Here is a 113894-nt window from a genome sequence, read left to right on the forward strand (position 1 = left end):
GACCACAGAACCAAGATTCTTCCCGGTCACGAAGCGTGAGCTGCTCCCGCCATCCGACATGCCAGAGAGCTTCAAGATCATTTCGGTTAAGACCAGCTCGCCGCCCTCGGCCTGGTCCTCAACGCCGTGGTCCTGTGGAACACCCGCTACCTGGACGCCGCCGTCGCCCAGCTACGCGTCGAGGGCCACGACATCAAGGACGAGGACGTCGCCCGCCTCTCGCCGCTCAAGGACCGGCACATCAACTTCCTGGGCCGCTACCTGTTCAACATCAAGGCCGGCGGCCCCGGCCAGTTGCGCGCGCCGCGCGACCCGGACGCCTCCAACGAGGACGACGCCGAAGAGGAGTAGGCAGCCGGTGGGCATCCGGCAGCTGTCCCTTGCCCTTGCCGGCCAGGGTTACAGCGGGTCTCCGAGGGGTCCGTACTGCTCTTCCAGACTCTCGGCCCAGTGGGCGGCGAAGTCCGGTTGAGTGCCGTCGGCATCGGTGAAGCCGTACTCCTGGTACAGGCCCCAGGTGGCCAGGGCCCGTCCGGTCTTGGCCATGATGTCGGGGTCGGCGGCCAGTGCGGCGACGGCCCGGCCGAGGTAGGCCGGGGTCTCGGAGTGGGCGAAGTTCGGGTCCTGGGCCGCGCCGTCGCGCCAGTTGGCCTCGGTGACACCGAAGTGTTCCAGCATCGCCTCCGAGCGTAGGAAGCCAGGCGTGATGGCCACGGCCGCGACGCCATGGGGCTTGAGCTCGGCGGCCTGAGCGACGGCGAGGCGTATGACTGCGGACTTCGCCAGGTCGTAGAAGAACGTGCCGCGGTAGCGGGCGGTGTTGCCGTCAGTGACCTCCACGACCAGGCCGTTCTTGCGGGCGACCATGAGGGGGAGCGCGAACCGGCTGGTGATGATGTGGGTCTCCACCGCCTGCCGCAGCAACCGTAGACCGGTGCCCAGATCCTGCTCCCACAAAGGGTGTTCCCAGTCTGTCAGCGGGTCTCCGCCCCATACGGAGTTCACCAGGATGTCGAGCTGTCCATCCTGTTCGGCAGCGATCTTGTCGACGAGGGCCTGGACCTCGTTGGGACGGCTGTGGTCGGTTCGTGCGGGAATGCCCAGGCCGCCTGCCGCGGTGACTTTCTCGGCGGTCTGCTCGATGGTTTCCGGGCGGTCCAGATCGGAGCGCCCACCGGTGCTGCTGCGGCCGGTGACATACACCGTCGCGCCGGCGGCGCCGAGCTCGACGGCGATGCCCCGTCCGCCGCCCCGGGTACCGCCGGCGACCAGAGCCACCTTTCCGGCCAGCGGGCGTGCGTCAGTCGTCATGATTCCTCCAGGTCGTGGCTGTGTCGGGGCGGAAGGTGAGGGGACAGCACGACGTCGAGCTCTCGCCGGAGCCGCTGTTCAAGGGTGCCTTCGCGTTCGAGTGCCCAGGTCAGGCCCGCACCAGCGATGATCGCCTGTACGGTGCCGGCCAGCGCCGCGGCATCGGTTCCGGCGCGGAGCTCGCCCGCACCGGCCGCCTCCGTCAGCAGTTCCTCGATCGCCCGCTTCTGAGTGCGATGAATGGCCAGCGCACGCTCGTAGAGCTGCGAATCGCCAAGATCCATGCACAAGAACGCCAGATGATTGGCGAAGCTCTCCGGCGTGGCCATCGCAGCCGCCGACTCCACCGTCAGCGCCGCCAAGGCCCCGAGCGCCGAGTCGTGCGACTGACGCACTCGCCCAGCCATCTCGCTCGCGTCCTTCTCAGACCGGTCGGCGAGTGCCAGAAGCAGCCCATGCTTGGAACCGAATCGCTGCACTACGGTTCCCGGCACCAACCCGACCTCGCGGGCCACGGCGGCCAACGTGAGACCCGCGGGACCCACCCGCCCCATGACATGTACCGCCGCATCCAGGATCACCGCATCCTCGACCCCTCGGGGACGTGCCACCACCGCCACCCTTCATTAATAAATGTTCGTTCATTCATTAAATCAGACAGAGATCACCCATGGCGAGCCCCGGTCTGCGGGACCGCCCGTGCGGCTTTCGCTGTCCGCGCAAGCCGGCCACCGGGTGGTGTATGAGGTGGTGAAGGTCGACGCGGGCGCCTGGTCGCGGACGGGCTGACCGTGACCCTGTCCACGGACTCCCGCCACGAGGCCGTGCTCCGGAAGCGGATCGCCGCCGTACTGGCCTGAGGGGCTCTCAGGCGAGCCGGGCGCGGCGTCGTTCACCCAGGCGGCCCCGGCGAAGCACACGAACATGACACCCGGCCACCACAGAGCCGGGATCGCGCCGACGGTCCACCATTCTCTGAGCGCGTACAGGGCGCCGTCGAGGGAGTTCACCGGGCGGCGGCGCAGGAGGTCCAGCAGTCCCAGCAGCCAGATGACGGCCATGCCGATGATCGCGACACGCAGGAACCGGCGGGTGTCGGCCGGATCGATGAGCGCCGGGGCGGGGCGGTAGCGCGCGGCGACCTCTGCCGGCCGGCCGAAGCCGGCGAGCAGGCGCCTGGCCAGTTCCTCGTCGGGTTCGCGGCCGGCCACCTCGGCTCTGTCGGCGAGCTCGTCACGTAACAGAGTGCGCAGTTCGAGCGCGACGTCGGCGCGTTGCGCGCCTGGAAGCAACCTGGCGACGTCGGACACGTAGCTCTCGATGAGCTGGCCGGCGTTCATGACCGCCCCTCCCCGTCCAGAAGATCGTCCATGGTCTTGTTCAGGCCGCGCCAGGTCTCGGACAGCCTGCGGCGCAGGTGGAGGCCGTCGTCGCTGAGCATGTAGTAGCGGCGCGGCGGGCCGCCGTCGACGCGCCATTCACTGATCAGCACGCCCTGCGCCTCCAGCCGCCGCAGCAGGGGGTAGAGCGTGCCCTCCTCGATCGGCATGCCCTGGTCGGCGAGGAGCTGGCGTAGCTCGTAGCCGTAGCGGAACGTGTGCAACTGGGACAGGGCCGCCAGCACGATGACCCCTCTGCGCAGCTCCAGCTCAAGCTTGTCGAACACGCCGCCGCCACGCCCATTACCCATGTGCCGCACAGTACGATGTGCCACACAGTATAGTCAAGGCCCGAGCCGCCGCGGGAACTGCGAATGGCCGCCCCTGCGCCTGCCGTGCTCGGTCGCTTCGTCTATATGGGGAGGGTGGACCCGGGTGGCGGTCCGCCGTGCCGATCAGCCGGTCATCGTAGTCGGCCGGGCGTCGAGGGTTCTGAGTGAAATGGAACGGGATCGGGGCGGTTCAGCGGTGTCCTGCCTCGTTGAACTTGATGCACGGAAAGGCCCTGACCTGCGTCGCCTCAGGTTGTATGAGACGAACGGCATCGAAGTCGTCTCACTGATCATGAGGCGGTTCCTCGTGTCGCTCGCTGGGCCTGTCGGGCGGTCATCGGCCGACGCCGTTCGCGCCGGCTCCAGGACAGTGATCGTTAAGCGTTTTCCAACCGCGGCGCCTTATGTTGCGGGCATGCCTAACGTCGGATTGTTCGAGATCATCTTCATGTTCCTCATCCCCCTGGCGGCTCTCTGGGTTGTCATCTACACCGCCGTACGGGCGGCGATCCGCCACAGCAAGTGACGCCCCCGGCCGGAGCACGAAGGAAGCAGGGGTACCACGGGCATCTGACGTGAAGGGCGGCCCTGCCCGCCCGCACCTGGCCAGAGGCTGGGCCGTCTCACGGATCTGAGGCATCGGAACGAATACCTCATGATCAGTCAGACGTGCCTCGGGCTTCGGCGTTATCTGGCCGGGTGGGATATGAGTGCCGCTGCCCGCCTGGCTTGGGGCGTGTGGGCAGCGGGGCGGTCTTCAGCCGGTCCGCTTCGTCGACGATGAGAAGTTCGGCGCCCAGCAGCCGAAGTTCATCCGCCGAAGTTCATCCGCCGAAAAGATATTCGTCATACGCGCTTATCGCCCGGTTGGCGTACTCGAGTGTGCCTGAGGCCGGGGCGGGAGGGGCCCGGGATTCCTACGGGAACCCATTGGCCGTTGCGGCAGACGTTGTTCCGACCCGAACGCCTTCTAAGGCATGCACGCAATGCCAAGCCTTGTGCAGACATAGCAATTCCCGGTCCAGGCGTCTTCTTGGAAAGCTGGCATTGGAGAATCACCGAAAGGAAGAGGTTCACTCCAATGACGGGGAAGACGGGGAAATGGAACCTGCTCGGAGTGCTGGGGGCCGCGGCACTCATGCTCGGGACGTCGATGCCGCTCGCAGCGGCCGAGTCCGTCCCGGCCCGAACCCGGACGCCAGCAATCGCGGCCACCCAGTCGGTGGCGCCCTGTACCTGGGCCGCGAAGCCCTACGGCAGGAAGATCAACGGCCGCTGGCACGTCGTGGGACGCGGCGGCAGCACGTGTAAGATCGGCGGGTCGGACGGCTTCGTTCGGGTCACCCTCCAGCAGAAGCGCGCATGGGGCTGGGACAGCCGGCAGGTCCTGCACTACCGGGGGACCAAGAAGGGCGTGGTCTACCCCAGGGCCAAGTGTCGCGACTTCTCCACGACGCGGTGGCGGACGTGGACGGCGTACGTGAACCTTGGCTACCGCCACAACCGCTACTCCGGGGTGCTGACGACCAAGTGCTGAGTGCCGTGTCTGTCAGATAGGCGGCTGGCCGGCGCCGGGCTCGCCCGGCTGCGCGCCGAACACCCGGGCCTGTCCTAACCCTGGTCGCCTACCAGCCGAGAGCCGAGGCGGCGCCAGGCCGGATCACTGTGGCCGTGCGATTGAGAACGTCAACGACCTGCTTGCCGCGGGTGGAGCCGGCCTGGCGCTGCGGCTTCTCGGGGCCCCAGTAGTCAGGAAAATTCGGTCGGATTTCGCTGACCTGTGACGATGCGCCGCTCTATGACTACTGAGCTTGATCCTTGCGGGCTCGGCGGCTTGTCCGCCGCGTAGTCGCCGTCGAAGTGCTCGAAGGCTTCGGCGTCGGGGTTGGACGGTTGACCTCAACGCCGCTTGAGGTTCTAGCGTGGCCTGCATTCCCGATCCCGGCGCTCAGGAGAATCATGATGCGGATCAGCACGACATTGCCCTTGACGCAGACCGGCGTGCCCGACATCGCGATGGCGCGCCGTCTTGAGGATCTTGGCTACGATGCGGTCGGCATGGCCGATTTCATCGTCGGCGACGGGACACCGAGCTTTGATGCCACGCTCGTCCTGGCCGGGGCCGCAACGGTGACTGAAGAGATCGGACTCGAGTTCGGCGTGCTCAGCCTTCCGCTGCGCCCCACGGCATGGGTCGCCACGCAGATGCAGACGCTCCAGCATCTGTCGGGCAACCGCGTTGTCCTCGGCGTCGGGATCGGAGGTTTTCCAGGCTCGCCCTTCTGGCGTGCGGTCGGGGCGCCGCTCCACGGGCGAGGGCGTTGGACTGACGCGGCGCTACAAGCGTTGCCGGGCCTCATCCGTGGGGAACCCACCCGACTGGGGGACCAGGAGATCACCCTCGGCCCCGCTGCTACGGTCCCGCCGATTATCATCGGCGGGAACTCCGAGGCGGCGATGCGCCGTGCCGTCCTGTACGGTGACGGCTGGGTGCCCTCCCTGGTCAGCCCTGCGACTCTGGCCAAGAAGGTGATACGGCTGCGCGAGATCGCCCATGAGTTGGACCGTGCAGTCCCATCGATCTCCGTGGGAGGTCACGCCGTCCTTGTCGACAACCCGGCTGCCGTCGAATCCTTCACGCGGGTTCTCGTGGAGATCCATCGCATGTCGCCGGAGGAGGCAGCGGCCGTCCCGGTCACCGGTAGCCCGGCACAGGTGGCAGAACACCTCCATGCCTACTCCGAGGCCGGAGTCGACATGGTCGGGCTCAGTCTCGACGGCGGGGACTGGATGCGGCAAGCGGAGGCTCTCGCCGAGGCCAGAGCACAGCTGAGCCATGCCGGGAAGGCGGCAGCGCCTCCACACCTCGCATGACCGTTCCCCTTCCCGCGGCCATGACCACGACACCACATTCCACGGGGACGTGGTGGGGAACCGGCGGATAGCCGTTACCGATGAGAACGCTCTTGCTAGGGAGCGCCACCGGTCAGGACCGTACGAACCGTAGCGGAAGTGATCAACAATCCGAACATGCCCCACATCGGTGCAGGTCAGGCGGATCTGGTGGAAATTTCCCCGGGACTACATCCACCCCGAACCGTCATCCGGATCCGGGACGGGCCGGCCCGGATCCCCGCTCACCGGCAGCGTAGCCCCGCAGGTCCGGTCCCATCCGGCATACCTTCAACCTCATCGCCATCCCCGATGGCATGCCGCCATGACCAACACCAACACCCCGGCGCCCCAGAGGATCCGCCCTCGCCGGGACGCCGTTCGGCCGGCGTCCGCCGTTTCCGCCGCACCATCGGGATCGCCTTCGCCCGTGGCGCCGCCATGGCACCGTACCTGCGGACACACGCCGTGCGGGCGCTCTGCCCCGCGGCCGGCGGCAGCCTCCGGCTCACCGCCGGTCCCCGTCCTTCACTGCCGCGCGCGGCGCCGGATCCACAACGGACCGGCACACCCGCACCCCCACCGGCATCCCACCCCCCGGCTTTCACCCTGAGCGACCGTTAGGCTCCCAGCCTTTGGTTCCACACCTTTCCGACGGGTGAGCATCGTCAGGGGGATTCTGAGCGGGTGTCTCCGGCCTCCCGATTGGCGCTGCGCTCCTCCAGGGTGACACCGCCTGAGCTCCACAAGCCGGGTGGAACTTCGGTGATCAGTACCCGTACGGCTGAATCGGGCACCTCAAGACTGTCGCGCACGGCGATGTGCACCGCTTGCAAGCAGGCTCGGAGGACCTCCGGATCCCGGCCGGCGGCCAAGGAGATCTTCACGATGGGCATGTCACCCTCCCACTACGACACGGCCGAACGAGCCGAAGCCGGCGGCCACCGTGGTGTCTTCGCGGAGAGGGATCGCGTCGGTCATCCCGCCGGTGAGCACGAGCCATCCGCCGCGCAGCACGTGACCGCGGCGGCCCAGGTCGTTGGCGGCGAAGGCGAGAGCCTGTGCTGGGTGTCCCTGGACGGCTGCTCCGGTCGCGGTGTCGACGACCTCGCCGTCGACTTCCAGGGTGCACGGCTCCAAGGCGAGATCGATCCCCACAGCCGGCCGTGCGACCGACCCGGTGACGAAGGCGCCGGACGAGGCGTTGTCCGCCACGACATCCGGCAATGTGAACCGGAAGTCCGTGTACCGGCTGTCAATGATCTCAATCGCGCCCATGACCAGGTCCACTGCGTGCAGTGCGGTCGCGGCCGTGACGCCCGGACCGGTCAGGTCGCGGCCCAGGACGAAGGCGATCTCCGGCTCCACGCGAGGCTGGATGAGGCGCTCCAGCGGTGCCGGCTCCCCCGCGGGCAGCACCATGGCGTCCGTCAGCCATGCGGTGAGCGGGCTGGAGACGTTCATCCGCAGTTGTTTGGCGCGTGAGGTCAGCCCCAGCTTGACGCCGATCAGTGTCTCACCGCGAGCCAGCCGCAACCGCAGGGTCTCGTCCTGGATCCGGTACGCGGTCTCCAGGTCCAGCGTCGCCCATCTGCCGGTCAACGGTGGACCATCGGCCTGTCCGTCCTCGCGGGCGAGCAACCGCTGCGCGGCTTCTTCGATGGTCATGCCTTTGTCTCCTGGGAAAGTCGCACCGCGATGTCGATGATCATGTCTTCCTGGCCGCCCACGTACCCGGCCTCGCCGACGGCGCGCAGCAGGTCGTGTGCCGGCACGCCGTAGCGTTCGGCCGCACGTTCGGCGTGCAGCAGGAACGACGAGTAAACCCCGGCGTGTCCCTGGGTGATGGACGCGCGATCGGTCCACGGCAGCCGCGTGATGTACGGCCGAGCCACCTCCGAGGCCGCGGACAGCACGGCGTCGAGATCGACCTCGGTCGGCACACCCATGCGGGAGAACGCGGCGACGAGCACCTCGGTCGGTGAGTTGCCGGCACCCGCGCCCAATCCGCACAGCGAGCCGTCGATCCACGTCGCACCGGCGCGCCAGGCCAGTATCGAGTTGGCCACGCCCAGGCTCAGGTTCTGGTGGCCGTGGAAACCGAAACCCACCTCCGCGTCGTCGGCCAGCTCCGCCGCCAACGCCGCCACCCGGTCAGTGACGTCGTCGAGCACCAGCGCACCGGCGGAGTCCACGACGTACACGCACTGGCAGCCGGCGTCGGCCATGATGCGTGCCTGCTCGGCCAATGCGTCGGGATCAAGCCGATGGCTGAGCATCAGGAAGCCGACCGTGGACATTCCCAGGTCACGAGCCACGCCGAAGTGCTGGACCGAGACGTCCGCCTCGGTGCAATGCGTGGCGATCCGGGCGACGGTCGCACCCATGTCGTGTGCGGCACGAAGGTTGTCGACGGTGCCCAACCCGGGCAACAGCAGCACCGCGATCCGGGCGGCACGGGCTTCGTCGACGGCGGCGGCGATCAGCGTGAGCTCGTCGACGGCGGAGAACCCGTAGTTGAACGTCGAGCCGCCGAGGCCGTCTCCATGGGTGACCTCGATGACCTCGATCCCGATTCCGTCGAGCGCGCGAACGGTGTCGCGCACCTGCTGCTCGGTGAACTGGTGTGCCATGGCGTGACTGCCGTCACGCAAGGTCGTGTCGGTGAAGTTGACCGCTTCGCGCATGACCATGGGCGGATCCGCCGGGTTCAGGATGATGATCGCCCGGCCTTTGCCCGCGCCGCCGACCGACTCGATGGCCGACGCCGTCGTCTCGGTGAACTCGTCGATGTTCGCCCGCGTGCCCGGTCCCGCCGAACGGGACGCGATCGACGCGACGATCTCCGCGTACGGCACCGCCACCACGTCGCTGACCGCACGCACGATGGGGATGGTCGCCTGGCCGCCACACATGATCATGTTGATGTTCGCCGCATCGCGATGATCCCCGAGGTTCACCGGCGGGCACACGAACGGGCCGACCGCGGCGGGCGTGAGGTCGACGGCCCGGATGCCGGCTTCGGCGTAACGCGGCGCGTTCGCCAAGTGCGCGGCGGCGGACGTCGCCTCGAACACGAGGTCCGGCAGTTCGTCCAGGGACATCAGCCAGTCGACGCCCTCCGGGGAGGCTTCGACGCCGAGTCCGCGGGCCCGCGCGAGCCCGTCGGACGCCGGATCGACGCCGATCATGTAGCGCAGGTCGATGTGCTCGCTGCGGAGCAGCTTGATCATCAGGTCGGTGCCGATGTTGCCGGAGCCGACGATCGCAGCCGTGGTCATGTCAGTTCTTCTCCTCGACGTACAGGCTGATGTGCCCGAGCCGCGTGAACTCCGCGCTGATCTCGGTTCCCGGCCGCAGCTCCACGGCCGCGGTCAGCGAACCGGACAGCACAATGTGCCCTGCTTCCAGCCCGGCCCCGTACTCCGCGAGCACATTGGCCAGCCACGCAACCGCTCGAAGCGGATCTCCGAGCACCGCCGCGCCCGTCCCGGTCGCCACGACCTCGGCGCCGGCGCGCAGCACGCATCCGATGCTCGCCAGGTCCATGCCGCCGAGCGGGATCGCCCGGCGGCCAAGCAGATACGCGCCCGAAGAAGCGTTGTCCGCGATCGTGTCGGTCAACCCGATCCGCCAGTCGGCGATCCGGCTGTCGATGATCTCAATGGCCGGCAGGACATGGCTGACGGCGGCCGCGACGTCCCGGGAGGACAGTCCGGGTCCGGACAACGGCGCGCCGAGGACGAACGCGATCTCCGGTTCCGCCTTGGGAGCGAGGAATGCGTCCGCGCGGACCCGGTTCGTGGTCAGCTCCATGTCGTCGAGCAGATACCCGAAGTCGGGCTGGCCGACGCCGAGTTGACGCTGCATCGCCGCGGACGTCAGCCCGATCTTGTGGCCGGTGATCCGCGCGCCGTCACCCACCCTGGCGTGGACTTGCGCCAACTGGATCGCATAGGCGTCGGCCACCGTAAGCCCGGTGAACGGTTCGATCGGAATGCGTGTCCTGGCCGCTTCCAGCAGCCGGTGAGCAGGGCTGTTCATCGGCCGGCCTCGCGCGGCTCGGCGGTGAACGGGATCTGCGTCTGCGTGCCAGGGCGTTTCGTCGGCCCGCGCCACAGGTCGATCGCGTCCGGCTCGGCCGGGTCGAAGTACCTCGGCCGCCAGGTCTCGTCGGTGATCCGCCGGACACCGTAGGAGTATTCGTACGTCAGACCCTCAGGTCCCTTGAAATAGAGGAAGATCGCGCTGGACTGCGGGTGCCTGCCCGGGCCCATCTCGATCTCGACGCCGCGCTCGGTCAGGAAGTGCCAGCTGCGCATCACGTCGTCGATCGACTCGACCTGGAAGTTGATGTGGCACAGGCCGGGCCCGTCACCCTTGAACACGGCGAGCTTGTGGTGCACCGGATCGATGCGCATCAGGCAGGCCATGTCGCCGATCCAGTCCGAGGCCCGCGCGTTGAACAGGGACGACCAGAACCGGTAGGCCACACGGACGTCCGGCGCGTCCAGGCAGAGATGGCCGAACTCGGTGATCCCCGCCGTCCGGCCGAACCGGACCGGACCGGGCAGCCGGCTCTGGTCGACGACCAGCTCCACGACGTTGCCGAACGGGTCCTCGAAGGCGAGGTAGTCCCGGACATGCCGGGCCGTCGCACCGGCGCGGTCACCACGGATCACCTTGACGCCCGCCGCTTCCAGTTCGGACTCCGCCGCCGCCAGCGCGTCCTCGTCGATGAGGGTGAATCCGCTCGACAGGACACCGGATCTACCTTCGACGAAGGCGAGACAGTGATGGCGGGTGTCGGCCCTCAAGTACGCGTGTCCGTCGACATGGCCGACCAGTTCCAGACCGACCACGTTGACCGCGAAGTCGACCGCGGTGGGCAGGTCGGCGACGCCCGAGCGGACGTAGGCGATGTCTTGCAGCTCGATCACGGCAGCGCTCCGATTCTCCGGAACCAGGGAATTCGATGATGTCCAACGATACCTGTATCTGTATACCTGTTCAATATGTTGACATGTATATAGATACAGGTAATTGTGTATCTCATGTCTCTCGCGCAGCTCTCGAAAGAGTTGACCGCCGCTGGACACGCCCTCGCCAGAGCCGGCCTCGTCACAGCGTTCGGCCACGTCAGCACCCGCCTCGACGCCGACAGGCTGCTGATCACGCCACCTCGCCCCCTCGGCGAACTGACCCCTGATCGCCATCTCGAGCTCGATCTCAACGTCAGTGAACTGCCTGGCGGAGTTCCGCGCGAGGCGTGGATCCATATCGCGATCGCCAGGGCCCGGCCCGACGTCGGCGCCATTTGCCGCGCTCAGCCACCGTCGGCATCCCCGCTCGCGGCCACCTTGGGCTCGCCTGCCCCGCTGCACGGCCAGGGCGCGTTGCTCGGCCCGGTCGTACCGGTCTTCCCGAACGCGCGCCTGATCCGCGAACCGCAGCTCGGCAAGGAGCTGGCGGCCACCCTCGGCGACGGATTCGCCTGCATGCTCAAGGGAAACGGCGCCGTCACGGTCGGCGGGACCATCGGCGAAGCAGTCGCCCGGATGTGGATTCTCGAAGAGTCGTGCCGGCTCGCCCTCGCCGCCGCGGCGGCGGGCGTGACGCCCGCAACGCTCACCGAAGCGGAGCGGAACGCTTGGGCCGCGACGGGTCCCGAGCTCCTCGAGCGGATCTGGGATTTCCTCAAGTGAAAGAAGTTCCCACCGTGGAGGCTGGAGGAACACCCCACAGGACACTGTGGACCGTGGTCGCGGTGTGCGGCTTGTCCGTCGCGTTCGACGGATACGACCTTGTCGTGTTCGGCGCCACCGTGCCCTCCCTGCTCGCCGAATGGCGGATCGGTCCGGCCGAGGCAGGCACGCTGGGCAGCTACGCCCTGATCGGCATGCTGATCGGCGCCGCCCCTATTCTGATCGTCGTCCCGCTCGCGCTGCGCTATCTGCCGGAGTCGCTGGAGTCCCTCGTGCTGCGCGGCGAAACAGCCAAGGCCGAAGCGCTCGCGACACGTCTTGGAGTGAGCGTTCCTGAAATCACGCGGCCCGCGAAACGCTCGTGGTACACCAGCGTTAGCGAGCTGGCCGCCCCGGGATTCCGGACGGGAACGGTCCTGCTGTGGCTGGCCCGGACCGGCTCGAAGCCCGTTCTGGTGGTGTCGTTCCTGCTGGCGGCGGTGAGCATCGCCACGTTGGCCGTGCGCCCCTCCATCGCGGCGATCCTCGGCCCGATCCTCGCCGGCCTCGTGATCGCCTCGGGCGCCGGATTCGCCTGGAACTTCTATCTCTTCGCCACGGTGGCGGTCGCCGGCTTGCTCGCCGTAGCACTCGTCCCGCTCTCCCCGGCGCTGGCCGGCGAGCGCCTTCGCCAGGCCGTTCACCCCGAGTACAAGGAGCGCACCGCGTGAAGATCCGACACGTCATCGGCGGCGACGAGGTCGATTCGACCGACGGCGCGACCTACGACGACATCGACCCGTACACCCAGGAGAGTTACGCGAGCGTCGCACGCGGCGGCGAAGCCGACACCGACCTTGCGGTGACGGCCGCGCGCCGAGCGTTCGACGAAGGCCCGTGGCCGAAGATGGGGTTCGCCGAACGCGGACGTCTGCTGCATAGATTCGCCGACCTGATCGAACAGCACACCGACGAGCTCGCCGAGGCGGAAAGCCGTGACATGGGCAAGCCTCGGGCCGTGGTCGCGGGACACGATGTGCCGCGTTCCGCCGCCAACATCAGGTTCTTCGCCGATCATGCCCGGCTCAGCGTGGCCGAGACGTACCCGAGCGACACCGGGCACCACACGTACACCCGCTACGAATCCGCTGGTGTCGTGGCCGCGATCTCGCCGTGGAATTTCCCTCTGATGCTCGCGACCTGGAAGATCGCCCCGGCCTTGGCCTGGGGGAACACGGTGGTGCTCAAACCGGCAGAGGACACGCCGCGGTCTGCGGCCTTGCTGGGCAGGCTCGCGCTCGAAGCCGGCATTCCCGACGGCGTCCTCAACGTGGTGCTCGGGTTCGGTGACGCGGGCGCCACGCTGGTGAAGGACTCCCGGGTCGACCGGATCACGTTCACCGGCTCGTCGGCGACCGGCCGCGCGATCGCCGCTTCAGCCGCGGCGCATCTGACGCCGGTCAGCTTGGAGCTCGGCGGCAAGGGCGCCAACCTGGTGTTCGACGACGCCGATCTGGGCAACGCGATCGACTGGGCCATCCGGGCCGCGTTCGGCAACACCGGTCAGGTCTGCCTCGCCGGCTCCCGGCTGTACGTGCAGCGACGCGTGTACGACGAGTTCCTGACCCGGTTCACCGCGGCGGCCGAGGCGATGGTGCTCGGCGACCCGGCGGAGCAACAGACCGCACTCGGCCCGCTGGCCGGCGAGAAGCACTTCGCCAAGGTCAGCGGCTATCTCCAGGCGGACGCGCTGGGCGGCGGCACGGTCGTGACCGGCGGGCTCGGCCACGACTGGTTCGTGCGTCCGACCGTGCTCACGGACGTCCCGGCTGACGCGCCCGTACAGAAGGACGAGGTCTTCGGCCCGGTCGTCACGGTCACGCCGTTCGATTCCGAGCAGCAGGGCCTCGCACTGGCCGATGCGACGCCGTACGGGCTCTCGGCCATGGTGTTCACCGACAACCTGCACCGCGCGCATCGCGTCGCGGCAGCACTGCGTAGCGGCAACGTGTGGGTCAACTGCTTCTTCGTCCGTGACCTGCGCGCACCGTTCGGCGGCATGGGCGATTCAGGGATCGGCCGTGAAGGCGGCGGGTTCAGCCGTGAGTTCTTCACCGAACCCAAGTCCGTCACCATGAACATCATCGGGAACATCGCAGGCGGATAGAATTTCGGCATGTCGTTGCAGCATGCGCTGTTGGGTGTGCTGGAGGCACGCCCGATGAGCGGATACGACCTGGTCCAGTTCTTCGACAGCTCGGCCGGGTGGATCTGGGCCGCACCCCAGAGCCAGATCTACCCGACGCTGCGGCGGATGGAACGAGCCGGGCTGATCTCAGGCGACGACGAACGACGCGGGCCGAAGCTGACCAGGACCGTCTACAGCGTCACTGAGCAGGGACTCGAGGAGCTCAACCGGTGGCTGTCCGCACCGCACGCTCCCACACCGGCACGTGACCCGTTCCTGGTGCAGGCACTGAACTTCGACATGATCGAGGCGGATCAAGCGCATGCCGTGCTCGAACAGTTCATCGGGGAGCAGGAGAAAGCCGCGGCCGAGGCGGAGGCGCACCGCGATCGGTTGCTGGCCAAGGACACCATGCTGCTCAAGGAGCGACTGACCCGACGCGATCCGGCCGACCACGACCGGGTCGCCCGGATCAAGGCGCACGTGTTCGCCGGAATCGCCGCGGTGGCGCGGACCCGTGTCGAGTGGGCGCGGGAAGGCCAGCGGCTGCTCACAGGGGATTGAACGCCCACTCTGGGCATCTCAGGGCGGCGCGTGCAGTTAGCCCCATCACCCGCATTGCCAGGCAGCTGCACGCCGAGCCGCCCCGTCACCGTTGCCGGAACCGGGAACCTCACGCCATGACGACATGGTCAGTGCTCACGGCGAAGGCTGCGCCGCAACCACCGGCCGGCGGTGTAACCGAAGTTCATGGTCCCCAGACCGATCCGGCTGACCAGCAGACCAGAGCGGCCCAAGTGCCCGTACGTCATCTCATCGCTCATCCCGCCTCTCCGATCAGAAGCGCTTGTAGGTGACGCGGAACCCTTCTGCCGGATCCGCCGGCGTGAGGACGAGCTTGTCGCCCGACACCTTGAAGACGCGCGTCAGGCGCTGCCCGATGAGGTCGCGCACCAATGACGACTTGACGGTCACGACGAACGTCCTGGCGGCTTTGTCGACAGTGACAGTCCCGTAGAAGGCTTCGTACCCGTTGCTCGTGTACGGCGTGTCCGGAGCGTTGGCGTCGGGGTTCATGGCCTGTACGGACATGGTGCCGGACTTAGTGAAAATGATCTGGCCGGAGTACGGCACAGGCTGGAGGTTCCCTTCGGTGCCGACCTCGAGTGAGGTCATACGCCACGCGCCGATGAGGGGAGAGACGCCGCGATGAGCCATGCCGGACTGGGCGGATGAAGGCGCGGACCCCAGGAGCGCAAGGGCAAGGGCCAGGGCCACGGCAAGCGGGGCGATCTTAAGTTTCGTCGTCATGCTTCGCTGGTTCCTTCTCTTCTCACGGATTCTCACGGATGGTGTCCTGGGAGTGGTTGGCCTCGCTCTCGGCCGAAGGGTCAGCAGGTGGCCCTGCAGCCATGCCGGACGCGCACTCGCATTGCTCCGTCCTTCCGATACGCGGGATCAGACGCGCAGCAGGGCCTTGATGGCGCGGCGTTCGTCCATGGCCTTGTAGGCGTCGGTGGCCTGCTCCAGCGGGAGCGTGAGGTCGAAGACCTTGCCGGGGTCGATCTGCCGGGTCCAGATGAGTTCGATCAGCTGGGGCAGGTACTGGCGGACCGGGGCGGGACCGCCGTGCAGGTGGGCGTGGGAGAAGAACAGCTCCTGGCCGTCGAGGGTCACGTCGTGGGAGACGCCGACGTAGCCGACATGGCCGCCGGGGCGGGTGGAGCGGATCGCCTGCAGCATCGACTCCTGGGTGCCGACCGCCTCGATGACCGAGTGCGCGCCGTATCCGTCGGTCAGTTCCTTGATGCGGGCCACGCCCTCGTCGCCGCGCTCGGTGACGATGTCGGTGGCGCCGAAGTCCAGGGCGAGCTTCTGCCGGGAGGTGTGGCGACTGATCGCGATGATCCGCTCCGCGCCGAGCCGCTTGGCAGCCAGCACGCCGAGCAGGCCGACCGCGCCGTCGCCGACCACGGCGACCGTTTTGCCCGGCCCCGCCTGAGCGGCCACGGCTGCGAACCAGCCGGTGCCCAGCACATCAGAGGCGGTCAGCAGGCTCGGGACCAGGTCCTCGTCGGGCGTGCCCGGAGTGGCCACCAGCGTGCCGTCGGCCAGCGGGACGCGCAGCCGCTCCGCCTGGGCGCCCATCGCGTTCATCCACTCCCGCCGGACGCACGAGGTCTGGTAGCCGGCACGGCAGTTCTCACAGGTGTTGTCCGAGGTGGAGAAGCCACCGACCACGAACTGGCCCGGCTTGATCGTGGTGACCCCGCTGCCGACCTCCTCCACGACGCCCACGTACTCGTGGCCGATCGGGGAGCGTGCCTCGAAGGGCTCGGCCCCACGGTACGGCCACAGGTCGGAACCGCAGACGCAGGCCGCCGCCACTCGGATGATCGCGTCCGTGGGCTTGAGGATCTTCGGGTCTTCGCGCTCCTCCACCCGGAAGTCACCGGGGGCATGCATCAAGACACCGCGCATAAGAGGCTGCTCCTTACCTACGGGGAAACCGGCCACCGCCGAGGGCCGGGCGGCCGGGTGGCACGTCCTCCAGGAAACCGGCATGCCGCGCGGGTAGCGAGTTACTGGTGAGGGGTGTACTGGCAGTGCATCCCTACGGCCGCGCGAGCAGCGTACGGTCAGGGTGTGGACAACCGCGATGAAGTCCGCGAGTTCCTGATCTCGCGGCGAGCCAAGATCACCCCCGAGCAGGCCGGGCTGCCGTCCAGCACCCGGCGCCGCGTGCCCGGCCTGCGCAGGAGTGAGGTCGCGGCCCTGGCCGACGTCAGCGTCGAGTACTACGCCAAGCTGGAACGCGGCAACCTCGCCGGCGTCTCACCCGCCGTGCTCGAAGCCATCGCCCGCGCCCTCCGGCTCGACGACGCCGAACGCGCCCACCTGCTCCACCTCGCCCAGGCAGCCGGAGGCTCCGACGTACTCGCCCGGCCCCGAACGCGCTCCAGCAGGCAGTGGACGAAGCCGCCCGAAAGCCTGCAATGGACCCTGGACGCCGTCACCGCCGGACCCGCGTTCGTCGTCAACGGCCGCCTGGACATGCTCGCCGCCAACCAGCTCGCCCGCGCCTTCTTCAGCGACCTTTACGACGGCGGCATGCAGCCGCCGAACATGGCCCGCTTCCAGTTCCTCGACCGCGCAGCCAGCCGCTTCTACCCCGACTGGGACCTCATCGCCGACATGACCGTGGACGTCCTGCGCACGGAAGCCGGCCGCAACCCCCACGACAAGGACCTCCACGACCTGGTGGGAGAGCTGTCCACGCGCAGCGACGCCTTCCGCACCCGATGGGGTGCCCACAACGTGCGCCGTCACGGCACCGGCGTCAAGCGCTTCCATCACCCGGTCGTCGGCGACCTCACCCTCGCCTGGCATGGCTCGGCCGTGGACGACGAACCCGGCCTCACCCTCCTCATCTACACGGCCGAACCAGGTTCACCCTCCGAAGAAGGCTTGAAACTGCTCGCCTCCTGGGCCGTCTCCCACGAAGCCGACTCCCCCACCCACCCCCGCTGACGCCTCCACGTCGCGACCCCCGCCGTCCGCGCGCGGCACGTACTGCGGCTGCATCCGCGGCGCCGCCGGGCCGAGCGTGCCCGCTTGGGGTCCACTCCACCAGCCGCGTTCGGGTGCCGGCTACGCGCGGCCTGTACGGGTTCCTTGCGCGAGCTCGACCAGCGGGGATGCGACCTCATCGTCGTCTCCTTGCCGGTGGAGAAGGGGCTGGGACTCGCGATCGCCAACCGGCTCCGCCCTCCTCGTCAGTGATCACGGCTCCGCCCGTGGCACGCTCTCACCCCGTCACTGACGCCTTCGTGGCAGGGAATCCACTGACATCCCGCGGCAATGCTCACTGACACTCTCGTGGCACTTGGCACGATCGTCACCGGAGCGGCGATCGCGGCCTGGACCAGGTGCAACGCCAGGGCGGAGACTTCAACGTGTTCATGGTCGCCGCCGGCTGGGTCGCCAGCCTTGCCATGTTCTCTGCACGGAGGCCCGCCACCCCCGGATGGGGTGGCGGGCCTGCGCGACTCTCCTAACAGATCATGACGCCGCCACCTTCGCGGTCAGCGAGCCGGTCTTGTCGTTCTGCGGGTTGAAGACGATCGTGTACGTGCCCGTGTCGGGCAGCGTCGTCGCCGAGATGGTGCAGTTGCGCCCGCAGTAGGGCGAGCTGCCCAGCGCTGTCCCGTCCGGCTTCACCAGCGAGACGCGCACGTCGGTCGAGCCGGCGAAGGTCGTGCCGGTGAAGGTGACGGCCACCTTCTGGCCGGCGGTGCCGGTGAAGGTCCAGCTCCCGTTCTGGCCCGGGGTCGTGGTGGTCAGGGTGGAGGCGGCGCCGCCGATGGTGATGGCGGCCGGGGCCAGGTCGGTGACCCGGTAGGCCCGCAGGGTCAGCTTGCCGGTCTTCTCGTCCTGCGGGTCGAACTCCACCGTGTAGGTGCCGGCGACGGGCAGGGCCACCGGCTCCAGGAAGCAGTTCTTGCCGCAGTACGTCGGCGACACCAGCACCGTGCCGTCCGGCTTCTTCACCGACACCCGCGCGTAGGTGGAGCCGGTGAAGCTCGCGTCGGTGAGGTTGAACGACACGAGCTGCCCGGCCGTCCCGGTGAACGACCAGACGCCGTTCTGGCCGGGCATCGTCGTGGTCAGCGTCGAGGCAGCGCCGCCGACGGTGACGTTCGCGGCCAGGTGGGCGACCGCGTACGCCGCCAAAGTCAGCTTGCCCGTCTTGTCGTCCTTCGGGTCGAACTCCACCGTGTAGGTGCCGGCGACGGGCAGGGCCACCGGCTCCAGGAAGCAGTTCTTGCCGCAGTACGTCGGCGACACCAGCACCGTGCCGTCCGGCTTCTTCACCGACACCTGGGCGTCCACCGAGCCGGCGAAGTTCGCGTCGGTGAGGTTGAACGACACGAGCTGCCCGGCCGTCCCGGTGAACGACCAGACGCCGTTCTGGCCGGGCGTCGTCGTGGTCAGCGTCGAGGCGGCGCCGCCCAGGGTGACGTTCGCGGCCAGGTGGGCGACCTCGTGGAGCTGCAGGGTGATCGAGCCCGTCTTGGCGCTCTGCGGCCTGAACTCGACGGTGTAGACACCGCCGGCCGGCAGGACCACCGGCTCCAGCAGGCAGTTCTTCCCGCACGGGGTGTCGTTGACGAGCACGCTGCCATCCGGCTTGCGCACCGCCACGTACGCGTCGTACAGGCTGGTGAGCGTCGAGGCGGTGAAGTTGAACGACACCCGCCGACCGGCGGCGCCGGTGAACGACCAGACGGCCTTCTGCCCGGCCCCGACGGTGGTGAGCGTCGAGGCGGGCCCGCCGATCGAGGTCGTCGCGGTGACGTCGCCCTCGGTGAGCTGCGCGGTCAGCGAGCCGGTGAGCGCCTTGCGCGGGTCGAACAGGATCGTGTACGTGCCGGTCGCCGGCAGGGTGACCGGGTCGAGCATGCAGACCTTGCCGCAGGAGGTGTCCTGCCGCAGGACGGTCCCGTCCGGATCGAGCACCGAGACCGCCGCGTCGGACGCGAGGGAGAACGTGCCGTCCAGGAACGCGATGTTGACGTACTGGCCCTCGGCGCCCGAGAAGGTCCACCTGCCGTTCTGGCCGGGGACGGTCGTGGTCAGCCGGGAGGTCGCGCCGTCGATCGCGATCGTGGCGGCCGCGTCGTCCACCTGGTACGCCCGCAGCGTCAGCGCGCCGGTCTTCGACCCCTTGGGCCGCAGGTCCACCGTGTACGTGCCGGTCGCCGGCAGGGTGACCGGCTCCAGCAGGCAGCCGGTGCCGCAGTTGGTCTCGGCGACCAGGTCGGCGCCGTCCGGCTTCCTGACCTTGACGGTGGCGTCCGCGGCGTAGGTGAAGGTGGAGCCGGTGAAGTCGAACGACACCCGCTGCCCGGCCGAGCCGGTGAACGTCCACACGCCGCGCTGCCCCGGGATGGTGGTGGTCAGCGTCGCCGCCGCGCCGTTGACGCTGATCGGCGCGGTGACGTCCGGCGGCACGATGTTGAGCCCGGCCGAGATGGAGCCGGTCTGGATGCCGGCCGGGTCCACCACCACCTGGTACTCGCCGTTCACCGGCAGCACGGTCGTGTCGAAGTAGCAGGAGGCCGCGCAGAACACCGACGGCACCAAGACCGAGCCGTCGGGCTTGCGCATGAACGCGTTCGCGCTGCTGAACGTGCCGCCGGAGAAGGTGACCGAGACGCGCTGACCGGCCGTGCCCGCGTACGTCCAGATCGGGTACTGGCCGGGACCCTTCGTGGTCAGCTTGACGGCGGGGCCGTCCGCCGTGAGCGTCCCGGTGACGTCGCCGACGGTGACCTGCGCGGTCATGGAGCCCACCGCCGTGCCGGACGGATCCAGCACGACCGTGTAGACGCCGTTCACCGGCAGCGACACCGTGTCGAACGCGCACGACGTCTTGCAGAAGGTCGAGTCGAACAGCTCGGTGCCGTCCGGCTTGCGCACCAGCGCGTACGCGCTGCCGAACGTCCCCTCCGTCAGCCCGAACGCGACCCGCTGACCCGCCGTGCCGGCGAACGACCAGACGGCGACCTGCCCAGGCCCGGTCGTGGTCAGCTTCACCGGCTCGCCGCCGGCGGTCAGCGTGCCCTTGGCGTCGCCCTCGGTCACCTGCGCGGTGATGGAGCCCACCGCCGTCTGGGACGGGTCGACGACGAGCGTGTAGGTGCCGTCGACCGGCAGCGCGACCGTGTCGAACGCGCACGACGTCTTGCACCAGGTCGACCTGAACAGGTCCGTGCCGTCCGGCTTGCGCACCGACGCGTACGCGCCGCTGAACGTGCCGTCCGTCAGGGCGAAGGCGACGCGCTGCCCGGCCGTGCCGGCGAACGTCCAGTAGGCCCGCTGCCCCGGCCCGGTCGTGGTCAGCTTCACCGGCCCGCCACCGGCGGTCAGCGTCCCGGTGACGTCACCCTCGATCACGCTCGCCGTGATCGGCCCCGTGTGCAGGTCGGTGGGGTCGACGAGCAGCGTGTAGGTACCGGTCGCGGGCAGCGTGGTGGTGTCGAAGGCGCAGGCCGCCGGGCAGTAGGTGGAGCCGAACAGCCGGGTGCCGTCCGGTTTGCTGATCGACGCACTGGCGGCGCCGGTCAGGCCGCTGACCGCGAACGCCACCCGCTGGCCCTGCGTTCCGGCGAACGACCAGGACGCGGTCTGCCCGGGGACGGAGGTCGTCAGCGTGGACGGGGCCCCGATCGCGACCGTGCCGGTGACCGCGCCGGGCACCCCGTGCAGCCGCAGCGCGATCGAGCCGGTCTTGGCGTCCTTCGGGTCCCACACCACCGAGTACGTGCCGGTCACCGGCAGCGTCTCGGTGTCGACGAAGCACTCCTTCCCGCAGGACTCCTGCGCCAGGATCCTCCCGTCCGGCCCGCGCAGTTGCAGGGTGGCGTCACCGAGGGAGGACAGCGTGCCCTCGCCGAGGACGGCGGAGACCTTCTGCCCGGCCGTGCCGGTGAACGTCCAGGTGCCGCGCTGGCCCGGGTCGGTGACCTGGATCGGCACCTGGGGCCCGTCGATCGCCGCGGTCGTGACGACGTCGGCCCCCAGCGTGTTCACGCTGAGCTTGTACGGGCCGAACACGTCGTTCCACGGGGAGACGCGCAGCCGGTAGGCTCCGGCGGCCAGCCCGTCGACGCGCTTGGCTCCGCACAGGTTGGAGGTGGCGGCCTTGGCGCCCGCGGCGTCGAGCAGCTCCCACCTGAGTCCGAACCCGGGGCACTCCTGCGCGTTGACGAAGATCGAGGCCGACTGGGCGAGGGTGAACTGGTACTCGTCCACCGCGACCTCGCCCTCCAGGTTGCCCGCGCCCTCGCCGGGCACGCCGTCAGAGGCGGTGAACGGCAGCGCGACCGCGAACATCTGCGGCGGGACGACGTCGAGGTCGAGCGTGACGTTGTCGACGCCGTACGCCTGGTTGGAGATGCCGGCCGCGCCGATGGCCGAGACCTTGACCTCGATCTGGCTCTTCTTGTGGGTGATGGGCGCCGTGACGCGGTACTTCGTCCAGGGCAGGCCGTTGGCCAGCGTCCCGGACGCGATGGGCGTCAGCTCGCTGGGCGTGATCGTGTGCGGGTCGCCGCGGTCGATCTCGACCTTGACCGTCTCGGTGTCGGAGTCGGACGACCAGTCGCCGACCGCCAGCAGGTCGAAGCCGAGGGTTCCGCTCTTGTGCGGCGGCAGCGACTGCACGAAGAACCGGTAGGAGTCGTCGCCGCTGAACGGTCCGGCGAACGAGCCCGCGGAAGGATCGGCCGAGACCCGCGAGGGCAGCACGTTCTTGCCGAGCGTGCCGTCGAAGTCGACCGTCAGGTCGCCGTTCGCGTTCACGACCTGCGTCGCCGGGTCGATGCTCACCGTCTTCTGCTCGGCGGCGGCCTCGGCGAACGAGGTGTCCGCGGTCAGCGCGATGTCCAGGATGCAGTCGTTGAACGGCACGCCCGGCTGGACGCCGCTCTCCTCGCACTGCGCGCTCGCGAGCTGCATCTGCTCGGGCGTCAGGTCGTGGATGGTGACGATGCGGGAGGGGAACTGCAGGTTCGTGAAGGTCGCGGTGCTCTCGCCCGGGCCGTAGGTGAACATCGACTCGGTGTCGTCGAGCCGCCACGAGTTGGCGTAGTCGGTGTGGAGCTGGGCGGGCGTCGCGTTGGCGGGCAACTGGGTGCCGTCACGCAGCTTCAGGTCGTTCTTCGGGTCGCCGTCGGCGTTGCCGAGCAGGCCCACGAGGTCGCTGTCGGCGGACGGCGGCAGGTAGATGCCCGCGGCGCCGCGCCTCCAGGACAGGACGGGTCCTTCCAGGCCGTCGAACATGACGAGCCACTTGCCGTCCTTGCGCAGGATGAACGCGTCCTTGCCGAGGTAGAGGATCTTGTCGGTGGCGAGCGTGAACTTCTGGCCGTCGATGTACAGGTCGTCCTCGTGGAACTCGACCTTGTGGTCACCGGCCTCCATCGCGGCGTCGAACATCACCGACACGTCCCGCCCGCCGCTGGCGGGGCTGAGCCGGCCGTGGATCTCCAGGCCGTGCTTGTCGGAGTTGGCGAGGAGGAACTCGCCCACGGACTGCAGGTCGTAGCCCAGGCCGTCCAGGGTGGTGAAGTGCGGCTCGCCCTTGACCAGGCCGCCGTACTCGGAGAAGTACCACAACAGGATGAGCACGACCAGCGCGCTCACGCCGAGCGCCAGCGCCATCTCGACGGTGGCGAAGCCGGCCGCGCGCAGGAACAGCACGCCCTGCGGGGTTCTGAGGAACGCCACGGTGGAGGCGGTCAGCGCGGCCGCGGCCGCCGCGGCGCTGCCGTATCTGGCCACGTCGTTGTTGTTCTGGGAGCCGGAGTCGCCGCGGGGAGTGGTGAGGCGGTCGATAAGCTGGCGCAGGCCAGGCGAGATGGGCCAGTCGCGGTCGTCGTCGTTCTCGTCCAGCTCGGGGATGTCGGCGGGCGGGCTGCCCGGCGTGGGCTGCCGCTTGTTCTGCTCGCACTTGCGCTCCTTGCGCACCTCCTCGATGTGCAGCAGGCCGGGAACGGGCGAGAGGGCCCGGTACGTGGAGAGCTGGTAGCCGTCCTTGTCGCCCACCTTGCACGAGGCGTTCTTGCTGTAGACCTGGAACCAGTCATCGTAGGTGCCCCAGCGGTTGAGCACCGTGCCGGCGGTGACGTTCCTGACGCCGTCCTGGGTCAGCACATTGACGTACCGGACGACCTGCCCGCCCCAGCCGGAGTAGTCCGGGTTGTCCTTGACCTTGGCCTCGATCACCTGGCCCCAGTTGTTGCCGGCGCGATCGTAGTAGATGATGTCGGGCCGGTCGCTGCCGCCGCTGAGGGTCGGCTCCCACTGGATCTCGGGGTTGATGAGCCCGCCGCCCCCGCCGATCTGGTCGCTGAGGTACTTGATGGCCCGGGCCTGCCCGATGGCCTCGATGCCGCCGGACGGGCTGCACTCGTTGGGCTGCTGGTAGATGTGGGTCCCGAGCACGGGACGGTCACGCAGGCACGCCTCGTTGATGCGGCGGCGCGTGGAGTACATGTGGTTGAAGACGCAGCGTTTCTGGCCGCTGCGGCCGTTGGACCAGTCGTTGCTGTTGGGGGAGCACGCGGTGGCCGCCTCCGCCCACTTGGGTAATAACAGCTCGTGCACGGGAACGAGGAACCCGGCCACGAGCACGGCCACCATGATCACGCAGAGACGCCGCACGCTTACCCCGAATCAAGAGAACATAAGTCTGGCAGCGGGACGGTACACCAATAAGATCGTTTTGCGGTAGATGCCGGGATCTCCCCAAATCTGTGATCTTTGACTAGGCTGCCCTCCGGATCAGCAAGAGGAGATGTCGTGGTCGTCGACCGGTCATGGGAGATCACATTCGACGCGCTGGCCGCACGGCCGGTGCGCGCGGCCAGGATGGTCCTGGTGGCCCGAGGGCCCGACCGGGCCACCGTGATCGTGCTGGACGCCGATAGCGACGCGTTCGTGACCGTCCCCGGCCTGCCGGCGCACCTCGCGCCGGAGACGGTGTCGCTGTCGAGCGACGGCACCCGGCTCGTGTACACGGCGCGCCAGGACGACGGCGCCGGACCGCCCCGGGTGGTGCTGCACACGCTCGCCACCGGCGCCCTCCAGGAGTTCACCTCCGACGACTACCTGCGCGCTGCCCTCTCGCCGTACGGCGACCAGCTCGCCGTACTCGCCGACCTCTCGAACGGCCCCGGCATCCCCGGCGTCGGCGACGAGGTCGCCGGCATCGTGCTGATCGACACCGGCACCGGCGACCGGCGCACGCTCTGGGCGGCCGAGGGCTACTGGGAGGAGGCCTCCATAAGCTGGTCATCCGATGGGCTGCACCTCGCGGCGACGTACCTGACGCTGGACGACGTCCTCACCACCGTCGTCCTCGACCTGTCGGGCAAGGAGGCCGGCTCCTTCGCCGAACGAGTCGCCCTGCCAGGCCCGCACTCCGTCTGGGCCTCCGAGCGGGAGCTGATCGTCTACCCGGAGCCCGACGACGAGAGCCCGCTGATCGCGATCGACGTACCGACCGGCGGCGAGCGCCGCTTCACCCGGCGGAGCTTCGACGGTTACCTCGCCATCAGCGGCGGCCGCGTCGTCCGGCCGGGCTCCGCCCCCGGACGGCTCGTCACCGCCGACCTGAACGACGGCGACGAGCGGCCCTTCCTGACCATCGGCCCGGAGGTCTCGATCGAGGCCCTCGACATCGTCTCCTAGCCGGTGCGGACGGCGCGCCCGCGTCGTGGACGATGCTGGTGCTGCCCGTGCTGGCGCTGGCGATTCCGCAGGTCGGGTGGAACGCCCGGATCGTTCGCGGCGCTCTCGCCGACGAGGCCAAGGCTCCCCATGTCGCCGCTGTTCGCGCTGGAGAACTTCGGCGAACCGGCCGAACAAATCCGCGACCGCGTCGCCACCGGGATCGACGAACACGGGCTACGCGCCCTGACCGACCGGCGACTGCAGGACCTCTCCGGCGGCCAGCAGCAGCAGGTCGCCTGCGCCGCCGCGACCGCCCACCACCCGTCCCTGCTGCTGTTCGACGAGCCCACCTCAAACCTCTCCGCCGCCGCGGTCGAACGCTTCACCGCCACGCTCGCCCGGCTCCGGGCCGGTGGAGCGACCATCGTCATCGCCGAGCACCGGCTGCACTACCTGCACGGCATCGCCGATCGGGTCATCGTCATGCGCGACGGCCGTATCGACGCCGAATGGACCGGCGAGGAGTTCGCCGCCCTCGACGACGACACCCTGCGCGCGAAAGGACTTCGCAGCCTCAGCCCGCCCCCACGCCCGACAACCCTCCAGGTCCAGGCGCACGGGCCCAGCATCGACCGCGACGCCGTCCCCACGAGCACCACGACCGGTGTGAACCTGCGCGACATCCGCTGCGCCTTCCATGGCCGCCGCGTGCTCGACATCGACGAAGCCCATCTCCCTGCCGGAGCGATCACCGCCGTCACCGGCCCGAACGGCGCCGGCAAGAGCACGCTCGCCCGCATCCTCACCGGCCTGCAACGTCACGAAGGCGAGGTACTCCTCGACGGGCGCCGGCTCAGCCGGGCACAACGGCAGCGGGCCAGCGCGATCGTCATGCAGGACGTGCAACGACAGCTGTTCACGGACAGCGTCGACGCCGAGCTCCGGCTCGGCGCGTCCCCCGCCGATGAGCGTTCCGGCGCGCTCCTGAAAGGCCTCGACCTCGCCGCTTTGACGGACCGCCACCCGCTCTCGCTCTCCGGTGGCCAGCAGCAGCGCCTCGTCGTCGCCGCGGCCCGGCTCAGCGCCCGCCGGATCGTCGTGTTCGATGAGCCCAGCTCCGGCGTCGACCGCCGCCACCTGCACTCCATCACGCAGGTGATGCGCGACCTCACCGACGACGGCGCGGTCGTCCTCCTCATCAGCCACGACGACGAACTCCTCGCACTCGCCGCCGACCAAGAACTCAGACTGCGTCCCATCGACGCGTAAAGCACGGCCCCAGACCGGCCTGCCCGCCCTGGCTTCCGTTGTGGCAAGAAGGTGCGCGCCTGCTCGCCATGGCAGCCCATGGCTCAGCCGCACTGGGAAACGGCAGCGAATGTGCCCAGCGGCTGATCCGCGCGGAGGGCGCGCTTAGACATCGTTCCCAACACGTACCCCGGTGTGGACCGGCCCATACGACGAGGCCACGCTAGCGCTCGATACGGCGCGATCGATGCTGCTGCTGGGAGAGCTAGCCGAGGCGCAGCGCCAAGCGCGCCGATTTCTCAAGCTGCGCTCAACGGACCGAACCCGCAGCAGAGCTTTTGGCCAGCTGGTCCTGCGCGACCAGCTGGCGGCGCTCAGGTCCCCGGGCGCTGCTTGATCCCCGCCTCCAGCAGGCTGACCACCTCGGCGATCCGCTGTGCCCGCACCTCGGGCCGGCCCTTGGTGGCGTCGATCCAGCGCAGGAAGGCCCGCCGGTAGAACTGGGCGAGCGAGTCGAAGAAGGCGCCCGCCGCCGGGCTGGCCTCCAGTGCGGCGGCGACGTCCTCGGCAAGGTCGGCCCGCTGCGGCCCCTCTGGGGTGAGCACCACGCTCACCTGCGTGCCGGGCTCCAGGCCGCAGCGCAGCCAGGCCGGGCCGAGCAAGAAACCGCGTTGCCCACGGTGCTCGACGATCACGGCGCGGATGCCCATCCCGTTCAGCGTGCCCGTCACATGATGGACCGGCTTGGGCGCCCATACCTGGTCCGGGTCGAACGGCACGGGGACGAACAGGCGCCCCCGCCCGCCCGGCCGGCTGTCGGCGGTGTAGTGCTGTTCCTGCACGCCTTGATCCTGCCACGCCGAGCGCCACCAGCCGAGGACTCACGCGGTGGACAGGATGCGGCAGATTCCCCCAGGCCCGCACTCGGCCGGGTCGACGCCTTGGGCCCGCTGGTGCAGGCCCTGCAGCACGGTGCGGGCTGCGAGCAGGTCGGTGATGCGCTGCTCGACGTGCTCCAGGTGGGCCTCGATCAGGGTGGTGACGTGCCGGCAGGGCGGCCGGGGCCGACGACGGTACCCAGACGGTGGGCGACGGCGAGGCCTACGACACCGTCATGCGCGCCCGCCGCTTCGCCGCCAGCCGCGGCCAGAACCTGGCCCGCACCGAGCACCTGCTGTTCATCCTGGCCACCGACCCCGGCTGTTCGGCCCACCGCATCCTGGACGACCTCGGCATCGAAGCCGCCACATCAAAAAAGGAACTCGCCGACTGCATCCCGCCCCCGCCCCAGTCCGGCCGACGCGGACGCAAGCTCGGCAAGCGCGAGCCCGGCACCCGCGCCTGCTCGTTCTGCGGCTGCACCGACCCGCACCGCGCCATGGCGCTCGCCGAACGGCTAACGCAGGGGCAGCAGCCTGGGTACCACGCGAACGTAGAGGACCATGCCCACTACCTCCACCAGGGTCTGGGTGACCACGACCGCCGCGGCGATGGCCATGTGGTCGGGCAGCGCCAGCGCGAGCGGCAGCACGACCAGGGAGTTGCGGGTGGCGCCGGTGAACACGATCGCCCGGCCAGCCGGCACGTCGAGCCGGAACAGGCGGGCGACGGTGAGGCCGGCGGCGGCCATCGCGACCAGGAACAGCACGTAGAACGGCACCACCGCGGCCAGGTTGACGTCCAGCTTGGGCACCTGGGAGGCGACTACCGTGATCAGGGTGGCGGCCATCAGCGGCACCATTGCCGCACCCGCCCCGTGAGCGACCGCGCGCCCGGCCGGACGGCGGGCCGCCCACGCCTGGGTGAGCCAGGCCAGCGCCAGCGGGATGACGATCAGCACCACGAACGCCTCGACGAACGGCCCCGGCTCGACGATGTGGGTCAGCTCGGCGCCCATGAACGCCACCAGCAGCACCGGCAGCAGGACCATCTGGGCGAGCAGCAGCAGCGGGGTGGCCGCCAGCAGCCGCTGACTGTTGCCCCCGGCCAGCCCGGTGAAGACGATCACGTAGTCGACACACGGGGTCAACAGGACCAGCAGCACGCCCAGCCGCACCGCTTGATCCGTGGGCAGGAAGGCGAACATCGCCGCGACCACCAGCGGCACCACAACGAAGTTCACCATCAGCGCGGCCGCCAGGAACCGGCCTGCGCGCAGCGAGCGCACCAGCTCGGCCGCCGGCACCTGCAGGAAGGTCACATACAGCAAGGCCGCCAGCACCGGGTTGATCGCATGCTCCAGCGCCGGTCCCAACCTGGGAGCGGCCCAGCCCGCTGCCGCGCCGGCCGCGATCGCTCCCACGTAGACGACGACCTGATGATGCTCCATCCCCGCAACCAGGCCCGGCGTCTGTGCCTGCTGCGTCACCTGTATCTTCTCCTGCTCACGCCGCCTCATCAGTCGAGGCGACGGTATCGGCCGCGCCCTGCCGCTTCAGCGGCGGGCCACGATGTCGCTTGCGCCGAGGGCGGTCGGTGCAGGTCTGTGCCGGGCGGTTCAGCACCCGCAGCCGCTCCCACCGAGTGGTTCGCAGCTGCTGGATGATCGTGACGGTCGCCTCTCGTGCTGTGCGGCTGGCGCCGATGAGGGTGGCAGAGGCGGGGCCGGTCCAGTCGCCGTAGCCGAGCAGGTGCAGACGTGGCTCGCCTACGGCTCGGGTGCCTTCGGTCGCGATGAGCCCGTCAGGGCCGCGCAGCCGCAGCGGCGCCAGATGGCCCAGGCCAGGGCGAAAGCCGGTGCACCAGATGATGACGTCGGCATCCAGCGTGGTGCCGTCGCTCCAGGCGATCCCTGTGGGTGTGAGGCGGGCGAACATCGGTTCGGCCTTGAGCGCTCCCCGGTCGCGAGCCTCACGTACGGATGGGACGGCGACGATGTCACCCAGGTCACCGATGCCGGGTGCGGCTTCACCGGTCTGGACTGCTCTGTGGCGGCGGGTGGCCAGGTCGAACAAGGCGCGGCCGTCAACCTCGTCAGGAAGCAGGCGCGGCGGGCGCAGAGTGGTCCAGGTGGTGTCCGCGACGGTGGAAAGATCGGCGAGGATCTGGGCGGCGGAGTTTCCGCCCCCCACCACGACCACGCGCTGACCACGGAAGGTCTCCGGGCCTCGGTAGCCGGCGGTGTGAAACTGCTGGCCACGGAAGTCGCCGATGCCCGGATAGTACGGGATATAGGGCCGCCACCAGGTTCCCGTCGCGCTGATGACGATCTTGGCCTGCCAGAGGTTCCTGTCGGTCTCCACGACGAGATGCCCGTCGCCACGCCGTACGGCGCGCGCCGTCGTGGGCCGGATGATCGGGAGCTGATAGCGCTGCTCGTAGTCGGCGAGGTAGGAGACGGTGTCCTCGGCCCTCGGGTAGCCGCCGCCGGGAGGCGAGGGCATCATGCGGCCGGGCAGCGAGCTGTACTGGGCGGGCGAGAACAGCCGTAGCGAGGGCCAGGCGTGCCGCCACGCTCCGCCCGGTCGGTCTTGGGCGTCGAGGATGACGAAGTCGGCCTTGGCGCGGCGCAGGTAGTAGCCGGCGGCTAAGCCCGCCTGGCCACCGCCGATGACCAGGACATCGACCGCACGGAGTTCATCGGTCATACGGGGGTGAGCTCCAGCTCACCGGGCCTGCTGGGCGCGGGCTCGGTGAGCGGCGCGAACAGGGCGCCCAGCTTGTTCACCGCTTCGGGGATGATCCGGTAGTAGACCCAGGTGCCGCGCCGTTCGCCATCGATCAAGCCCGCCGTACGCAAGACCTTGAGGTGGTGCGAGATCGTGGGTGCCGTCAGGTCGAAGGCGTCGGTGAGGTCGCACACGCAGGCCTCGCCTCCGGCATGGGAGCCGATCATCGACAGCAGGCGCAGCCGCACCGGGTCGGCGACGGCCTTCAGCATGACCGCCAGCTCGGCGGCGTCGGTCTCCGACAGCGGCTCGCGCGCGATCGGCGCGCAGCACTGGATCGTGACGGCGGTCATCCGTAACCCCTTACTTCGAAAACTATCGAAATCATACGCGATGGTAGGCGACCAAGACCAACGCGGCGATCACGCAGGCGGCGGCGACCGCGCCCATCACCCAGACGTAGCCCACCGCTTGAGCGAGCGCGACCGCTCCCAGCGGAGCGAGGGCCTTGTCGGCGACGGAGAAGGCGGCGATACGGCCGGACAACGAGGCGTAGGCGGCAGTGCCGTACCGGCCGACCAGCAGGTGCGGCAGGGTGATGGAAGCGATGCCGAAGCCCAGCCCGAATCCCAGCACGCAGCCGATGGCGCCCGGCACCGTGTGCCCCACCAGAGGCAGCAGCAGGACGGAGACACCCTGCAGGGCGAAGATCGCAGCGGCGATGAGTGCGGCGGGCAGGCGGCGTTGCAGACCGGTGGTGAGCAGGCGCCCGGTCACCGACAGCACGCCGAGAAGTCCGGCCAGCGTGGCGGCCAGGACGGGTGAGTGGCCGAGGTGGTTGAGGTAGGTGATGAGCAGCACCGCCATCACCGCCGCCGCGCCGCCGTTGGCGGTGAAGGCGATCACCAGCAGCCAGAACGGCCGCCGGCGGGTGGCGGCCTTGACGATGCCGGCCCGCTGTTCTGCTGTGGCGGGCTCGTGCTTGGCGTGGGTACGGCGGCGCAGGACGAGCGCGTGCAGGGGGATCGCGGCCACGCCGTAGATCAGCGCCAGGACGACCAGGGCCTGGCGCCAGCCGTACCACTGCACCAGCAGCCCGGTGAGCGGCAGGAAGATCGAGGAGGCGAAGCCGGCCACAACAGTGAGCGCGAGCAGGGCGCCTGCCCGGCCGCGTTCCCGGACAGGGCCGTCGAACCAGCTGACGATGACGGCGAAGGCCGACTCGTAGAGCACCATGGCGCAGGCGATGCCCATGGCGGCGAACACCGCGTACAGCTGCCACAGGCTCTCCACCCGCGACCACGCCAGCACGGCTGTCGTGCCGAGAATCGATCCGGCGGTCATGAGCCCACGGCCGCCGCGGGCATCCAGCCGGCGGCCGACCAGCGGCGCGCACAGCGCGGCGATCAGGATCGACAGGGTGAGCGCGGCGGCGATCTGAGCGTTGGTGGCGTGCAGGTCGCGGGCCATCGGCGCGAGGAAGACGGAGAAGGCGTAGTAGAGCACGCCGTACCCGATGGTCTGGGTGACGGCCAGCGCGGCGACGATCCGCCGGCCGTGGCCGGAACGCGGCTGACCGCCGCCCCTGGTTCCGGGGGCGGCGGTCTCGGTGGTGAAGCTCACTCCCGCTCGCTCGAGCACGAGATCAGGCGGCGGCCGTCCGCGGTCGTCGTCCACTCGTCACCCGTTGCAGCGATGAAGCCCTGAGCCTCCAACCGCCAGGCCAGAGTGCCGGCCATGCGGGCGATGGCCGGCGCGAAATCCGGGTTGGTGCTGGATCGCCGGGCGCTGATCAACTGACGGCCCAGCTCTTGTGTGTGCAACCGGCCGTGGTCGCAGATGAGGCGCAAGGCCTCTTTCTGGGCGGCGGTGGGGTATCCGTCTGACATGTCGATCCCTGCTTTCAGCCGCAGCAGCCGCCGCCGTCGTTGGAGGCGCCGACGGTGGCCAGGGGCAGCGGGGTGGCCAGCAGGCCACCGCTGATCCCGGTGGCCAGGCCTACACGCTGCTCCTGGGCCTCGGCGAGGTTGGAGGAGCACACGCCGGTCTCCGGCAGGTCGAGCTGCACGTCGCGAGCCGCCTCCCAGTCGCCCGCGACCGCGGCGACTACCGAGCGAACCTGCTCGTAGCCGGTGGCCATCAGGAACGTCGGGGCGCGACCGTAGCTCTTGACGCCGACGGCGTAGTAGTCCGGTTCGGGATGGGACAGCTCGTCGACGCCGTGCGCGGGCACGGTGCCGCAAGAGTGCTGGTTGGGGTCGATCAGCGGGGCCAGCTGCCGGGTGGAGCCGAGGATCGGGTCCAGGTCCAGACGCAGCTCGGAGGCGATGGAGTGGTCCGGGCGGTAGCCGGTCGCGGCCACGATGCGGTCCGCCGTGACGGACTGCTCGGCGCCGGACGGGTCACGGCTGACCACGCTCACCTGGTCGCCGCTTCGGGTGACGGAGTGGGCGAAGAAGCCGGTCAGCAGCTGGATGCGGCCCGACTCGACGTGGGCGCGCAGGCGAGTGCCGAGCGCGCCGCGTGCGGGCAGTGCGTCGGCCGCGCCGCCGCCATAGGTACGGCCGGCGCTGCCCGCGCGGATCGCCCAGGTGATGCGAGTGTCGTCGAGCTGCGCGAGGGCGAGCAGAGTGGTGGCGGCAGAGTGGCCGGCGCCCACGACCAGCGTGTGCCTGCCCTCGTAGGCTTCACGGTCGGCGCCGAGCACGTCGGGCAGGGCGTGGTCGACCAGCTCGCCTGCCTCCGCCTCGCCGTGGGCGGGCAGGCCGCTGGCACCCAGGACGTTCGGCGTGAAGTAAGTGCCGGAGGCGTCGATGATCGCGCGGGCCTGCAACTCCTCGCCGCCCTCGAGACGGATCAGGAACGGGACGTCTTCGCGGCCGTTGGTCCGGACCCGGTCATGGCCGAGGCGGCTGATCGCCGTCACCTTGGTGCCGAGCCGTACCTTGTCGCCGAACAGCTTGGCCAGCGGAGCGAGATAGTCGGAGATCAGCTCGGCGCCGGTGGGCAGCCACTCGGGGTCCGGCTCGCTCCAGCCGTCGGCCTCCAGCAGGCGCTTGGCGGCGGCGTCGATGTTGAACTTCCACGGGCTGAACACCCGGACGTGGCCCCACTGGGCGACCGAGGCGGCCATCTGCTCGCCGGCCTCCAGGACCAGGAATTCCAGGCCGCGCTCGGCCAGGTGCGCGGCGGCGGCCAGGCCGATCGGGCCCGCGCCGATGACCACGACCGGCAACGCGCTGGGCGCGGCGTGTGCCACGATCTGCTCGATCTCGACGGCGGTGGTGCCGCAGCATCCGTCACTCATGATTGCCTCTCCTGAATTCGTCGGGTCTCAGCGGAAGAGCAGGGAATTGGTGCGGGCGCGGTCCACCAAGGCGCTCGCGCGGCAGCCGGCGTCACAGACCTCACCGCGGGCCTCGTCGAAGGTGACGTCCACTGTGGAGCGGAACCGGCGGAGCAGAGCGCGCATCGCGCACCTCCTGTTTAGAAGATTGTCGAAGTAGTTGATAGATTGCCTCATTGATTCGAGGTATGTCAAATTAGACGAGCACCTAACTTGCGAGGTGCATCCATACCGGCCCGGCCGCGTCTACCCGAATGAATCGTCCGAACCGACATGGAGGCACCCGATGACCAGCCCGTGCTGCACGCCCACCGCACAGGAAACCTGCTGCGCCCCCGAAGCCAAGGCCGCGTGCTGCGGCACCGCTGAAAGCGCGGCGCCCGCCGAAGCACCCAGCCGCTGCGGCTGCCAGTAACCACCCGACAGGAATCTCACCCATGACCCAGGCCGACCCCGCCGCCCTCTGGCAGCAAATGCGCGAGCGCCTCGTCGCCTTCGTGGCCCACCGCATCGACCAGCCCGCCGACGCCGAGGACATCGTTCAGGAGGTCTTCTTGAAGATGAGCCAAACCATCGACGGCGTCCGGCAGCAGGAACGGCTGGAGGCCTGGGTCTACCAGATCACCCGCAACGCCATCATCGACCACCACCGCCGCTCCTCGACGATCGCCCGAACCCGCGCCCAGGCCGCCGCCGACCGCAGCCTGCGGCCCGGCGAGATCGACGCCGAGGAGTCGGCGCTGCTGGCGCAGTGCCTGAAACCGCTGGTCACAAGATTGCCGGAGCCGTATCGCGAGGCGATCACCCTAACCGAGTACGAGGGCCTGACCCAGGCCGAGGCCGCTCGGCGGGCCCGCATCTCCGTCCCCGGCATGAAGTCGCGGGTGCAACGCGCGCGCAGGCAGCTAGGCGACCTCCTGACCGCGTGCTGCCAGGTCGAGCTCGACGCACGCAAGGCGGTCCGCTCCGTCGAGAACCATGGACCCTGCCCCTGCTGAACCTCAGCCGCAGCCGCCGCTCGGCCCGCAGTCATCCGGCGGGCAGCACGCCTGCAGGCCGGCCTGCAGATCACTCAGCGCCCTGCCGATCCTGGCGGGGTCGGCGCGGTAGTAGACCGTCTTCCACTCCCGCCGCGAGGTCAGCACGCCGCCGTCGCGCAGGGTCGCCAGGTGGGTGGAGGTGGCCGACTGGGCCAGTGACATGCGCTCGGCGACCTCGTTGACGGTCAGCTCGATCCCGCCGGAGAACAGCATGAGGATCTGCTGGCGGGTGTCGCTGGCCATGGCCTTGAGGAAGCCGCGCGCCGCGTCGGTCAACTCGATGTCGCTCGCCATCTCCATAGGATGACCCTACTCCATCATATTGTCATTTCTTTATGTGACGATATGATGCGCGGCATGGACACCATCGTCATCGGCGGCGGCCAGTCAGGCCTGGCCGCCGCCCGATCCCTGCGCAACGCCGGACTCACGCCCGTCATCCTCGAGGCAGGCGAGCGGCCCACCGGCTCCTGGGCCCACTACTACGACAGCCTCACCCTGTTCTCGCCCGCCCGCTACAGCTCGATGCCGGACCTGCCCTTCCCCGGAGACGGCGACCACTACCCGCACCGCGACGAGGTCGTCGACTACCTGCACCGCTACGCCGACAGCCTGGACGTGGAGATCCGCACCGCCACCCGCGTCAGCGCGGTGGAATCCGACGGCGCCGGCGCCTTCCTGATCCACACCGAAGCAGGCGACACCCTGCGCACGGCAGGTGTCGTGGCGGCCAGCGGCTCCTTCGGCAACCCGCATGTTCCCGACCTGCCCGGCCGCGGCAGCTTCACCGGCCAACTCCTGCACGTAGCCGACTACCGCAGCCCCAAGCACTACGCCGGACAGCGGGTCATCGTCGTCGGCGCCGGCAACTCCGCCGTCCAGGTCGCCTACGAACTGGCCGAGGGCGCCACCGTCACCCTGGCCACCCGGCAGCCGATCCAGTTCATGCCCCAGATGATCGGCGGCAAGGACGCCCACTACTGGCACACCACCACCGGCTTCGACTCCCTGCCCCCACAGTGGCTGGCCTGCATCGCCACCGGCACGCTCGTCATGGACACCGGCGACTACGCCGCCGCCCTCCAGGCGGGCAGGATGGACCGGCGCCCGATGTTCACCCGCTTCGACGGCGAGCACGTCATCTGGTCCGACGGCACGCCCGAGCAGGTCGACGCGGTCATCTTCGCCACCGGCTACCGGCCAGACCTGGACTACCTGCGCACGCTCGGCGCTCTGGACGCCAGCGGGTTGCCGCTGCAGGTCGGCGGCCTGTCGACCACCCACCTGGGGCTCAGCTACGTGGGCCTCGAATTCCAGCGATCGTTTGCCTCCAACACCCTGCGCGGGGTGCACCACGACGCCGCCCACATCGCCGCCCCGATGGCCACCTACGCCAGTGGCGCCCTGGCCGCCTACGGCCTGTGACATGTGGTCCCCGCCGGTCACCCCGTCGCGTTGCAATCTGGATCATGACCAACCCGGCCAACCTCAGTCCCGGCCGCACGGCCCGGCTGGAGGAGGTGCTGAGCTGTTGCCCGGAACTGAAGCAGGCGGCCGAGCACGTGCGTGCCTTCGCCGACCTGCTCACCCAGCGCCAGGGACACCGGCTGGCCGACTGGATCGACGAAGTCCGCGCCAGTGATCTGCAACACCTGCGCTCCTTCGCCGAAGGGCTGCTCATCGACCACGACGCCGTCACCGCCGGGCTCACCCTGCCCTACAGCAACGGCCGCACAGAGCGTCACCACGGGAATCTTGGCAGAGCCCTTCAGGTGACAAGCTCGCCGTTCCCGGTGGCCAAGGCGTAGAAGGTGCCGTTGGCGTGGATGAAGCTCGGGTCGGCGAAGTCGCGGTCGAGCTCGAGTGACACAGAGCTGGCCGCCGCTCCCGTTGCCGAGCCGTATATATCAAGAGGAGGGCGGTGGGCAGTACTCCTACCCGCCGTATGAGAGAAGTCGTCACCATGCGGATGCGGGGCAGCAAGGAAGCGACCGTGAACGGGAAGCCCGGGCAAACTTCTGCGGTAGGCCGGATCATCCTGAGGGCCGATACGGGGAAGTGATTCGCCGGTGAGACGCTTCGCGGGGCATGGCATCGCCTTATCCAGGTCCATTCCTCATGATGATGGCCAGCCACACTTTGAACTTCTGCCACCTTGAGGCGTTGGTGGGCAGGGTGGACCTCTCCGCGATCCGGGCGTACTCGTGGTCGAGTTGCCTTGGCTGACCGACGGTCCCTTCCGTCTCCTGTCGGCTCAGTTCCACCAATTCCTCACCCGTTCTCTTGTACGGCGGGCAGGTGCTGGCCTGTGACGTCCGTTTCGCGCTCGCAGCCCAGGGCATGCTGCTCAGCGAAGACCTGGGCCTGCCGGGCACACCCGACGCAGGAACTCGACGCCTACCGGCGCACCGTCGCCGGTGAGACACGGGTGGTCGTGGCGGCGATGACGGCGGCCGGTTACTCGATCGGCGATCCGCGTGACGAGGGCGTGCTGAACGTGGCGGGCCTGGACGCGTCGCTGCCGTTGATCGTGAACGGGTTCATCCGGTCGTAGCTCATGAGAGCTGCGCCGTACCACCGTGTGTTCAACGCGGGTCGATCCAGTCGAAGCCGTGCTCGAACGTCTGCCGGGCCAGCACCCGCTGCCCGGCGGCGCTGGGGTGGAAGTAGTCCCACTTGCTGACGTGGTCGAGGGTGAAGGGGTAGGAGAACACCGCGCCGCCGTCGGTGCGGCAGCCGGGGCCGTAGGTGGCGCACTCCTGGGCGGCGGCCCGGTTGTAGGCCATGACGCGCTCGCGGACCCGGTTGCGGCGCTGGGTGTCGGCCCGCCGGGTGGAGATCGGGTTGGCCAGCATCGCCGGGCAGATGCGGCCCAGCGTCCAGAACGTCCTGGCCAGCGGATTGTTCCTGCCCACCTGCCACAGCCGCCGCAGGTCCGGGATACTGGCGATGAGCACCCTGGCCCTGGGCATGCCGGCGCGCAGCTCGGCCAGCGCGGCCTGCAGCCGCCGCCGGTACGTCGGCACCGGCGTCATGGCCTGCTCGGTGCCGGCGCAGGCGTCCTGGGCGCCGATGAGGATCGTCACGTAGTCGGCCTTGGCCGCGACGGCCTTCTTCACCTGGCCGAGCAGGTCGGCGCTGGTGGAGCCGGGGACGGCGAAGTTGAGGTTGTGTTTGTGGAGCGTTCCAGACAGCTTCGACAGGCGCAGGTAGTGGCTGGTGACCTCCCGGTGGTCGCCGGCCGACCAGGAGCGGGAGGCGCAGGAGACGTACCAGCCGCAGGCGTTGAACCCGGTGGAGATGGAGTCGCCGAGCGCGGCCATGATCTCGGGCGCGGGCTGTGCGGCGGCCTGCGCCGTACCGGAACCGGAGACGACGATGACTGCGGCGAGGAGGGGGCACAGGCGAACGATCATGGGCCCAAGGTAGAGAGCCGATCACCGGGGCACCATGACCTCGGAGGAAGGTCTGTCATTTCAGGACCGACTTCATATGGCCGCTTGACAGGCCGAAGCCGATCAGGTTGGGCTGAATACCCGCTGACATCCGGTTTTTTCCGGGTTCGTTGGCCGTAACGTGGCATTCACGGGGGTCAGAGTCGAACATGTTCAGTTCCCGCATAGCATGTCTTGAGTGAGTGTCGCGCTCGGAACAACCCGCCCGCTACCGGTTCGCACCACACCGGTCGGCGACCCCGGTGACCTGCTGGCCTCTCTGCCCAGGACGGCGCCGTATGCCTGGATCAGGCACGGCGAGGGGCTCGTCGGCTGGGGCGAGGCCGCCAGAGTCTCCGTCCCTCCAGGCCAGGGCCGGTTCGCCTGGGCCCGCCAATGGCTGGCCGGCGTGTTCGGCGAGGCGCACGTCGACGACGCCGCCCGCACTCCCGGTTCCGGCCCGGTCGCCTTCGGCAGCTTCACCTTCGACGAGGACGCGCACGGCTCGGTCCTGGTCGTGCCGCAGGCCGTGCTGGCCCGCCGCGACGGCCGCGCCTGGCTGACCACGATCGGGAACGCGCCGCTGGAGACCTTCACGCCGGTCCGCGACCCGGGCCGCATCAGCTACGGCGACGGCGGCCTCACCGCCCCCGAGTGGGAGCACGTCGTGGCCCGCGCCGCCCGGCGGATCCGCGACGGCGAGCTGGAGAAGGTCGTGCTCGCCCGCGACCTCGTCGCCACCGCGGAACGGCCCATCGACGTGCGGCTGCTGCTGGCCCGGCTGGCCCGCCGCTACCCCGAGTGCTACACGTTCTCAGTCGCGGGGCTGGTCGGCGCGACGCCCGAGCTGCTCATCCGGCGCACGGGACAGGAGATCGAGTCGCTGGTCCTGGCCGGAACGACCGCGCGCGGCACCGGCCCGGCCGACGACCTCGCCCGCGGGGCCGCGCTGCTGGCCTCCGCGAAGGACCGCCACGAGCACGAGTGCGCGATCGCCTCGGTCCGCCAGACCCTCGCCCCGCTGTGCTCGTCGCTGGAGACGCCCGACGTGCCCGAGCTGCTGATGCTGCCCAACGTCCAGCACCTGGCCAGCCACGTCACCGGCCGGCTGGCCGACGGCGCGTCCGTGCTGGACGTGGTCGCCGCCATGCACCCGACCGCGGCCGTCGGCGGCACCCCGACCGACATCGCGATCAAGGTCATCCGCGAGCTGGAGGGCATGGACCGGGCCGGGTACGCCGGCCCCGTCGGCTGGATCGACGCCCACGGCGACGGCGAGTGGGGCATCGCGCTGCGCTCGGGGCTCGTCCACGGCCGCCGCGCCCGTCTGTTCGCCGGCGGCGGCATCATGGGCGACTCCGACCCGGCCGCCGAACTGGCCGAGGCGCAGGCCAAGTTCCGCGTCATGCAATACGCCCTGGAAGGCTGAGGCGTTTCAGCCGGGGACGTGGACGTCCTCGCCCACGGCCACGCGGGCCCGCCCGGCCGTCAGCGTGGCCACCCAGTCGGCGAACTTCGCCACCTCGTCCTCGCCCACCGCGACGGCGAAGGTGACGTCGCCCGCGTACGTCACGTCCTCGACCGCGTACCGCGAGGCCCGCAGGTCGTTCTCCACCCGCCCGGCCTGGTCGTGCGCCACCGCGACGCGGACCCGCCTGGCCGGCACCATCCGCACCGGATCGGCCCGGTCCAGGGTCTCGGTCACCGCCGACCCGTAGGCCCGCACCAGTCCGCCCGCCCCCAGCAGCACGCCGCCGAAATACCGGGTCACCACCGCCACCACGTCGTTGTATCCCCGCCCCACCAGCGCCTGCACCATCGGCGTGCCGGCGGTGCCGCCCGGCTCGCCGTCGTCGTCACCCTTCTGCACGCGCTGGCCGACGACGTAGGCGGTGCAGTTGTGGGTGGCGCCGGCGTGCTGCCGCCGCCGTCCGGCGATGAACGCCGCCGCCTCCTCCACGCTCCGCGCGGGCGCCACGGCGCAGATGAAGCGCGATCGCCGCACCTCGGTCTCGTGCTCGACGACGGTCTTGAGTGTGAGGTACGGAGCAGGCACATTCGACAGGGTATGCCCCCGCCACCGGAACCATCCGGGCTACCATCACGTTCATCCATCATGACCTCGGGGAGGGTCTCATGGACATTGCCAACGCCGTCATGCCCTTCGTCACCTCGGCGATCGGCGCCTACGGGGTGAGCGTTCTGGCCAAGACCAGCGAGCTGGCCGCCGACACCCCCGTCGCCCGCGGCAGCCGCATCCTGCAGCGGGTGTTCGGCCGCGGGGATACCCAGGCCAAACAGGTGATCGCGCGGGTGGCCGAGGCCAAGCCGGACGACGAGCCCAGCCAGGCGGCGTTGCGGCTGGCGATCGTGGAGGCCTTCCGGTCCGATCCCCACCTGTCGCGTGAGGTCGCCGCGATGCTGCCCCGGACGGTGGTGGCCGCCCCCGGGGAACGGCCGGTCGCGGTGGGCGGCAACCCCGACTGATCTTGCCCGCCACGCGGCCGCGGCACGGTCTGCACCTCGTTCAGCACCTGCTGCGTGCGCAGGTTGCAGAGGGCGGCGACAGACTGCATGTACGTCAGCACCGCCTCGGGCTCCCCGTCCGGCGGCCGTTCGCGACGAGATGTTCGCGATTGATCGGGCGCCGGAGGTTGTCGTATCGTCCGGCCCGCGATCGTCTTCCTGGGACCGGTGAAACCGACCGACCCAGGAATGGGACCGACCATGAACACGATCGACATCGTGGTGTCCGACATGGACGTCACGCCCCCGGCCACCTGAGCGGCACCCGAACCCCGGGCGGATCTCCGTCCGGGGCTTTGCGGCGGTCCTGACGCGTGGCGCGGGTTGTGCCGGATGTCATCGGCACTGGGTGAGCATCATCTTCTTGTCGGCCGCGGTGACGGGCACGTTGTACTTGAACGCGACCTGCGCGAAACGGGTGACGTACGCGCACCGGATGCGCCGCTGCGGCGGCAGCCAGTTCGCCGGGCCCGAGGCGTCCTTCTGCTCGTTGGCGGCACCGTCCACCGGCAGCAGGTTGAGCGGGTCGTTGGCGAACTCGAGCCGTTTGGACATGGGCCAGCGCGGCGCGCCCATGCGCCAGCCGTAGTTCAGCGGCACCACGTGGTCGACCTGCACCTCGCCGGCGTTGTCCTTGTGCCAGAAGATGGTGCGGCCGGTGTAGGGGTCGTCCAGCGTCATCGACACGACCTCGCAGCCCGACCCGGCACGATACTTCACGTCGCGGCCGTCGCGGGCCAGCAGGTCGTCGCGGGTGCGGCAGCCGTTGCGCGCGAACGGAACCCCCGTCGCCGTGTCCGCCCAGTTCTCCCCGTACCGGGTACGTTCGTACCCGGTGTTGGGGCCGAAGCCCTTGACCCGCAGCTTTTGGATGAGGTCGCGCGCCTTGGCCTTGTCGGCGTCGGAGCTGATGGGCGCCAGGCCGGGTAACGTGCCGGAGACGTTGCCCAGCGGGCTGGCCGCGGTGGCGGGCGGGGTCTTGGCGGTGCCGACGAAGGAAACGACGACGATGGCTCCCGCGAGAAGGGCGATGGCGTCCTTCGTGCTCAACCGGTCCTCCGTGCGCTCCCAGTTGTCTAGAGAAATTCCCGGCTTTGCCTGTTTTGACACGGCCAGGATTGTGTGACTGAAACGTGGCGCCGCCTCCTGCTGCCGGCTCAGTCCGGCATGTCGTACCACTGGGGTTCGGGGTGCGTGCGGGCTGGGAGTGGGGCCCGCGCCCTTGCCGGCGGCCACGTGAAGCCGTCCGGGACCATGGGGCCGATCAGCTTCCCCACGTTGTACGGCGCCACCGGGATCACCTTGACCGTGACGTTCAGCCCGACCGCCCGGAACGCCTCCTCGAAGCGGTGGCGGTCGGCCGTGGGGTCGGTGATGCTCACGCTGAAGTACTCATCGGTCTTCTTGATGGAGGCGGCCGCGTTGGCGTAACTGGTCGCCGGGCCACCGACCAGGCCGGTGCCGGCAGCGACCGCCGTGGCCGTCGCCAGGGCGGCGAAGCCTGCCACGAGCCGCCGTCGCACCTTCGTGCCGCGGCGTGGCCACCGGTTCCCGTTCCAGACGCTTGCGGGCGCGATAGAGCCTGATCCGCACCGCCTCAATGCCTGGGGTGTGAACTGTTGCCGGCGCCCGGCCCCCGTCCCACTGGCGTCCGCACCGACGGGACAGCCTCGGTTTCGCCTCGAAACCCTCCCGGACCCGGTGGGCAGTATGTGCCTGTATGCCGATGTAACCTGCTTGGTGTGACTGATCGTCCGATCGACCCGGACGTCGATCTGCACGTGCCCGCGCAGCGCACCGAGCTGCACTGGCCGGTGCTGGCGGCCATCGCGGCCGGCGGCGCGCTGGGGGCGCTGGCCAGGCACGCCGTCCAGGTGGCGCTGCCCGCCCCGCCCGGCGGGTTCCCGTGGGCGACGTTCTGGATCAACGTGTCGGGCTGCCTGCTCATCGGGGTGCTCATGGTGCTGATCACGGAGGTGCGGCAGGCGCACCGGCTGGCGCGGCCGTTCCTCGGAGTCGGCGTGCTGGGCGGGTACACGACCTTCTCGGCGTACGCGGTCGACTTCGTGCGGCTGGTCCAGGACCGGGCGCCGGTCACGGGGCTGGCGTACCTGGCCGGCACCATGGCTGCCGCGCTGGCGGCCGTCGCCGCCGGGATGTGGCTGACGAGGCGGATCGCCGGGGTGAAGGCGGACACACGGTGACGCTCCTGCTGATCGTGATCGGGGCCGCGGTCGGGGCGCCGCTGCGCTACCTGGCGGACCGGGCGGTGCAGGCCCGGCACGACACCGTCTTCCCGTGGGGAACGCTGACGGTGAACGTGGCGGGCTCGGCGCTGCTGGCGTTCCTGGCCGCGCTGCCGGCGGGCGACGGCATGATGGCGCTGGCGGGGACGGGGTTCTGCGGGGCGCTGACCACGTACTCGACGCTCGGGTACGAGACCGTGCGGCTGATGGAGGAGGGGGCGCGCTTCCACGCGGTGGCCAACGCCGTGGCCAGCGTGGTCGCCGGGCTCGGCGCGGCCTACTGCGGTTTCGCGCTGGCAGAGGCTCTCCTCTGAGCCGATCTCGGCCGGCCCGGCCTCGCCTGCGGCGCCTCCATCGGCGGCCTTCTCACCACCATTGAAGTGGCCGATCAGAAAAGGAATCCCGGATCTGCCGCCCGTCGGCCAGAATGATCGTCACGGGGCCACCTTGAGATCTCCGTGTCCCCGCGACCATCCTTCTGACAAAGGGGACGACATTGCGTCAGTTACCGATGCGCCTGCTCGCGGGCGGCGCCTTACTCACAGCGGCCGTCACGGGGGTGGCCGTCCTCATGCCGGTGCCACCGGCCGCCGCCTCCCGCGTGGAGGCGACCTGCGCCAACACCACCACCGACGCCGCCACGCTGCAGGCCGCGATCGACTCGTCCAAGGAGGGCGACGAGATCGTCATCAAGGGGCCGTGCCTCATCAACGCCACGATCAGCCTGCTCGAGCGGCGCACGTACCGGGGGGACGCCAAAGCGGGGACCGTGCTCAAGCAGGCCGACGGCGCGAACCTGCCGGCCGTGCTCGCCTCCGAGAGCTGGGTCAGCAACACCGACTTCAGCGGCGACACACTCCGCGTCGAGAAACTCACCATCGACGGCAACCGGGACAACAACACCGGCACCGTGGGCCTGATGCTGCGCTCGTGGAACGCCCGGGTGTACGACGTCGACATCTACGGCACCCCGTCCGACGGCATCCGCATCAGCAACCCGTCGCAGAACGGCACGCTGCTGCGCAACACGATGGTGAACAGCGTCATCAGCGACGTCTACATCGCCGGCGCCGCCGAGGCCGGTCTCCGCGTCGTCGACCCAGGCAACTCCGTCACCGACTGGACCTTCCAGCGCTCCTGGATCGGCTTCAGCGGCACGCATGCCATCCAGAGCGACAACGCCGCCGGCTGGACGTTCAGCGACCTGCACCTGTACGCCACGCCGAAGCACGCCATCGACGCCCACCGCTGCTTCGGCACCTCGATCCACAACAACTACATCGAGGACTTCGGCGCCGAGAGCACCGCCGGCCAGACGTACTACGGCATCCGCTGCGACCTGCAGGGCGAGGCCAACACGACGATCACGGCCAACCGCATCCACAAATTCCTGCCCCCGCCGAACGCGCTGGCCGAGCTCCGCAAGGCCCGCCAGCAGGGCGCGGCGCCGCCCGAGCGCAAGCACACCACCTCCGGGCCGCTCCCGCCGGACGTGAACTTCGTCTACCTGGCGCTGGACGCCGTCAACTACGGTAAAGGCCACGCCGCGATCAACGGCAACACCATCCTCGGCCACGGCACCAAGCGTGAGACCGGGATGCTCCTGACCAAGGGCGACGGCGACGGCGAGTCGATGTCCGTCGCCTCCAGCGGCAACCTGATCGACAACATCGGGGTGCCACGCAAGATCGGGCCCAAGGTACGGGTCACCGGAGGCTACTGACCCAGGGGCCGCGAGCGGCCGCGGTCAGTCCGCGGCCGCCCGCGCGGGCTCGTCGCCCACCAGGACGTCGCGCAGCAGGCGCCGCCCTTCCGGGCGGCGCTTCCACTCCCGGGGATAGCCGAGCGACACCTCCTCGAAACGCACCCCGTCATACCAGGTGACGCGGGGAATGTGCAGGTGCCCGTAGATCATCGCCGCCGTCGGGTGACGCCGATGCCAGTCCCGGGTGGCGGTCGTGCCGCACCATTGGGCGAACTCCGGATACCACAGCACGTCCGTCGGCTCGCGTACCAGCGGGTAGTGGTTGAGGAACACCAGCGGCACGTCGTCCAGCGCGTTCAGCCGCCGCTCGGTCAGCTCGACGCGGGCCCGGCACCACGCCTCGCGGGACGGGTACGGGTCCGGGTGCAGGAGGTACTCGTCCGTGCACACCACGCCGGTGCTGTCGGCGTAGGCGAGGGCGGCTTCCTTCGTGGAGATGCCGGGAGGAAGGAACGTGTAGTCGTAAAGCAGAAAAAGAGGGACGATCCGCGCCGGGCCGCCCGGCCCCTCCCACAGTGGGTACTCGTCTTCCGGAGTGACAATCCCCAGCTCACGGCACATGGCCACCAGGTGGTCGTAGCGGGCCACGCCCCTGAGGTCCGGCGGGTCACCCGGCGGGCTCCACAGCTCGTGGTTGCCCGGCGCCCAGACGACCCGCGCGAACCGGGCGGCCAGCAGGCGCAGGGCCCAGCCGATGTCCTCCAGCCGCTCGCCGACGTCCCCCGCCACCAGCAGCCAGTCACCCGGGGCGAGCGGCTTCAGCTCCTGGACGATGGCGCGGTTGTCGGGATAGGAGACGTGCAGGTCGCTGACCGCCAGCAGGCGGCCGTCCTGGAGAGCGGGCAACGGCGTACCTCCTTCCGGATGGTACGAGCATGCCATGCACCGCTGAGGCCCGGAGCGCGCGTCGCGTCCCCGGGCCTCATGCGTCGGTGCGGCGTAATAACGGTGCGCACAGCAAGACGCCGCAACCGGACGCCTTTACTTTGTAGATCATAGGATCCTCCCGTACATAAGCGTCTATGCCTCACGACAGGTCCAGGGGATCGCCCGAATTCCCCAAATTCCTCCCAAGCAGCTCACTCCCGTGCCGCTCTCGACGCCGCCCCGCTCCCGCACACCCGAGCGCGACCGCCCTGACTAGCAGAACGGAACCCTACGTTCCTATACTAGGAATATGACCAGCGCACCCATGAGCGGCCGCAAAGCGCAGGCCGCACGCAACGACGAGCTGATCCTCCAGGCGGCGCGGGCCGTCTTCACCGCCGATCCCGGCGCCCCCATCGCGGCCGTGGCCGAGAAGGCGGGCGTCGGGATCAGCGCGCTCTATCGCCGTTATCCCAGCAAGGAAGCCCTGTTGCAGAAGCTCTGCGGCGACGGGCTCAAGCTCTATATCGAGGTGACCGAGCGGGCGCTGGCCGGGGGCGGCGACCCGTGGGAGATGTTCGCCGGTTACCTGCGCGGCATCGTGGACGCCGACACCAACTCGCTGACGATCAAGCTGGCGGGGACGTTCCAGCCGACGGAGGAGCTCGGCCGCGACGCGGCCAGGGCCGGGATGCTCGCCACCGAGATCCACCACCGGGCGGTGGAGGCGGGCGTGCTGCGGCCGGACGTGACGACGGCCGACATCGCGCTGCTGTTCGAGCAGATCGCCTCGATCAAGCTGGGCGACGAGAAGCGCGTCACGGAGCTGCGTCACCGCTACCTGACCCTGATGACGGACTCGCTGCGGGTGCCCCCGGCCCACCGCGACCTGCCCGGCCCTCCGCCCACGGACGACGAGCTGTCGGCCCGCTGGTGGAGCGGCTCCTAGCCCTCGCCCGCCTGCCGGTCGTCGGCGAGGTGCTCGGCCAGGGCCAGCGTGCGGCGGGCACGGGCGATGATCGGGGCGTCCACGAATCGGCCGTCGGGCAGCGCGAGCGCGCCGATCCCCGCCTGCTCGGCCCGTTCGGCGGCCGTGACGATCTCCGCCGCCCTGGCCTCCTCCTCCTCGGTGGGCCGGAACGCCCGCCTGATCGCGGGGATCTGACGGGGGTGGACGGCGCTCCTGCCGAACAGGCCGAGCGCCCGCCCGGCCCGGCAGGAGGCGACGAGCCCGGCCTCGTCCTTGACGTCCGGGTAGACGGACATGGGCACCGGCGGCAGGCCCGCAGCGGCGGCGGCGAGGACGACCTGGAGCCTGAGGTGGTTCATGGCGTGCTCGTCGGTGATGGACAGCTCGGCGACCAGGTCCTGCTCGCCGAGCGCGACACCGGCGACGCGCGGGTGCGCGGCGATGGCCTGGGCGTTGACGATCCCGGCCGCCGACTCCAGCAGCGCGTACGCCGGGGCTCCGGTGAGCCCGTCGAGCACGGCGGCCGACTCGACCTTCGGCAGCCGTACTCCGTCGGCCAGCTCGCCGACGGCGGCCAGGTCGTCGCGTCCGCGAGGCGTGGCCAGGTCGTTGACCCGGACGTGCACCCGCACGGTGGCGCCGGACCGGTCCCTGGCGTCCCTCCGCTCGCGCAGGTACGCCACGGCGTTGGCGCGGGCCTCGTCCTTGCGCGCGGGCGCGACCGCGTCCTCCAGGTCGACGATCACCACGTCCGCGCCGGACGCGACCGCCTTGGCGAACCGCTCGGGCCGGTCGCCGGGCACGTACAGCCAGGTCACGGGCACGTTCAAGCGATCACCCCGGCCTCGCGCAGTCCGGCGATCCGCTCGCCGGAGTAGTCGAGCCCGGCGAGCACCTCGTCGGTGTCCCTGCCGAGCGGCCGGCCCGGCCAGCGGATCTCGCCGGGCGTGTCCGACAGGCGGAACAGGACGTTCTGCAGGGTGACCGAGCCGAGCTCTTCGTCGGGCACGTCGACGAACGTGCCGAGCGCCGCGTACTGCGGGTCCCCGGCGATGTCGGTCACGTCGTAGATGGGTGCGACCGCGGCCTGGACCTCCTCGAAGCGGGCGATGACCTCGTCGGCGTCGCGCTCGGCGATCCAGGAGGCGACGGCCTCGTCCAGCTCGTCCACGTGCTCGACGCGGCCGTGCCCGGTGGCGAACCACTGCTGCTCGACCAGGTCGGGCCGCCCGACGAGGGTGACGACGCGCTCGGCGATGGGCTGGGCGCTGGTGGAGATCGCCAGCCAGCGGCCGTCGCGGGTGCGGTAGGTGTTGCGCGGCGCGTTGCTGCTGGAGCGGTTCCCGGTGCGGCGCGGCACGACGCCGAGGGCCTTGTACGCGGTCATCTGCGGCCCCAGCAGGCCCAGGATGGGCTCGATGATCGCCATGTCGATCACCTGGCCGCGCCCGGTGTGCTCGCGGGCGCGCAGCGCCACCATGATGGCGTACGCCATGGCCAGGCCGGCGATGCCGTCGGCGAGCGCCAGCGGGGGCAGCGTGGGCGGCCCGTCGGGCTCTCCCGTCATGGCCGCGAACCCGCTCATGGCCTCGGCCAGCGTCCCGAACCCCGGCCGCGCGGCCATCGGCCCGGTCTGCCCGAACCCGGTCATCCGCGCCACGATCAGCCGCGGGTTGAGCGCCAGCAGGTCCTCGGGGGCCAGGTTCCAGCGTTCCAGGGTGCCGGGGCGGAAGTTCTCGATCAGCACGTCGGACCGCCCGGCCAGGCGGCGCAGGATCTCCTGGCCCTCGGCGCGGGACAGGTCGACGGCCGCGGTGCGCTTGTTGCGGGACAGCGTCTTCCACCACAGGCCCACGCCGTTCACGGAGGCGCCGTGGCCGCGGGACGGGTCGCCGCGGCGGGGATGCTCGATTTTGATCACGTCGGCGCCGAAGTCGCCCAGCATCGTCGCGGCCGAGGGACCCGCGAACAGGGTCGCCGCGTCGATGACCCGCAGGTCGGCGAGGCTCGTCATGGGTATGTAACTTATAAGAAATATGTCATAGGTCAACCGCTATGACCGATATACGAGACAATTGAGGACATGCCCGCCACCGAGTCGCGCCCGCCCATGAGCAAGGCCGAATACGTCTACAGCGTGCTGCTCGACGACATCCGCAGCGCGCGCATCCCCGGTGGCACCGCGCTCCGGGCCGGGGAGGTGGCCAAGCGGCTCGGCGTGTCGGTCACGCCGGTGCGCGAGGCGCTGCGCAGGCTGGAGAAGGACCGGCTGATCAGCTACGAGGCGCACCACGGGGCGACCGTGGTGGACCTGGGCGAGGAGGCACTGGCCGAGTACTACGGGCTGCGCGCGGTCGTCGAGGGGCTGGGCGCTCGCCTGGCCGCGGCCCGGATCACCCCCGGGGAGCTGGCCGGGTTGCGCGAGCTGCACGCCGCCATGGCCGACGACGCCGCGTGCGGCAGGAACGACCGGCTCGGCGAGCAGAGCATGCGGTTCCACCTGCGGATCGTGGACATCGGCGGGCCCGCCTTCCTGGGCGCGCACGCCAGATCGGTGCGCGACAGCTTCCCCGTACCCGCCGGGGCGTCGCTCTGGCTGGACGAGACCCAGGTCAAGGCCCAGCTCGAGGCGCACGAGGGCATCCTGGCGGCTTTGGAGGCGGGCGACGGCGAGACCGCCGAACGCCTCATGATCGCCCACGTGCGGCGCGCCGGCGACTACCGCGCCCACCGCTGACCCGCCCCCTCACCGTCACCACGCTCAGCCGCATGCGCACGTCGCGGGGACCGATGACGAATGTCAGCGTTCGCGCCGGGTCTGGCGCGAACGGAGTGAAGGGTGATGCGCGATGTGCAACTCTGGTGCTCTGACACGTAAGTCAGATGCCGATCCCGAAAGGGCAGAGCTGTGGCGGACGCGTGGATCCTGCAGCCCGACTACCGGACTCCGCCGGTCCCCGCAGGTGCAGGCATCCCGCCCGGCCCCTGGCGGCATTCCGACGGCGGCCAGATCATGAACGGCGCCTACGCGCGCCGCCTCCCCGATTGGCAGATCGAGGTCGTGACCGTCTGGTTCGGCTACGCGCTCAGCCACTGGCAGGGCCCGCGCATGCGGCGCTTCAGCAGCCCCATGGTGTCGGCCTGGAACCCGGTGCTGGCCCAGGGGCTGACCGTCGATCCGGCCGCGCCGGTGCCGTACCGCGACGAGCGGTGGTGCGACCGGTGGATCGCCGAGGCGCTGCTGTACGGGCGCAAGCCGTACGGCGCGTTCACGCTGCCCGTCGAGGAGGCGCTGCGCTGGTTCGCCAAGAGCGGCGGCGCCGGGCTGGTCTACCAGGCGCAGCCGGCCGGTGACCTGATCCGGGTGGTGGCGGGGACGGCCGAGCGCTACGCGGAGCTGTTCGACCTGGACGCGCTGATCGCCGACTACCTGGACGTGCTCCCGCCCGAGGTGGCCGAGCCGGAGGCGGCGGCGCTGGACGCGCATCGCGGCCACTCCCCCGCGCTGGACTACATCCTCACCGACCACGGCGAGATCCGCTTCGCGCAGGCCCCGCTGTCGGTACGCGGTCTCACCCTCGGCTACCCGCCTCCCGAGACCGCCGCCCGCATCGCCGCGGCGTTGTCGTGACCGGTTATCGTGGAGTGTGATGATCAAAGGCGTCCTGTTCGACCTGGACGGCACCCTGCTCGACCACCGGGGCGCCGCCGACACCGCGATCACCACCTGGCTGTCGGCGCACTGCCCGGACCATCCGCGCCTGACCGAGGCGCCCGGCCTCTGGGAGGACCTGGAGGGGCGCTACCTCCCGATGTGGCAGGCGGGCGAGTGCTCGCTGGAGGAGCAGCGGCGCCGCCGCCTGAGCGCGTTCTGCCGGGAGCTGCTGGTGGACGAGCCCGCCGACCTGGACGCGGCCTACGCCGGCTTCACCGAGTTCTACCGCAGGAGCTGGGCCGCCTACCCGGACGCGGCCGGCGCCGTGGCGGCGCTGTCCGGCCTCGCGCTCGGCGTGCTGACGAACGGCGCGCAGGTCATGCAGGAGGCCAAGGTCCGCGCGATCGGGCTGGACGGGCCGCTGCGGACGGTGCTGACCGGCGAGGTGCTGGGCGGCCACTTCAAGCCGTCGCCCGCCGCCTACACCGGGGCGGCGGCCGCGCTCGGGCTGACGCCGGAGGAGGTGCTGCTGGTGGGCGACGACGTGGACAAGGACGTGACGGGGCCGGCGGCGACCGGGATGCGCTCGGTCTGGCTCGACCGCCTCGGCGTCGAGCCGGCGCCGCCGGGCTTCCCCCGCATCACGACGCTGGCCGACCTGCCGCCGCTGGTCCGCCGGCCTTCCTGGGCGGGCGCCCGCTCCGGGAGCGCCTGACACTCCCGGCGCTCCCGCTTATCTGGAGTTGTTACCTCTTCCCGCAGGTCAAAGCGAGGTGATCTTTTCAGGCACGTCAGGCAAGCAGGCTGACCTTGATCGCGAGTTGTTCGCGCAGATCTGGGACGACATCGGCGGCGAGCAAGGCGACCCGCTGCATGTTTGCGTCCTTGCCCACTCGATGGCCGATGTGCAGGACGACGTGCACCAGGAGCTGATGTGGGATCTGCGAGCGCTTGCCGCCGTCGGCCTGATCACTGATGAGCGGGTGGCCAAAGCCGGGGTGCCGCTTTCGGTGGCCGGCTTGTATTCCGTCGTTGCACCTGAACCTGAGTGAGTGCTATCGCAAGCTGGGCGATCTCGGGCGCGCCCGTGAGCACCTCCAGCAGGCGGGCGTCCGGGTGCTGGCGGGCAGGCTGGCGCAAGGCGGGGACCCGTGGCTTACGATCACGGCTGAGGCACTTTGACGCGGAGGACGCCCGTGCCACGTGGACCCGGATGGTGGGGACGATCAGGCTCTGATCCCCTGGCTGGCGCGACAGCCACCGAACGAGCCCTGGCGCGGGCCTACGCGCGCGGCGAGTGGCTGGAGGTACCACCCGGCGCCGGCCTTATCCGCTCGAGCGTCCGCGCCGAGGTCGTCACCGCGTTGCTCGTCGGCGCGGCACAGCCCGAGCCGGGCAAGATCCCCGCGCTGAGGCTGCGAGGGGCGCGCATCACCGGCACGCTGGAGCTGTCCGGCGGCACGGTCACGGCGGAGATCGCGATCGACCGCTGTGTCTTCGAGCAGGCGCCGCGCGTGGTCGGCGCCACGGTGCGGACTCTCGCGATCACGGCCAGCACCCTGCCAGGGCTGGACTGCTCGTGGTCGTCGGTCGACGGGCACCTGGTCCTTTCCGGCTCCAGCATCCGGGGCACCACCTGGATGCTCGGCACCCGGCTCGCCGGGGAAATGATCACCAACAGTGCGCAGCTGGGCGCGGGCGGGCTGGCGCTCAACATGAGCGGGGCCACGCTGAACCACTCCTGGTTCGGCCGCGATGGCTTTCGCGTCTCGGGCGAGATCAAGGCACACGGCGCGCGCTTTCACGCCGGCATGTTTCTGGAGGGCGCCGAGCTGTCCCATCCGGGAGGCCAGACCTTCCGCGCCGAGCACGCCCTGATCGAAGGGCAGATGGAGTGGACCAACGGATTTCGCTCCCACGGCACGGTGTGGTTACGCGACTCCACGATCGCCTGCACGTTCTCTCTGCACGAGGCCACACTGCAGGCCGGCGACCTGGCGCTCAATCTTGCCCGCACGGAGATCCATGAGCTGGTCCTGACCCCCGGGCGGGCGATCGAGGGGGACGTCTCGTTCGCCAACGCGACGATCCGGGTCCTCACCGACGACCCCGCGACCTGGCCCCTGCAGGTGCGCACCGACGGTCTCACCTACCAGACCCTGCGCCCGGCCAACCTGCCGGTGGCCAGGCGGGTGGACTGGATCCGCCGGCATCCGGGTGGCTACCAGGCCCAGCCGTACGAGCAGCTGGCCGACTACTATCGCCGGCTCGGCCACGACGACTTGGCCAGAAGAGTGCTTCTGGCCAAGCAACGCGCCCGGCGCAGGACGCTGCGCGTGCCAGGCCGGGCCTGGAGCGTCCTGCTTGACTGGACCGTCGGGTACGGCTACCGGCCGTGGCTGTCGACGGCGTGGCTGCTGGCCCTGGTGACGGCGGGTACCGTGACATTCTCGCTGGTGCCCCCGCAGCTGCTCAACCCCACGGGCGTCAGGCCGTACTTCCACCCGCTGATCTACACGATCGACCTGATCAACCCGCTGGGGTCCTTCGGCATGCGCGCGGCCTACTCGCCGGCCGGCTGGACGCCGTGGCTGGCCTACGGCCTGATCGTGACCGGCTGGATCCTGGCGACCGCGGTCATCGCGGGCGCGGCGCGAGTGCTCAAGCGAACCTGAGACCCGAGGAAAAAGGAGGGCCAAGGTGGGCAAGTCTCCGAACTCGGTGCTGGCCAACGTCCTGACCCAGCCGCTTGACCTGATCGGCGCGAGCCTGCGGGAGGAGCGGGCGCAACTGGTCGTGCTGGAGGTGGGCGCGCAGCTGAACGCACCGCCGCACGTGGGCACCGGCCTGGTCCTGGCGTGTTGCTTCGCGCTGGCCGGCCGGATCCAGGCCGCGTACGGCGTGCCGGCGCGGGTACGGTTCACCGCGCTCGACAACGCCCCGCACGAGCTGCGCGCCGATCCGGCGCTCGGGCACCTGTACCAGCGAAGCGTGCACCACGCGTGCGGCCCGTCAGCCGCGGCCGGGCTGCTCGAACGTCACTACCGGCCACTGCTGGAGGCATTCGCGCGGGGCGGAGCGGTGCCGTACGAGGTGGAGACCTACACGCAGGCGCAGAGCGCACCGGAGTTCCGCCGGGAGTTCCTGTCCAGCCTCGCCGCCATGGACCTCATCGGGCCCGCGCTGTCGCCCGCGGGCGGGCAGCCGCACCTGCGGTTTCCGTGCCCGGCGTGCGGCTGGGCGGAGAAGCGGGCCGAGCGCACCCGGGTCAGCGCCGCCGGGCCGCGCCACGCCCGGGTGCGGGCGGTGTGCGTCGAGCACGGCCCCTACGAGATGACCCTGACCGAGGAGCCCGGACCCTACGTGGATCTGGCCACGCTGTACCGCAACTACGTCAAGGAGCGGATCGCACTCGGCCGGCGGGGGACACTGCCGGTCATGGTGAAGGGCGCCGACTGGGCGCTGGCCTCACCGCTGGTGGACCGCGCGCTCAGGCGCGCCGGCGTAGATCCCCCGCCGCGGATCTTCTGCCCGATGGTGCTGGACGGCACCGGCGCGAAACTGGCCAAGTCGCAACCTGGCGCGACAGCGGCTCCGGACGCTTCTACGCTGTTCGGGCTGGCCCAGCGGCTGCTGGCCGATCCTCGTGACTTCTTCCGCCACTACACCGTCCAGGAGATCGACCGCCTCATGAACGACGACACGCGCACGTGGGACCTGACGCTGTTTCGCGAATCGTTCGACCTGGTCAGGTCCGGCCGCAAGAGTGTCGAGGTCCGCGTCTCCTATCCGAAGTTCCGCGACCTCGCGCCCGGGCACCGGATCCGTTTCACCAGCGACGGGCTGCAGTGCCTAACGCGGGTGCGCAGACTGGCCCGCTATACCAGCTTCGAGGAACTGCTGGACACCGAGGGGGCAGAGCGGGTCAATCCGGACGTGGGACGCGATGAACAGCTGGGCCGCATCCGCACCATCTACCCGCCGGAGAAGGAGACGCTCGGCCCGCTCGCGATTGAGCTTGAACTGGTGTGAAAGGTTCAGGCGACGACGCCTCCTGCGCGGCCGCGACTGCTGGGCCAGGCCGGGGCGCGCCACGGGCATCTTCCCGGGGCGAGTGCAACGGCTGATCAGCATCTCCGATACCCTGGGCAGCCCTCTCGCCGCCAGGGCCTCGGCCTGCTGGAACGCAGCGGTGACGGCCTATCGCCACGGACGCTCCGCCGACGCGCTGGTCCTGGCAGAGCGCGCCCTGGCCTTGTTCGGCGAGACCGATCATGCGCGCGACCTGGCCATGCTGCGCGCCGGCTACGGCCTTGTGCTCCTGGACGGCGACCCCGCCGAACCCGAGCGGGCACACGAGATCCTGCTCGACGCCCGCCACCGGTTCACGCGGCTGGGCACCCCCCGCTGACCCCCGCCCGATCGCCCAGCACCAGTCGTCGACGGTAAGCAAGTCGATCACTCTCAGTGTTGAGCACCCGGCCCGCCGCGCGCATCAACGCCAGATATGCGCACGCCTCGACATGCAACTCGAGGTCCTCATCGACCACCACCCACGGCACCGACTCGTCGGCGGCCACCGCCCGCTCAGGCCGGTAGTACCGAGGCAACGCACCTGACATCGCTTACGTGCCTGAAGACCCCTGAATACTGTGAAGGGAAGTCCGCGCCCACGTTGCTTGCCTGACATGACTGACTACTAAGAGTCACCCAAGATGACCCGGGGACCGCCTAACCTTCCAGGCCCCGCGCCACCTCGGCCAGCGCGGAGCCGGCCAGGTCGAAGCCTCCGACGTGGGCCAGGTAGTCGCCCTTCACCAGGGGGTCGCCGATGTAGACGCCGCCCGCCTGCCGCACCAGCAGGGCTCCGGCGGCCACGTCCCACGGGTGGGACCCGGTGCCGTACGTGGCGTCCGACCACCCCGCGGCCACGTGTGCCAGGTTGAGTGCCGCGCTGCCGGGCCGCCGCACCGTGGAGAAGGACTCCAGGAACCGCCGGTAGCGCCGCAGCGCCTCCTCGCCTTCGCTGTCCAGGTCCTGCGGCGTGGGGTAGGCGCACAGGAGCATGGCCTCGCGGTCGGTGGCCGCGCCCCGGCTGCGGATGGGGGTGCCGTTGCACCAGGCTCCGGCGGTGGTGGCGGTGAACTCGTCGTCGCGCACCGGGTCGTACACCACCCCCGCGACCAGCTCGCCGCGGACGGCGGCGGCGATGGAGACGCAGAAGAACGGCAGGCCGGCGGCGAAGTTGGCGGTGCCGTCGATGGGGTCGACGTACCAGGTGAGGTCGCCTGAGCCGGTGGCGCCGCCCTCCTCGCCGACGATCGCGCTGCCCGGCACGCGAGCGTCGATGACCGAGCGGATGGTCTCTTCCGCGGCGCGGTCGTGCTCGGTGACGGGGTCGTGGAAGTCGCGTTTGGTGCCGACCTCGGGCCGGGATCTGAACGCCTTGCGGAGCCGGGGGCCGACGGACCTGGCCGCCTCGGTGGCGGTGTCGAGCAGCTGTGTCGCATCCATGTTCCCTCCAGCCTAGCGGCCCGGGCCGGGGCGGCCACGGGCGGGCCGGACGACGTTTGTCAGGACATTCTGACCTCGGTTAAGCTGATCAGCATGACCGCGAACCTCGCCATCGACCTGGATCGATCCAGCCCCGTGCCGCTCTACTTCCAGGTGGCCGAGCAGATCGCGGAGGCGATCCGGCGAGGTGATCTGGCGCCCGGCGCCCGTCTCGACAACGAGATCCTGCTGGCCGACAAGCTCGGGCTGTCCAGGCCGACGATCCGCCAGGCGATCCAGTATCTCGTGGACAAGGGGCTGCTGGTCCGCAAGCGCGGCGTCGGCACGCAGGTCGTGCACGGCCAGGTCAAGCGCTCGGTGGAGCTGTCGAGCCTGTACGACGACCTGCGCCGGGCCGGCCAGGAGCCGGCCACCCAGGTCCTCGCCCTGGAGCCGCGGCCGGCCGAGGAGGAGATCGCCCGCGTCCTGGGCGTGGAGACCGGCGCCCAGATCCTCTACCTGGAGCGCCTGCGCTTCGCGGCCGGGGAGCCCCTGGCCGTGCTGCACAACTGGCTGCCGATCGGGCTGGCCCAGCTGAGACCCGCCGACCTCGAGGGCCGCGGCCTGTACGAGCTGCTGCGCGGCGCCGGTGTGCGGATGCGGGTGGCCAACCAGCGCATCGGGGCGCGGGCCGCCACGCAGACGGAGGCCCGGCTGCTGGAGGAGCGCCGCGGCGCGCCCCTGCTCACCATGATCCGCACCACGTATGACGACCAGGGGCGCGCGGTCGAGCACGGCTCGCACGTCTACCGCGCCTCGCTCTACTCCCTCGAGGTCACCCTCATCGAGCGCTGACCCGCCCGCCCGGAACGCGCACGACACGCTCATCGCCCAGCACCTGGCTGACGCTCACGCGCAGGTTCCGTCTCCGCGGCGGCCGCCTGTCCGGCGGCGAGGAAGTCACGCAGGTCTTCGTCGCTGCCCAGCAGTGCGCCCTCGGCGGCCCTGGCGAGCTCGGGCCCGCCGGTCTTCATCAGCTCAACGGCCGTGCGCCGCCCGGCCGACCCGGAATCCACGGCGACGCGCGAACCCACCGCGGCACTGGACGCGGCGGCCGCTCCGGAATCCATTCCGGCGAACAAGGTGACCGCGGTGATGACGGCGGCTAAACCACGCCGGTTGACAGCACGCACGGTGCACCTTCCCTCAGGCCGCTGACAAACGGAGAAACAGCCGTGTAGCGGCGGGGTTGTGGCCCACCGACCCAATTGCGCGGGAGAGAAGCACCGAACTCGCAGCCGCGCCGGCCGTCCTCTTCCGGGGCGCCGGCCGCCCCCGGGCCGGGCGGCCGGAACGGTCACCGTTCGCTGTCGAGCATGGTCATCTGCGCGGCGGCGTACCGGTCGCCCGCGGCGGCTCCCGGGGGAACGGCCGCCTCGATCCCAGCCAGTTCCTCCGCCGTCAGCCGCACGTCCAGCGCGCCCAGCGCCTCGGCCAGCCGCTCGCGGCGCCGCGCCCCGACCAGCGGGACGATGTCGCCGCCCTGCGCGAGCACCCACGCGATGGCCAGTTGCGCGACCGTGACCCCCTTCGCCTCGGCGAGCGCCTTGAGCGCCTCGACGAGCGTCAGGTTGTGGGCGAGGTTGTCGCCGGAGAAGCGCGGGCTGAAGGAGCGGAAGTCGCCGGCGGCCAGCTCGCGGTCCTTGGACCAGTGCCCGCTGAGCAGTCCTCGCGACAGCACCCCGTAGGCGGTGATCCCGATGCCGAGCTCCCTGCAGGCGGGCAGGATCTCCCGCTCGATGCCCCGGGACAGCAGGGAGTACTCGATCTGGACGTCGCGGATCGGGTGCACGGCCTGGGCCCGCCGGATGCTCTCGGCCCCGGCCTCGGACAGCCCGATGTGCCGGACGTGCCCCTTCTCGACCTCCTCGGCGATGGCCCCGATGGTCTCCTCGATGGGGACGTTGGGGTCCACCCTGGCGATCCGGTAGACGTCGACGTGGTCGGTGTCGAGCCGGCGCAGCGTGTACGCCAGCGACGTCTTGACGGCCGCGGGCCGCCCGTCGTACCCCAGCCAGTTGCCGTCGTAGTCGCGCTGCGCGCCGAACTTCACGCTGATCAGCACGTCGTCGCGGGAGCGGCCCTTGAGCGCCTCGCGGATGAGCAACTCGTTGTGCCCCATCCCGTAGAAGTCGCCGGTGTCGAGCAGCGTGATGCCCGCGTCGAGCGCGGCGTGGATGGTGGCGATGGACTCGGACATGTCGGTCGGGCCGTACAAGTCGGACATCCCCATGCAGCCCAGGCCGAGATCGGACACGACAGGTCCGCCGTTTCCCAGAGTTCTCATGCGGCCAGTATGCCCATTGGAATGACAGATTTCAATTTCTGTCATTCCGCGGCGAGCCGGTCGAGGTCGCCACGGGACGTCACGCGGATGAAGGTGAGATGCGCGTTCGCCGGGTCGGCGGCCGCGCGCCGGTAGCGGTCGCGGTATTTCTCATGGGCCGTCCAGGCGTAGTGGATGATCGACTCGTCCCGCCGGAGGAGGAAGCGGAACGACTCCCGGTTGCCGTTCCACAGCTCCGCGCCGGTGGCCATCCGCCGCAGCGTCCTGCCCAGGAGCTGGCGCATCACGGCGGGCCGCGGCAGGTCGATCCACACCACGGTGTCGGCGCGCGACCACACCAGGTCCTGGACGAGGGAGTAATTGCCGTCGATCACCCATCCCCCGCCGGCCGTGAACCGCTCCACCTCCGCGCGGAACTCGTCCGGCGGACGCGGCGCCCAGCCGGGCATATGGAAGATCGAGTCGAGCTCGAGCCAGGGAACGCCCAGCCGCTGGGCCAGCCTGGCGGCCAGGGTCGACTTGCCGGAGCCCGAGTTGCCGACCACGGATACGCGTCGCACCGGGCCACTGTAGTCAACGGCGCAGCATCGCGACGGCCCGCGGCGCCGATGAGCCATCCGTCACATCCGGTACCGGCGAACAACCGGTGATCTCCTGATCGTCTCCCACGTCTGCGACGTCCAGCGCGAACGCGGCGATTGATCAATGGCAGCCAGGGGCCCAGCGTGCAACCGGGGATCAAGTGGTGTGCAAAGCGGTCTGCGTAGAAATACCTAGGAAGATGCGAGATGCCCCAGCGGGGGCGGTGGAGAACCGAGGAAGACCATGAGCACGGGAATCTGGATGTCACTGGCGATCACGGGCGGGACGATGCTGATCCTGGCCTGTGTCGGGCTGCCGTTCCTGATCATCGCACGGAACGGGCAGCGGCTGATGGCCACGGGGATTCCCGCGCAGGCCGTGGTGCAGTCCATGGCCGACACCGGCGTGACGGTCAACGGGCAGCCGCTGGTGAGCTTCGTGCTCGGTGTGCGGATGCCGGACGGGCAGGCCTACCAGGTCACGCACCGCCAGTCGCTCCCGCGCATCCCGATGGGCGTCGTGGCGCCCGGCGCGACGGTCCCGGTCAAGGTGGACCCGCAGCGTCGCGACCGCGTCCGCATCGACTGGGCGTCCTGGCGGCCGATGCCCTACGGAGTATGACCACGGCGATCTCGATCATCGGCCGTCCGGCGGGAGCCCGGCGGCCGTTTTCGCGGTTACGTTCTCTTGAATCAGCTTCCTGACCCTTGGCAAGGCACTGGCCTGACACCTAGTGTTCAGTGCAATGCCACACATTACTGGGAAGGTGCCCTCGTCCGGCGGGCCGGGTGCGCCGGCGGCGACCGGCGGGCATGCCGTCGGACAACGCCAAGACCTGGACGTTCACGCTCAGGGACAAGGTGTTGCCGGAGGACGGCACGCCGATCACCGGCGAGGCGGTGAAGTTCGGCGCCTCTCGTTCCTTCGACCCCGAGGCCGGGATCGGCTCGCCGTACGCCCGCCTGCTGCTGGACGCGCCGAAGGACTACATGGGCCCGTACCTGTCCGGCGATCTCGACACCATCGAGACGCCCGACGCCAAGACGGTCGTCTTCCATCTGAAGAAACCTTTCGCCGACTTCCCGAGCGCGCTGACGCCGGCCGACAGGTGTTCGACGATCCGCGTGACGACTACACCAGGACGCTGCCGGCCGCCATCCCGCGCATCGACCCGGAGTGGGACCGCCGCAGGAGGGGGAGCGCATGATCACCGCCGAGTACACCATTCCCGGGATGCGGGTGCGCGACCACGTCGTGGAGGTGCCGCTCGATTGGTCGGACCCGGGGCCGGCGATCGAGGTGTTCGCCCGCGAGCTGGTCGCTCCCGCCCGCGATCGGGAGGAGCTGCCGTGCCTGCTGTTCCTGCAGGGCGGGCCGGGTGGCAAGGGACCGCGGCCGGTGGGCACGTCGGGGTGGCTGGGGCGGGCGCTGGAGACGTACCGGGTGATCCTGCTCGACCAGCGCGGCACCGGCCGCAGCTCGCGGATCGACGGGCGGGTGATGAGCGCGCTCGGCGCCGGGGAGGGCGCGGAGTACCTGGCGCGTTTCCGCGCGGACTCGATCGTGGCCGACGCCGAGCATCTGCGCACCACCGTGTTCGGTGGCAGGCGGTGGTCGACGCTGGGGCAGAGTTACGGCGGTTTCCTCACGCTCACGTACCTGTCGGACGCGCCCGGAGGGCTGAGCGCCTGCTACGTGGCGGGCGGCCTGCCGGCGCTGGAGCCGGACGCCGAGGAGGTCTACCGGCGCACCTATCCGCGGGTCGCGGCGAAGAACGACGCGTTCTACCGCCGCTACCCGCACCATGCCGAGACCGCGGGGCGGCTCGCCGACCGGCTGGCCGAGGGCGACGTGCGGCTGCCGGACGGCGACGTGCTGACCGTGCGGCGGCTGCAGTCGCTCGGTCTCGACTTCGGTATGAAGCCGGGTTATGAGCGCATGCACTGGCTGCTCGACGAGGCCCTGCCGGACGGGACCGGAGGCCTGCCGGAGACGTTCCTGCACCAGGTGCTGGCCCGCACCTCCTTCGCCGACAACCCGCTGTTCGCCGCGCTGCAGGAGAGCACCTACGGCTGCGGCCCCGGCGCGACCGCGTGGGCGGCCGAACGGGAGCGGGCCCGGCATCCGGCCTTCGCCGAGGACGCCAGGCCGCTGCTGTTCACCGGGGAGATGATCTACCCGTGGATGTTCGCGGAGATCCGCGTGCTGCGGCCCTTCCGCGCCGCCGTCGAGCTGCTGGCCGAGCGGGCGGAGTGGCCGCGCCTGTACGACCTGGACCGGCTGGCCGCCAACGAGGTGCCGGTGGCGGCGGCGGTCTACTTCGACGACATGTACGTAGACTCCGGCCTGCAACTGGACACCGCCGCCCGGGTGGGCAACACCCAGGCGTGGGTGACCAACGAGTACGAGCACGACGGCATCGGTGAGGACCGCGTCTTCGCCCGGCTGACGGATCTGGTCCGCGACATGGGAGGAGGAATCACCGGTGAGTGACGGCAAGCTGCCCAAGCTGTCGGAGATCCCCGCGTTCACCGAGTACATCGCCCAGGGCTGGGACACCCCCGCCCGCACTCCCGACCTGGTGCCGGGCGCCGCCGGGGCCGCGGCCGCCCACCGGGCCCGGCTCGCCGCCACGCTGCCCGGGCGGACCGTCGTGGTGGCGGCCGGGCAGGCGCCGGTCCGCAGCAACGACACCGCCTACGACTTCCGTGTGGACAGCGACTTCTTCTGGCTGACCGGCTGCGCGGCGGAGGACGCGGTGGCCGTGATCGCCGGCGGCGAGGCCACCCTGTACCTGCCGCCGCCGGCCCGCCCCGGCGACCTCGGTTTCTTCTCCGACGCCGTCCACGGTGAGCTGTGGGTCGGCCCGTCGCCGTCGCTCACCGAGTGGGCGGCGGCCCTGGGCGTCGAGGTCCGCCCGCTGCCGGACTTCGCCGGGCCGCCCGCCGGCGCCCTGCTCGCCGGAGCCTTCCCGGAGCCTTCGGAAGAGCTCGGCCGGACCCTGGCCGAGCTCCGCATGGTCAAGGACGACTGGGAGATCGCCCAGCTCCGCGAGGCCGTGGACCGTACCGTCGAGGGCTTCGCCGCGGTCCTCGCCGAGATCCCGGCCGCGGTGGCGGGCGGCGGCGAGCGCTGGCTGCAGGGCACGTTCGACCGCTACGCCAGGACGCACGGCAACGGCCCCGGCTACGCCGGCATCGTGGGCGGCGGCCCGCACGCGCCCACCCTGCACTGGGTGCGCTGCGACGGCCCCGTACGCCCCGGCGAGCTGCTGCTGCTCGACCTGGGAGTCGAGGCACGCAGCCACTACACCGCCGACGTCACCCGCACCTTCCCCGTGTCCGGGTCCTTCTCCCCCGTCCAGCGGCAGGTGCACGACCTGGTGGAGCGGGCGCACCGGGCCGGGATGGCCCAGGTCGCGCCGGGCCGCGCTTTCACCGGCTTCCACCACGCCGCCATGGAGGTCATCGCGCGCGGCCTGCACGACTGGGGGCTGCTGCCGGTCTCGGTGGACGAGGCGCTGTCCGGGGACGGCCAGCACCACCGCCGTTACCTGGTCTGCGGCATCGGCCACCACCTGGGCCTGGACGTGCACGACTGCGCCCGATCCCGCCCGGAGGCCTACCACGGCGCCCGGATGGCGCCCGGCATGGTGCTGACCGTCGAGCCCGGACTGTACTTCCACGCCCACGACCGCACGGTGCCGCCCGAGCTGCGCGGGATCGGCGTGCGGATCGAGGACGACCTGCTGGTCACGGCGGGCGGCGCGGAGGTGCTGTCGGACGTCCTGCCGATCGACGCGGCCGGACTGGAGAAGTGGGCTCAGGCCGTGCCGGTGTAGCGGGCCTGGCGGGCGGCCGCGGTCAGGGCGGCCGCGCGGGCCGCCTCGGTCGGGGTGAACGGCAGCTCGGGCCGCCTGATCAGCAGGGCGCGGTCCGGGTTCACGGAGATCACCATGGTCGTGTTGAGCTCGGCGCCCTCGTCCACGGTGTCGCCGGGCCGCCGCCATTCGACCTGTGAGACCCGCAGCAGCTCGGCCATGGCCTCCGGCAGCCGGTCCGGGTCGGCGCCGACCCGCTGGGCCAGGATCAGGGCCTGCACGCCGGGGTCGGTGAGGTCCTTGACCTGGGCGGGAACGATGACGACGTCGTGCCCGCCGGCCTCGGTCAGCGCCTGGGCGAGCACGCCGAGCGCCAGATCGGGCGGCGCCTCGATGACGAACTCGTCGAGCGCGTCGCAGCCGGCGGGCGTGATGGCGCTGCTGCCCGTCGGCGCGATGTGCAGGGCCAGGATGTTGCAGCCCAGGCGGCCGAACGCGCCGGCCACCGTCGCCAGCCGGCCGGGACGCTCCACCACCCGCATGCGGATGCGCCACAACATCATGGCCGCTCCCGCTCCCCCGTCCACGGGGAGCGAGGCGGGGTTCCTGCGGGCCGGCCGGCGGCCCAGCCGCTTGTGGAGCGCGGCGCCGAGGATCAACGCCGCGCCCAGCCCGACCAGCACGACGGGCCCCGGATCCCGGTGCCCGAGCAACGTCGCGAGCAGGTGCGCCAGGCCCACCGCGAGGAACAGGGCGGCCAGCTCCACGATCTCTCGCCGCCACGACCGCGCCTGCCGGCCGCCATGTCCGGACCGTACGTGAATGACTTCGGGTGCATCGCTCATGGCACCCAGTCTCCGCACGGGTTGTTACATGATCACGGCAGGCGCGGTTGCGGCGGCATTAAAGCCCGTTCACCGCACGGCCCTGCTTTTACCTCCTCGTGTGCACGACGATCTCACCGCCGCCGACGTCGCCCTGGTTGTCGTAGACGACCTCGCCGCTCCCGTCCTTCCAGATCTTGATCTGGAAGCGGTCGGGGTCGCCGTCGAAGGCGGTGACCGCGAAGGCGTACCCGGACCTGCCGTTGACCTCGCCGGCGCCCCGGAAGCGGACCTCGCCGCCGCTCACCACGAGCCAGTCGTACCGGGTGGCCGTGAACAGCAGCTTCCCTGCCGGGAAGGTGAACACGCTCTCCCCGGACGGGCTCGTGGAGCCCGGCTTGTACGCCGACACGAACGCGAACACGGCCTTGCCCGCCGCCGACGGCCGGCCCGGCTGGGCGCCCGCCGGCGAGTCGATCCAGCCGACACCGGTGACGAACCCGGCCGCCGGGTCGTAGACGACGACCGGACCGGCCGTCACCACGACCTTGCCGCCGTCGTCGTCGGCGACCGTGATCACCGGCTGGTAAATGCCCGCCTTGGCGTAGGCGTGCCCGTCCGCGCACGCTCCCGTGGCGCCGTCCTTCCAGTCCACCTCGCAGGTGTGCGTGTCGGCGGCCCCCGGGTCGGTGTAGGTGACCGTCACCTCGACGGGCTTGCCCGCCGCGACGGGATCCTGCGAGGCCGACGCGCCGGTGACGACCGGGTCGGCGTTGGCCACGGTGACGGTCGCGGCGTCCTTGCTGCGCCCGGCGGTCAGCGTGACCCGGTACGTTCCGTCGTCCGTGCAGGTCACCGTGGTCTGCGGCGCCCCGGGGTCGGCGAAGGCGCACGTGCCCTTCGCCCCGTCGCCGGCCTCGTACCGCCAGGCCGGGGTGCCGGCTCCGGAGAACGTGCCGGTCAGGCGGATCGGGGCGCCTTCGGCGCCGGAGGCGTCGGGGCCGGCGGTCACGATCGCGACGGGATCGACGCTCTCCAGCGTCGGCGTCACGGTCTTGATCAGGCCGTCCTCGCCGAACTCCAGCCGGTCGATCGTGGTCTCCCGGTGCGTCCCGTCGCCGCCGGGGATGGCGAAGCGGTGGTAGGCGATGTACCAGTCGTCGGTTCCGGGCACCCGGAGCACCGAGTGGTGCCCGGTGCCCTTGATGCCGGACGAGAGGTCCTTGCGCAGGATGACGCCCCGCTTCGTCCACGGGCCGAGAGGCGTCTCGCCGGTGGCGTAGGCCACCTGGTAGTCCTCGCTGCGGGTGTCGTTCTCCGACCACATGAAGTAGTACGCGCCGTCGCGCTTGATCACGAAGGAGCCTTCGTTGTACCCGGCCGGTTTGTACGTCTTCACCTTCGCCGCGTCGAAGGACACCATGTCGGCGTTCAGCGGCACCTGGTAGGAGTTGCCGTTCCCCCAGTACAGGTAGCGCCGGCCGTCGTCGTCCTGGAACACGGCCGGGTCGATCATCTGCCCGGCGTACGTCCCGGCCGGGACGAGCGGCTTGCCGAGCGCGTCCCTGAACGGGCCGGTCGGGGAGTCCGACACGGCCACTCCGAGGTGCTTGGCGGTGTTGCCGGCGGCCAGGCCGCCGCTGAAGTAGAAGTAGTACTTCCCGTCCTTCTCGGCGATCGCCGGTGCCCAGGCGCTGTTGTCCGCCCACGACACGTCGGGCCCCAGGTCGAGGATGACGCCGTGGTCCTGCCAGTGCACCAGGTCGGTGGAGGAGAACGCCTTGAACCGGGTCCCGCTCCAGCCGGCGAAGCCGTCCGTGGTCGGATACAGGTAGAACCGGTCGCCGAACACCGCGATGTTGGGGTCGGCGTACAGGCCGGGCAGCACCGGGCTCTTCATGACGAGCGCGGTGACCTTCCACTCCCGCTTCGTGCCGTCCGCGCCGGTCACGGTGTAGGTGACGGGCTCGGTGAAGTCCCGCTCGGCGCCCGAGGCGGGGCTCACGGTCGCGCCGGGCGCGAGCGTGAGCTGCGGCGCCAGCTTGGTGACGTCGGTGCCCTCCTTCAGCGGCAGCCTGATCTGGCCCGTGCCGGCGTCCACGATGGCGTCGACCTTGAGTTCGGGCAGGGTCACCTTGGTGATCGCGGCGGGGTCGCCGCCGAGCGCGTAGACCTCGGCCGCCGGCAGCGCCCGCCCGTAGACGCGGAAGTCGTCCACCTCGCCGGCGAAGTACGGGTCCTCTGTGTACAGTGACCTGCCGATGTGGCCGCCGTAGGACTTGGCGGCGTCGTACAGGTCGGACGGCTTGACGGTGACGTTCGCCGCGCGGGCGATCTCGACGCCGTCGAGGTACATGACCGCCGTCTTCTGCGCCGAGTCGAGGGTCACCGCGACGTGCTTCCATTCGCCTCCGGGCAGGGCCGCCGAGTGCCGCATGGACGACTCCGCCTGCCAGCTGCCGGTGGTGATCGCCGAGAACAGCACGCCGGCGCCGTTGCGGGGCCCGGTGAAGAGGTACTTGTCGCGGTCCGGGCCGAAGCCGTAGATCCACTGGTTGGCCGTGGTGGAGGCGTTCCACTTGACGTGGAAGGCCACGGTCAGGTCGGAGACGTCCTTGAGCACGCCGTTCGGGACGGTGACGTACGGCGCGGTCGTGGACGTGCCGGCGCCGCCCGCCATCTTGAACGACGCCCCGTGGACGCCGTCGCCCCAGGCCGGGGTGCGCTCGTAGGAGCCGTCGTGGCCGCGGCCGGAGGCGTCGCGGGCGACGGTGCCGCCCTTCTCGTCGAAGGTGTAGTGGAGCAGCAGGTCGGCCGGGATCGCGGTGGTGGCCTCGACGGGGATGGTGACGGTCTTGGAGCCGTCGGCGGTGCGCACCGTGATCTCGGTCTTGCCCGCCTTGACGGTGGTCACCAGGCCGGCGGCGCTGACCGTCGCGACGGACGGGTCGGCGCTGGTCCAGGTGAGCTGCCTGGCGGTGGCGTTCGCGGGCTCGACGACGGCCTTGACCTGGCGGCTCACGCCGACGCCGAGACGCAGCTCGGCCGGCGAGACGGTGAGGCTCTGCACCGGCACGCCCTCGGCCGACACGGTGACCGTCGCCTTGGCCCGCACCGACGCGCCGTCGGGCAGCGTGCCCTGCACGGTGAACGTGCCCGCCTGGGCGTAGGCGGAGGCCGGGACCTCGTCCCAGGTGACGGCGACCGAGCCGGTGCCGCCGTCGGCGAACGTCGCGGTCACCTTCTCCGGCAGGACCGGTGCGTCACCGATGCCGGTGACGACCTTGACCTCCTCGGTGCTCTCCACGAGCTGGCCGGGCGCGTAGGCGCGCAGCAGCCGGTCGTACTCGGCCTGGGTGACGTTGGTGACGGTGCCGTGGCGGGGCCTGGCGGGCAGCGAGTAGTTCGCCGACGGCGTCCAGGTGCCCGAGGCCAGGTTCGTCGACTCGAACGGGATGTAGCCGCGCCCGCCGAACTCGTCGATGAACAGGTACCACTTCTCCTGGTCGTTGGACTTGAAGATGGTCGGGCCCTCGCCCTGGCTCATGGCGCCCTTGCCGATGCACTCCGACAGGAAGTCCCACTTGGTGTTGAGCAGCGAGGTGGACGTCTCGGACAGGATGAACTTGCTGCACGGGGTGGTCGAGGAGTTGTTCCGTTCGTCCTTGGTGTAGCGGTAGTACGTGCCGCCGTGCTTGATGAGCGTCGAGTCGATCACCGAGTAGCCCGGGTCCACCCACACCTTGGGCTCACTGAAGGTGCGGAAGTCGCGGGTCGTGGCGTACATCATCCGGTTGTATGTGTTGCCCGTGTGGTTCGGGTCGTCCTCGGCGTACAGCTTGGAGGCCCAGAAGACGACGTAGGCGCCGAGGGTCTCGTCGTAGTACGCCTCCGGCGCCCAGGTGTTGCCCGCGGTGTCGGGCGAGACCTTCACCAGCCTCCCCTCCCCCCAGTTGACCAGGTCGGTCGACTCCCACACCATGATCGACTTGCTGCCGGTGCGCTGGGCGGCGTCCCAGTTGCCGTTGCCGAAGATCCGCAGGTCGGTGGCGATCTGGTAGAACTTGTCGCCCTCGGGCGAGCGGATGATGAACGGGTCGCGCAGCCCCTTCTCCCCCAGCGTGGAGGTGAGCACCGGCTTGCCGCCGTTGAGCTCGCGCCAGCGCAGCGGGTCGTTGCCGCGGCTGAGGGCGAAGTAGACCTGCTCGCCGTCCGTGGTCCCCTCGCCGGTGAAGTAGCTGAACAGGTAGCCGGTGTAGTCCTGCCTGGCCGGCATCTCGGGCACCTCGGCGGTGAACTCGCGGGTGGCGGTGGCGGCGTTCTTGGTGACCGTGGCGATGAGCTTGACCGTGACGGCGCCGGCGCCGTGGGCCGGGCGGGTGACCTCGCCGGTGGGCGTGACGACGGACGGCTTGTCGGAGACCCAGGCGACCGTGGTGCCGTTCTCGCCGGTGACGGGGAGTGTGAGGTTGCCGCGTACGTCGTCGATGCCGTGCACCTTCAGCACGGCCGCCGCCGCTTCCGCGATCTTCCCGTCGTCGTCCTGCGCCAGGACCGTGATCTCGAACGTCTTGGTCTCGGTGAGCGTGCCCCGGGCCAGCGTGGCCGTGAGCGAGGCCCGCGCGGCAGGCTGCCCGGCCGGCGGGCGGGTGACCTTGCCGGACGCGGTGATCACCGACTCGTCGCTGGTCGCCCAGGTGACCTTGGACCCGCCGGGCGCCCTGGCCGGCAGCGTCAGGTCGGCGGTGACGGCGCCGGTGTCGCCGAGGGTGAGGGCCTGCTTGTCCGCCGCGAGCGCCGCGGTGACGGTGGGTTGCGCCACATCCTTCACCTCGCCGGCGGCCAGCGCCCGGTCGTAGATCCGGAAGTCCCGCAGCCTGCCCTGGAAGAGCCGGTCCGCGGAGTACAGCGACCGCCCGAGGTAGTTGGCCGTGGTCGTGCCGCCGCCGATCGTGCCCGGCGTGATCGTCACGTTCGGGTTGCGGGCGATCTCCACGCCGTCCTCGTACAGGATCCCGGTGGTGCCCGCCTGGGTGTAGACGAGGTGCTTCCAGCCGCCGCGGGCCAGGGTGTACGAGGTCGACACGCGGGTGTTCTGCTCGGTCGACCAGTTGCCGGTCGCGAGCGCCACGCGCAGGTGGTCACCGGTGGCGAACAGGTAACCGTTGCCGGCGGAGCCGCTGGTGTTGCCGAGCCCGTAGATGAAGTACGGGGTGCGCTGGCCGGCGTCGACGAGCACGTCCGTCGAGACGGTGATCGCGTCCATGCCCTTCATGACGTCGTCGGGCAGCTCCACGTCGGTGTCGACGCCGTTGAACCCGAGCCCGTCGCCCCAGCCGGGCGTGCCGCGCACCGTGCCGTGCCGGGCGCCGCCGGACGAGTCCGCCGCCACCGCTCCCGCCTGCTCGTCGAGCTTGTACCACAGCACCGGGCCGTCGGCGGCCGCGTGAGCGGGCGCGGCCACGAGCGACACCGTGGTGGCCAACGCCGCCAGACACGCCAAAGCGCGTCGTCGCATCTGCGACTCCTCAATTGTTAGCGCTAACATCACCGTGCGCGTGAAACGTGTTGCGAGAGTGTTAACCGCAGGGACGCCCAGCGTCAAGAGGGGCGCCGTCGCGGAGGGTGAACGATCTTCTCGGTGGAGTTCCCGGGATGGACGACGATCAGGTGCTCCCCGGTGCGGGCGCCGGAAGCGCGCCGGAACGCGGGAGCGCCACGGCGGCGAGGCAGTGCACAGCGATGACGGAGACCAGGCGTTCATGAACGGCGCATGAATTCTGCCGTACGGTCGGCTTTCCCCCCGCGCGAACCCCCCGATCGCCATTCCATAATCCAATCCATGGGGGATATTTCACGAAACGGGGTTCGATGAAGCGGTGGATCGGCGTCATTTTGGCGGTGGTTCTCGCCGGGGTGGCGGTGGTCGCGATACTCCTGGGCGGGCGGGAGGATCAGGGCCAGAAGGTGGCCGTGGTACGGGGGGTCATCGGGTCGGAGAAGAAACCGTTCTTCGACGACCCGCGGGTCAAGGCGGCCTTCGCCAGGCACGGCCTGCGCGTCGAGGTGGACACCGCGGGATCGCGCCAGATCGTCACCGACGTGGACCTGGGCGAATACGCCTTCGCCTTCCCTTCCAGCGTCCCGGCCGCGGAGCGGATCAAACGCGATCGCCAGGCGACGACGACGTTCTCGCCGTTCTACTCCCCGATGGCGGTGGCCACGTTCGAGCCGATCGCGGCTCTGCTGGCGAGGGCCGGCGTCATCAGCGATTCCGACAAAGGCTACCAAACTCTAGATATCAAGAAATATTTAGAATTAGTAGCCAAAGGCACTCGATGGGATGAACTACCTGATAATTCGGCGTACCGCGCCCGCAAACGCGTCCTGCTCACCACGACCGACATCCGCACGTCCAACTCCGCCGCCATGTACCTGTCGGTGATCGGTTATGTGGCCAACGGCGAGGACGTCATCAGCTCCGACGCGCAGATCGCCAAGATCGCGCCCATCGTCGCCCCGGCCGTGCTCGACCAGGGCTTCGCCGAGTCGACCAGCGAGGCGTCGTTCGACGACTACCTGGCGCTGGGCGCGGGCAAGACGCCGCTGCTGGTCGTGTACGAGGCGCAGTACCTGTCGCACGTCTTCGCCGGCGACGGCGCGATCAAGCCGGACATGCGGCTGGTCTACCCGTCGCCCACGGTGCTCAGCAAGCACACGCTGGTCCCGCTCGACGGGCAGGGCACCCGGGTCGGCGAGCTGCTCACGAAGGATCCCGAGCTGCTCGCCCTGGCCGCCGCGTACGGCTTCCGCACCACCGATCCCCAGGCGTTCACCGGCCTGGTGGCCAAGACCAAGGCGCCGGCCGCGGCCGACCTGGTCGACGTCGTCGAGCCGCCCACGTACGAGCGGCTGGACAAGCTGATCACGACCATCGACGCCACCCGGCCATGAACGAGGAGATTCCACACGTGTCCGATCTCGTGCTCACGCCGCCCGCGCCGGTCGCGCCGGTGCCGGCCGAGACGGCGGCGACCATGCTGCCGATCGCCGAAGAGCGCGCGGCCGAGCTCACCGCCAAGGCGCGCGACTTCGCCGGCGAGCTGAGCGGGCTCGACCCGCGCTCGCCGGACTTCTCCCGCAAGGTGCACGACATCTCCTCGATGGGCGACACCGAGATCAGGTCCGCCTCGCAGGTGGCCAACCGCATGCTCAAGCGGCCGCTCGCCGCGCTCGAGGCGGCCAAGGGCGAGGGCTCCGACGCGCAGGCCAGGGTCGCCGGGAAACTCGTCGCGCTCCGCCGTACCGTCGTGGACCTGGACCCCAAGCAGGCCGCGAGCGGGACCCGCAAGCTGCTGGGGCTGATCCCGTTCGGCGACAGGCTGCGCGACTACTTCGCCAGGTTCCACTCCGCGCAGAAGCACATCGACGACATCATCCGCGCGCTGAAGTCCGGCCAGGACGAGCTGCTGCGCGACAACGCCGCCATCGAGGGCGAGAAGGCGAACCTGTGGGAGGCGATGACCCGGCTGCAGGAGTACGCGCTCATGGCCAAGGCCATGGACGCCGCGCTGGAGGAGCGGATCGCGGCGGCCGACGAGCAGCGGGCCACGGCGCTGCGCTCGGACGCGCTGTTCGCGGTGCGGCAGAAGCACCAGGACCTGCTCACCCAGCTGGCCGTCTCGGCCCAGGGCTACCTGGCCCTGGACCTGGTGCGCAAGAACAATCTGGAGCTGAGCAAGGGCGTGGACCGGGCCACCACGACCACGGTGGCCGCGCTGCGCACGGCCGTCACGGTCGCGCAGGCGCTGGCCGGTCAGAAGCTGGTGCTCGACCAGATCAGCGCGCTGAACGCCACGACCAGCGACCTCATCCTGGCCACCAGCGAGATGTTGCGGACGCAGGCGGGCGCGATCCAGAACCAGGCGGCCGCGGCGACCGTGGATCTGGACACGCTGCGGCAGGCGTTCGACAACGTCTACGCCACCATGGACATGATCGACACGTTCCGGGCGAAGGCCGTGGAGAGCATGGCCACCACGGTGGACAGCCTGTCCGCCGAGCTGGACCACGCGAAGACGTACCTGGAACGGGCCAGGGAGGGTGCCCGGTGAGGCGCGCGTTCGCGGCGGTCCTGCTCCTGGCCGCGGCCGCCTGCGGCGCGTCCGGGGAGCCCGGGGACGGGCCCGATGTGCTGCGGGTGCTGGCCGGCAGCGAGATCAAGGACCTGGAGCCGCTGCTGCGGCGGGCCGAGCAGGAGGCCGGGGTCAAGGTCAGACTGACCTACAGCGGCACGCTCGACGGCGCCGAGCAGGTCGCCTCCGGCCGCGCCGCCGGCCGGGTGGACGCGACCTGGTTCTCCTCCAACCGCTACCTGTCGCTGATCGACGGCGCCCAGGCCAGGCTGTCCACCCAGACCAAGACCATGGTGTCCCCCGTCGTGCTGGGGCTGAGGCCGGCCAAGGCCGCCGAACTCGGCTGGACGGGCAAGCCGGTCTCGTGGGCGGACATCGCGGCCGCGGCCAAGGACGGCAGGTTCAGCTTCGGCATGACGAACCCGGCCTCCTCCAACTCCGGCTTCTCCGCCCTGGTCGGGGTGGCGGCGGCGCTGTCGGACGCCGACGGCGCGCTCAGCGCCGAGCAGGTGGGCACGGTCACGCCGAAGCTGAAGGAGTTCTTCTCCGCGCAGCGGCTGACGGCCGGCTCGTCGGGCTGGCTGGCCGACGCCTACGCCCGCGACCCGGGCGTGGACGGCATGGTCAACTACGAGTCGGTGCTGCTGGGCCTGCGCGAGCCGGTCACGATCGTCTACCCGAGCGACGGCGTGGTCAGCGCCGACTACCCGCTCACGCTGCTCGCCTCCGCGCCGGAGGAGAAGAAGGTCCTGTACGGCAAGCTCGCCGCCTGGCTGCGCACGCCCGCCGTGCAGAAGCAGATCGTGACCGGCACGCACCGCCGCCCGATCGTGCCCGGCGTGGCGCAGGATCCCAGGTTCGGTTCCGCTCAGCTCATCGAGCTTCCCTTCCCGAACCGGCGCAGCACGGCCGACGAGCTGATCGCCACCTACCTCAACCAGGTCCGCGTCCCGGCGGAGGCGACGTTCGTGCTGGACACGTCCGGCTCGATGGCCGGGGACAGGATCGAGGCCCTGCGGCAGGCGCTCGTCGCGCTGACCGGAGCCGACACGTCCGCGTCCGGGGCCTTCACCCGCTTCAGCAACCGCGAGACGGTGACGATGATCCCGTTCGACGGCAGCGCGGGCGGGCCGGTCCCGTTCACCGTCCCGGAACGCGACCCCGCTCCGGTGCTCGCGCGCATCAAGGAGTTCGCCGAAGGGCTGGACGCGGCGGGCGGCACCGCGATCTACGACGGGCTCAAGGCGGCCTACGACCGGCCGGTCACTCCCGGCCACTACTCCTCGATCGTGCTCATGACCGACGGCGAGAACACCGACGGCATCGACTACGCCGCCTTCGAGGCGTACTTCCGGGCGCTGCCGGAGGAGCGGCGCCGCACGCCGGCGTTCGTGGTGCTGTTCGGCGAGAGCGACGTGGCGGAGATGCGCCAGGTCGCACAGCTGACCGGGGGCGCCGTGTTCGACGCCCGCTCGACCTCGCTGAGCAGCGCGTTCAAGGAGATCCGTGGCTATCAGTGACCGGGTGCCGCGGCGCCTGCTGGATTACCTGGGGTCGACGAGGAACATCGCCGGCTCCTGCCTGGCGCTGCTCGGCCTGCTGGCCCACTTCCTGGGGCTGGCGGGCGCGTACTGGCCGGTGGTCGTGGCGGCGCTGTACGGGGTGGGCGCGCTGCTCGCCCCGCCCGACCGCGTCCGCCTGACGATCTCTCACGCCGAGGTCGAGACCCGGGCGCTGCGGGCCGACCTGGACACGCTGCTGCGGCGGATCGAGCGGCGCTTCCCCGCCGACGTGCAGGCGGCCGTGGCGGAGCTGGCCGAGGTCCTCAGGGGTGTGCTCGGCCGTGCCGAGCAGCTCACCGCGTCCCCCGATCAGCTCCACGTGGTGTCGCAGACGATCCGCAGCTATCTGCCGGCCGGCCTGGAGGCGTACGCGAACTTGCCGCGCGGCTACGCGCTGGCCCGGCGCGCCGATCGCGAGCGCAACGCGCACGAGGAGCTGCTGGCCCAGCTCGCGCTGCTCGACGCCGAGATGCGCAAGGTCGCCGAGGCGATCCACCGGGGCGACGAGCAGGCGCTGCGCGACCAGGGCCGGTTCCTGCGGGACCGGTTCGGCGGCTCCGGCCTGGACCTGGGCTAACCCACCCGGTCCACCTCGATGACCAGCACCGACGTGGGACGCATGGTGGGAGCGGGCAGGCCCAGCTCGCCCAGCGCCGACCCGGGCAGCCGCACCGGCGCCGCGGCCCACTCGGGCATCGCCGCGCGTTGCGGCACGGGCCCGGCGACGCGTACCTCGTAGAGCGCGGCGGGGTCGAGCCCGGGCAGCCGCAGCGGCGCGGGCACCCAGTCGAGGCGGGAGGTCAGCTGCACGAAGCCGAACACGCCCCGCTCGGGCAGCACCACGCCGTGCAGCAGCGCCGACGGGTCCGGGTGGTCGGCGTGGACCACGCGCCCGGCGTGCAGCACCGGCCGCAGCCGCTTGTGCAGCGCGATCCAGGTGGCCAGTTCCTCCAGCTCGGCTTCGCTCGCGGAGGTCAGGTCCCACTCCACGCCCATGTGGCCGAACAGCGCGGTGCCGGCCCGGAAGGCCAGCGGCAGCGACCGGCCGGTGACGTGGTCGTGCGGGGCGCCGACGTGGGCGCCCAGCCGCTCCGGCGGCACGAGCAGCCCGGTCCAGCGCTGGATGGCCTGCCGGTCCAGGGCGTCGTTGCTGTCGGAGGTCCACACCCGGTCGGTACGGGCGAGGATGCCGTAGTCGACGCGGGCGCCGCCGGACGAGCACGACTCGATCTCCAGCCGGGGGTGGCGGCGGCGCAGCTCGTCCAGCAGCCGGTAGGTCGCCAGCGTCTGGGCGTGCACGCCGGCCACGCCGTCGTGGACGGGCTCGGCGATGTCGCGGTTGTGGTCCCACTTGATGTAGTCGAGCGCGTACTCGCCGACGAGCGTGTCCAGCCGCTCCAGCAGGTAGGCGTACGCCTCCGGCCGGGCCAGGTCGAGCGTCTGCTGGTGGCGCTGCGGCGGCGGCAGCCGATCGGCCTGGCCGAGGACCCAGTCGGGGTGCTCGCGGGCCAGGTCGGAGTCCAGGTTGATCATCTCCGGCTCGAACCAGAGCCCGAACTGCATGCCGAGCTTGCGCACATGCTCGGCCAGCGGGTGCAGCCCGTCCGGCCAGACCTGCTCGTCGACGTACCAGTCGCCGAGCCCGGCGCGGTCGTGGCGGCGGTGGCGGAACCAGCCGTCGTCGAGCACGAAGCGCTCGATCCCGGCCGCCGCCGCCTTGCCGGCCAGCTCCCGCAGCCGGTCGAGGCCGTGGTCGAAGTACGTGGCCTCCCAGTTGTTGAGCGTGACGGGCCGGACCGGCAGCGGGCGGGCGGCCCGCAGGTGGTCGTGCAGCCGGGCGCTCGCGTCGTCGAGGCCGCGCCCCGACCAGGTGAAGTACACCAGCGGCGTGGCGTAGCTCTCACCCGGGGCGAGGGTGACCTCGCCGGGCTCCAGCAACTCGCCCGCGGCCAGCAGCGCCGGCCCGTCGTCCAGGCGCTCGGCGTAGTGGACGTGGCCGCCGCTCCAGCCGGCGTGCACCGCCCACACCTCGCCGCTACGGAAGCCGAACGCCTCGGTCCCGGCCACGAGCAGCCCGGTGGCGTCGTGCCCGGTGCGCCCGCGCCGGTTCTCCCTGGCCCACACGCCGTGCCCGAAAGCCCTGCGCTGCGGCACCTTCTCCAGCGCCCACCGCCCGGTGAAGTCCAGCAGCTCGCCGGCCCGCGCGGGCACGGGCAGCGCACAGGTCAACCCGGCCAGGCGGTACGGCGAGGCGGCGGTGTTGGTCACCGTGTGCCGCATCGTCACCAGGCCTCCGGCGTCCATGGCCAGCTCACTCACCACCGCCAGCCCGGCCCGGGCGTCGGCGGCGCCGATCGTCACGGCGCCACCGGAGCCGGGGGTGGCGTCCACGTCGAGCCGGTCCAGGGTCCACCGCACCGGCCAGTGCTCGCCGTCCCGGGCCCCGGCCAGGCCGGGCCTGCCGTACCAGCCGTCGCCCTGGGCGGGCAGCAGCGGCAGGGCGGGGGACGCCGGCGCGGGGAGCAGCCCGGGCCCCGCGACGGGACCGAGGTCGGCGCCGAAGTGGCGCACCCGCGGCAGGCCCTGGCCGGCGGTGTCGAGCAGCAGGGCGACGCCGGCGGCGGAGAGGATGACGGGTGACAAGTGGGGGCTCCTTACTCACGTCCGTGCGCCGGATCCGCGGGCCGGCGTCCGTTCAGCTCAGGGGTCGTGTGACCTGAGTGGAGACGCTACCGGAAACCGTTCTCCCGTCCAGGCACGGGGAGGCCCTCCGGGGCGGACGCCGGAGGTCGTGCCGGTGAGGGCCGCGACGCCCGCGACGACCGCTGCCACAACGCGAGTTGACGACTGTGCGGATGCCTTGCGACCTGCGCGTGCCCCGATCCGCAGCCGAGCCGCGACCATGCGGGACTGGCCACACCCGCCGCCGATCGTTTAGGTTAGGCTCACCTAATATCTATGGAGAGGCCGGGATGGTCGAGCCCTTTCACATGTTCCACGCCCAGGTCGTACGGCTGCGGCGGCTGAGCCCGTCGTTCCTGCGGGTGACGTTCACCGGAGACGATCTCCATCATTTCGCCGACAACGGTTTCGACCAGCGCATCAAGCTCATCCTGCCGATCCCCGAGCATGGCCTGGCCCGCCTGCCGACCGGCCCGGACTGGTTCATGAAGTGGCGGCAGCTGGACGACGGCAAGCGCAACCCGATGCGCACGTACACCGCCAGGCAGGTCCGCCAGGACGCCCGCGAGGTCGACGTCGACGTGGTCATGCACCCCGGCGGCGACGGGCCGGTCGCCCGCTGGGCGGAGCAGGCGCGGCCCGGGGACGTCGCCGTCCTGATGGGCCCCGACGCCCGCTACGACGGCTGGCACGGCGGCCTGGAGTTCCGCCCGCCCACCGGCAGCAGGACCGTGCTGATCGCCGGCGACGAGACCGCCGTGCCCGCCATCTGCTCCGTGCTCGAGCGCCTGCCCGCCGGCGTCGTGGGCGAGGCCCTGATGGAGGTCCCGTACGAGGACGACTTCCTGCCCGTCGAGACCGCCTGCTCGGTCAAGGTCAGCTGGCTGGCCAGGAACGACGCCGAGCGCGGCGGCCTGCTCGTCCCCGCCGTACGGGCCGCCGCCGAGCGGCTGCTGCCTCCGATGCCGCGGCCGGAGGCCTTCGACGACGTGGACGTCGACGCCGAGGAGCTGTGGGAGGTGCCGGAGGAGGAGGCGGCCGACTCCCTGTACGCGTGGCTGGCCGGCGAGGCGGCCGTGATCAAGACGCTGCGCCGGCACCTGGTGGCCGAGCGCGGCATGGACCGGCGCGCGGTGGCGTTCATGGGTTACTGGCGGCAGGGCCGCGCCGAGGTCAACGCCTGACGCCAGGCGGCCGGCGAGGCCGTCAGCGCAGCTCGGAGGAGCCCGCCGCCTCCACCACGACACGCCGCTCCTCGGGTGTGGCCGGCCGCACCCAGGTCAGGCCGGGCCCGCCGGCGGCGATCACGCCGGCCACGACCCCGCGCAGCAGCGCGCCCGCGGGGGCCTCCGGCTGCTTCTCGCGGGCCTCCTGGTAGAGGTCGAGCACCCGGGCCAGGTCCAGCATCATCGTGTTGGCGTGCCGCCGGCCCTCGTCGTCCGGCACGCCCTGTGCGACCGGGTCCTTGATCGTCGTTGTGGCCAGGCCCGCGGCGACGGGCTCCCCGTTGACGTGAGTCGACGTCTCCTCCCCCGGGTCCGGCCCGCCGGCGAGCACGGCGACCTGCAACGCTCCAATGCCGTCGCCGCCGGGCCAGGGCCGGAGGCCCTCGGCGCCCTCCGGGCAGACGATCTCGCTCACCGCGGCGGCGAAGGCGGCCAGGTCCATACCGTCCACCTCGCCGGCCGGCCACTCCTCGCGCAGGTGCAGCACCCCGGGCCGCTCGCCGGCCGCGAACCCCGCCATCATGTCCGCGACCGTGCCCTGCGGATCGTGCATCGCGACGTCCCCCAGGGCGGCGAAACCGTCGGCGAGCAGGTGCAGGGAGATCAGCCGCGGCGGGCCGTACGCCGTGAGCACCTCCCGCTCCCCGGCGAGCTCCAGGGCGTTGCCCGCGTCGTGGTAGGCCCGCAGCCCTTCCAGGAACGCGGCCTCGGCCTCGGGTGTGAGGCGCAGTTCCCAGCTCCACTTCCGCTCGGCCTCGAACGTGCCGTAGACGTCGCCACCGGCAGGGTCACGGCGAAGCCACCAGGCCACCACGCCCACGGCGATGGCGGCCAGCACTGCCACTGCGATCCACACGATGCGCCACTCCAATTTCGTACCCTGACGGGCTAGCAGCGTAGTGTGATCTTTTCCGCAAACTCGGCAATTTCCACAAAAAGCCCGGTCCGTCCCTCCGGCATTCTCGCCGGAGGGACGGCTCCCCCCGGGGCTCCCCTCCCACGGGACACACGGCCCTGGGATCGAGCGGCCGTTCTTCCCCGGCGATCGCCGCGATCCGGTGTCCCAGAGCCCAGTACACGCATACGACGGCACCTCGAAAAGGTAGAAATCCACAGAACGGGACCGGCGCCTGCCCATCCCCCTTCGACTGACAGAATTGGGAATATGACAGATGGCATCCTGACGCCCGAGCAGATCCTCGAGGCCGCCCAAGACGTCCTGCGCCGCTACGGCCCCGCCAAGGCCACGGTCGTCGACGTCGCCCGGGCGCTGGGCGTCAGCCACGGCAGCGTCTACCGGCACTTCCCCAGCAAGACGGCGCTGCGCGAGGCCGTCACCCAGCGATGGCTGGACGAGTCGCACGCCGCCCTGGCCGCCGTCATGGCCGAGGACGCCCCCGCCGCGGCACGGCTGCGCGACTGGCTGAGCGCGTTGTTCTCGTCCAAGCGCAAGAAGGCGCTGGACGACCCCGAGTTGTTCGCCACGTACATGGTGCTGGTCAAGGAGGCCAGCGCGGTCATCGACGGGCACGTCGCGGACATGGTGGGCCAGATCCGGCAGATCATCGCCGCCGGCGTGGAAGGGGGAGAACTGGCCGCGCCCGACCCCGCCGCCGCGGCGCGAGCGGTGTTCGACGCCACGGCCCGCTTCCACAATCCGGCGCACGCCGCGGACTGGAGCCTGCCGGGCATCGACGACGACTTCGCCGCCCTCTGCGATCTCCTCCTTCTCGGCCTGATACCACGCTAAGGTGTGATGTTTTTACAACTCGGTAATCAGAATTGTTTTCCTGAGGAATTCTCCTGTCTACCCGATTCACCGCGCGCCTCTCGACCGCTGCGATCTGCCGGGTAAACTCCGTTACGGAAGCACGCAGTCGCGCTATGTGACATGCGGATGGCAATCTGGTGCCTACGGCAAGGGCGGGTCCGCGCAACCGACAGGAATGTTCCCGGCCCTGAGAGCGCGGAGCCGGAGATGGACCCACTACACCTGACCACCAGCCGCCGCAACGGGACCGTGACGGTCACCGTGTCCGGCGAGCTGGACATCGCCACCACCGAGCTGCTCCGCAGCCACCTGCTGGAGCTGCTCCAGGAGACCGGGCGCGGCCACGTCGCGGTGGTCCTCGAGGTCAGCCGCCTGTCCTTCATCGACGCGGCCGGGCTCGGCGTCCTCGTCTCCGTCCACAACCACGCCCAGCGACGGCGCACGCCGCTGCGCATCGCGGGCGCCCCGCCGGCCGTGCGGCGGCTGCTGCGGATCACCGGCCTCGACGCCCACCTCCATGTGATCAGGGGCGGCTGCCCGCCCCGGTAGGTTGTGGGCGTGTCGATGATTCAGGTTCCCGAAGAGATACCCCTCAAGCTCGAGGACGGGTTCGATCGCATCAGCCGGGAGCTGGCGCTGCCCGGCGACTTCCCGCGCGCCGTGTACGACGAGGCCGAACGGGTGGCGCGGGTGCCGGAGCTCGCGCGACCGGAGGCCGAGGACCTCGCCGACGTGCCGTTCGTCACCATCGACCCGCCCGGCTCGATGGACCTCGACCAGGCCGTCCACCTGGAGCGGCTGCGCGCCGGATACCGCGTCTGGTACGCCATCGCCGACGTCGGCGCGTTCGTGCGCCCCGGCGGGATCATCGACGCCGAGGCCCGGACCCGGGGCGAGACCGTCTATCTGCCGGCGGGCAAGGTCCCGCTGCACCCCCGGGTGCTGTCGGAGGGCGCGGCCAGCCTGCTGCCCGGCGCGCTGCGGCCGGCCGCGGTGTGGCGGATCGACCTCGACGCCGACGGCCGCACGGTCGGCGCGGACGTGCAGCGCGCCCTCGTCCGCAGCCGCGAGCGCCTCGACTACGCGTACGTGCAGGCGGCCGTCGACACCGGCACCGCCGACGGCACCCTGGGGTTGCTGGCCGAGATCGGCCGGCTCCGGCTGGCCCTGGAGCGCGAGCGCGGCGGCGTCACCCTGCCCACGCCCCAGCAGGAGGTGGTGCCGGCCGACGGCGGCTACCGGCTGGAGTTCCGGCTGCCGCTGCCGGCCGAGGCGTGGAACGCGCAGATCTCGCTGCTGACGGGCATGGCCGCGGCCACGATGATGCTCGACGCCGAGGTCGGCATCCTGCGCGTGCTGCCCCGGCCGCACCCCGACGACCTGGCCAAGATCCGCAGGGTGGCGGGGGCGCTGGGCGTGCCGTGGCCGGACGGGGCCGGGTACGGCGCCGTGGTGCACGACCTGGATCCGAAGAACCCGCAGCAGGCGGCGTTCCTGCACGAGTCGAGGGTGCTGCTGCGCGGCTCCGGCTACGAGGCCTTCGACGGTGCCCCGCCGAAGGAGGCCGGGCACGCCGCGGTGGCGGCGCCGTACGCGCACGTCACGGCCCCGCTGCGGCGCCTGGTCGACCGCTACGCGACCGAGGTGTGCCTGGCGGTCGCCGCCGGCGAGCCGGTGTCCTCCGACGTGCGGGAGGGGCTGGCGAGCCTGCCCGCGCTCATGTCGTCCTCCGGGCGGCGCGCGGCGGCCGTGGACCGGGCGTGCGTGGACCTGGTGGAGGCGTTCCTGCTGCGGGACCGGATCGGGCAGGCGTTCGAGGCGGTGGTGATCGACGTGGACGAGCGGCGCGGCGGTGGCCAGATCCAGCTCGCCGACCCCGCCGTGATCGCCCGCTGCAACGGGGCTCTCCCGCTCGGCGAGCAGGTCACGGTACGCCTGACGCAGGCGGACCCGTCCACCCGCGAGGTCCGCTTCACCCTGGCCTGAGCCCGTCACGGCCCGGGGGGCGGCGGCGGGACCGGTCATCGGGCTCAGCGCGGCCGAGCCCGCATTCCGTCGCAGATCACGTCCGCCATCCGCACGGCCCCGCCCCTGGCCCGCGCCCTCCGCTCGGCCGCCAGGCACCCCCGCAGCAGATCCTGCACGTCCTCCGTCACCAGGTCGGGCCGCACCGCGCCGGCCCGCTGCGCCCTGGCCAGCAGCCGGCCGAGCGCGGCCGCGAAATCGTCCTCCAGCGTCGAGCCCGGCCGGAACGCCATCTCGGAGCCGCTCTCCAGCATGTCGCACAGCGCCTGGTTCGCCGAGGCCTGCTCGACCACCCGCGAGAACCACCCGAAGAACGCCTTGCCCGGGTCCTCCGCGGTCCCCAACGCCCGGGCGTCGGCCACGAACCGCTCGATCCGCCCCAGCAGCACTGCCTCGAACAGGGCCTCCTTGGTGGGGAAATGCCGGTAGACGGTGCCGACCCCGAACCCGGCCCGCCGGGCGATCTCGTCGAAGGAGATGGTCAGGCCGTCGCTGGCCAGCGCCTCCTGGGCGATCTGCAGGACCCGCTCGCGGTTGCGGCGGGCATCGGCGCGCAGCGGCCTGGCCGTGCTGTGGTCATCGCCCATGACGTGCACCTGCCTTCGACAACCGGAGAGCGCTCTCCGATTCTATCGGAGGAGATCGCCGGACATACACCCCCTCGCCGTGGCGGCCGCCGCGCCGCTTGGCCGGTCCCTCAACACGAACACCCGCCCCGTAGGGCGGGTGCCGGTGTCGGTGGTGCGCCCGGCCGGGCGCCGTAACCGGTTACGGCCGGCCGGCGGCCCGGTCTGCCGTAGGCCGCGCGCCGGGCGGGTCGCGCCGCCGCCCATGGGCAGCCACCACCGCACGGATCCGCCGCCAGAACCGGCGAACCCCTCGATCGGGACCCGGCGCCGCCGCGACGTGCCGCCCCGAGTCCCGTGCCGTCTCCTGAAGGGACCGTGACGAAGCCGCCGCCTCGGCGAGCGGAGACGAAGCCGCCTCCCGGCCGGGCGGAGACGACGAAGCCGCCTCCCGGGCGATCCCGGCCGGCACCGCCTGTGGCGTGCCGTCGACCGGGTCGGGCGGCGGGGACGCCGGGCCGGGCTCGGGCGGTGTGATCGGCCGAGTGTCGCGGTCCGGATCCTCCCGCGCGGCCGGCTGGTCCTCACGCGCCCGTGCCATCGCGTGAGCCTCGCGCACCCGCGTGGCCGGCTGGGCATCGAGTCCCGGCGTGACCTGCTGGCTCCCGCGCCCCCGCGTGGCCTCCTGGCTCCCGCGCCCCCGCGTGGCCTCCTGGCTCCCGCGCCCCCGAGCGACCGCACCAGCCCCGCACACCCGTGCGGAGCGTGCGGCGCCCCGGTCCCGGAGGCCGGCCCGCTTGAGACGGATCCGGTCCTCCCTGGGCACGGGCCGCAGTTCCACCACGCGCGCCCCCTCGGGCACGTGCCGCAGGTCGTGCGTGATGAGGATCGTCGTCCGCCCGGCCATCAGCCGCCGCAGCGGTCCCATGACCTGGGCGGCCGTCGCCTCGTCCAGCCCGTTCATGGGCTCGTCGAGCACCAGCACCGGCGCGTCGCGCAGGACGGCCCTGGCGATCGCGATCCGCTGCCGCTGCCCGCCGGACAGGAGCCGCCCCCGCTGCCCCACCGGCGTGTCGTACCCCTGGGGCAGCCGTCTGACGAAGTCGTGCACCCCGGCCGCCTCGGCGGCCCTGATGACGTCGTCGAGCGAGGCGTCCGGCCGCCCGTAGGCGATGTTGTCCCGTACGGACCCGGAGAACAGCAGCGTCTCCTGGTGCAGGACGGTGACGTTCTGGCGCAGCGACTGGCGGGTCAGGCCGCGGACGTCGGCGCCGTCCAGCAGGACGCGGCCGGCGTCCGGGTCGTAGAAGCGCAGCAGCAGCTTGGCCAGCGTGGACTTGCCCGCCCCGCTGGGCCCGGTGAGCACGAGCAGCTCGCCGGGCTCGGCGGCGAAGGACACCTCCCGCAGCACCGGCCGCCCGCGCCCCGGATACCCGAAGCCGACCCGGTCGAACTCCACCCTCCCCCGCACCCGGCCCCGAGCTCCGGCGGGCACGGCACCGGGGGCGTCGGTGACGGCGGGCCCGGTGCGCAGGACCTCGATGATCCGGTCGGACCCGGCGGCGGCCTCCGACACGGTCAGGGCCAGCTCGCCCAGGCTCTGCACCGCCGGGTACAGCAGGGCCAGGTACGCGGCGAAGGCGAGCAGGCCGCCGATGGTCAGCCGGCCCGCGGCGATCTCCCACGCGCCGAATCCGAGGATGACGATCAGGCAGGCGGTCTCGATGACCTGGACGGCGGGGCCGTACAGGCCGGACAGCCACGCCTGCGCCATGTTGGCGCGCAGCCACGTGCGCCCCTCGGCGTGCAGGCGGCGGGACTCGGCCCGCTGCCGGTTGTACGCCTGCACGAGGGGCTGGTTGGCCAGCCCCTCCTCCAGGACGCTGTTCATGGCGCCGTTGCTGTGCCGCTCGCGTGCCGCGGCGGTTCTGAACCTGGCCGCGAACAGCTTCGAGACCAGCAGGAACGCCGGGATCAGGGCGAGTGTGACGAGCGCGAGGTCCCAGCGGATGAGGAAGGCGGCCCCGGCGAAGAACACCACGCCGGCGGCCGTGGTGAGCGCCTTGACGAGTCCTGAGCCGACGAGCTCCTCGATGGCCTCGACGTCGTCGGTGAGCCGGGCCATCAGGTCGCCGAGCCGCCGGTTCTCCGAGAAGTCGGGCGCGAGCGTCTGGATGTGGTCGAACACCCGGTCACGCAGCCTCAGCAGGAACCGTTCCGCGCCGAGCGCGGTGATGTACGTGCCGGCGAAGGACGTCACCCCGGCGACGGCGGCGAGCCCGAGCCAGCTGAACGCGGGGGCCCAGAACGCCCCCAGATCCCGGGTGGTGAGCACCTCGTCCGTGATGTGGCCGAACAGGCGGATCGCGGCGACCTCGCAGAGCGTGGCCAGGATCGCGAACACCACCCCGGCAGCGAACAGCCGTCGCAGCCCGCGAGTGTCCGGCCAGAACTCGCGGAAGGCGCGGCGAAGGGAAATCGCCGGGGCGAGTTCGCGGCCGGAGGCGGCGAAGGAGAGCCGGCGGCTCAGCCGCCGGCTCTCAGAGGGCGTCTCTAGCACCCCCACCACCTACGGCGGTGGCAGCAGCAGTGGCGACGGCGCCAGCGCCTGCGCCGGCAGCCCCATCCCTGCTGGTACCCGACCGATGACAGCTGCGTGTTAGCCATGATTCCTCCCCCGATGGATGGCTGAACACATTAACAAATCGGACGTTAGCACTCGAATTCAGATAAATCACGACATATGAGTCGAAATCGGAGAAATTTGACTCGCAAAACCAGCGCCGAAAGGCGCTCTCGCCCATTCGTTAAATGAGATGTAAATGGGTAAAAACCGCTAGAGAAGGTAAGACAGCCACCAAAGGTGCTACTAAGAACTGGTTCTAAGGAGATCTCGGCCGATACTTTGGTTCGATGGAACACCGCGCCGCTGCTGCCACGATCGGCGCATGACGTTGCTCGGCATCATCCTCATGATCCAGGGTTTCGGCGCGCTCATCGCCGACCACTTCTTCGACAAGAGCTTCGGCCTGCTGCACCTGGTGTTGGACGGCGGCATGCTGACGGCCGCCGCCGTCGTGGTGGGCCTGGCCGGACTGCTGCTGACCGTGGTGGGCCTCACCAACGACGACTAGCGGGTGCTCAGCTGAGCGAGGAGTAGGCCACCACCCCGCGCCGCATGGCGTCCACGGCCTTGACGGCCGTCTGCTTGATCTTGCTGCCGGGCGGCGCCGCGTTCCCGAGCTGGCCCAGCAGGTCCATCAGCTGCTTGATCCACCGTACGAAGTCGCCGGCGGCCAGCTCGCTGCCGTTGACGCCGTCCATGAGCACGGCGTCCAGGGTGTGCCCCTTCGTCCAGCGGAAGGCCGCCCACGCGAATCCCAGGTCGGGCTCCCTGATCGTGGACAGCCCGTGGTCGGACTCGATGCCCTCCAGCTCCCCCCACAGCCGGATCATCGCCGTCAGGGCGTCCTGGGCCCGCCCGGCGGGGATCTTGGGCCGGCGGGCGTCGTCGGCGGCCCGCGACTCGAACACCAGCGCCGACACGCACGCCGCCAGCTCGGCCGGGTCCAGCTCCTCCCACAACCCCTTGCGCAGGCTCTCGGCGGTCAGCAGGTCCAGCTCGGTGTAGAGGCGGCCCAGGCGGCGGCCCTCGTCGGTGACCGTCTCGCCGTCGAGGTAGCCGAGCTGCTCCAGCACCGAGCAGATGCGGTCGAACGTACGGGAGATCACGTGCGAGCGGCCCTCGACGCGGCGGCGCAGCCCTTCGGTCTCGCGCTGGAGCTTGTAGTAGCGCTCGGCCCAGCGGGCGTGGTCCTCGCGCTCGTCGCAGCCGTGGCAGGGGTGCTGGCGGATGCGCCGGCGCAGCTCGTTGACCTCGTCGTCCTCCACGTTGTGGTCGCGCGCCCTGGGCGGCTTGCCGAGGTCGCGGTCGCCGATCTTGGCGAGCAGCGTGGAGACGAGGTTGGCGCGCTCCTTGGGCGAGCGGCCGTTGAAGTTCTTCGGGATGCGCAGCTTCTCGAGGGGCTCGACCGGCACCGGGAAGTCGGCCGGGTCGAGCTTCTTGATCTGCTTGCCGATCGTCAGCACGAGCGGGCTGGGCCCGGTCCCGCGCGGGTTGCGCCCGGGATCGAGCACGATCGCCAGCCCCGCCCGGCGCCCGCCGGGCACGCGGATGACGTCGCCGGGCTGCAGCGCCTCCAGCGACCGCACGGCCGCGGCCCGCCGGGCGGCGCCGCGCTGGCGGGACAGCTCGGCCTCGCGGTCGGACAGGCGCCGGCGCATCGCCGCGTACTCGGGGAAGTCACCCAGATGGCACGTCATGGCCTCCTGGTAGCCCTCCAGCGCCTCCTCGTGCTTGCGCAGCTGCTTGGCCAGCCCCACGACCGCCCGGTCGGCCTGGAACTGCGCGAACGACTCCTCCAGCAGCGTCCGCGCCCGCTCCCTGCCGAACTGCCCGACCAGGTTGACCGCCATGTTGTACGACGGCTGGAAGCTGGAACGCAGCGGGTAGGTGCGGGTGCCGGCCAGGCCCGCCACCGACAGCGGGTCCATGCCCTGCTGCCACAGCACCACGGCGTGCCCCTCGACGTCGATGCCACGCCGCCCGGCCCGCCCCGTGAGCTGCGTGTATTCACCGGGTGTCAGGTCGGCGTGGGTCTCGCCGTTCCATTTGTCCAGCTTCTCGATCACCACGCTGCGGGCCGGCATGTTGATGCCCAGCGCCAGCGTCTCGGTGGCGAAGACCGCCTTGACCAGCCCGCGCGTGAACAGCTCCTCCACGACCTCCTTGAAGGCCGGCAGCATGCCCGCGTGATGGGCCGCCAGGCCGCGCTCCAGGCAGTCGCGCCACTCCAGGTAGCCCAGCACCGCCAGGTCCTCGTCGGGCAGGTGCGCGGTGCGCTCGTCGACGAGCTGCCTGATCTCGTGCAGCTCGCGGTCGGTGGTGAGCCGGATGCCGGCGTACAGGCACTGCTGCACGGCTGCCTGGCAGCCGGCCCGGGAGAAGATGAACGTGATCGCCGGCAGCAGCCCCTCGGCGTCGAGCTTCTCGATCACCTGCACCCGGTCCGCCGGGCGGGAGCGCTGCGGGCGGCCGTAGCCGCGCCGGCCCCGGCCCGCCGTCAGCCGCTCGGCGTCCCGCGTCACCCGCATCAGGGTGGGGTTGATGCGCGGCGGCAGGTCGTCGGTCATGAACATGTCGTAGATGTGGTTGCCGACCATCATGTGCTGCCACAGCGGCACCGGGCGGTGCTCGTCGACGATGACCGTGGTGTCGCCGCGCACCTCGCCCAGCCACTCGCCGAACTCCTCGGCGTTGCTCACCGTCGCCGACAGCGCCACCAGCCGGACCGACTCCGGCAGGTGGATGATGACCTCTTCCCACACCGCGCCGCGGAACCGGTCGGCCAGGTAGTGGACCTCGTCCATGACCGCGAACCCGAGCCCGGCCAGCGTGGCCGACCCGGCGTAGAGCATGTTGCGCAGCACCTCGGTGGTCATGACCACGATGGGGGCGTCGCCGTTGATGCTGTTGTCGCCGGTCAGCAGGCCGACCTTGGCGGTGCCGTAGCGCTTGACCAGGTCGTTGTACTTCTGGTTGGACAGCGCCTTGATGGGGGTGGTGTAGAAGCACTTGCGGCCCTGCTCCAGGGCCAGGTGGACGGCGAACTCGCCGACGACCGTCTTGCCCGACCCCGTGGGCGCCGCCACCAGGACGCCGTCTCCGGCCTCCAGGGCGCGGCAGGCGTCGAGTTGGAAGTCGTCCAGCTCGAAGTCGTAGAGACCTCGGAACGAGCTGAGAGCGGCCCCGTCGTCCTTGTGCTTCTGACGGAAGGCCGCATAGCGTTCCGCTGGCGTTGTCATACCCGTCAGCCTACCGAAATCGCCATTCCGGTCCGTCCCGCGGCATTCCGCGCCGTGCCCCGGCGGGCGCCGCCGTGCCCGTCATCGCTCCGGCCTGCCGCCTTTACATTGTAGATCTCACACGATCACGCGCAGCGCTCCCGGCCGGACCTGGCACTCCACCGGCACCGGCCCCACCCGTTCGCCGTCGGCGTAGGCCACCACGTCGGCCGCCTCCAGCCGCACGCTGCGTACCCGCCGCACCGACACGGCCCGGTGCCCGACGTGCGTGCCCCGGTACACGCTCGGGAACACCCGCAGGAACTCCCCTTTGGAGATGGCGCCGACCATCATCACGTCGAGCAGCCCGTCGTCCGGCAGGGCGTCCGGGCAGACCCGCATCCCGGCGCCGTACGAGCGGGTGTTGGCGACGGCCACCAGCATGGCCTCGCGTTCGACCACCTCGTCCCCGTCGAACGTGACCCGGAACGGGATGGGACGGAACGACCGCAGCTCCTCCGCCATCGCGCGAAGGTACCGGCCCATGCCGGGCGGCCAGGTGAGCCGGTTGGCCCGCTCGTTGACCCGCGAGTCGAAGCCGCAGCACACCACCCCGGCGAACAGCTCCTCGGTGTGCCCGGCGCGGATGCGGGCGGCGTCGACCAGCCGGGACTTCATGCGCAGCACGACGCGGGCCGCCGCGACGGGGTCCTTGCAGGGCACGCCGAGCGCGGCCGCGATGTCGTTGCCGGTGCCGGCGGGGATGATGCCGAGAGGCACGTCGGTGCCGGCCACGGCCTGGACGGCCAGGTGGACGAGGCCGTCGCCGCCGAAGGCGACGAGCGCGTCGGGGCGTTCGGCGACGGCCGTGCAGGCGCGTTCCAGCGCGTCGGCGGCGTCGTCGCCGACGACCACCGACAGCTCGGCCCCGCCGGCACGGAGCCGGCGCGCCACGGGCTCGAGCAGGCGCAGCGTCCGGCCGCCGCGGGCGGCCGGGTTGACGAGCAGGGCGAGTTGGGGGGACACGCCCGGAACCTATCGCCTATCGCGCGGAACCGGAATCCTCTTCGGCCCGCTTGTCCGCGTCCACGGGATCGTCGTCGTCGTCGAGCGGCGTGTCCTCCGGCAGCTCCGAGGCCTCGTCGTCGGACAGGTTCGCGAACTCGCTCGCCGGCTGTCTCTTCTCCCGCAGGTACATGACCAGCTCGGCCGCCCCGAACAGCACGATCATCGGGGTCGCCAGCGCCATCATGGTGATCGGATCGCCGCCGGGCGTGACCAAGGCGCCGAACACGAACATCAGGAAGATGACCAGCCGCCGGTGCTTGGCGACCGCCGCGTGCGACAGGACTCCGATGATGTTGAGGAACACCAGCAGCAACGGCAGCTCGAACGACACCCCGAAGATCAACAGCATGATCAGGACATAGTCGAGGTACTCGTCGATCGAGATCGTCGCCACCGTCCCGTCGAGCGAGAAGCTCAGCAGGAACGCCAGGGACGTGTCCATGATGACGTAGCACAGCGCCGCGCCCATGGCGAACAGCGGGATGGCCAGCACCATGAACGTCAGCGTGTAACGCTTCTCTTTGCGGTAGAGCGCCGGGGTGACGAACGCCCAGATCTGGTAGAGCCAGACGGGCGAGGCCGCCACGAGAGCGACCATCAACGAGATCTTCAGCGTGATGAAGAACGACGAGAAGATGCCGTTGTAGGTCAGGCTGCACTGCCCGTTGAGCTGACGCGACTGCGGGGCCTGGCAGTAGGGCTCCTTGAGCACCTCCCACATCGGCCCGGACACGATCCAGCCGATGATCAGACCCACCGCAACGGCGGCGAACGCGATGAGCAGCCGGTTGCGCAGCTCACGCAGGTGCTCCATGAGCGGCATCCGGCCTTCGGGGTCCCGCTCCGGCTTGGCCTTGGGGCCCGACCGTTTCAGCAGCGCCATCTAAGCAGTCCTGGGGACGAGGGGATGGGTGGTCAGGGACGCTTGTCGGCCTGCGCGCCGGCGCGCAGGCGCGCGGCTTCCTCCTCGAGCCGGCGGGCCTGCTCCTCGGCCGACAGCTCCGGCGCGGGCGCGGGGTGCGCGGCCGGGATCTGCTGCGGGGGCGCGGGCTGGGGCTGCTCGGTCTTGGCCTGCACGACCGTCGGCTTGTCGTCGTCGTCCTCGGTCATCTTGCTGGTCTCCGCCTTGAAGATGCGCAGGGACCGTCCGACGCCACGGGCGAGGTCCGGCAGCTTCTTGGCCCCGAAGAGGAGGACCAAGGCCACCAAGATCAGGATGATCTCTGGAGCTCCCAAGTTCATGTGACGTCCTTCATGGTGAGCGCGGAGTGCTGTTCTTCCCCGATCGTACGCTCCCAAGAGCGCTGCCTCATCCCCTCAGGTCCCGTTTGAAATTGAATTGCTCGTTAATTTGAGCGATTTCCCTGTTCAGACCGCGTGCCGCGGCCACGACGCGGGCCGTCGCGACCCCGAGAACGGCCAGCCCGGCCAGGACCAGGCCGGCGGCCAGGAAGATCCAGGTCATGACCCGTGAGCGTACAGCGCCAGGGCGCGCTCGGCCTCCCGGCGCACGGTCTCGGCCATCGCGGGCGGCGCGACCACCCGGCCGGTGTCGCCCAGGCGCAGCGCCAGCTTCAGTATCCAGTCCTGGTCGCGGGCCCGCAGCGCCACCCGCAGCCGGCCCTCGCCCAGCTCGGTGACCTGCTCGCACGGGTAGTACTCGGCCACCCACCGCCCGGCCGCGCTGACCTCCAGCTCCACCAGCTCGTCGGTCGGGGAGGGGCGGAAGACGCCCCGGGTGACGTCGATCGGCTCGGCCTCGTCCGGCGGGTCGGCGGGCACGTCGAGCACCTCCACGCCGAGCATCCGGTCGAGCCTGAACAGCCGCATCGCCTCGGCGCGGTAGCACCAGCCCTCCAGGTAGGCGCGGCCGTCGACGACCACGACCCGGGTGGGGTCGACGTCGCGCGGCGTCACCTCGTCGCGGCCGGGCACGTAGTAGCGCAGCGACAGCCGGCGCTTCCGGGTCAGCGCCTCGCGCACGCGCGGCAGCGCGTCGGGGGCGGCGTCGACGTCGACGGCGACCTGGGTGCTGACGGTGGCGGCGCCCTCTCCCGCGGCCCGCTCCAGCTTGGCCATCACGCGCGGCAGCGCGTCACCCTGGACCTCGGCGAGCTCCGGGGTGGCGGCCAGCATGCGCAGCGCCACCAGCAGGGCGCTGGCCTCGTCGATGCCGAGCCGCAGCGGCCTGGCGATGGTGTCGGCGTTGTCGATGATGATCTCGCCGCCGTCCCAGGACACGTCGATGAGGTCGCCGGGGGTGTGCCCGGGCAGCCCGCACATCCACACCAGCTGCAGGTCGTCGATGAGCTGCTTCTCGCTGAGCCCGAACACCGCGGCCACCTCGCCGACCTGCGCCCCGGGATGGGACATCAGGTACGGCACCAGCGCCAGCAGCCTCGGCAGCCGGTCCGCCGACCCGCTCATGCCACTCCCCCGGTGATCGCCCTTGTCATGCCATGGCCCCCTTCAGTCTGCGGATGACGGCCTCGCGGGCGTCCGGCGGCTCGACGACCTCGACGTCGGCGCCGAGGCTGGCCATCCAGCCGGCCAGCCGCTCGGGGTCGGAGAAGACCAGCTCGGCCTCGTCCCACCCGTCGGTGCCGGGATGTACGGCCCTGGCCAGCTGCCGCACCCCTTCGCACGCCCCCTGGCGCACGCGCACCACGGCGACCCGCTCGTCCATCGGCTCGTCCGGGAAGCCGACCATGGCCCGCACGTCGATGCCCTCGGGCACCTGGACGGCGCCGGCCTTGCCGACGGAGGCGACCTGCCCGGTGATGCGGCTGAGCCGGAAGGCGCGCGGCGCCTGCCGGTCGCGGTCGAACCCGGCAAGGTACCACCGGCCGCGGCGGCTGACCACGCCCCACGGCTCTACGGTGCGGCTGCGCACGGTCTCGCTGCCGGAGGCGCGGTAGTCGAAGCGCACCACCCGCCGGTCGCGCACGGCGTCCCACAGCGCGGGGAAGGCCGGGTCGCGGGTGTCGACGCGCAGCTCCAGCGCTCCGGTGCCGACGGGCTGGTCGGTGGCCACGCCGCCGGCGCGCAGCTTCAGCAGCGCCCCCGAGGCGGCCTCGGCCAGGCTGGCGCGCTGCCACACCTGCGCGGCCACTCCGAGCACGGCGGCCTCGTCGGGCTCCAGGGTGATCTCGGGCAGCTCGTACGACTGCCGCTCGATCCGGTAGCCGGGCTCGTCCTCCCACGGGTCGCGCACCACGTCGATGGGGATGCCGAGCTCGCGCAGCTCGTTCTTGTCCCGCTCGAACATGCGCTGGAACGCCTCGTCGCCCTCCCGGTCGTAGCCGGGCACGGCCTGGCGGATCTGCTCGGCCGACAGCGGGCGCCGCGTGGCGAGCAGGCAGATCACCAGATTGAGCAACCGTTCTGTCTTCCGGCGCGACATCTGCCTCACTCCTCCTTCATCGACGCTACCCTGCCCCCGTGATCAGATGGCGCAAGGGCGAGGTTGTACGGATCCGACGCGAGTGGCCGGGAGCGGTGGAGCTGGACGTCGCCGTCCCCGAGGGGGAGTGCCGGGCGCTCGCGTACCCGCCGTTGGTGGGCCGCCCGGAACCCGGCGACGAGGTGCTGCTCAACACGACCGCGCTCGCGATGGGTCTCGGTACGGGAGGTTACGCCATGGTGGTGGCCGTCCCTAACCGTTTGCCGGAAGATCCCGACGGGCCCGGGCACCTGGTGAAGGCGCGGTACACGCCGTTGCAGGCCACCGTGCTGGGCGCCGACGAGCAAGATTCCCCGCATCACGACGCGTTGCGCGAGGCGGACACGCTGGACGGCATGCCGGTGATCGTGGCCGACCTGCACTCGGCGCTGGCGCCGATCCTGTGCGGCCTGTACGAGAGGGCGCCCGGGAGGCGGGTGGCGTACGTGATGCTGGACGGCGGCGCGCTGCCGGTGTGGTTCTCGATGGCGGCCGCCCGGCTGCGGGAGATCGGCTGGCTGGCCGGCGTGGTGACGGTCGGGCAGGCGTTCGGCGGCGACGTCGAGGCGGTCACCACGCACACGGGGCTGCTGGCGGCCAGGCACGTGCTGGAGGCCGACGTGGCGATCGTCGCCCAGGGCCCCGGCAACCTGGGCACGGGCACCAGGTGGGGCTTCTCGGGGGTGTCGGCGGGCGAGGCGGTCAACGCGGCCGGGGTGCTGCGGGGGCGGCCGGTGGCGGCGCTGCGGGTCAGCGAGGGCGACCGGCGCGAGCGCCACTACGGCGTCTCGCACCACTCGCTGACCGCCTACGGCCGGGTGGCGCTGTCCCCGGCGGACGTGCCGGTGCCGGAGCTTCCGGGCGAGTTCGGCGAGCGGGTCAGGGACCAGGCCGAGCTGCTGGCGGTGCGGCACCGCCTCGTGCCGGTGCCGGTGGACGGCCTGCACGAGGCGCTGCGCGGCTCGCCGGTGAAGCTGTCGACGATGGGCCGGGGTCTGGAGGAGGACCTGGCCTACTTCCTGGCCTCGGCGGCGGCGGGCAGGCTGACGGCCGCGCTGCTGTCGTAGGAGTCCTTGAACGTGAACGCCTCGGGGCTCGGCCCCTCGGCCTTGAGGCGTTCCAGCCGCGCCATCCCTTCGGCCAGCGACGGGATGTGCCCCTCGGGGATCCACCACATCACCATGTAGGGCTCGGCCATGCGCAGGAACCACTCCCTGCGGCGGCGCAGCACGCCCAGATGGGCGCTGCGGTAGACGTAGTTCCACAGCGTGTCGAGTGACTCCCACACCGAGAAGTTGATCAGCAAGTGGTCACCGTAGTCGTGCAAGACGGTGGCGGTGGGGTCGGTCTCGCTCTCTATCAGCCGCCACACGAATCCGGGAGCCTCGTCGGCGAGGGTGTTGATGGGCTCGAGCAGGGCGACGAACTCGGCGAGCTCGGGGGAGTCGGTGGGGGCGCGCAGGTGGGCGATGTTCAGCTCAGCGAGATGCATGACGCTCAGCACACCACCCCTCCCCCTTCTATGTCAATCTCCATTTGTTTTAGAAAGGGCGACGCAGCACTCTCCCGGCCGCGGATCCAGCCTCGCCCTGGCCGGGTCGTCGCCGAGCCCCTCGAGCAGCCCCTGGCACAGGGCCAGGTTCATGGAGCACACCAGCAGCGGCTGCTCCTCGGCCAGGACGTGGAACGGGCAGTTGCGCAGCCGCAGCAGGCCGCCCTCCTCGTACGGCTCGTAGCCGCGTTCCCCCAGCACCCGCTCGACGGGCTCGCCCGCGTGCCGCCTGCCCAGCTGCTCGCCCGCGCCGCGCGCCGCCTTCTCGGCCTGCTCATCGGCGCCGAGCACGCCGACGACGTCCGCCAGGACGGAGGCGAGGGTGGCGTAGTCGCGCGGCGGCAGGCTCACCGAGCGCTCTCCCCTGGCCCGGCGGTAGACCTTGGCCGGCCGGCCGCTGCCGGGGCCTTTCCTCTCCTGCTGCCGGAAGCCGCTCTCCAGCAGCCCGGCCTCGACGAGCTTGTCGAGGTGGTGCCCGGCCAGCGTCCTGGACACGCCCGCCGCCTCGGCCGCCTCTCCCCTGCCCACGTCGCCGCCGCTCGCGGTGACGGCGTCGTAGAGGCTGCGGCGTACGGGGTCGTGCAGCAAGGCCAGCGCCTCGAGGTCGTCGTCAGTGCTCACACGCGGAGTCTATGAAAGCTAGTAGGCCGCCAGGACGTCCACCACGAAGACCAGGGTGTCGGAGCCCGTGATCCCGTACGCGGGGCGGCCGGGGGCGCCGTACCCGTGGGAGGGCGGGACGATCATCAGGACGCGGCTGCCGACGGGCACGCCCGCCAGCGCCCTGTCCCAGGCCTTGATCACGCTGCCGTCGCCGATCCTGAACGCCTTCGGCTGACCGGTCGTCCAGGTGGCGTCGAAGACGCGGCGCGAGCTCCAGATCGCGCCCGTGTACTGCGTGACCACGAGCTGTCCGGCCCGCGTTCTGCGCCCGTCGCCGCGGTCGAGCACCTTGGCCGCGAACCGGGCGGGCGGGGCCGTCGCGGGCACCGCCAGGCGGGGGCGCTCGCCACCGGTGACGCGCACACCCGCCAGCTCGCCGCCCCGGCCGTCGATGGAGGCGCCTTTAGGGTGCGCGCCCAGGATGTCGACCACGTAGAACAGCTCGTCGGCGGGCTCGACGCCGCGCGGCGGGTTGGGTCCGAAGCCGTCCCCGGGCGGGATGGCGGCGATGACCCTGCTGCCCACGGTGCGGCCCCGCAGCGCCCTGTCCAGGCCCGGCAGCAGCCGGCCCACGGGGAACGCGGCGGGGGCGCCGCGGTTGAAGCTGGAGTCGACCAGGCGGTTCTGCCTGCCGTCCCATACGTGGGCGGTGTACTGGACGATCGCCACGTCGTCCGTCTTCAGCCGCGCGCCTTTTCCGGTGGCCAGCTCGTCCACCTGCAGCCCGGCCGCCGGCTCGCCACCGGGGAAGACGATGGTGGGCCGCGCGCCGAACGGGCCGCCCACCTTCAGCTCCAGCCCTCCGGCCGTCCCACCCGTGCAGCCCGCCGCGAGCAGCGGCGCCAGCAGCAGCGGCGCGACGGCACGGCGGAGCATCGGCCCTCCCACGCGGAACGGCCCGGCGACGCCACGTCACCGGGGCGTCGCGATGCTACCGCGACGCCGGATCATTCGTCAGCAAGCTCCGCAAAGCTCCCACGCGCCCGGGCACACCCCGCCGCCCGGGCGCCGACACGGCTCCGGCCCTCACAGAGCCCCGGCCGCCGGGGCGCGAGGGCCACCAGAGCGGCACGGCCGTCGGCGGACGACGCGACCGCCGCCGCACAAGGCCGGGCCGGCAGCGACCGAAGCAGGCAAAGGGGACGGATCAGTAGGCGGCGAGGATGTCCACGACGAACACCAGCGTGCTGTTCGCCGGAATCTCCTTCTGCGCCTGCTCGCCGTATCCCAGCTTCGGCGGGATGCTCATCACGACCCGGCTCCCGACCGGCACCCCGGCCAGCCCCTGCTGCCAGCCCTGGATGACCTGGGCGAGCGGGAACTCGGCCGGCTGACCCCGCTCCCAGCTGGAGTCGAACTGCTTGTCGGTGCCCCAGATCTTGCCCGTGTAGTGGACGGCCAGCGTCTGGGTGGCCTGCACCTTCGCGCCGGTGCCCTCGATGATCGTCTTGACGACGAGCTGGTCGGACGGCTTCTCGCCGGTCTTCGTGGTCAGCGTGGGCGCCTTCTCGCCGCCCGGGTTGTCCACCTTGACGCCCTTGATGGCCTGGCCGGTCTCCTTGCCGGTGGCGGCCTTCATCGGCGGCGGCTGGATGGAGACCACGTCCAGGACGAACACCTTGGTCGGCTCGGCCGGCGTGGTCTGCTGCTGCTGCGTGGCGACCGAGTCGTTGGCCAGCACGGCCAGCAGCCGGCCGCCGGGCTTGACCTTGGTGAAGCCCTCCTGCAGCACCTGCGGCAGCTGCTGGTTGATGGCGATGGTCTCGGGGGCCTTGGTGTCGTACGAGGAACCCTGGACGGCGTTGCCCTTGCCGTCCCAGTTGTAGACGGTCAGGTTGACGACCAGCCGGTCACCGGCCTTGACATCGGTGCCGGAGCCCGCGTGGATCACCTCGTAGGACGACTTCGTCGCGGGCGAGCCGGAGGGGAAGGTCACCGTGGGCTTGGCGCCCACGTTCCCGGCGACCTTCACCCCGGTCGCCCCGTTGGGGGCGGCGCTGGTGGTAGCGCCGTCCCCGGAGCCGCACGCGGCGGCGAACAAGATCAAAGGCGTGGCGGCCAGAACGGCCAGAACGCGGCGCATGGTTTCCCTCGGAAAAGACGTCAGATTCGCGCCACCCTACCCGACGTGGAGGTAGGGCCGAGGTAAACGCATGCCCTACATCCCGGCGATGAGCTTGTCCACCCGCTCGTCCACACTGCGGAACGGGTCCTTGCACAGGACGGTGCGCTGGGCCTGGTCGTTCAGCTTGAGGTGCACCCAGTCGACGGTGAAGTCGCGGCGCTTCTCCTGCGCCTTGCGGATGAACTCGCCCCGCAGCCGCGCCCTGGTCGTCTGCGGGGGCACCGACTTGGCCTCGAAGATCTTCAGGTCGGACGCCACCCGTTCCACCGAGCCGCGCTTCTGCAGCAGGTAGTACAGGCCGCGCTTGCGGTGCACGTCGTGGTAGGCGAGGTCGAGCTGCGCCACCCGCGGCGACGACAGCGGCAGGTCGTACTTCTTCCGGTAGCGCTCGATGAGCTGGTATTTCGTCACCCAGTCGATCTCCCGCGAGACCAGGTCGAGATCGCCGGTGTCGACCGCGCGCAGCGTGCGCTCCCACAGCTCCAGCACCCGGTGCGCGATGGCGTCGCCGCCGCGCCGGTCGACGAAGTCCTTCGCCTTCGACAGGTATTCCTGCTGGATCTCCAGGCTCGAGGCCTCGCGCCCGTTGGCCAGCCGGACCCGGCGGCGGCCGGTCATGTCGTGAGAGACCTCGCGGATGGCCCGGATCGGGTTCTCCAGCGACAGGTCGCGCATCACCGTGCCCGCCTCGATCATGCGCAGCACCAGGTCGGTCGCGCCGACCTTGAGCAGCATCGTGGTCTCGCTCATGTTGGAGTCGCCCACGATGACGTGCAGGCGGCGGAACCGCTCGGCGTCGGCGTGCGGCTCGTCCCGGGTGTTGATGATGGGCCGGGAACGGGTGGTGGCGCTGGAGACGCCCTCCCAGATGTGCTCGGCGCGCTGCGACACGCAGTAGACGGCGCCGCGGGGCGTCTGCAGCACCTTGCCGGCCCCGCACACGATCTGCCGCGTCACCAGGAACGGGATCAGCACGTCCGCCAGCCGTCCGAACTCCCCGTGTCTGCCGACCAGGTAGTTCTCATGGCAGCCGTAGGAGTTGCCGGCCGAGTCCGTGTTGTTCTTGAACAGATAGATATCACCCGCGATGCCCTCTTCGCGCAACCGCTTCTCGGCGTCGACGAGGAGGCCCTCGAGGATGCGCTCACCCGCCTTGTCGTGGGTGACGAGCTCGATGACGTTGTCACACTCGGGTGTTGCGTATTCAGGATGGCTGCCCACGTCCAGATAGAGACGCGCGCCGTTGCGGAGGAAGACGTTGCTCGATCGGCCCCAGGACACGACCCGCCGGAACAGGTAGCGCGCGACCTCGTCGGGGGACAGCCTGCGCTGGCCCCTGAACGTGCAGGTCACGCCGTACTCGTTCTCCAGCCCGAAGATGCGACGATCCATCACCTCACACTATGCCCATGGATCGGCGAGCGGGAGAGATCTTCCAGGGTGTTTTCCTAGCGCGTCCCGTTTGTCATGCTTCATCCCGCGCCCGCCCCCACGGGGCGCGGGTGTCCGCACACGCCTCAGGGGGTGTAGATCTCCTCAACCTTGACGATTTTCCCCTGGTGGACAGTGATCAACGCGGGCTGGGGCTGGCGGCCGTGCCGCTTGATCAGCGTGGACCTGGAGCACCGCTTGCTGCCGAGCCCCGTCTTGCTGCTCACCGTCAGCTGTCCCATCGAGGACTTGCAGCCGAACGCCGACAGGAACGTCACGTCCTTGGCGATGGGCGAGGCGTACGCCGTGACGTCGCCCTCGGGCGGGCCGACGAAGTGGCCTTCGGTCTCCGTGCCCCGCTTCCACTTGATCGGCTCGTACTCGGCCACGGCGCCGCGCACGCCGGTGATCCAGCCGCGCAGGATGCCGTTGCGGCGGGAGTGGATGCCCTTGGTGAAGTCGTGTTTCGGGTCGGGCTGGAACGTGGTGCCGAAGGTCTTGGGCGCCTTGTAGTTCGGGTACGCGGCGGTGGCCGCATGCGCGGCCACACCGGACGTCATCATGACCGCGGCCGCCGCGCCGCCGGCCAGGAGGCTCCGCATGAAAGTGTTCACGGATTCTGAGATCCTCGATCATGCCATGCGGTTCGGGCCGGCCATGGTGATACAGATCACACCCGCACCGCCCTACGGCCGGTGCAACCCCCGGGCGACGGGGATCGCCGGCCTCGGGCCGGCGATCCCGCGGAGCCGGGAAGCGAAAGCCCTACAGCGGCGGCGACCCGTCGTCCACCGGACCCTCCGGACCCGTGGGGGGCGGGGTGTCGCCCGAGGACGCGGGAGGGGTGGGCGGCGGCGGGGTGGTGGTCTGGGCGAGGAGGCGCTCCAGACGCGCCCCCGTAAGCCGCAGGAACTTGCGGTGCTCCCGGTTGCGGTCCAGCACCGCCACCTCCAGCTGCCCCACCGGCGGCCGCTCCCCGCCCGGCTCCGTGAGCGCCGCCAGCGCCACCTCCAGCGCGTCGGCCAGCGACATCGACTCGCGGTAACGCTCCTTGAGCCGCCCCGCCACAGCCTCCGCCTGACCGCCCATGGCGGCGAAGCCGTGCTCGTCGAAGACCGACCCGTCGAACGTCAGCCGGTAGATCGCGTCCCCGTCCTTGGTCTCGCCCACCTCGGCGACCACGACCTCCACCTCGAGCGACTTGATCGACTCGGTGAAGATGCGGCCCAGGTTGGAGGCGTAGAGGTTGGCCAGGCCGCGGCCGGTCACGTCGGAGCGGTCGTAGGTGTAGCCGTTGATGTCGGCGTAGCGGATGCCGGCGAGCCGCAGCTCCTCGAACTCGTTGTAGCGGCCCACGGCCGCGAACCCGATGCGGTCGTAGATCTCGCTGATCTTGTGCAGCGCCCGCGACGGGTTGGGCGCGACGAACAGGATGCCGTCGACGTACTGCAGCACGACGACGGACCGGCCCCGCGCGATGCCCTTGCGCGCGTAGTCGGCCTTGTCCCGCATGATCTGCTCAGGGGACGCATATCCGAAAGGCATGGACACAGGCGATGGTCCTTTCTAACGCAGCGGGGCGATGGGGCCGTCGGGCGAGATCATGCGGGCTTCCAGCATCTGGTTGACGTAGCCGGACACCTGCTCCTCGGCCAGCCGCCGGAAGCCATCGGCGTCGATCACCGACACGATCGGCCAGATCTTCCTCGACACGTCGGGACCACCGGTCGCCGAATCGTCGTCGGCCGCGTCGTACAGCGCCTGGATCAGCGTCATCGCCATGTCGTCCGCCGACGAGCCGTCGCGGTAGAGCTTCTTCAGCGAGCCGCGGGCGAAGATCGAGCCCGAGCCGATCGCGTCGAACCTCTCCCGCTCGTACGGCCCGCCCGCCACGTCGTAACTGAAGATGCGCCCCTCGTCCTTGTCCGGGTCGTAGGCCGCGAACAGCGGCACCACCACCAGCCCCTGCATCGCCATGGCCAGGTTGCCCCTGATCATGGTGGCCAGCCGGTTGGCCTTGCCCGCCACCGACATCGTCCGGCCCTCGAGCTTCTCGTAGTGCTCCAGCTCCACGCGGAACAGCCGGGCGAACTCGATCCCGGTGCTGGCCGTGCCCGCGATGCCCATGCACGAGTAGTCATCGGCCCGGAACACCTTCTCCACATCCCGCTGCGAGATGATGTTGCCGGAGGTCGCCCGCCGGTCGCCCGCCATGACCACACCACCGGCGAAGGTGGCGGCCACGATCGTGGTCGCGTGCGGAACCTGGTCGCCGATCGGGGTGGCCAGAACCTCATCCCGCCGCGGCAGCAACTCCGGCGCATACGAGCTCACAAACTCCGTGAACGAGGAGTTTCCGGTGTTGCGGAAAAGCTGGTTCACCAAGCCGACGGGCAGATCCCTGTGCGATGCCACGCGACTCCCTCCCAAACGTCACTGTTCCTAGGGCGACCCTACTCATGTTGCGTTGCTGTCTGCACTTCCCACGATCAGCTCACGGCGAACCCTTCCCACCCGCAACCGCCGCCGCCCCCGTGTTCAGATCGTTTCTTTACGACCGCCGGCGGTCATGCGATTGTCGGTATGTCTGCACGTCCTGAACAGGAGGCCGACATGCGATTCCCGAGCCGACCTGCGTCAATCGCCGCGATCTGCGTCCTCGCCCTCACCTCCTGCGGAACCGGAACCGGCACGGAGTCCGGCGGAGGCAGCCTCACCCTGACCATCGCCGCCAACTCCATCCAGGGCGGCAAGAACTCCGAGTCGGCCACGTGGATCAAGCAGTGGGTGATCCCCGAGTTCGAGAAGACCCACCCCAACGTCAAGGTGCTGTTCCAGCCCAGCGGCGTCGACGACGAGCAGTACAAGACCAAGATCGCGCTCGACCTCAAGTCGAAGTCCGGCGCCGACGTCATCGACGTCGACGGCATCTGGGTCGGCGAGTTCGCCCAGGCCGGCTACATCAAGCCGCTCACCGAGGTCGGCGGCGCCGCCGTGGACCAGTGGGAGGGCTGGTCGCAGATCCCGCAGGCGGTGCAGGGGCTGGGCATCTTCGACGGCAAGAAGTACGGCCTGCCGCAGGGCACCGACGGCCGCGTCCTGTTCTACAACAAGACCCTGTTCAAGAAGGCCGGGCTGCCCGAGACCTGGGAGCCCAAGAGCTGGCAGGACATCCTCGACGCGGGCAACAAGCTCAAGACCGCCGGCGTGCCGGTCCCCATCCAGATCAACGCCGGCACCGCCATGGGCGAGGCCACCACCATGCAGGGCGTGCTGCCGCTGCTGGCCGGCGCCGGATCGGAGATCTACGCCGACGGCAAGTGGACCGGAGCCTCGCAGGCGCTCAAGGACGTGCTCGGCTTCTACCAGCAGGTCTACGGCGGCAGCGGCCTCGGCGACCCCAAACTGCAGCAGGAGGCCAAGGGCCGCGACAAGTCCTTCGCCCAGTTCGCCGCCGGCAAGATCGGCATCCTCGCCGAGGGCGACTACTTCTGGCGCTCCGTCATCGAACCCACCGCCGGCGTCGCCCCCATGAAAGACCGCGACCAGGCCGTCGGCTACGCCAGGATCCCCGCCAAGCAGCCCGGCGGCGGCATCCGCGGCCAGGACTTCGTCAGCATGTCCGGCGGCGCCGTACGCGTGCTGAACCCGTTCTCCAAGAACCCCAAGCTCGCCTGGGAACTGCTGGCCTTCATGCACTCGGCGCAGGCCACCACATCGGAGCTGTCCGGGCAGGCGCGCATCAGCTCCCGCACCGACGTCAACGACGCGGTGCTCACCGCCGACCCCATGCTGAAGTACATCGCCGACGAGGTGCTGCCCATCACCGCCTACCGCCCCGGCCTGGCCGTCTACCCGCAGGTGTCGGCCGCGCTGCAAGAGGCCACCGCCGCCGTCGTCAGCGGCAAGAGCGCCGACGAGGCGGCCACCGCCTATCAGGCCAAACTGGAAGGACTGGTCGGTGGCGCGGCCAACGTCGGCGGGTGAGGGAGCGCCGGTGTCCGGACTGAGGAACGCACAGAGCGAAGCGACCGGAGAGACGAGGGAAGACACAGGCGCCGGCGGGCCGAACCCGCGATCCAAGGATCGCCATGAGCACTGACGCCGCGGGACTCGGCAGGCGCAGAGCGGTCGCGTTCGTCCTGCCCGCCCTCGTCCTCATCGCGGTCTTCCTCGTCTTCCCCGCCCTGTGGACCATCTACCTCGGACTGACCGACTACCGGCTCACCGGACTGGCCGCCGCCAACCCACAGGTCGTCGGCCTCGACAACTACACCGGCGCACTCGAGGACCCCCGCTTCCTCACCTCGCTGTGGCTGACCCTGCTGTACGTCGGCGGCTCGGCCATCATCGGCCAGGCCGGGCTCGGCTTCACCCTGGCCTGGATCCTTCGCACCCGCACCGGACCCGTCCGCCGCGTCGTCGAAGGCGTGGTGCTGCTGTCGTGGATCCTGCCCAGCACCGTCGTCGGTTTCCTGTGGTTCGCACTGCTCGACCGCGACGACGGCACGCTCAACGCTCTGCTGCACACACCCGGATTCGCCTGGCTGCTCGACTACCCGCTGCTGTCGATCATCATCTTCAACGTGTGGCGCGGCACCGCCTTCTCGATGATGCTGTACGCCGCCGCCCTGGAGAACGTGCCGCCCTCCCACCTGGAGACCGCCCGCCTGGCCGGCGCCAGTGTGCCGCAGCAGCTGCGCGACGTCGTCTTCCCGACCATCAGGCGGCACATCCTGACGAACCTGCTGCTGATCAGCCTGTGGACGTTCAACGACTTCACGCCCTTCGTCCTCACCGGCGGCGGCCCCGAGGGCCGCTCGGAGATCCTGCCCGTGTACGTCTACCGCGTCGCACTCCGCGACGGCCAGCTCGGCGTCGGCGCCGCCGTCTCCTTCCTCATCCTGCTGATCAACCTCGTGTTCGCGCTGGCGTACCTGCGGCTGCTGCGCGGCAAGCGCCGCCGGCAGCAGGTCGCCGCCGCCGGAGGCCCGCCCGCATGATCCGCCACGCCCTCGGCAGGCTCGCCGCCACCGTGCTCATCGCCGTCGTCCTGGCCTTCTTCACCCTGCCCATGCTCTGGCTGGCCAGCGCCCCCTTCGACGACACCCCCGCCATCACCACGTCCATCCCCGAGTTCACGCTGCGCAACTTCGCCGCCATCCTCGACAACCCGTACGCGCTCGGCTCCATCCGCAACTCCCTCATCCAGGGCGGCGGCGCGGCCACGCTCGTCGTCGCCCTGGCCGCCCTCGCCGCCTACGCCCTGTCCAGAGTCCGCGTACCGGGCCGCGACCTGCTGCTCTACGTGCTCCTGCTGCTGTCGTCCGTGGTCACCGGCACCGCCGCCATGGTGCCGATCTTCGAGCTGGCCACCCGGCTCGACCTCATCGACACCCACCTCGGCGTCATCCTCGTCGTCTCCGGCGGCCTCCTGCCCGCCGCGATCTTCATCTTGAAGGACTTCATGGACGAGACGCCCACCTCGTACGAAGAGTCCGCCCGCGTCTTCGGCGCTTCCTCCCTGCAGATCCTGCGCCACATCGTCATCCCCCTGGTCAGGCCCGGCCTGGCCACCATCGCCGTATGGGCCCTGGCCAGCGTGTGGGGCGGATTCCTGTTCCAGTTCATCCTGCTGCGCGACCCCGAGAAAGCCCCCGGCTCGGTCATCCTCTACACCCTCTACACCGAGGGCGGCGCGCCCAGGCTCGAGCTCATCTCCACGTTCTCACTGCTGTACTCGCTGCCGGTGGTGGTGATGTACCTGTTCGTCTCGCAACGGTACGGCTTCCGCTTCCACGGAGGAATCAAGGCATGACCGAGCTTGTCGAGGGCATCCATGAACACCGCATCTTGATCATGGGGCCGAAGGCGCCATGATCACCTTGAACGGCCTGACCAAGGTGTTCCCCGGCGGGGTCCGAGCACTCGACGGCATCGACCTCGCCATCGCCGACGGCGAGTTCTTCGCCCTCCTCGGCCCCTCCGGCTGCGGCAAGACCACACTGCTGCGCTCCATCGCCGGCCTGGAGACCCCCACCTCCGGAACCATCGGCATCGACGGCAGAGACGTCACCTCCCTCCCGCCCGGCGCCCGCGACGTCGCCATGGTCTTCCAGGACTACGCGATCTTCCCGCACATGGACGTCACGGCCAACATCGCCTACCCGCTGCGGATCAAAAAGGTCCCCCGCGCCCAGCGCACCACCAGAGCCGCCGAGGTCGCCGCCCGGCTCAGCCTCACCGAACTGCTCCGCCGCCGCCCCGGCGAACTGTCCGGCGGCCAGCAGCAGCGCGTCGCGCTCGCCCGCGCCATCGCCTGCCACCCCGCCGCGTTCCTCTTCGACGAGCCCCTGTCCAACCTCGACGCCCGCCTCCGCCTCGAAGCCCGCACCTTCCTCAAACGCCTGCAGCGCGAGCTCGCCGTCACCACCGTCTTCGTCACCCACGACCAAGCCGAAGCGCTCGCCCTCGCCGACCGCATCGCCGTCATGTCCCAAGGCCGCATGGCCCAGGTCGGCACCCCAGCGGAGATCTTCCACCGGCCGGCCACCACCTTCGTGGCCTCGTTCATCGGCTCCACCCCCATGAACCTCCTCACCGCCGAAGTCACCCCCTCCGCCCTGCACGTGGCCGGCGCCACCTTCCCCGCCCCGGCCGGCCTCACCCCCGGCGACCACGTCACCTACGGCGTACGCCCCGAGTACATGGACCTGTCCCGCACCGAACGGCCCGGCGCCTTCCCCGGCACGATCTCCGTCCTGGAGAACCTCGGCACCCACACCCTCGTCACCCTCGAAGCCCCCGGCACACTCATCCAGCTCGTCGTCCCCGAAGGCGACGAACCCCCCATCGGCACGCCCGCCTGGGCCGTGCCCCGCCGCGTCCTCCTCTACCGCGACGGCGAACTCCTCACCGCCCCCTGAGACGCCGCCCCAGCCCCGCCACGCGGGCACACAGCCGCGAGCCGCCCCAGAGCCACGCCCGGGCCCGCACCGAACTCCCTCTTCCCTCACCGAGCTCCCCCGGCCCGCCGAAGACCCCGCCACTGATCACATTCCGCACACGGGACGGCCATACTGGTCACCATGTCCACCAGGGACTGGATCCTGCACGTCGACCTCGACCAGTTCATCGCCGCCGTCGAGATCCTCCGCCACCCCGAACTCCGCGGCAAACCCGTCGTCGTCGGCGGCACAGGAGACCCCACCCAACCCCGCACCGTCGCCGCCACAGCCACCTACGAAGCCCGCGAACACGGCATCCACTCCGGCATGCCGCTACGCACCGCGCTCAAACGCTGCCCCCACGCCATCTTCCTGCCCAGCGACCCGCCCGCCTACGAAGCCGCCTCCGAACGCATCATGGCCGTACTCCGCGAATTCCCCGTCCGCGTCGAAGTCTGGGGCTGGGACGAAGCCTTCGTCGGCGCCGCCACCGACGACCCCGAAGCCCTCGCCGCCGACCTCCAGCACGCCGTACACGCCCGCACCGACCTGTCCTGCTCCGTCGGCATCGGCGACAACAAACACCAGGCCAAACTCGCCTCCGGCTTCGCCAAACCCGCCGGAATCTACCGCCTCACCAGCGACAACTGGGCCGAGATCATGTACGACCGCCCCACCGACGCCCTCTGGGGCATCGGCGCCAAGATCTCCAAGAAACTCGCCGCCCTCGGCCTCCACACCGTCGCCGACCTCGCCGCCGCCGACCCCGCCCGCCTCGCCCAGCACTTCGGCCCCACCAACGGCCCCTGGTACCGCTACCTCGCCCTCGGCAAAGGCGAAGCCGAAGTCGTCACCACACCCTGGATCGCCCGCGGCCACAGCCGCGAAACCACCTTCCCCACCGACCTCACCGACCGCGCCGAGATCACCCGCCACGTCGCCGACCTCGCCGAACACGTCGCCCACGACGCCGCGGAAGCAGGCCGCGAAGTCATCCGCGTCTCGGTCAAGGTCCGCTTCAGCCCATTCCTCACCCGGACCCGCCAGTCGAAGCTCCCCGCCCCCACCACCGACCCCGGCACCCTGTCCCGCACAGCGGTCGCCATCCTCGACCGCTTCGACCTCACCCGCCCCGTCCGCCTCCTCGGCGTGGCCGTCGACTACACCATGCCCGGGAAATGACCGACCCGCTCAAGCCACCCTGACCGCCACGGAGTAGAAGTCGGCACGAAGCCGCTCCTCGGCCCGGATCAACTCCCGCAACTCCTCCTCCGAAACCTCCGCCTCCTCATATCCGAAGTCCTCGACGGTCGCCTCCACATAAGAAAGCGCCCGCCACACCACCGCCGGATCATCCCGGAACTGCCCGATCCCCGTATTACACGGCAGGCACAACGCAAACCGCACGTCTCCGGTGCGATGGCAATGGTCGACATGCTCGGGCGGCCGGCCCCAGCACACCACGCACAATCCATGCTGAGCCGCGACCATCCGCTCGACATCCTCATGCCGCAACCGATAACGCTGCGACAGGTGATATGTCCGCGTAGGCGCCACCGAATCAGCGCCACGCCGCTCCGGGGGAATCACGAGCTCCGGCCAGAGAACATCCCCGTCCAGATAGAGGGCGGCCAACTCCAGCAGCACCAGATTGTCGCCGAAGTGGCCGAGCCCGTTGTTGCAGTTGAAACAGAGAACGCCCCGGACCCGCCCGGTCCGGTGGCAGTGATCGACGAACGTCCCCGGCACGGCCCGGCAGATGGCGCAGAGCCCGCCCTGCTGGGCGAGCATGCGCTCGAAGTCGTCCTCGGTGATGCCGTAACGGCGCTTCAGATGGTAATTACGCGCGCTGCCATGGTTCTTGATCCGCTCTTCCCGCATCGCGACGTTGTGACACGGCTTGCAGTAGGCGGTCAGTCCCGATTTCTCCGCGCGATTACGCCCGAACTCCGTTACCGGCTTCACTTCCTTACAGCGCGGGCAGTATTTGCGCCCTTCCGGGACCACGACCGCCTCCCGAACGGTCTTACCCTGCTCAGCCCTGCGCTTGCGATAACTCTGCGTGGAACGCTTCCGGAAGCAGCCTTTGCAATATCGCGCAAGCCCATCAGCCATGCGCTTATTGAGCCCGAACTCGGAGACCGCCTTGGTCTCACCACAGTCCGGGCACCGCTTAACTCCGTCCGGCGTTTCCACCCGATTTACCCCTTTTGATTGTCCGTTTTGTCCTACTCTCCGCCCTTCTGTACATAACTGCGCACGAATTCCTCTGCGTTCTCTTCGAGAACTTCGTCTATTTCGTCCAGAATCGCGTCGACATCGTCCGTGAGCTTCTCCTGCCGCTCCTGGACGTCCGGCGTCGCCGAGGCCTCGGTCTCCTCGACCTCGTTCTCGCGCCGCCCGGTCTGCTTCTGACCGCCGGTGTCCTTGGTAGCCATGTCCTACCTCCACTTGGGGGACTGCCTCTACGGCATATCTTCCCCGAACCGGCCGACATTTCGCGCCGATCGCCCAGCGATCTTGCCGGGTTGACTAGATAGTCAAACTATCCAATACTGGAGACCCCTGTACACAAGGAGGTCCGAGATGTCCCCTTCGTCCCTGAGCACCGCAGGTGTGCTCCTCATCACAGTCCCGCTGGTGGCCTTCGGCGGCGTCTCGCTGCTGTCGTTCCTCATGCGGAACGTCCCGGGCTACCTGGACAACCCGGTCCGCAGGGGCCTGTGGCGGGCCGGGCACGCGCATGCGGGCGTGCTGGTCCTGTTCGGCCTCGTGGCGATGCTGTACGTGGACCAGGCGAGTCTGTCAGAGGGTGTGAAAGCGCTGACGCGCACGCTGATCGTGGCGGCGCCGATCCTGATGCCGCTGGGTTTCTTCCTGTCGGTGGTGCGTCCGAGCGACACGAAGCCGAGCAGGCTGATCTGGTTGACGGTGGCGGGCGGGGCGTGCCTGGCGGTGGGCACGCTGACGCTGGGGATCGGCCTGATCTGAGAGGCCGACCGTGAGAGGCCGGCCGTGAGGAGCCGGGTCAGTCGCCGCCGGTGAGGGCGGCGACGAGGTCGGCGGCGGTGCGGCAGCGGTCGAAGAGCTCGCCGACGTGGGCCTTGGTTCCCCTGAGCGGTTCCAGGGTCGGGACGCGCTGAAGCGACTCCCGTCCGGGGATGTCGAAGATGACGGAGTCCCAGGAGGCGGCGGCGACGGATTCGCTGTATTGGCTCAGGCATCGGCCGCGGAAGTAGGCGCGGGTGTCGGTGGGGGGGCTTTCGACGGCGCGCTGGACTTCTTCCTCGGTGATGAGGCGTTGCATGCGGCCGCGGGCGACGAGCCGGTTGTAGAGGCCGCGGTCGGGCCGGATGTCGGAGTATTGGAGGTCGACGAGCTGGAGTCTGGGGTGGGACCAGGCGAGGCCGTCGCGGCTGCGGTAGCCCTCGAGGAGTTCGAGTTTGGCGACCCAGTCGAGCTCGCGGGAGAGCTGCATGGGGTCTTCGGCGAGGCGGGTGAGGACGGATTCCCAGCGGTCGAGGATGTCTTTGTTCATCTCGTCCTGGGCGGTGCCGCGTTCTTCGACGTATTTCCTGGCTTGTTCGAGGTATTCCATCTGGAGCTGGACGGCGGTGAGCTTGCGTCCGTCGCGCATGGGGATCTCGTACCGGCAGCTGGGGTCGTGGGAGACGGCCCGGAGCGCCTGGACGGGGCTTTCGACCGCAAGGTCGCGGGTGAGGAAGCCGTCTTCGATCATCGCGAGCACGAGGGCGGTGGAGCCCAGCTTCAGGTAGGTGGAGATCTCCGACATGTTGGCGTCGCCGATGATCACGTGGAGGCGCCGGTATTTCTCGGGGTCGGCGTGGGGCTCGTCGCGGGTGTTGATGATGGGCCGCTTGAGCGTGGTTTCGAGGCCGACTTCGACTTCGAAGAAGTCGGCGCGCTGGCTGATCTGGAAGCCTTCGCCGCGGGAGTCCTGGCCGATGCCGACCTTGCCGGCGCCGACGATGACCTGGCGGGAGACGAAGAAGGGGGTGAGGTGGCGGACGATGTCGGCGAAGGGGGTGGCGCGCCGCATGAGGTAGTTCTCGTGGCAGCCGTAGGAGGCGCCTTTGGCGTCGGTGTTGTTCTTGTAGAGCTGGATGGGCGCGTTGGAGGGGATGGCGGAGGCGCGGGTGGCGGCGTCGTACATGACGCGTTCGCCGGCCTTGTCCCAGATGACCGCGGCCCGGGGGTTGGTGCATTCGGGCGAGGAGTATTCGGGGTGGGCATGGTCGACGTAGAGCCGGGCGCCGTTGGTCAGGATGACGTTGGCCAGCCCGAGGTCCTCGTCGGTGAGCTGGCTGGAGTCGGCGACCTCTCTGGCGAGGTCGAAGCCGCGCGCGTCGCGCAGCGGGTTTTCCTCTTCGAAGTCCCAGCGTGCCCTGCGCGCGCGGGCCGCCGAGGCGGCCAGGTAGGCGTTCACGACCTGTGAGGAGGTCACCATCGCGTTGGCGCCTGGCTGGCCGGGTACGGAGATGCCGTACTCGGTCTCGATGCCCATCACCCGACGCACCGTCATGCAACACCCTCTGTTCGTCCGGGTCTGTCTATCCGCCGTTTATATGCCCGAGCCTATGCCCTTCACAGTGCCCCAAGGCCACAAGGTTATGGCACCGACGCCTTTTCCATCTGTACGGCGGGAGCCGTTGGGGTTCGTGTGCGTCCGCGGGGCTTGAGTATCCGCTGGATGGGGCGTTCGGCAAAGGCATACACCAGATAGGACAGGAGTATCGCCACCAGCGTGGCGGTGGTGGCGACGGCCCAGGGCGGCAGGTGGCCGGTGAGGGCGGGGATGAGTGCCACGGCCACGACGCCGTGGAAGAGGTAAAGCGGGTAGGTGATGCCGCCGAGCGCGGTGAGCGTCTTGGAGGGTTTGAGGCGGAGGATCCCGATCGCGGCGAGCGCCATGAGGGCGAAGATCACGGTGATGGTGATGATGACGCTGGTGTCGGTGACGGGCATGTTCTTGAATCCGGCGGCGTCGATGCGCCGGTGGACGCGGGCGAGCGCGGAGTCGATGGACATGCCGTATCCGGCGATGACGTAGAGCCAGGGCAGCCAGGAGTTGCCGTGTTTGTGGATGAGGTACAGGCCCATGCCGGCGACGAAGTACGGGGCGTAGTCGGGCATGACGATCTCGGTGACGACGGCGTTGTCGAACACCTCGGCCCGTGCGAGGAGTTTGACGGCGAGGGCTGCGGCGAGCCAGACGCCGGCGAAGGCGAGCACGCGGCCGTACGTGACGCCTATGATCACGAGGATGGCCATGAGGAGATAGAAGCGCAGTTCGGCCCACAGCGACCAGTAGACGCCGCTGGCGTCGGTGATCTTGAACAGCCGCTGGAACATGGTGGCGTTCAGCAGGTATTCACCTGGTGAAAGTTTTGGGTCGAGCGCTTTGGCGCCGGTGAGCCCGTAGAGGGCGGCGACGGCGCCGAGGCTGAGCCAGTACGCGGGATAGAGGCGGACGAGCCGGGACCTGGCGAACGAGCCGAGTCCGCGGCCCCAGACGGTCATGAGGATGACGAACCCGCTGATGATGAAGAACAGCTCGACGCCGAGGATGCCGAGCCCGGCGAGCGGGGCCAGCGGGGGGAACAGTTCGGCGGGCCGGTCGCCCCACACGGACGCGTACGCCACCAGGTAGTGGAAGGCGACGACGGCGAGGGCGGCGAGGAATCGCAGGAGGTCGAGTTCGGCCAACCGGCCGTCCTCCCGAGCATGCTTCGGCCGGTTGGGTTGATGCACGCCCCTTTGACGTGCACGTGTATCACTTTGGTTCCACTGGTCCCTCGGTTCCCACGAGCAACACCCGCGAGGTGTCGCCGAGGCTGAGCGCGGCGCGGGTGGCGGGACCGAGGGCGAGCAGACCGGCGGCTCCGGCGGCGCCGCAGTCGGACAGGGCGACGCCGTGGCCGGCGAGCAGGCGGGCCGCGGCGGCCCCCTGGTCGTCGGTGATGGTCATGTAGAGGTCGGCGAGGTGGGTGAGGAGGCGGTGGGCGAGGAGGGAGGGTTCGCGGCAGTCGAGCCTGCCGAGGGTGGTGCGGGAGCCCTGGACGCGGAGCGGCCGGCCGGCGCGGGCGCTTTCGATGAGGCAGGGGGCGCCTTCCGGCTCGACGATGACGATCTTCGGCTGCTCGCCCCAGCGATCGCGTACATATCCGGCGGCAGCGGCGGCCAGCCCGCCGACGCCCGCCTGCACGAACACGTGCGTGGGCGCCTCCGTGTCGGCCAGTTCCTCGAACAGGAGGGTGTAGCCGCGCATGACGTCCAGCGGGACGTCGGTGTAGCCGGCCCAGGAGCTGTCGGCGACCAGCCGCCACCCTTGTTCCTGCGCGGCCTGGAGTGCGGCGCTCATGCTGGCCTCGTAGTCGTCCCCGCTGCGCCGGACTTCGGCGCCGAGCCCGCGCAGTCGCCGCGCGAACGCCTCGGGCACGTCCTCGCTGAGGTAGACGACGCAGGCGGCCCCCGCCTCGCGCGCGCCGGAGGCGACGGAGATCCCGTGGTTGCCGGCGCTGGCGCACACGAACGGGGTGCCGGGGCCGTCGCGACGGGCGAGCAGGTGCACGGCGTACGCGCCTCCGAGGGCCTTGAAGCTGCCCAGCCCCATGCGCCCGCTCTCGTTCTTGACGTGCACCGCCCGCGTCCCCGCCAGGCCGGGCAGGACGTGGACGGGCGTGGGCCGGTAGGCGGGGTGCGGGGTGAAGTGGGCGCGGGCCTGGCGGGCGTGCTGGGTCCCGATGAGCGCGCGATCTTGTGCGGTGCAGGGGCTGCGGGCGGGGTTGAGGTACTCCATGATCGCCATGCTAGGAGCCGCCCGGCCTTCGGGTCCGCCGTGGCACGCGGAGGGCCGGCCGCCGGCCGTGTCAGGCGCGGTCGCGGGCGGCGGCCACGGCAGCCTGGCCGAGGCTGATGCCGCCGTCGCCGGGGGGCACGCGAGCGTGCGTGAGAACCCGGAATCCGGCTCCCTTCAGCCGTTCCACGGTGCGTTCCAGGAGCAGGGCGTTCTGGAAGACCCCGCCGGACAGGGCGACCGCGGACAGGCCTGTGGCGTCCCTGAGGGCCGCGCAGGAGCGGACGATGGCGTCGCAGACGCCGTTGTGGAAGCGGCCCGCTATGACGGGCGTGGGGACCCCGGCGGCCAGGTCCTCGGCGGCGGCGTGGACGAGGTCCCCGCCTTCGACGGCGAGCAGGTCGCCGGGGGCGAGCCGGGCGCGGTAGGCGCCGGGTTCGGCGGGGTCGGCGTGCTGTTCGAGCTCGATGGCGGCCTGCCCCTCGTAGGTGACGGTGTCGCGGACGCCGAGGAGCGCGGAGACGGCGTCGAAGAGCAGGCCGGCGCTGGAGGTGAGGGGGGCGTCGCCGGCGAGGGCGAGCACGCCGGCCCACCGGCCGGCGTGGCGGCGGGCCACGCCGAGTCCGGGGTGGTCGTCGCGGAGGTAGGCGGCGGCCATGCGCCACGGCTGCCGGACGGCGGCGGCGCCGCCGGGCATGGGGACCGGGGCCAGCCTGCCGAGGCGTTCGAAGCCGGCGAGGTCGGCGCGGAAGAACTCGCCGCCCCAGACGGTGCCGTCGGCGCCGTGGCCGAGCCCGTCGAAGGCGACGCCGATCACGGGTCCGGGCTCGCCGTTGTCGGCGAGGCAGGAGGCGATGTGGGCGTGGTGGTGCTGGACGCCGACGAGTTCGACGCCGGGGATCTCCTGGGCGTGTTTGGTGGACAGGTATCCGGGGTGCAGGTCGTGGGCGACGACCTCGGGCCGGATGCCGAGCAGGCCGCAGAAGTGGTCGATGCCCTCGACGAACGAGCGGAGCGTCTCGGCGTTCTCCAGGTCGCCGATGTGCTGGGAGACGAACGCGCGCCGGCCCTCGGCGAGGCAGAAGGTGCTCTTCAGCTCGGCCCCGCAGGCGAGGACGGGGCGGGGCGCGGGCCGGTGCAGCGGGAGGGGTTCGGGGGCATGGCCGCGGGCGCGGCGCAGCACGGTGGCCCGGCCGGCCATGGGCCGGACGACGGAGTCGTCGATGCGGACGTGGATGGCGCGGTCGTGGGTGAGGAAGGCGTCGGCGATGCCGCTCAGCCGGGTCAGGGCGTCGGCGTCCTCGTAGGCGATGGGCTCGCCGGAGACGTCGCCGCCGGCGAGGACCATGGGTTCGGCGAGTTCGGCGAGCAGGAGGTGGTGCAGCGGCGTGTACGGCAGCATGAGGCCGAGGCTGCGATCGCCGGGCGCGACGGCGGCGGCGACGGGCGCGCCGGGCAGGCGGGGCAGCAGCACGATGGGCCGGGTGCGGCCGGTGAGCAGGCCGGCGGCGGTGTCGTCGACGGCGCACAGGCGGCGCGCCTGGACGAGGTCGGCGGCCATGACGGCGAACGGCTTGTCCTCGCGGTGCTTGCGGCCGCGCAGCGTGGCCGCGGCCTGCTCGTGGGAGGCCGGCACGGCGAGGTGGTAGCCGCCGAGCCCTTTGACGGCGACGACGCGGCCGGCGCGCAGGAGGGTGGCCGCGCCGGCGATGGGGTCGCCGCACAGTTCGGCGCCGCGGGCGTCGAGGAGCCGCAGCCGGGGTCCGCAGTCGGGGCAGCAGGCGGGCTGGGCGTGGAAGCGGCGGTCGCCGGGGTCGTGGTATTCGGCGGCGCAGGCGGGGCACATGGCGAAGCCGGCCATGGTGGTCAGGAGGCGGTCGTAGGGGGCGCCGCGGACGATGGTGAAGCGGGGACCGCAGTTGGCGCAGTTGATGAACGGGTAGCGGTGGCGGCGGTCGGCGGGGTCGGCCAGTTCGCGCAGGCAGTCGTCGCAGGTGGCGCTGTCGGCGCAGACGAGGGCGCGGCGCGGCCCGGAGGGGTCGCCGGCGGCGATGGTGAACTCGCTGTGGCCGGCGGGGCGGCCGCTGACGACGGTGACCCGTTCGATGTCGGACAGGGCGGGCGCGTCGCGTTCGAGTGCGGTGAGGAACTCCTCGACTCCGGCGCAGGCGCCTTCGATCTCGATGAACACGCCGTCGACGTCGTTGCGTACCCGTCCGGCGAGGCCGAGGCGGTGGGCGAGGGAGTACACGAAGGGCCGGAAGCCGACGCCTTGCACGACGCCTTCGACGTGCACGTCTACCCGTTTGAGCGTGGTCACAGGCCCAGTGTGCGCCTGATCGGCGGGGTGCGCATGCGTATCGGCCGTGTCGCGGCGCCGGGTTCGCGCAGGAGAGCGGGAGGGCCGGGTGGCCCTCCCGCTCTCGGGCGGTTGTTACAGGTATTGGCCGGTGTTCGCGACGGTGTCGATGGAACGGCCGGCCTCGGTGCCCTGCTTGCCGGAGACGAGCGTGCGGATGTAGACGATCCGCTCGCCCTTCTTGCCGGAGATGCGGGCCCAGTCGTCGGGGTTGGTGGTGTTGGGCAGGTCCTCGTTCTCGGAGAACTCGTCCACGCAGGCCGTGAGCAGGTGCTGCACCCGCAGGCCCTTCTGGCCGCTTTCGAGGAACTGCTTGATGGCCATCTTCTTGCCCCGGTCGACGATGTTCTGGATCATCGCGCCGGAGTTGAAGTCCTTGAAGTAGAGGACTTCCTTGTCGCCGTTGGCGTAGGTCACCTCGAGGAAGCGGTTTTCCTCGCTCTCGGTGTACATGCGCTCGACGGTGCTCTGGATCATGCCACTGATCGTCGCCTCGCGGGAGCCGCTGTGCTCCGCCAGGTCGTCGGGGTGCAGCGGCAGGTCGGCGACGAGGTACTTGGAGAAGATGTCCTTGGCCGCCTCGGCGTCCGGCCGCTCGATCTTGATCTTGACGTCCAGGCGGCCGGGCCGCAGGATCGCCGGGTCGATCATGTCCTCGCGGTTGGAGGCGCCGATGACGATGACGTTCTCCAGCCCCTCGACGCCGTCGATCTCCGACAGCAGCTGGGGGACGATGGTGTTCTCCACGTCGGAGGACACGCCGGAGCCGCGGGTGCGGAAGATCGAGTCCATCTCGTCGAAGAACACGATCACCGGGGTGCCTTCCGAGGCCTTCTCACGAGCACGCTGGAAGACCAGGCGGATGTGCCGCTCGGTCTCGC

The 113894-nt window shown here is 70.6% G+C and carries 108 protein-coding genes and 4 pseudogenes (1 of these 112 running past the window's edge); 50 read left to right on the forward strand and 62 right to left on the reverse strand.

Annotated elements, in window-relative coordinates; genetic code table 11:
• Window positions 1-90 precede the first annotated feature (90 nt).
• Window positions 91-351, forward strand: a pseudogene (locus tag ACIBX3_RS25510) (Tn3 family transposase); the annotation flags it as partial.
• 48 nt (window positions 352-399) lie between these two features.
• On the opposite strand, the gene ACIBX3_RS25515 reads toward ACIBX3_RS25510, so the two are convergent.
• Genes ACIBX3_RS25515 through ACIBX3_RS25530 form a run of 4 tightly spaced genes read right to left on the reverse strand, consistent with a single transcriptional unit; the run spans window position 400 to window position 3001 of the window.
• Complete coding sequence (locus tag ACIBX3_RS25515) at window positions 400-1311, reverse strand: SDR family oxidoreductase (RefSeq protein ID WP_397121038.1); 912 nt, start codon at window positions 1309-1311, stop codon at window positions 400-402.
• Entirely contained in the window at window positions 1308-1931 is a 624-nt protein-coding gene (locus ACIBX3_RS25520) for a TetR/AcrR family transcriptional regulator (RefSeq protein WP_397121039.1), read from the reverse strand. Before ACIBX3_RS25520 ends, ACIBX3_RS25515 begins: the two co-directional genes overlap by 4 nt.
• A gap of 33 nt (window positions 1932-1964) precedes the next feature.
• A complete protein-coding gene (locus tag ACIBX3_RS25525) occupies window positions 1965-2651 on the reverse strand; it encodes a hypothetical protein (protein WP_397121040.1) in 687 nt (228 codons plus the stop codon).
• Entirely contained in the window at window positions 2648-3001 is a 354-nt protein-coding gene (locus tag ACIBX3_RS25530) for a PadR family transcriptional regulator (protein ID WP_397121041.1), read from the reverse strand. Before ACIBX3_RS25530 ends, ACIBX3_RS25525 begins: the two co-directional genes overlap by 4 nt.
• A 1102-nt stretch (window positions 3002-4103) precedes the next feature.
• On the opposite strand from ACIBX3_RS25530, the gene ACIBX3_RS25535 reads away from it, so the two are divergent.
• Window positions 4104-4559 carry a hypothetical protein gene (locus tag ACIBX3_RS25535; RefSeq protein WP_397121042.1) on the forward strand — a complete coding sequence of 152 codons (456 nt, stop codon included), beginning with the start codon at window positions 4104-4106 and terminating at the stop codon, window positions 4557-4559.
• A gap of 422 nt (window positions 4560-4981) precedes the next feature.
• A complete protein-coding gene (locus tag ACIBX3_RS25540) occupies window positions 4982-5896 on the forward strand; it encodes an LLM class flavin-dependent oxidoreductase (RefSeq protein ID WP_397121043.1) in 915 nt (304 codons plus the stop codon).
• Window positions 5897-6582: 686 nt separating this feature from the next.
• Here the strand turns inward: ACIBX3_RS25540 and ACIBX3_RS25545 are convergent.
• From ACIBX3_RS25545 to ACIBX3_RS25565, 5 genes are read right to left on the reverse strand one after another with little or no spacing between them, the layout of a single operon-like run.
• Entirely contained in the window at window positions 6583-6810 is a 228-nt protein-coding gene (locus tag ACIBX3_RS25545; protein WP_397121044.1) for a 4-oxalocrotonate tautomerase family protein, read from the reverse strand.
• A 1-nt stretch (window position 6811) separates the two neighbouring features.
• Complete coding sequence (locus ACIBX3_RS25550) at window positions 6812-7582, reverse strand: 2-keto-4-pentenoate hydratase (protein WP_397121045.1); 771 nt, start codon at window positions 7580-7582, stop codon at window positions 6812-6814.
• Window positions 7579-9195, reverse strand: coding sequence for a 4-hydroxy-2-oxovalerate aldolase (gene dmpG, locus ACIBX3_RS25555; protein ID WP_397121047.1), 1617 nt, complete (start codon window positions 9193-9195; stop codon window positions 7579-7581). Before dmpG ends, ACIBX3_RS25550 begins: the two co-directional genes overlap by 4 nt.
• Window position 9196: 1 nt before the next feature.
• On the reverse strand, window positions 9197-10033 hold the full coding sequence (locus ACIBX3_RS25560) for a 2-keto-4-pentenoate hydratase (protein ID WP_397121049.1): 837 nt from the start codon (window positions 10031-10033) through the stop codon (window positions 9197-9199).
• Complete coding sequence (locus ACIBX3_RS25565; protein WP_397121051.1) at window positions 9955-10854, reverse strand: VOC family protein; 900 nt, start codon at window positions 10852-10854, stop codon at window positions 9955-9957. The genes ACIBX3_RS25560 and ACIBX3_RS25565 overlap by 79 nt, the downstream gene beginning before the upstream one ends.
• Before the next feature lie 114 nt (window positions 10855-10968).
• On the opposite strand from ACIBX3_RS25565, the gene ACIBX3_RS25570 reads away from it, so the two are divergent.
• From ACIBX3_RS25570 to ACIBX3_RS25585, 4 genes are all read left to right on the forward strand, one after another.
• Window positions 10969-11619, forward strand: a complete 651-nt coding sequence (locus ACIBX3_RS25570) for a class II aldolase/adducin family protein (RefSeq protein ID WP_397121053.1) — start codon at window positions 10969-10971, stop codon at window positions 11617-11619.
• 62 nt (window positions 11620-11681) lie between these two features.
• Window positions 11682-12329, forward strand: coding sequence for a hypothetical protein (locus ACIBX3_RS25575; protein WP_397121744.1), 648 nt, complete (start codon window positions 11682-11684; stop codon window positions 12327-12329).
• Complete coding sequence (locus ACIBX3_RS25580; RefSeq protein WP_397121055.1) at window positions 12326-13765, forward strand: aldehyde dehydrogenase; 1440 nt, start codon at window positions 12326-12328, stop codon at window positions 13763-13765. The genes ACIBX3_RS25575 and ACIBX3_RS25580 overlap by 4 nt, the downstream gene beginning before the upstream one ends.
• Before the next feature lie 9 nt (window positions 13766-13774).
• Window positions 13775-14350, forward strand: a complete 576-nt coding sequence (locus ACIBX3_RS25585; RefSeq protein ID WP_397121057.1) for a PadR family transcriptional regulator — start codon at window positions 13775-13777, stop codon at window positions 14348-14350.
• Window positions 14351-14478: 128 nt separating this feature from the next.
• Here the strand turns inward: ACIBX3_RS25585 and ACIBX3_RS25590 are convergent, their stop codons facing one another.
• From ACIBX3_RS25590 to ACIBX3_RS25600, 3 genes are all read right to left on the reverse strand, one after another.
• On the reverse strand, window positions 14479-14610 hold the full coding sequence (locus ACIBX3_RS25590) for a hypothetical protein (RefSeq protein WP_397121059.1): 132 nt from the start codon (window positions 14608-14610) through the stop codon (window positions 14479-14481).
• Window positions 14611-14623: 13 nt separating this feature from the next.
• Window positions 14624-15133 carry a lipocalin-like domain-containing protein gene (locus ACIBX3_RS25595; RefSeq protein ID WP_397121061.1) on the reverse strand — a complete coding sequence of 170 codons (510 nt, stop codon included), beginning with the start codon at window positions 15131-15133 and terminating at the stop codon, window positions 14624-14626.
• 111 nt (window positions 15134-15244) lie between these two features.
• Complete coding sequence (locus ACIBX3_RS25600; protein WP_397121063.1) at window positions 15245-16267, reverse strand: zinc-dependent alcohol dehydrogenase family protein; 1023 nt, start codon at window positions 16265-16267, stop codon at window positions 15245-15247.
• 165 nt (window positions 16268-16432) lie between these two features.
• Between ACIBX3_RS25600 and ACIBX3_RS25605 the strand changes: the two genes are divergently transcribed.
• Window positions 16433-17317, forward strand: a complete 885-nt coding sequence (locus ACIBX3_RS25605; RefSeq protein WP_397121065.1) for a helix-turn-helix transcriptional regulator — start codon at window positions 16433-16435, stop codon at window positions 17315-17317.
• 144 nt (window positions 17318-17461) lie between these two features.
• The gene (locus tag ACIBX3_RS25610) at window positions 17462-17569 is read left to right on the forward strand and encodes a Sua5 family C-terminal domain-containing protein (RefSeq protein WP_397121067.1); all 108 of its coding nucleotides are present in this window, start codon (window positions 17462-17464) and stop codon (window positions 17567-17569) included.
• A 279-nt stretch (window positions 17570-17848) separates the two neighbouring features.
• Here the strand turns inward: ACIBX3_RS25610 and ACIBX3_RS25615 are convergent, their stop codons facing one another.
• The gene (locus tag ACIBX3_RS25615; RefSeq protein ID WP_397121069.1) at window positions 17849-24016 is read right to left on the reverse strand and encodes a VWD domain-containing protein; all 6168 of its coding nucleotides are present in this window, start codon (window positions 24014-24016) and stop codon (window positions 17849-17851) included.
• Between the two features lie 138 nt (window positions 24017-24154).
• Here ACIBX3_RS25615 and ACIBX3_RS25620 point away from each other — a divergent pair, with 138 nt between their 5' ends.
• Window positions 24155-25045: a hypothetical protein gene (locus ACIBX3_RS25620; RefSeq protein ID WP_397121071.1), complete on the forward strand. Its 891-nt coding sequence runs from the start codon at window positions 24155-24157 to the stop codon at window positions 25043-25045.
• A gap of 129 nt (window positions 25046-25174) precedes the next feature.
• Entirely contained in the window at window positions 25175-26296 is a 1122-nt protein-coding gene (locus ACIBX3_RS25625; RefSeq protein WP_397121073.1) for an ATP-binding cassette domain-containing protein, read from the forward strand.
• 353 nt (window positions 26297-26649) lie between these two features.
• Here the strand turns inward: ACIBX3_RS25625 and ACIBX3_RS25630 are convergent, their stop codons facing one another.
• Window positions 26650-27117 carry a YdeI/OmpD-associated family protein gene (locus tag ACIBX3_RS25630; protein WP_397121075.1) on the reverse strand — a complete coding sequence of 156 codons (468 nt, stop codon included), beginning with the start codon at window positions 27115-27117 and terminating at the stop codon, window positions 26650-26652.
• Between the two features lie 39 nt (window positions 27118-27156).
• Window positions 27157-27333: pseudogene (locus tag ACIBX3_RS25635) on the reverse strand (MerR family DNA-binding protein); the annotation flags it as partial.
• A 56-nt stretch (window positions 27334-27389) separates the two neighbouring features.
• On the opposite strand from ACIBX3_RS25635, the pseudogene ACIBX3_RS25640 reads away from it, so the two are divergent.
• Window positions 27390-27485 (forward strand): annotated as a pseudogene (locus tag ACIBX3_RS25640) (hypothetical protein); the annotation flags it as partial.
• A gap of 186 nt (window positions 27486-27671) precedes the next feature.
• Here the strand turns inward: ACIBX3_RS25640 and ACIBX3_RS25645 are convergent.
• The 7 genes from ACIBX3_RS25645 to ACIBX3_RS25675 are packed head-to-tail and all read right to left on the reverse strand — an operon-like array spanning window position 27672 to window position 33355.
• Window positions 27672-28643 (reverse strand): bile acid:sodium symporter, encoded by a 972-nt coding sequence (locus tag ACIBX3_RS25645; RefSeq protein ID WP_397121077.1) that lies wholly within the window; start codon window positions 28641-28643, stop codon window positions 27672-27674.
• 16 nt (window positions 28644-28659) lie between these two features.
• Window positions 28660-29862 (reverse strand): ArsO family NAD(P)H-dependent flavin-containing monooxygenase, encoded by a 1203-nt coding sequence (locus ACIBX3_RS25650; RefSeq protein WP_397121079.1) that lies wholly within the window; start codon window positions 29860-29862, stop codon window positions 28660-28662.
• Window positions 29859-30236: a metalloregulator ArsR/SmtB family transcription factor gene (locus ACIBX3_RS25655; RefSeq protein WP_397121081.1), complete on the reverse strand. Its 378-nt coding sequence runs from the start codon at window positions 30234-30236 to the stop codon at window positions 29859-29861. Before ACIBX3_RS25655 ends, ACIBX3_RS25650 begins: the two co-directional genes overlap by 4 nt.
• A gap of 31 nt (window positions 30237-30267) precedes the next feature.
• Window positions 30268-31506, reverse strand: coding sequence for an MFS transporter (locus ACIBX3_RS25660; RefSeq protein WP_397121083.1), 1239 nt, complete (start codon window positions 31504-31506; stop codon window positions 30268-30270).
• Window positions 31503-31772, reverse strand: coding sequence for a hypothetical protein (locus ACIBX3_RS25665; RefSeq protein ID WP_397121085.1), 270 nt, complete (start codon window positions 31770-31772; stop codon window positions 31503-31505). Before ACIBX3_RS25665 ends, ACIBX3_RS25660 begins: the two co-directional genes overlap by 4 nt.
• A gap of 14 nt (window positions 31773-31786) precedes the next feature.
• A complete protein-coding gene (locus tag ACIBX3_RS25670; protein WP_397121087.1) occupies window positions 31787-33190 on the reverse strand; it encodes an FAD-dependent oxidoreductase in 1404 nt (467 codons plus the stop codon).
• 27 nt (window positions 33191-33217) lie between these two features.
• Window positions 33218-33355, reverse strand: a complete 138-nt coding sequence (locus tag ACIBX3_RS25675; RefSeq protein ID WP_397121089.1) for a hypothetical protein — start codon at window positions 33353-33355, stop codon at window positions 33218-33220.
• A 311-nt stretch (window positions 33356-33666) separates the two neighbouring features.
• On the opposite strand from ACIBX3_RS25675, the gene ACIBX3_RS25680 reads away from it, so the two are divergent.
• Window positions 33667-34227, forward strand: a complete 561-nt coding sequence (locus tag ACIBX3_RS25680) for a sigma-70 family RNA polymerase sigma factor (RefSeq protein ID WP_397121091.1) — start codon at window positions 33667-33669, stop codon at window positions 34225-34227.
• 3 nt (window positions 34228-34230) lie between these two features.
• On the opposite strand, the gene ACIBX3_RS25685 is transcribed toward ACIBX3_RS25680, so the two are convergent.
• Entirely contained in the window at window positions 34231-34563 is a 333-nt protein-coding gene (locus tag ACIBX3_RS25685) for an ArsR/SmtB family transcription factor (protein WP_397121093.1), read from the reverse strand.
• A 63-nt stretch (window positions 34564-34626) separates the two neighbouring features.
• Between ACIBX3_RS25685 and ACIBX3_RS25690 the strand changes: the two genes are divergently transcribed.
• The 3 genes from ACIBX3_RS25690 to ACIBX3_RS25700 all read left to right on the forward strand — a co-directional run bounded on the left by ACIBX3_RS25690 (window position 34627) and on the right by ACIBX3_RS25700 (window position 36823).
• The gene (locus tag ACIBX3_RS25690; RefSeq protein ID WP_397121095.1) at window positions 34627-35694 is read left to right on the forward strand and encodes a flavin-containing monooxygenase; all 1068 of its coding nucleotides are present in this window, start codon (window positions 34627-34629) and stop codon (window positions 35692-35694) included.
• A gap of 44 nt (window positions 35695-35738) precedes the next feature.
• Window positions 35739-36077 carry a transposase gene (locus ACIBX3_RS25695; RefSeq protein WP_397121097.1) on the forward strand — a complete coding sequence of 113 codons (339 nt, stop codon included), beginning with the start codon at window positions 35739-35741 and terminating at the stop codon, window positions 36075-36077.
• A 500-nt stretch (window positions 36078-36577) separates the two neighbouring features.
• Complete coding sequence (locus ACIBX3_RS25700; protein WP_397121099.1) at window positions 36578-36823, forward strand: hypothetical protein; 246 nt, start codon at window positions 36578-36580, stop codon at window positions 36821-36823.
• A gap of 31 nt (window positions 36824-36854) precedes the next feature.
• Here ACIBX3_RS25700 and ACIBX3_RS25705 read toward each other — a convergent pair whose 3' ends face one another.
• Window positions 36855-37685, reverse strand: coding sequence for an SGNH/GDSL hydrolase family protein (locus ACIBX3_RS25705; RefSeq protein ID WP_397121101.1), 831 nt, complete (start codon window positions 37683-37685; stop codon window positions 36855-36857).
• Window positions 37686-37902: 217 nt separating this feature from the next.
• Here ACIBX3_RS25705 and ACIBX3_RS25710 point away from each other — a divergent pair, with 217 nt between their 5' ends.
• Window positions 37903-39132: an isochorismate synthase MenF gene (locus tag ACIBX3_RS25710; protein ID WP_397121103.1), complete on the forward strand. Its 1230-nt coding sequence runs from the start codon at window positions 37903-37905 to the stop codon at window positions 39130-39132.
• Between the two features lie 6 nt (window positions 39133-39138).
• Here the strand turns inward: ACIBX3_RS25710 and ACIBX3_RS25715 are convergent, their stop codons facing one another.
• On the reverse strand, window positions 39139-39759 hold the full coding sequence (locus ACIBX3_RS25715; RefSeq protein WP_397121105.1) for a YigZ family protein: 621 nt from the start codon (window positions 39757-39759) through the stop codon (window positions 39139-39141).
• Between the two features lie 80 nt (window positions 39760-39839).
• On the opposite strand from ACIBX3_RS25715, the gene ACIBX3_RS25720 reads away from it, so the two are divergent.
• On the forward strand, window positions 39840-40190 hold the full coding sequence (locus ACIBX3_RS25720) for a hypothetical protein (RefSeq protein ID WP_397121107.1): 351 nt from the start codon (window positions 39840-39842) through the stop codon (window positions 40188-40190).
• Between the two features lie 375 nt (window positions 40191-40565).
• On the opposite strand, the gene ACIBX3_RS25725 is transcribed toward ACIBX3_RS25720, so the two are convergent.
• Entirely contained in the window at window positions 40566-41339 is a 774-nt protein-coding gene (locus ACIBX3_RS25725) for an HNH endonuclease family protein (RefSeq protein WP_397121109.1), read from the reverse strand.
• Between the two features lie 47 nt (window positions 41340-41386).
• Complete coding sequence (locus ACIBX3_RS25730) at window positions 41387-41737, reverse strand: hypothetical protein (RefSeq protein ID WP_397121111.1); 351 nt, start codon at window positions 41735-41737, stop codon at window positions 41387-41389.
• A gap of 234 nt (window positions 41738-41971) precedes the next feature.
• On the opposite strand from ACIBX3_RS25730, the gene crcB (ACIBX3_RS25735) reads away from it, so the two are divergent.
• From crcB (ACIBX3_RS25735) to ACIBX3_RS25745, 3 genes are all read left to right on the forward strand, one after another.
• Window positions 41972-42433, forward strand: a complete 462-nt coding sequence (crcB, locus tag ACIBX3_RS25735; RefSeq protein WP_397121113.1) for a fluoride efflux transporter CrcB — start codon at window positions 41972-41974, stop codon at window positions 42431-42433.
• Complete coding sequence (gene crcB / locus ACIBX3_RS25740; RefSeq protein WP_397121115.1) at window positions 42430-42789, forward strand: fluoride efflux transporter CrcB; 360 nt, start codon at window positions 42430-42432, stop codon at window positions 42787-42789. The genes crcB (ACIBX3_RS25735) and crcB (ACIBX3_RS25740) overlap by 4 nt, the downstream gene beginning before the upstream one ends.
• 182 nt (window positions 42790-42971) lie before the next feature.
• Window positions 42972-44198: a hypothetical protein gene (locus ACIBX3_RS25745; protein WP_397121117.1), complete on the forward strand. Its 1227-nt coding sequence runs from the start codon at window positions 42972-42974 to the stop codon at window positions 44196-44198.
• 24 nt (window positions 44199-44222) lie between these two features.
• Here the strand turns inward: ACIBX3_RS25745 and ACIBX3_RS25750 are convergent, their stop codons facing one another.
• Window positions 44223-45122: a metallophosphoesterase family protein gene (locus ACIBX3_RS25750; protein ID WP_397121119.1), complete on the reverse strand. Its 900-nt coding sequence runs from the start codon at window positions 45120-45122 to the stop codon at window positions 44223-44225.
• A 295-nt stretch (window positions 45123-45417) separates the two neighbouring features.
• On the opposite strand from ACIBX3_RS25750, the gene ACIBX3_RS25755 reads away from it, so the two are divergent.
• Window positions 45418-46056, forward strand: coding sequence for a TetR/AcrR family transcriptional regulator (locus tag ACIBX3_RS25755; protein WP_397121121.1), 639 nt, complete (start codon window positions 45418-45420; stop codon window positions 46054-46056).
• Here ACIBX3_RS25755 and ACIBX3_RS25760 read toward each other — a convergent pair.
• A complete protein-coding gene (locus ACIBX3_RS25760) occupies window positions 46053-46901 on the reverse strand; it encodes an HpcH/HpaI aldolase/citrate lyase family protein (protein WP_397121746.1) in 849 nt (282 codons plus the stop codon). The two genes, ACIBX3_RS25755 and ACIBX3_RS25760, sit on opposite strands and share 4 nt — an antisense overlap.
• Before the next feature lie 2 nt (window positions 46902-46903).
• Window positions 46904-48091: a CaiB/BaiF CoA transferase family protein gene (locus ACIBX3_RS25765; protein WP_397121123.1), complete on the reverse strand. Its 1188-nt coding sequence runs from the start codon at window positions 48089-48091 to the stop codon at window positions 46904-46906.
• Window positions 48092-48160: 69 nt separating this feature from the next.
• Here ACIBX3_RS25765 and ACIBX3_RS25770 point away from each other — a divergent pair, with 69 nt between their 5' ends.
• The 7 genes from ACIBX3_RS25770 (at window position 48161) to ACIBX3_RS25800 (ending at window position 54143) form a co-directional block, all read left to right on the forward strand.
• Entirely contained in the window at window positions 48161-48814 is a 654-nt protein-coding gene (locus ACIBX3_RS25770) for a GntR family transcriptional regulator (protein ID WP_397121125.1), read from the forward strand.
• 171 nt (window positions 48815-48985) lie between these two features.
• A complete protein-coding gene (locus ACIBX3_RS25775; protein ID WP_397121126.1) occupies window positions 48986-49708 on the forward strand; it encodes a hypothetical protein in 723 nt (240 codons plus the stop codon).
• A gap of 19 nt (window positions 49709-49727) precedes the next feature.
• Complete coding sequence (locus ACIBX3_RS25780) at window positions 49728-50447, forward strand: HAD family hydrolase (RefSeq protein WP_397121128.1); 720 nt, start codon at window positions 49728-49730, stop codon at window positions 50445-50447.
• A gap of 58 nt (window positions 50448-50505) precedes the next feature.
• Entirely contained in the window at window positions 50506-50784 is a 279-nt protein-coding gene (locus ACIBX3_RS25785) for a hypothetical protein (RefSeq protein ID WP_397121130.1), read from the forward strand.
• Window positions 50785-50928: 144 nt separating this feature from the next.
• A complete protein-coding gene (locus ACIBX3_RS25790) occupies window positions 50929-52407 on the forward strand; it encodes a hypothetical protein (protein ID WP_397121132.1) in 1479 nt (492 codons plus the stop codon).
• A gap of 25 nt (window positions 52408-52432) precedes the next feature.
• Window positions 52433-53764 carry an ASCH domain-containing protein gene (locus tag ACIBX3_RS25795; RefSeq protein ID WP_397121134.1) on the forward strand — a complete coding sequence of 444 codons (1332 nt, stop codon included), beginning with the start codon at window positions 52433-52435 and terminating at the stop codon, window positions 53762-53764.
• Window positions 53765-53846: 82 nt separating this feature from the next.
• Window positions 53847-54143, forward strand: a complete 297-nt coding sequence (locus tag ACIBX3_RS25800) for a hypothetical protein (RefSeq protein WP_397121135.1) — start codon at window positions 53847-53849, stop codon at window positions 54141-54143.
• A 320-nt stretch (window positions 54144-54463) separates the two neighbouring features.
• Here the strand turns inward: ACIBX3_RS25800 and ACIBX3_RS25805 are convergent, their stop codons facing one another.
• Window positions 54464-55246: an inositol monophosphatase family protein gene (locus ACIBX3_RS25805; protein ID WP_397121137.1), complete on the reverse strand. Its 783-nt coding sequence runs from the start codon at window positions 55244-55246 to the stop codon at window positions 54464-54466.
• 93 nt (window positions 55247-55339) lie between these two features.
• Here ACIBX3_RS25805 and ACIBX3_RS25810 point away from each other — a divergent pair, with 93 nt between their 5' ends.
• Window positions 55340-56080: a GntR family transcriptional regulator gene (locus tag ACIBX3_RS25810; RefSeq protein WP_397121139.1), complete on the forward strand. Its 741-nt coding sequence runs from the start codon at window positions 55340-55342 to the stop codon at window positions 56078-56080.
• Between the two features lie 29 nt (window positions 56081-56109).
• Here ACIBX3_RS25810 and ACIBX3_RS25815 read toward each other — a convergent pair whose 3' ends face one another.
• From ACIBX3_RS25815 to ACIBX3_RS25825, 3 genes are all read right to left on the reverse strand, one after another.
• Window positions 56110-56418 (reverse strand): ALF repeat-containing protein, encoded by a 309-nt coding sequence (locus ACIBX3_RS25815; RefSeq protein ID WP_397121141.1) that lies wholly within the window; start codon window positions 56416-56418, stop codon window positions 56110-56112.
• A 164-nt stretch (window positions 56419-56582) separates the two neighbouring features.
• The gene (locus ACIBX3_RS25820; protein ID WP_397121143.1) at window positions 56583-57572 is read right to left on the reverse strand and encodes an aldo/keto reductase; all 990 of its coding nucleotides are present in this window, start codon (window positions 57570-57572) and stop codon (window positions 56583-56585) included.
• 41 nt (window positions 57573-57613) lie between these two features.
• Entirely contained in the window at window positions 57614-58132 is a 519-nt protein-coding gene (locus ACIBX3_RS25825; RefSeq protein ID WP_397121145.1) for a hypothetical protein, read from the reverse strand.
• Window positions 58133-58397: 265 nt separating this feature from the next.
• Between ACIBX3_RS25825 and ACIBX3_RS25830 the strand changes: the two genes are divergently transcribed.
• The 4 genes and pseudogenes from ACIBX3_RS25830 (at window position 58398) to ACIBX3_RS25845 (ending at window position 61995) form a co-directional block, all read left to right on the forward strand.
• Complete coding sequence (locus ACIBX3_RS25830; protein WP_397121147.1) at window positions 58398-58775, forward strand: hypothetical protein; 378 nt, start codon at window positions 58398-58400, stop codon at window positions 58773-58775.
• 191 nt (window positions 58776-58966) lie between these two features.
• A pseudogene (locus ACIBX3_RS25835) lies at window positions 58967-59242 on the forward strand (ABC transporter substrate-binding protein); the annotation flags it as partial.
• Window positions 59243-59357: 115 nt separating this feature from the next.
• The gene (locus tag ACIBX3_RS25840; protein ID WP_397121149.1) at window positions 59358-60647 is read left to right on the forward strand and encodes an alpha/beta fold hydrolase; all 1290 of its coding nucleotides are present in this window, start codon (window positions 59358-59360) and stop codon (window positions 60645-60647) included.
• Entirely contained in the window at window positions 60640-61995 is a 1356-nt protein-coding gene (locus ACIBX3_RS25845) for an aminopeptidase P family protein (RefSeq protein ID WP_397121151.1), read from the forward strand. The genes ACIBX3_RS25840 and ACIBX3_RS25845 overlap by 8 nt, the downstream gene beginning before the upstream one ends.
• On the opposite strand, the gene ACIBX3_RS25850 is transcribed toward ACIBX3_RS25845, so the two are convergent.
• The gene (locus tag ACIBX3_RS25850) at window positions 61977-62819 is read right to left on the reverse strand and encodes an ACT domain-containing protein (RefSeq protein WP_397121153.1); all 843 of its coding nucleotides are present in this window, start codon (window positions 62817-62819) and stop codon (window positions 61977-61979) included. The genes ACIBX3_RS25845 and ACIBX3_RS25850 overlap by 19 nt on opposite strands.
• Before the next feature lie 88 nt (window positions 62820-62907).
• A complete protein-coding gene (locus tag ACIBX3_RS25855; RefSeq protein ID WP_397121155.1) occupies window positions 62908-68316 on the reverse strand; it encodes a family 43 glycosylhydrolase in 5409 nt (1802 codons plus the stop codon).
• Between the two features lie 353 nt (window positions 68317-68669).
• Here ACIBX3_RS25855 and ACIBX3_RS25860 point away from each other — a divergent pair, with 353 nt between their 5' ends.
• The 4 genes from ACIBX3_RS25860 to ACIBX3_RS25875 are packed head-to-tail and all read left to right on the forward strand — an operon-like array spanning window position 68670 to window position 73072.
• A complete protein-coding gene (locus tag ACIBX3_RS25860; RefSeq protein WP_397121157.1) occupies window positions 68670-69752 on the forward strand; it encodes a hypothetical protein in 1083 nt (360 codons plus the stop codon).
• Between the two features lie 17 nt (window positions 69753-69769).
• Window positions 69770-70912, forward strand: coding sequence for a toxic anion resistance protein (locus tag ACIBX3_RS25865; RefSeq protein ID WP_397121159.1), 1143 nt, complete (start codon window positions 69770-69772; stop codon window positions 70910-70912).
• A complete protein-coding gene (locus ACIBX3_RS25870; RefSeq protein ID WP_397121161.1) occupies window positions 70909-72453 on the forward strand; it encodes a substrate-binding domain-containing protein in 1545 nt (514 codons plus the stop codon). Before ACIBX3_RS25865 ends, ACIBX3_RS25870 begins: the two co-directional genes overlap by 4 nt.
• Window positions 72440-73072: a hypothetical protein gene (locus ACIBX3_RS25875; RefSeq protein WP_397121163.1), complete on the forward strand. Its 633-nt coding sequence runs from the start codon at window positions 72440-72442 to the stop codon at window positions 73070-73072. The genes ACIBX3_RS25870 and ACIBX3_RS25875 overlap by 14 nt, the downstream gene beginning before the upstream one ends.
• Here the strand turns inward: ACIBX3_RS25875 and ACIBX3_RS25880 are convergent.
• Entirely contained in the window at window positions 73069-75138 is a 2070-nt protein-coding gene (locus ACIBX3_RS25880; RefSeq protein ID WP_397121165.1) for an alpha-galactosidase, read from the reverse strand. The two genes, ACIBX3_RS25875 and ACIBX3_RS25880, sit on opposite strands and share 4 nt — an antisense overlap.
• A gap of 329 nt (window positions 75139-75467) precedes the next feature.
• Between ACIBX3_RS25880 and ACIBX3_RS25885 the strand changes: the two genes are divergently transcribed.
• On the forward strand, window positions 75468-76361 hold the full coding sequence (locus tag ACIBX3_RS25885) for a siderophore-interacting protein (protein WP_397121167.1): 894 nt from the start codon (window positions 75468-75470) through the stop codon (window positions 76359-76361).
• Window positions 76362-76383: 22 nt separating this feature from the next.
• Here ACIBX3_RS25885 and ACIBX3_RS25890 read toward each other — a convergent pair whose 3' ends face one another.
• A complete protein-coding gene (locus ACIBX3_RS25890) occupies window positions 76384-77274 on the reverse strand; it encodes a hypothetical protein (protein WP_397121169.1) in 891 nt (296 codons plus the stop codon).
• A gap of 294 nt (window positions 77275-77568) precedes the next feature.
• Between ACIBX3_RS25890 and ACIBX3_RS25895 the strand changes: the two genes are divergently transcribed.
• From ACIBX3_RS25895 to ACIBX3_RS25905, 3 genes are all read left to right on the forward strand, one after another.
• Entirely contained in the window at window positions 77569-78153 is a 585-nt protein-coding gene (locus ACIBX3_RS25895; RefSeq protein ID WP_397121171.1) for a TetR family transcriptional regulator, read from the forward strand.
• Window positions 78154-78381: 228 nt separating this feature from the next.
• Entirely contained in the window at window positions 78382-78723 is a 342-nt protein-coding gene (locus ACIBX3_RS25900) for an STAS domain-containing protein (protein ID WP_397121173.1), read from the forward strand.
• A 15-nt stretch (window positions 78724-78738) separates the two neighbouring features.
• A complete protein-coding gene (locus ACIBX3_RS25905; protein ID WP_397121748.1) occupies window positions 78739-80160 on the forward strand; it encodes an RNB domain-containing ribonuclease in 1422 nt (473 codons plus the stop codon).
• A gap of 44 nt (window positions 80161-80204) precedes the next feature.
• Here ACIBX3_RS25905 and ACIBX3_RS25910 read toward each other — a convergent pair whose 3' ends face one another.
• Window positions 80205-80786 carry a TetR/AcrR family transcriptional regulator gene (locus tag ACIBX3_RS25910; protein WP_397121175.1) on the reverse strand — a complete coding sequence of 194 codons (582 nt, stop codon included), beginning with the start codon at window positions 80784-80786 and terminating at the stop codon, window positions 80205-80207.
• A gap of 181 nt (window positions 80787-80967) precedes the next feature.
• The gene (locus ACIBX3_RS25915; protein WP_397121177.1) at window positions 80968-83325 is read right to left on the reverse strand and encodes an ABC transporter transmembrane domain-containing protein; all 2358 of its coding nucleotides are present in this window, start codon (window positions 83323-83325) and stop codon (window positions 80968-80970) included.
• A gap of 388 nt (window positions 83326-83713) precedes the next feature.
• Between ACIBX3_RS25915 and ACIBX3_RS25920 the strand changes: the two genes are divergently transcribed.
• Window positions 83714-83899, forward strand: a complete 186-nt coding sequence (locus ACIBX3_RS25920) for a hypothetical protein (RefSeq protein WP_397121179.1) — start codon at window positions 83714-83716, stop codon at window positions 83897-83899.
• A 7-nt stretch (window positions 83900-83906) separates the two neighbouring features.
• On the opposite strand, the gene ACIBX3_RS25925 is transcribed toward ACIBX3_RS25920, so the two are convergent.
• From ACIBX3_RS25925 to ACIBX3_RS25955, 7 genes are all read right to left on the reverse strand, one after another.
• Window positions 83907-86630, reverse strand: coding sequence for a DEAD/DEAH box helicase (locus ACIBX3_RS25925; RefSeq protein WP_397121181.1), 2724 nt, complete (start codon window positions 86628-86630; stop codon window positions 83907-83909).
• Between the two features lie 117 nt (window positions 86631-86747).
• A complete protein-coding gene (locus tag ACIBX3_RS25930; RefSeq protein WP_397121183.1) occupies window positions 86748-87635 on the reverse strand; it encodes a YegS/Rv2252/BmrU family lipid kinase in 888 nt (295 codons plus the stop codon).
• A gap of 16 nt (window positions 87636-87651) precedes the next feature.
• Window positions 87652-88560, reverse strand: a complete 909-nt coding sequence (tatC, locus tag ACIBX3_RS25935; RefSeq protein WP_397121185.1) for a twin-arginine translocase subunit TatC — start codon at window positions 88558-88560, stop codon at window positions 87652-87654.
• A gap of 32 nt (window positions 88561-88592) precedes the next feature.
• Window positions 88593-88919 (reverse strand): Sec-independent protein translocase subunit TatA, encoded by a 327-nt coding sequence (gene tatA / locus ACIBX3_RS25940; RefSeq protein WP_397121187.1) that lies wholly within the window; start codon window positions 88917-88919, stop codon window positions 88593-88595.
• A gap of 67 nt (window positions 88920-88986) precedes the next feature.
• Entirely contained in the window at window positions 88987-89142 is a 156-nt protein-coding gene (locus tag ACIBX3_RS25945; RefSeq protein WP_397121189.1) for a hypothetical protein, read from the reverse strand.
• Window positions 89139-90104, reverse strand: coding sequence for a helix-turn-helix transcriptional regulator (locus tag ACIBX3_RS25950; protein WP_397121191.1), 966 nt, complete (start codon window positions 90102-90104; stop codon window positions 89139-89141). The genes ACIBX3_RS25945 and ACIBX3_RS25950 overlap by 4 nt, the downstream gene beginning before the upstream one ends.
• A 25-nt stretch (window positions 90105-90129) precedes the next feature.
• Window positions 90130-91080, reverse strand: coding sequence for a helix-turn-helix transcriptional regulator (locus ACIBX3_RS25955; RefSeq protein WP_397121193.1), 951 nt, complete (start codon window positions 91078-91080; stop codon window positions 90130-90132).
• Between the two features lie 38 nt (window positions 91081-91118).
• On the opposite strand from ACIBX3_RS25955, the gene ACIBX3_RS25960 reads away from it, so the two are divergent.
• Window positions 91119-92186, forward strand: coding sequence for a DUF3866 family protein (locus ACIBX3_RS25960; RefSeq protein WP_397121195.1), 1068 nt, complete (start codon window positions 91119-91121; stop codon window positions 92184-92186).
• Here the strand turns inward: ACIBX3_RS25960 and ACIBX3_RS25965 are convergent.
• The 8 genes from ACIBX3_RS25965 to prcB all read right to left on the reverse strand — a co-directional run bounded on the left by ACIBX3_RS25965 (window position 92132) and on the right by prcB (window position 99305).
• Entirely contained in the window at window positions 92132-92611 is a 480-nt protein-coding gene (locus ACIBX3_RS25965; RefSeq protein WP_397121197.1) for a DUF3291 domain-containing protein, read from the reverse strand. The genes ACIBX3_RS25960 and ACIBX3_RS25965 overlap by 55 nt on opposite strands.
• Window positions 92612-92644: 33 nt before the next feature.
• Entirely contained in the window at window positions 92645-93292 is a 648-nt protein-coding gene (locus ACIBX3_RS25970; protein WP_397121199.1) for a helix-turn-helix transcriptional regulator, read from the reverse strand.
• 18 nt (window positions 93293-93310) lie between these two features.
• Window positions 93311-94210 (reverse strand): FKBP-type peptidyl-prolyl cis-trans isomerase, encoded by a 900-nt coding sequence (locus ACIBX3_RS25975; RefSeq protein WP_397121201.1) that lies wholly within the window; start codon window positions 94208-94210, stop codon window positions 93311-93313.
• A gap of 271 nt (window positions 94211-94481) precedes the next feature.
• Window positions 94482-95417 (reverse strand): FKBP-type peptidyl-prolyl cis-trans isomerase, encoded by a 936-nt coding sequence (locus tag ACIBX3_RS25980; protein ID WP_397121203.1) that lies wholly within the window; start codon window positions 95415-95417, stop codon window positions 94482-94484.
• A gap of 75 nt (window positions 95418-95492) precedes the next feature.
• A complete protein-coding gene (gene pafA, locus ACIBX3_RS25985) occupies window positions 95493-96851 on the reverse strand; it encodes a Pup--protein ligase (RefSeq protein WP_397121205.1) in 1359 nt (452 codons plus the stop codon).
• Window positions 96852-96976: 125 nt separating this feature from the next.
• A complete protein-coding gene (locus ACIBX3_RS25990) occupies window positions 96977-97504 on the reverse strand; it encodes a hypothetical protein (protein WP_397121207.1) in 528 nt (175 codons plus the stop codon).
• 151 nt (window positions 97505-97655) lie between these two features.
• Complete coding sequence (prcA, locus tag ACIBX3_RS25995) at window positions 97656-98435, reverse strand: proteasome subunit alpha (protein ID WP_397121209.1); 780 nt, start codon at window positions 98433-98435, stop codon at window positions 97656-97658.
• A gap of 21 nt (window positions 98436-98456) precedes the next feature.
• Window positions 98457-99305 (reverse strand): proteasome subunit beta, encoded by an 849-nt coding sequence (gene prcB, locus ACIBX3_RS26000; protein ID WP_397121211.1) that lies wholly within the window; start codon window positions 99303-99305, stop codon window positions 98457-98459.
• Between the two features lie 198 nt (window positions 99306-99503).
• On the opposite strand from prcB, the gene ACIBX3_RS26005 reads away from it, so the two are divergent.
• The 5 genes from ACIBX3_RS26005 to ACIBX3_RS26025 all read left to right on the forward strand — a co-directional run bounded on the left by ACIBX3_RS26005 (window position 99504) and on the right by ACIBX3_RS26025 (window position 105019).
• The gene (locus ACIBX3_RS26005; RefSeq protein ID WP_397121213.1) at window positions 99504-100877 is read left to right on the forward strand and encodes an extracellular solute-binding protein; all 1374 of its coding nucleotides are present in this window, start codon (window positions 99504-99506) and stop codon (window positions 100875-100877) included.
• Window positions 100878-100981: 104 nt separating this feature from the next.
• Entirely contained in the window at window positions 100982-101893 is a 912-nt protein-coding gene (locus ACIBX3_RS26010) for a carbohydrate ABC transporter permease (protein WP_397121215.1), read from the forward strand.
• The gene (locus tag ACIBX3_RS26015; RefSeq protein WP_397121217.1) at window positions 101890-102708 is read left to right on the forward strand and encodes a carbohydrate ABC transporter permease; all 819 of its coding nucleotides are present in this window, start codon (window positions 101890-101892) and stop codon (window positions 102706-102708) included. Before ACIBX3_RS26010 ends, ACIBX3_RS26015 begins: the two co-directional genes overlap by 4 nt.
• 58 nt (window positions 102709-102766) lie before the next feature.
• Entirely contained in the window at window positions 102767-103816 is a 1050-nt protein-coding gene (locus ACIBX3_RS26020) for an ABC transporter ATP-binding protein (protein WP_397121219.1), read from the forward strand.
• Window positions 103817-103978: 162 nt separating this feature from the next.
• On the forward strand, window positions 103979-105019 hold the full coding sequence (locus ACIBX3_RS26025; RefSeq protein ID WP_397121221.1) for a DNA polymerase IV: 1041 nt from the start codon (window positions 103979-103981) through the stop codon (window positions 105017-105019).
• 9 nt (window positions 105020-105028) lie between these two features.
• On the opposite strand, the gene ACIBX3_RS26030 is transcribed toward ACIBX3_RS26025, so the two are convergent.
• On the reverse strand, window positions 105029-106033 hold the full coding sequence (locus tag ACIBX3_RS26030; RefSeq protein WP_397121223.1) for an endonuclease VII domain-containing protein: 1005 nt from the start codon (window positions 106031-106033) through the stop codon (window positions 105029-105031).
• Window positions 106034-106065: 32 nt separating this feature from the next.
• The gene (locus tag ACIBX3_RS26035; protein ID WP_397121225.1) at window positions 106066-106275 is read right to left on the reverse strand and encodes a ubiquitin-like protein Pup; all 210 of its coding nucleotides are present in this window, start codon (window positions 106273-106275) and stop codon (window positions 106066-106068) included.
• Window positions 106276-106423: 148 nt separating this feature from the next.
• Here ACIBX3_RS26035 and ACIBX3_RS26040 point away from each other — a divergent pair, with 148 nt between their 5' ends.
• Window positions 106424-106828, forward strand: a complete 405-nt coding sequence (locus ACIBX3_RS26040) for a hypothetical protein (RefSeq protein ID WP_397121227.1) — start codon at window positions 106424-106426, stop codon at window positions 106826-106828.
• Window positions 106829-106865: 37 nt separating this feature from the next.
• On the opposite strand, the gene dop is transcribed toward ACIBX3_RS26040, so the two are convergent.
• The 5 genes from dop to arc all read right to left on the reverse strand — a co-directional run.
• Window positions 106866-108380 (reverse strand): depupylase/deamidase Dop, encoded by a 1515-nt coding sequence (gene dop, locus ACIBX3_RS26045; protein WP_397121229.1) that lies wholly within the window; start codon window positions 108378-108380, stop codon window positions 106866-106868.
• An 86-nt stretch (window positions 108381-108466) separates the two neighbouring features.
• The gene (locus ACIBX3_RS26050; RefSeq protein ID WP_397121231.1) at window positions 108467-109564 is read right to left on the reverse strand and encodes an acyltransferase family protein; all 1098 of its coding nucleotides are present in this window, start codon (window positions 109562-109564) and stop codon (window positions 108467-108469) included.
• 67 nt (window positions 109565-109631) lie between these two features.
• The gene (locus tag ACIBX3_RS26055) at window positions 109632-110657 is read right to left on the reverse strand and encodes a pyridoxal-phosphate dependent enzyme (RefSeq protein WP_397121233.1); all 1026 of its coding nucleotides are present in this window, start codon (window positions 110655-110657) and stop codon (window positions 109632-109634) included.
• Window positions 110658-110727: 70 nt separating this feature from the next.
• The gene (gene hypF / locus ACIBX3_RS26060; RefSeq protein ID WP_397121235.1) at window positions 110728-112974 is read right to left on the reverse strand and encodes a carbamoyltransferase HypF; all 2247 of its coding nucleotides are present in this window, start codon (window positions 112972-112974) and stop codon (window positions 110728-110730) included.
• A gap of 114 nt (window positions 112975-113088) precedes the next feature.
• Window positions 113089-113894, reverse strand: partial view of a proteasome ATPase gene (gene arc, locus ACIBX3_RS26065; RefSeq protein WP_397121237.1) — the end only. The gene runs 958 nt beyond the window's last position; 806 of the gene's 1764 nt are visible here — the last part of the coding sequence; its start codon lies beyond the right edge, outside the window; it ends in the stop codon at window positions 113089-113091.

Origin of the sequence: Nonomuraea sp. NPDC049480 (assembly GCF_044465905.1) — a bacterium.
In the GTDB taxonomy this organism is placed as follows: domain Bacteria; phylum Actinomycetota; class Actinomycetes; order Streptosporangiales; family Streptosporangiaceae; genus Nonomuraea.

Bases quoted from the DNA above. Each gene is read 5' to 3' on its own strand.
- ACIBX3_RS25515 (WP_397121038.1), bottom strand. From the start codon at position 1,311: ATGACGACTGACGCACGCCCGCTGGCCGGAAAGGTGGCTCTGGTCGCC.
- ACIBX3_RS25525 (WP_397121040.1), bottom strand. From the start codon at position 2,651: ATGAACGCCGGCCAGCTCATCGAGAGCTACGTGTCCGACGTCGCCAGG.
- ACIBX3_RS25530 (WP_397121041.1), bottom strand. From the start codon at position 3,001: ATGGGTAATGGGCGTGGCGGCGGCGTGTTCGACAAGCTTGAGCTGGAG.
- ACIBX3_RS25535 (WP_397121042.1), top strand. From the start codon at position 4,104: ATGACGGGGAAGACGGGGAAATGGAACCTGCTCGGAGTGCTGGGGGCC.
- ACIBX3_RS25540 (WP_397121043.1), top strand. From the start codon at position 4,982: ATGATGCGGATCAGCACGACATTGCCCTTGACGCAGACCGGCGTGCCC.
- ACIBX3_RS25545 (WP_397121044.1), bottom strand. From the start codon at position 6,810: ATGCCCATCGTGAAGATCTCCTTGGCCGCCGGCCGGGATCCGGAGGTC.
- ACIBX3_RS25550 (WP_397121045.1), bottom strand. From the start codon at position 7,582: ATGACCATCGAAGAAGCCGCGCAGCGGTTGCTCGCCCGCGAGGACGGA.
- dmpG (WP_397121047.1), bottom strand. From the start codon at position 9,195: ATGACCACGGCTGCGATCGTCGGCTCCGGCAACATCGGCACCGACCTG.
- ACIBX3_RS25570 (WP_397121053.1), top strand. From the start codon at position 10,969: ATGTCTCTCGCGCAGCTCTCGAAAGAGTTGACCGCCGCTGGACACGCC.
- ACIBX3_RS25585 (WP_397121057.1), top strand. From the start codon at position 13,775: ATGTCGTTGCAGCATGCGCTGTTGGGTGTGCTGGAGGCACGCCCGATG.
- ACIBX3_RS25590 (WP_397121059.1), bottom strand. From the start codon at position 14,610: ATGAGCGATGAGATGACGTACGGGCACTTGGGCCGCTCTGGTCTGCTG.
- ACIBX3_RS25600 (WP_397121063.1), bottom strand. From the start codon at position 16,267: ATGCGCGGTGTCTTGATGCATGCCCCCGGTGACTTCCGGGTGGAGGAG.
- ACIBX3_RS25625 (WP_397121073.1), top strand. From the start codon at position 25,175: ATGTCGCCGCTGTTCGCGCTGGAGAACTTCGGCGAACCGGCCGAACAA.
- ACIBX3_RS25650 (WP_397121079.1), bottom strand. From the start codon at position 29,862: ATGACCGATGAACTCCGTGCGGTCGATGTCCTGGTCATCGGCGGTGGC.
- ACIBX3_RS25655 (WP_397121081.1), bottom strand. From the start codon at position 30,236: ATGACCGCCGTCACGATCCAGTGCTGCGCGCCGATCGCGCGCGAGCCG.
- ACIBX3_RS25665 (WP_397121085.1), bottom strand. From the start codon at position 31,772: ATGTCAGACGGATACCCCACCGCCGCCCAGAAAGAGGCCTTGCGCCTC.
- ACIBX3_RS25670 (WP_397121087.1), bottom strand. From the start codon at position 33,190: ATGAGTGACGGATGCTGCGGCACCACCGCCGTCGAGATCGAGCAGATC.
- ACIBX3_RS25675 (WP_397121089.1), bottom strand. From the start codon at position 33,355: ATGCGCGCTCTGCTCCGCCGGTTCCGCTCCACAGTGGACGTCACCTTC.
- ACIBX3_RS25680 (WP_397121091.1), top strand. From the start codon at position 33,667: ATGACCCAGGCCGACCCCGCCGCCCTCTGGCAGCAAATGCGCGAGCGC.
- ACIBX3_RS25685 (WP_397121093.1), bottom strand. From the start codon at position 34,563: ATGGCGAGCGACATCGAGTTGACCGACGCGGCGCGCGGCTTCCTCAAG.
- ACIBX3_RS25690 (WP_397121095.1), top strand. From the start codon at position 34,627: ATGGACACCATCGTCATCGGCGGCGGCCAGTCAGGCCTGGCCGCCGCC.
- ACIBX3_RS25695 (WP_397121097.1), top strand. From the start codon at position 35,739: ATGACCAACCCGGCCAACCTCAGTCCCGGCCGCACGGCCCGGCTGGAG.
- ACIBX3_RS25705 (WP_397121101.1), bottom strand. From the start codon at position 37,685: ATGATCGTTCGCCTGTGCCCCCTCCTCGCCGCAGTCATCGTCGTCTCC.
- ACIBX3_RS25720 (WP_397121107.1), top strand. From the start codon at position 39,840: ATGGACATTGCCAACGCCGTCATGCCCTTCGTCACCTCGGCGATCGGC.
- ACIBX3_RS25750 (WP_397121119.1), bottom strand. From the start codon at position 45,122: ATGGCATGCTCGTACCATCCGGAAGGAGGTACGCCGTTGCCCGCTCTC.
- ACIBX3_RS25755 (WP_397121121.1), top strand. From the start codon at position 45,418: ATGACCAGCGCACCCATGAGCGGCCGCAAAGCGCAGGCCGCACGCAAC.
- ACIBX3_RS25765 (WP_397121123.1), bottom strand. From the start codon at position 48,091: ATGACGAGCCTCGCCGACCTGCGGGTCATCGACGCGGCGACCCTGTTC.
- ACIBX3_RS25770 (WP_397121125.1), top strand. From the start codon at position 48,161: ATGCCCGCCACCGAGTCGCGCCCGCCCATGAGCAAGGCCGAATACGTC.
- ACIBX3_RS25780 (WP_397121128.1), top strand. From the start codon at position 49,728: ATGATCAAAGGCGTCCTGTTCGACCTGGACGGCACCCTGCTCGACCAC.
- ACIBX3_RS25805 (WP_397121137.1), bottom strand. From the start codon at position 55,246: ATGGATGCGACACAGCTGCTCGACACCGCCACCGAGGCGGCCAGGTCC.
- ACIBX3_RS25810 (WP_397121139.1), top strand. From the start codon at position 55,340: ATGACCGCGAACCTCGCCATCGACCTGGATCGATCCAGCCCCGTGCCG.
- ACIBX3_RS25820 (WP_397121143.1), bottom strand. From the start codon at position 57,572: ATGAGAACTCTGGGAAACGGCGGACCTGTCGTGTCCGATCTCGGCCTG.
- ACIBX3_RS25830 (WP_397121147.1), top strand. From the start codon at position 58,398: ATGAGCACGGGAATCTGGATGTCACTGGCGATCACGGGCGGGACGATG.
- ACIBX3_RS25840 (WP_397121149.1), top strand. From the start codon at position 59,358: ATGATCACCGCCGAGTACACCATTCCCGGGATGCGGGTGCGCGACCAC.
- ACIBX3_RS25850 (WP_397121153.1), bottom strand. From the start codon at position 62,819: ATGAGCGATGCACCCGAAGTCATTCACGTACGGTCCGGACATGGCGGC.
- ACIBX3_RS25855 (WP_397121155.1), bottom strand. From the start codon at position 68,316: ATGCGACGACGCGCTTTGGCGTGTCTGGCGGCGTTGGCCACCACGGTG.
- ACIBX3_RS25860 (WP_397121157.1), top strand. From the start codon at position 68,670: ATGAAGCGGTGGATCGGCGTCATTTTGGCGGTGGTTCTCGCCGGGGTG.
- ACIBX3_RS25885 (WP_397121167.1), top strand. From the start codon at position 75,468: ATGGTCGAGCCCTTTCACATGTTCCACGCCCAGGTCGTACGGCTGCGG.
- ACIBX3_RS25895 (WP_397121171.1), top strand. From the start codon at position 77,569: ATGACAGATGGCATCCTGACGCCCGAGCAGATCCTCGAGGCCGCCCAA.
- ACIBX3_RS25900 (WP_397121173.1), top strand. From the start codon at position 78,382: ATGGACCCACTACACCTGACCACCAGCCGCCGCAACGGGACCGTGACG.
- ACIBX3_RS25905 (WP_397121748.1), top strand. From the start codon at position 78,739: ATGATTCAGGTTCCCGAAGAGATACCCCTCAAGCTCGAGGACGGGTTC.
- ACIBX3_RS25910 (WP_397121175.1), bottom strand. From the start codon at position 80,786: ATGGGCGATGACCACAGCACGGCCAGGCCGCTGCGCGCCGATGCCCGC.
- ACIBX3_RS25920 (WP_397121179.1), top strand. From the start codon at position 83,714: ATGACGTTGCTCGGCATCATCCTCATGATCCAGGGTTTCGGCGCGCTC.
- ACIBX3_RS25925 (WP_397121181.1), bottom strand. From the start codon at position 86,630: ATGACAACGCCAGCGGAACGCTATGCGGCCTTCCGTCAGAAGCACAAG.
- tatC (WP_397121185.1), bottom strand. From the start codon at position 88,560: ATGGCGCTGCTGAAACGGTCGGGCCCCAAGGCCAAGCCGGAGCGGGAC.
- tatA (WP_397121187.1), bottom strand. From the start codon at position 88,919: ATGAACTTGGGAGCTCCAGAGATCATCCTGATCTTGGTGGCCTTGGTC.
- ACIBX3_RS25945 (WP_397121189.1), bottom strand. From the start codon at position 89,142: ATGACCTGGATCTTCCTGGCCGCCGGCCTGGTCCTGGCCGGGCTGGCC.
- ACIBX3_RS25950 (WP_397121191.1), bottom strand. From the start codon at position 90,104: ATGAGCGGGTCGGCGGACCGGCTGCCGAGGCTGCTGGCGCTGGTGCCG.
- ACIBX3_RS25955 (WP_397121193.1), bottom strand. From the start codon at position 91,080: ATGTCGCGCCGGAAGACAGAACGGTTGCTCAATCTGGTGATCTGCCTG.
- ACIBX3_RS25965 (WP_397121197.1), bottom strand. From the start codon at position 92,611: ATGCATCTCGCTGAGCTGAACATCGCCCACCTGCGCGCCCCCACCGAC.
- ACIBX3_RS25975 (WP_397121201.1), bottom strand. From the start codon at position 94,210: ATGCTCCGCCGTGCCGTCGCGCCGCTGCTGCTGGCGCCGCTGCTCGCG.
- ACIBX3_RS25980 (WP_397121203.1), bottom strand. From the start codon at position 95,417: ATGCGCCGCGTTCTGGCCGTTCTGGCCGCCACGCCTTTGATCTTGTTC.
- pafA (WP_397121205.1), bottom strand. From the start codon at position 96,851: ATGGATCGTCGCATCTTCGGGCTGGAGAACGAGTACGGCGTGACCTGC.
- prcA (WP_397121209.1), bottom strand. From the start codon at position 98,435: ATGCCTTTCGGATATGCGTCCCCTGAGCAGATCATGCGGGACAAGGCC.
- ACIBX3_RS26005 (WP_397121213.1), top strand. From the start codon at position 99,504: ATGCGATTCCCGAGCCGACCTGCGTCAATCGCCGCGATCTGCGTCCTC.
- ACIBX3_RS26010 (WP_397121215.1), top strand. From the start codon at position 100,982: ATGAGCACTGACGCCGCGGGACTCGGCAGGCGCAGAGCGGTCGCGTTC.
- ACIBX3_RS26015 (WP_397121217.1), top strand. From the start codon at position 101,890: ATGATCCGCCACGCCCTCGGCAGGCTCGCCGCCACCGTGCTCATCGCC.
- ACIBX3_RS26020 (WP_397121219.1), top strand. From the start codon at position 102,767: ATGATCACCTTGAACGGCCTGACCAAGGTGTTCCCCGGCGGGGTCCGA.
- ACIBX3_RS26025 (WP_397121221.1), top strand. From the start codon at position 103,979: ATGTCCACCAGGGACTGGATCCTGCACGTCGACCTCGACCAGTTCATC.
- ACIBX3_RS26035 (WP_397121225.1), bottom strand. From the start codon at position 106,275: ATGGCTACCAAGGACACCGGCGGTCAGAAGCAGACCGGGCGGCGCGAG.
- ACIBX3_RS26040 (WP_397121227.1), top strand. From the start codon at position 106,424: ATGTCCCCTTCGTCCCTGAGCACCGCAGGTGTGCTCCTCATCACAGTC.
- dop (WP_397121229.1), bottom strand. From the start codon at position 108,380: ATGACGGTGCGTCGGGTGATGGGCATCGAGACCGAGTACGGCATCTCC.
- ACIBX3_RS26055 (WP_397121233.1), bottom strand. From the start codon at position 110,657: ATGGAGTACCTCAACCCCGCCCGCAGCCCCTGCACCGCACAAGATCGC.